The organism is Mycobacterium zoologicum (assembly GCF_020181635.2).
GTDB classification, from domain to species: domain Bacteria; phylum Actinomycetota; class Actinomycetes; order Mycobacteriales; family Mycobacteriaceae; genus Mycobacterium; species Mycobacterium zoologicum.
This window is the reverse complement of sequence record NZ_JAYJJS010000017.1, coordinates 1-111,441: the sequence shown is the minus strand read 5'-3', so window position 1 is coordinate 111,441 and position 111,441 is coordinate 1. Positions and strand designations below refer to the sequence as shown.

At 69.6% G+C, this 111,441-nt stretch carries 102 protein-coding genes, 2 pseudogenes and 6 riboswitches; of the genes and pseudogenes, 53 read left to right on the top strand and 51 right to left on the bottom strand.

The window, feature by feature from the left end; genetic code table 11:
• Positions 1 to 276: 276 nt before the first annotated feature.
• Positions 277 to 1,500: pseudogene (locus K6T84_RS14995) on the top strand (hypothetical protein); the annotation flags it as partial.
• Between the two features lie 87 nt (positions 1,501 to 1,587).
• On the opposite strand, the gene K6T84_RS14990 reads toward K6T84_RS14995, so the two are convergent.
• Positions 1,588 to 2,427: a dienelactone hydrolase family protein gene (locus K6T84_RS14990; protein ID WP_225400542.1), complete on the bottom strand. Its 840-nt coding sequence runs from the start codon at positions 2,425 to 2,427 to the stop codon at positions 1,588 to 1,590.
• A 97-nt stretch (positions 2,428 to 2,524) separates the two neighbouring features.
• On the opposite strand from K6T84_RS14990, the gene glmS reads away from it, so the two are divergent.
• From glmS to K6T84_RS14970, 4 genes are all read left to right on the top strand, one after another.
• Positions 2,525 to 4,393 carry a glutamine--fructose-6-phosphate transaminase (isomerizing) gene (gene glmS / locus K6T84_RS14985; RefSeq protein ID WP_225400541.1) on the top strand — a complete coding sequence of 623 codons (1,869 nt, stop codon included), beginning with the start codon at positions 2,525 to 2,527 and terminating at the stop codon, positions 4,391 to 4,393.
• 12 nt (positions 4,394 to 4,405) lie between these two features.
• Complete coding sequence (locus tag K6T84_RS14980) at positions 4,406 to 4,960, top strand: hypothetical protein (protein ID WP_225400540.1); 555 nt, start codon at positions 4,406 to 4,408, stop codon at positions 4,958 to 4,960.
• Between the two features lie 99 nt (positions 4,961 to 5,059).
• Positions 5,060 to 5,884 carry a DUF4436 domain-containing protein gene (locus tag K6T84_RS14975; protein ID WP_225402046.1) on the top strand — a complete coding sequence of 275 codons (825 nt, stop codon included), beginning with the start codon at positions 5,060 to 5,062 and terminating at the stop codon, positions 5,882 to 5,884.
• Positions 5,885 to 5,937: 53 nt separating this feature from the next.
• Positions 5,938 to 6,480 (top strand): hypothetical protein, encoded by a 543-nt coding sequence (locus K6T84_RS14970; protein WP_225400539.1) that lies wholly within the window; start codon positions 5,938 to 5,940, stop codon positions 6,478 to 6,480.
• Positions 6,481 to 6,612: 132 nt separating this feature from the next.
• Here K6T84_RS14970 and K6T84_RS14965 read toward each other — a convergent pair whose 3' ends face one another.
• The 4 genes from K6T84_RS14965 to K6T84_RS14950 are packed head-to-tail and all read right to left on the bottom strand — an operon-like array spanning position 6,613 to position 10,058.
• Positions 6,613 to 7,032: a type II toxin-antitoxin system VapC family toxin gene (locus tag K6T84_RS14965; protein ID WP_224862340.1), complete on the bottom strand. Its 420-nt coding sequence runs from the start codon at positions 7,030 to 7,032 to the stop codon at positions 6,613 to 6,615.
• A complete protein-coding gene (locus tag K6T84_RS14960) occupies positions 7,029 to 7,343 on the bottom strand; it encodes a type II toxin-antitoxin system Phd/YefM family antitoxin (protein ID WP_224862338.1) in 315 nt (104 codons plus the stop codon). Before K6T84_RS14960 ends, K6T84_RS14965 begins: the two co-directional genes overlap by 4 nt.
• Positions 7,344 to 7,386: 43 nt before the next feature.
• A complete protein-coding gene (locus K6T84_RS14955; protein ID WP_225400538.1) occupies positions 7,387 to 8,124 on the bottom strand; it encodes an SDR family NAD(P)-dependent oxidoreductase in 738 nt (245 codons plus the stop codon).
• Positions 8,121 to 10,058, bottom strand: coding sequence for a flavin-containing monooxygenase (locus K6T84_RS14950; RefSeq protein WP_225400537.1), 1,938 nt, complete (start codon positions 10,056 to 10,058; stop codon positions 8,121 to 8,123). The genes K6T84_RS14955 and K6T84_RS14950 overlap by 4 nt, the downstream gene beginning before the upstream one ends.
• Positions 10,059 to 10,168: 110 nt before the next feature.
• On the opposite strand from K6T84_RS14950, the gene K6T84_RS14945 reads away from it, so the two are divergent.
• The 9 genes and pseudogenes from K6T84_RS14945 to tsaD all read left to right on the top strand — a co-directional run bounded on the left by K6T84_RS14945 (position 10,169) and on the right by tsaD (position 18,532).
• On the top strand, positions 10,169 to 10,783 hold the full coding sequence (locus tag K6T84_RS14945) for a rhomboid-like protein (protein WP_408066118.1): 615 nt from the start codon (positions 10,169 to 10,171) through the stop codon (positions 10,781 to 10,783).
• 24 nt (positions 10,784 to 10,807) lie between these two features.
• Complete coding sequence (locus K6T84_RS14940) at positions 10,808 to 12,235, top strand: NAD(P)H-hydrate dehydratase (protein WP_225400536.1); 1,428 nt, start codon at positions 10,808 to 10,810, stop codon at positions 12,233 to 12,235.
• A gap of 10 nt (positions 12,236 to 12,245) precedes the next feature.
• Positions 12,246 to 13,631, top strand: coding sequence for a glutamate decarboxylase (gad, locus tag K6T84_RS14935; RefSeq protein WP_224862330.1), 1,386 nt, complete (start codon positions 12,246 to 12,248; stop codon positions 13,629 to 13,631).
• 52 nt (positions 13,632 to 13,683) lie between these two features.
• The gene (gene alr / locus K6T84_RS14930) at positions 13,684 to 14,838 is read left to right on the top strand and encodes an alanine racemase (protein ID WP_225400535.1); all 1,155 of its coding nucleotides are present in this window, start codon (positions 13,684 to 13,686) and stop codon (positions 14,836 to 14,838) included.
• Positions 14,828 to 15,985: an alpha/beta fold hydrolase gene (locus K6T84_RS14925; RefSeq protein WP_225400534.1), complete on the top strand. Its 1,158-nt coding sequence runs from the start codon at positions 14,828 to 14,830 to the stop codon at positions 15,983 to 15,985. The genes alr and K6T84_RS14925 overlap by 11 nt, the downstream gene beginning before the upstream one ends.
• Positions 15,982 to 16,437, top strand: coding sequence for a tRNA (adenosine(37)-N6)-threonylcarbamoyltransferase complex ATPase subunit type 1 TsaE (gene tsaE / locus K6T84_RS14920; RefSeq protein WP_224862325.1), 456 nt, complete (start codon positions 15,982 to 15,984; stop codon positions 16,435 to 16,437). The genes K6T84_RS14925 and tsaE overlap by 4 nt, the downstream gene beginning before the upstream one ends.
• Positions 16,416 to 17,042: pseudogene (gene tsaB / locus K6T84_RS14915) on the top strand (tRNA (adenosine(37)-N6)-threonylcarbamoyltransferase complex dimerization subunit type 1 TsaB); the annotation flags it as partial. The gene tsaE and the pseudogene tsaB, both read left to right, overlap by 22 nt.
• Before the next feature lie 27 nt (positions 17,043 to 17,069).
• The gene (rimI, locus tag K6T84_RS14910; RefSeq protein WP_224865940.1) at positions 17,070 to 17,510 is read left to right on the top strand and encodes a ribosomal protein S18-alanine N-acetyltransferase; all 441 of its coding nucleotides are present in this window, start codon (positions 17,070 to 17,072) and stop codon (positions 17,508 to 17,510) included.
• The gene (tsaD, locus tag K6T84_RS14905; RefSeq protein ID WP_224862316.1) at positions 17,507 to 18,532 is read left to right on the top strand and encodes a tRNA (adenosine(37)-N6)-threonylcarbamoyltransferase complex transferase subunit TsaD; all 1,026 of its coding nucleotides are present in this window, start codon (positions 17,507 to 17,509) and stop codon (positions 18,530 to 18,532) included. The genes rimI and tsaD overlap by 4 nt, the downstream gene beginning before the upstream one ends.
• A gap of 94 nt (positions 18,533 to 18,626) precedes the next feature.
• Here the strand turns inward: tsaD and K6T84_RS14900 are convergent, their stop codons facing one another.
• Positions 18,627 to 19,247: a C39 family peptidase gene (locus K6T84_RS14900; protein ID WP_225400533.1), complete on the bottom strand. Its 621-nt coding sequence runs from the start codon at positions 19,245 to 19,247 to the stop codon at positions 18,627 to 18,629.
• Between the two features lie 244 nt (positions 19,248 to 19,491).
• Here K6T84_RS14900 and groES point away from each other — a divergent pair, with 244 nt between their 5' ends.
• The 3 genes from groES (at position 19,492) to K6T84_RS14885 (ending at position 23,295) form a co-directional block, all read left to right on the top strand.
• Positions 19,492 to 19,794, top strand: coding sequence for a co-chaperone GroES (groES, locus tag K6T84_RS14895; protein ID WP_224972953.1), 303 nt, complete (start codon positions 19,492 to 19,494; stop codon positions 19,792 to 19,794).
• An 85-nt stretch (positions 19,795 to 19,879) separates the two neighbouring features.
• Positions 19,880 to 21,502 (top strand): chaperonin GroEL, encoded by a 1,623-nt coding sequence (groL, locus tag K6T84_RS14890; protein WP_225400532.1) that lies wholly within the window; start codon positions 19,880 to 19,882, stop codon positions 21,500 to 21,502.
• 215 nt (positions 21,503 to 21,717) lie between these two features.
• On the top strand, positions 21,718 to 23,295 hold the full coding sequence (locus K6T84_RS14885; protein WP_255613088.1) for a hypothetical protein: 1,578 nt from the start codon (positions 21,718 to 21,720) through the stop codon (positions 23,293 to 23,295).
• Positions 23,296 to 23,344: 49 nt separating this feature from the next.
• Here the strand turns inward: K6T84_RS14885 and K6T84_RS14880 are convergent, their stop codons facing one another.
• Complete coding sequence (locus K6T84_RS14880; RefSeq protein WP_225400531.1) at positions 23,345 to 24,358, bottom strand: PE-PPE domain-containing protein; 1,014 nt, start codon at positions 24,356 to 24,358, stop codon at positions 23,345 to 23,347.
• A gap of 171 nt (positions 24,359 to 24,529) precedes the next feature.
• On the opposite strand from K6T84_RS14880, the gene K6T84_RS14875 reads away from it, so the two are divergent.
• Together K6T84_RS14875 and K6T84_RS14870 are read left to right on the top strand one after the other, a co-directional pair.
• Positions 24,530 to 24,832, top strand: coding sequence for a GlsB/YeaQ/YmgE family stress response membrane protein (locus K6T84_RS14875; RefSeq protein ID WP_225400530.1), 303 nt, complete (start codon positions 24,530 to 24,532; stop codon positions 24,830 to 24,832).
• Positions 24,833 to 24,843: 11 nt separating this feature from the next.
• A complete protein-coding gene (locus tag K6T84_RS14870) occupies positions 24,844 to 25,125 on the top strand; it encodes a hypothetical protein (RefSeq protein WP_224862304.1) in 282 nt (93 codons plus the stop codon).
• A gap of 21 nt (positions 25,126 to 25,146) precedes the next feature.
• On the opposite strand, the gene K6T84_RS14865 is transcribed toward K6T84_RS14870, so the two are convergent.
• From K6T84_RS14865 to K6T84_RS14850, 4 genes are all read right to left on the bottom strand, one after another.
• Complete coding sequence (locus tag K6T84_RS14865) at positions 25,147 to 26,148, bottom strand: PE-PPE domain-containing protein (protein ID WP_224862302.1); 1,002 nt, start codon at positions 26,146 to 26,148, stop codon at positions 25,147 to 25,149.
• 128 nt (positions 26,149 to 26,276) lie between these two features.
• Positions 26,277 to 26,585, bottom strand: a complete 309-nt coding sequence (locus K6T84_RS14860; protein ID WP_224862300.1) for a DUF732 domain-containing protein — start codon at positions 26,583 to 26,585, stop codon at positions 26,277 to 26,279.
• Positions 26,586 to 26,621: 36 nt separating this feature from the next.
• Positions 26,622 to 26,867 (bottom strand): hypothetical protein, encoded by a 246-nt coding sequence (locus K6T84_RS14855; protein WP_225400529.1) that lies wholly within the window; start codon positions 26,865 to 26,867, stop codon positions 26,622 to 26,624.
• A 37-nt stretch (positions 26,868 to 26,904) separates the two neighbouring features.
• Entirely contained in the window at positions 26,905 to 27,195 is a 291-nt protein-coding gene (locus K6T84_RS14850; RefSeq protein ID WP_225400528.1) for a WhiB family transcriptional regulator, read from the bottom strand.
• Positions 27,196 to 27,442: 247 nt separating this feature from the next.
• Between K6T84_RS14850 and K6T84_RS14845 the strand changes: the two genes are divergently transcribed.
• The gene (locus tag K6T84_RS14845; RefSeq protein ID WP_225400527.1) at positions 27,443 to 28,249 is read left to right on the top strand and encodes a hypothetical protein; all 807 of its coding nucleotides are present in this window, start codon (positions 27,443 to 27,445) and stop codon (positions 28,247 to 28,249) included.
• Here K6T84_RS14845 and K6T84_RS14840 read toward each other — a convergent pair.
• On the bottom strand, positions 28,240 to 28,644 hold the full coding sequence (locus K6T84_RS14840) for a DUF5319 domain-containing protein (protein ID WP_224862292.1): 405 nt from the start codon (positions 28,642 to 28,644) through the stop codon (positions 28,240 to 28,242). The genes K6T84_RS14845 and K6T84_RS14840 overlap by 10 nt on opposite strands.
• Before the next feature lie 150 nt (positions 28,645 to 28,794).
• On the opposite strand from K6T84_RS14840, the gene guaB reads away from it, so the two are divergent.
• The 3 genes from guaB (at position 28,795) to K6T84_RS14825 (ending at position 33,309) form a co-directional block, all read left to right on the top strand.
• Entirely contained in the window at positions 28,795 to 30,336 is a 1,542-nt protein-coding gene (gene guaB, locus K6T84_RS14835) for an IMP dehydrogenase (protein WP_224862290.1), read from the top strand.
• A gap of 40 nt (positions 30,337 to 30,376) precedes the next feature.
• Positions 30,377 to 31,504 (top strand): GuaB3 family IMP dehydrogenase-related protein, encoded by a 1,128-nt coding sequence (locus K6T84_RS14830; RefSeq protein ID WP_224865938.1) that lies wholly within the window; start codon positions 30,377 to 30,379, stop codon positions 31,502 to 31,504.
• A gap of 98 nt (positions 31,505 to 31,602) precedes the next feature.
• A complete protein-coding gene (locus tag K6T84_RS14825) occupies positions 31,603 to 33,309 on the top strand; it encodes a GMC family oxidoreductase (RefSeq protein ID WP_225400526.1) in 1,707 nt (568 codons plus the stop codon).
• A 9-nt stretch (positions 33,310 to 33,318) separates the two neighbouring features.
• On the opposite strand, the gene K6T84_RS14820 is transcribed toward K6T84_RS14825, so the two are convergent.
• Together K6T84_RS14820 and K6T84_RS14815 are read right to left on the bottom strand one after the other, a co-directional pair.
• Complete coding sequence (locus K6T84_RS14820) at positions 33,319 to 35,679, bottom strand: glycoside hydrolase family 65 protein (RefSeq protein ID WP_225400525.1); 2,361 nt, start codon at positions 35,677 to 35,679, stop codon at positions 33,319 to 33,321.
• A gap of 10 nt (positions 35,680 to 35,689) precedes the next feature.
• The gene (locus K6T84_RS14815) at positions 35,690 to 36,424 is read right to left on the bottom strand and encodes a beta-phosphoglucomutase family hydrolase (protein ID WP_224862284.1); all 735 of its coding nucleotides are present in this window, start codon (positions 36,422 to 36,424) and stop codon (positions 35,690 to 35,692) included.
• 41 nt (positions 36,425 to 36,465) lie between these two features.
• Between K6T84_RS14815 and guaA the strand changes: the two genes are divergently transcribed.
• The 5 genes from guaA to K6T84_RS14790 all read left to right on the top strand — a co-directional run bounded on the left by guaA (position 36,466) and on the right by K6T84_RS14790 (position 41,341).
• Positions 36,466 to 38,067 (top strand): glutamine-hydrolyzing GMP synthase, encoded by a 1,602-nt coding sequence (gene guaA / locus K6T84_RS14810; RefSeq protein WP_408066117.1) that lies wholly within the window; start codon positions 36,466 to 36,468, stop codon positions 38,065 to 38,067.
• A 260-nt stretch (positions 38,068 to 38,327) separates the two neighbouring features.
• On the top strand, positions 38,328 to 39,011 hold the full coding sequence (gene imuA', locus K6T84_RS14805; protein WP_225400524.1) for a DnaE2-dependent mutagenesis accessory factor ImuA': 684 nt from the start codon (positions 38,328 to 38,330) through the stop codon (positions 39,009 to 39,011).
• On the top strand, positions 39,011 to 40,603 hold the full coding sequence (locus K6T84_RS14800; protein WP_225400523.1) for a DNA polymerase Y family protein: 1,593 nt from the start codon (positions 39,011 to 39,013) through the stop codon (positions 40,601 to 40,603). The genes imuA' and K6T84_RS14800 overlap by 1 nt, the downstream gene beginning before the upstream one ends.
• Before the next feature lie 46 nt (positions 40,604 to 40,649).
• Positions 40,650 to 40,922, top strand: coding sequence for a FitA-like ribbon-helix-helix domain-containing protein (locus K6T84_RS14795; protein WP_225400522.1), 273 nt, complete (start codon positions 40,650 to 40,652; stop codon positions 40,920 to 40,922).
• Positions 40,919 to 41,341 (top strand): type II toxin-antitoxin system VapC family toxin, encoded by a 423-nt coding sequence (locus K6T84_RS14790; RefSeq protein ID WP_224862274.1) that lies wholly within the window; start codon positions 40,919 to 40,921, stop codon positions 41,339 to 41,341. Before K6T84_RS14795 ends, K6T84_RS14790 begins: the two co-directional genes overlap by 4 nt.
• Positions 41,342 to 41,382: 41 nt before the next feature.
• Here the strand turns inward: K6T84_RS14790 and K6T84_RS14785 are convergent, their stop codons facing one another.
• The gene (locus tag K6T84_RS14785) at positions 41,383 to 43,401 is read right to left on the bottom strand and encodes an SDR family oxidoreductase (protein WP_225400521.1); all 2,019 of its coding nucleotides are present in this window, start codon (positions 43,399 to 43,401) and stop codon (positions 41,383 to 41,385) included.
• A gap of 66 nt (positions 43,402 to 43,467) precedes the next feature.
• Positions 43,468 to 44,142, bottom strand: coding sequence for a histidine phosphatase family protein (locus K6T84_RS14780; RefSeq protein ID WP_224862269.1), 675 nt, complete (start codon positions 44,140 to 44,142; stop codon positions 43,468 to 43,470).
• Between the two features lie 122 nt (positions 44,143 to 44,264).
• Between K6T84_RS14780 and K6T84_RS14775 the strand changes: the two genes are divergently transcribed.
• Positions 44,265 to 45,134: a MaoC/PaaZ C-terminal domain-containing protein gene (locus K6T84_RS14775; protein ID WP_224862267.1), complete on the top strand. Its 870-nt coding sequence runs from the start codon at positions 44,265 to 44,267 to the stop codon at positions 45,132 to 45,134.
• An 89-nt stretch (positions 45,135 to 45,223) separates the two neighbouring features.
• Here K6T84_RS14775 and K6T84_RS14770 read toward each other — a convergent pair whose 3' ends face one another.
• Both K6T84_RS14770 and otsB read right to left on the bottom strand, forming a co-directional pair.
• On the bottom strand, positions 45,224 to 45,445 hold the full coding sequence (locus K6T84_RS14770) for a hypothetical protein (RefSeq protein ID WP_224862265.1): 222 nt from the start codon (positions 45,443 to 45,445) through the stop codon (positions 45,224 to 45,226).
• Between the two features lie 55 nt (positions 45,446 to 45,500).
• Entirely contained in the window at positions 45,501 to 46,598 is a 1,098-nt protein-coding gene (gene otsB, locus K6T84_RS14765) for a trehalose-phosphatase (protein ID WP_225402045.1), read from the bottom strand.
• A 43-nt stretch (positions 46,599 to 46,641) separates the two neighbouring features.
• On the opposite strand from otsB, the gene K6T84_RS14760 reads away from it, so the two are divergent.
• Positions 46,642 to 47,502, top strand: coding sequence for a universal stress protein (locus tag K6T84_RS14760; RefSeq protein WP_224862263.1), 861 nt, complete (start codon positions 46,642 to 46,644; stop codon positions 47,500 to 47,502).
• 12 nt (positions 47,503 to 47,514) lie between these two features.
• Here K6T84_RS14760 and K6T84_RS14755 read toward each other — a convergent pair whose 3' ends face one another.
• Together K6T84_RS14755 and K6T84_RS14750 are read right to left on the bottom strand one after the other, a co-directional pair.
• Entirely contained in the window at positions 47,515 to 50,421 is a 2,907-nt protein-coding gene (locus tag K6T84_RS14755; protein ID WP_224862261.1) for an MMPL/RND family transporter, read from the bottom strand.
• On the bottom strand, positions 50,418 to 50,849 hold the full coding sequence (locus tag K6T84_RS14750) for an MmpS family transport accessory protein (RefSeq protein ID WP_224862259.1): 432 nt from the start codon (positions 50,847 to 50,849) through the stop codon (positions 50,418 to 50,420). Before K6T84_RS14750 ends, K6T84_RS14755 begins: the two co-directional genes overlap by 4 nt.
• Positions 50,850 to 50,961: 112 nt before the next feature.
• Between K6T84_RS14750 and K6T84_RS14745 the strand changes: the two genes are divergently transcribed.
• The 3 genes from K6T84_RS14745 to K6T84_RS14735 are packed head-to-tail and all read left to right on the top strand — an operon-like array spanning position 50,962 to position 55,908.
• Positions 50,962 to 54,225, top strand: coding sequence for an error-prone DNA polymerase (locus tag K6T84_RS14745; protein WP_225400520.1), 3,264 nt, complete (start codon positions 50,962 to 50,964; stop codon positions 54,223 to 54,225).
• A gap of 26 nt (positions 54,226 to 54,251) precedes the next feature.
• Entirely contained in the window at positions 54,252 to 55,244 is a 993-nt protein-coding gene (locus K6T84_RS14740; RefSeq protein ID WP_224862255.1) for an MOSC domain-containing protein, read from the top strand.
• 16 nt (positions 55,245 to 55,260) lie between these two features.
• Positions 55,261 to 55,908, top strand: coding sequence for a nitroreductase family protein (locus K6T84_RS14735; protein ID WP_224862253.1), 648 nt, complete (start codon positions 55,261 to 55,263; stop codon positions 55,906 to 55,908).
• A 99-nt stretch (positions 55,909 to 56,007) separates the two neighbouring features.
• On the opposite strand, the gene K6T84_RS14730 is transcribed toward K6T84_RS14735, so the two are convergent.
• Entirely contained in the window at positions 56,008 to 56,481 is a 474-nt protein-coding gene (locus K6T84_RS14730; protein ID WP_224862251.1) for a tRNA (cytidine(34)-2'-O)-methyltransferase, read from the bottom strand.
• 247 nt (positions 56,482 to 56,728) lie between these two features.
• Here K6T84_RS14730 and K6T84_RS14725 point away from each other — a divergent pair, with 247 nt between their 5' ends.
• The 4 genes from K6T84_RS14725 to K6T84_RS14710 are packed head-to-tail and all read left to right on the top strand — an operon-like array spanning position 56,729 to position 60,858.
• Positions 56,729 to 59,473, top strand: coding sequence for an ATP-binding protein (locus tag K6T84_RS14725; RefSeq protein ID WP_225400519.1), 2,745 nt, complete (start codon positions 56,729 to 56,731; stop codon positions 59,471 to 59,473).
• A complete protein-coding gene (locus K6T84_RS14720; RefSeq protein ID WP_224862247.1) occupies positions 59,470 to 59,913 on the top strand; it encodes a roadblock/LC7 domain-containing protein in 444 nt (147 codons plus the stop codon). The genes K6T84_RS14725 and K6T84_RS14720 overlap by 4 nt, the downstream gene beginning before the upstream one ends.
• Before the next feature lie 17 nt (positions 59,914 to 59,930).
• Entirely contained in the window at positions 59,931 to 60,302 is a 372-nt protein-coding gene (locus K6T84_RS14715; RefSeq protein WP_408066116.1) for a DUF742 domain-containing protein, read from the top strand.
• Positions 60,280 to 60,858, top strand: a complete 579-nt coding sequence (locus K6T84_RS14710) for a GTP-binding protein (RefSeq protein ID WP_224862243.1) — start codon at positions 60,280 to 60,282, stop codon at positions 60,856 to 60,858. The genes K6T84_RS14715 and K6T84_RS14710 overlap by 23 nt, the downstream gene beginning before the upstream one ends.
• A 25-nt stretch (positions 60,859 to 60,883) precedes the next feature.
• Here the strand turns inward: K6T84_RS14710 and K6T84_RS14705 are convergent, their stop codons facing one another.
• Together K6T84_RS14705 and K6T84_RS14700 are read right to left on the bottom strand one after the other, a co-directional pair.
• Positions 60,884 to 63,574 carry an ATP-binding cassette domain-containing protein gene (locus K6T84_RS14705; RefSeq protein WP_224862241.1) on the bottom strand — a complete coding sequence of 897 codons (2,691 nt, stop codon included), beginning with the start codon at positions 63,572 to 63,574 and terminating at the stop codon, positions 60,884 to 60,886.
• Positions 63,575 to 63,631: 57 nt separating this feature from the next.
• Positions 63,632 to 64,819, bottom strand: a complete 1,188-nt coding sequence (locus K6T84_RS14700) for an NADH:flavin oxidoreductase (protein ID WP_224862239.1) — start codon at positions 64,817 to 64,819, stop codon at positions 63,632 to 63,634.
• A 49-nt stretch (positions 64,820 to 64,868) separates the two neighbouring features.
• On the opposite strand from K6T84_RS14700, the gene K6T84_RS14695 reads away from it, so the two are divergent.
• Complete coding sequence (locus K6T84_RS14695) at positions 64,869 to 65,717, top strand: bifunctional methylenetetrahydrofolate dehydrogenase/methenyltetrahydrofolate cyclohydrolase (RefSeq protein WP_225400517.1); 849 nt, start codon at positions 64,869 to 64,871, stop codon at positions 65,715 to 65,717.
• 44 nt (positions 65,718 to 65,761) lie between these two features.
• On the top strand, positions 65,762 to 66,004 hold the full coding sequence (locus K6T84_RS14690) for a DUF3017 domain-containing protein (protein WP_224865934.1): 243 nt from the start codon (positions 65,762 to 65,764) through the stop codon (positions 66,002 to 66,004).
• Between the two features lie 3 nt (positions 66,005 to 66,007).
• Here K6T84_RS14690 and K6T84_RS14685 read toward each other — a convergent pair whose 3' ends face one another.
• From K6T84_RS14685 to K6T84_RS14670, 4 genes are all read right to left on the bottom strand, one after another.
• Positions 66,008 to 66,472, bottom strand: coding sequence for a DUF732 domain-containing protein (locus K6T84_RS14685; RefSeq protein ID WP_225400516.1), 465 nt, complete (start codon positions 66,470 to 66,472; stop codon positions 66,008 to 66,010).
• Between the two features lie 152 nt (positions 66,473 to 66,624).
• A complete protein-coding gene (locus K6T84_RS14680) occupies positions 66,625 to 67,371 on the bottom strand; it encodes a class I SAM-dependent methyltransferase (RefSeq protein ID WP_224862233.1) in 747 nt (248 codons plus the stop codon).
• Entirely contained in the window at positions 67,368 to 68,510 is a 1,143-nt protein-coding gene (gene metX, locus K6T84_RS14675; RefSeq protein WP_225400515.1) for a homoserine O-acetyltransferase MetX, read from the bottom strand. The genes K6T84_RS14680 and metX overlap by 4 nt, the downstream gene beginning before the upstream one ends.
• Before the next feature lie 13 nt (positions 68,511 to 68,523).
• The gene (locus K6T84_RS14670) at positions 68,524 to 69,831 is read right to left on the bottom strand and encodes a bifunctional o-acetylhomoserine/o-acetylserine sulfhydrylase (protein ID WP_225400514.1); all 1,308 of its coding nucleotides are present in this window, start codon (positions 69,829 to 69,831) and stop codon (positions 68,524 to 68,526) included.
• A 142-nt stretch (positions 69,832 to 69,973) separates the two neighbouring features.
• Positions 69,974 to 70,093, bottom strand: a riboswitch (SAM riboswitch).
• 145 nt (positions 70,094 to 70,238) lie between these two features.
• Here K6T84_RS14670 and K6T84_RS14665 point away from each other — a divergent pair.
• The 3 genes from K6T84_RS14665 (at position 70,239) to K6T84_RS14655 (ending at position 76,269) form a co-directional block, all read left to right on the top strand.
• Positions 70,239 to 72,473 carry an NADP-dependent isocitrate dehydrogenase gene (locus K6T84_RS14665; RefSeq protein WP_225400513.1) on the top strand — a complete coding sequence of 745 codons (2,235 nt, stop codon included), beginning with the start codon at positions 70,239 to 70,241 and terminating at the stop codon, positions 72,471 to 72,473.
• Between the two features lie 106 nt (positions 72,474 to 72,579).
• Positions 72,580 to 72,726: riboswitch (adenosylcobalamin (AdoCbl) riboswitch) on the top strand.
• A 6-nt stretch (positions 72,727 to 72,732) separates the two neighbouring features.
• Positions 72,733 to 74,313: a PPE family protein gene (locus K6T84_RS14660; protein ID WP_225400512.1), complete on the top strand. Its 1,581-nt coding sequence runs from the start codon at positions 72,733 to 72,735 to the stop codon at positions 74,311 to 74,313.
• Position 74,314: 1 nt separating this feature from the next.
• A riboswitch (cobalamin riboswitch) is annotated at positions 74,315 to 74,498 on the top strand.
• A gap of 34 nt (positions 74,499 to 74,532) precedes the next feature.
• The gene (locus K6T84_RS14655) at positions 74,533 to 76,269 is read left to right on the top strand and encodes a PPE family protein (RefSeq protein ID WP_329786699.1); all 1,737 of its coding nucleotides are present in this window, start codon (positions 74,533 to 74,535) and stop codon (positions 76,267 to 76,269) included.
• A 108-nt stretch (positions 76,270 to 76,377) separates the two neighbouring features.
• Here K6T84_RS14655 and K6T84_RS14650 read toward each other — a convergent pair whose 3' ends face one another.
• Genes K6T84_RS14650 through K6T84_RS14635 form a run of 4 tightly spaced genes read right to left on the bottom strand, consistent with a single transcriptional unit; the run spans position 76,378 to position 80,914 of the window.
• Entirely contained in the window at positions 76,378 to 76,956 is a 579-nt protein-coding gene (locus K6T84_RS14650) for a DUF7676 family protein (protein WP_224862222.1), read from the bottom strand.
• A gap of 12 nt (positions 76,957 to 76,968) precedes the next feature.
• Complete coding sequence (locus K6T84_RS14645) at positions 76,969 to 78,699, bottom strand: ATP-binding cassette domain-containing protein (RefSeq protein ID WP_225400511.1); 1,731 nt, start codon at positions 78,697 to 78,699, stop codon at positions 76,969 to 76,971.
• On the bottom strand, positions 78,696 to 79,730 hold the full coding sequence (locus K6T84_RS14640; protein ID WP_225400510.1) for a FecCD family ABC transporter permease: 1,035 nt from the start codon (positions 79,728 to 79,730) through the stop codon (positions 78,696 to 78,698). The genes K6T84_RS14645 and K6T84_RS14640 overlap by 4 nt, the downstream gene beginning before the upstream one ends.
• Positions 79,727 to 80,914 (bottom strand): ABC transporter substrate-binding protein, encoded by a 1,188-nt coding sequence (locus K6T84_RS14635; RefSeq protein WP_225400509.1) that lies wholly within the window; start codon positions 80,912 to 80,914, stop codon positions 79,727 to 79,729. Before K6T84_RS14635 ends, K6T84_RS14640 begins: the two co-directional genes overlap by 4 nt.
• Before the next feature lie 37 nt (positions 80,915 to 80,951).
• A riboswitch (cobalamin riboswitch) is annotated at positions 80,952 to 81,142 on the bottom strand.
• A gap of 5 nt (positions 81,143 to 81,147) precedes the next feature.
• Positions 81,148 to 81,256, top strand: a riboswitch (cobalamin riboswitch).
• Between the two features lie 31 nt (positions 81,257 to 81,287).
• On the opposite strand from K6T84_RS14635, the gene cobN reads away from it, so the two are divergent.
• The 4 genes from cobN to K6T84_RS14615 are packed head-to-tail and all read left to right on the top strand — an operon-like array spanning position 81,288 to position 87,779.
• Positions 81,288 to 84,863: a cobaltochelatase subunit CobN gene (gene cobN, locus K6T84_RS14630; RefSeq protein ID WP_225400508.1), complete on the top strand. Its 3,576-nt coding sequence runs from the start codon at positions 81,288 to 81,290 to the stop codon at positions 84,861 to 84,863.
• Positions 84,860 to 85,597, top strand: a complete 738-nt coding sequence (gene cobF / locus K6T84_RS14625) for a precorrin-6A synthase (deacetylating) (RefSeq protein WP_225400507.1) — start codon at positions 84,860 to 84,862, stop codon at positions 85,595 to 85,597. The genes cobN and cobF overlap by 4 nt, the downstream gene beginning before the upstream one ends.
• Positions 85,597 to 87,048, top strand: a complete 1,452-nt coding sequence (locus K6T84_RS14620) for a cobyric acid synthase (protein ID WP_225400506.1) — start codon at positions 85,597 to 85,599, stop codon at positions 87,046 to 87,048. Before cobF ends, K6T84_RS14620 begins: the two co-directional genes overlap by 1 nt.
• The gene (locus K6T84_RS14615; protein WP_224862208.1) at positions 87,045 to 87,779 is read left to right on the top strand and encodes a cobalt-precorrin-6A reductase; all 735 of its coding nucleotides are present in this window, start codon (positions 87,045 to 87,047) and stop codon (positions 87,777 to 87,779) included. Before K6T84_RS14620 ends, K6T84_RS14615 begins: the two co-directional genes overlap by 4 nt.
• A 107-nt stretch (positions 87,780 to 87,886) precedes the next feature.
• On the opposite strand, the gene K6T84_RS14610 is transcribed toward K6T84_RS14615, so the two are convergent.
• Positions 87,887 to 88,333 (bottom strand): hypothetical protein, encoded by a 447-nt coding sequence (locus K6T84_RS14610; protein ID WP_225400505.1) that lies wholly within the window; start codon positions 88,331 to 88,333, stop codon positions 87,887 to 87,889.
• Positions 88,334 to 88,454: 121 nt separating this feature from the next.
• Here K6T84_RS14610 and K6T84_RS14605 point away from each other — a divergent pair, with 121 nt between their 5' ends.
• Complete coding sequence (locus tag K6T84_RS14605; protein WP_224862204.1) at positions 88,455 to 88,745, top strand: antibiotic biosynthesis monooxygenase family protein; 291 nt, start codon at positions 88,455 to 88,457, stop codon at positions 88,743 to 88,745.
• Positions 88,746 to 88,756: 11 nt separating this feature from the next.
• Positions 88,757 to 89,173, top strand: coding sequence for a nitroreductase family deazaflavin-dependent oxidoreductase (locus K6T84_RS14600; RefSeq protein WP_224862202.1), 417 nt, complete (start codon positions 88,757 to 88,759; stop codon positions 89,171 to 89,173).
• Here K6T84_RS14600 and K6T84_RS14595 read toward each other — a convergent pair.
• Genes K6T84_RS14595 through K6T84_RS14570 form a run of 6 tightly spaced genes read right to left on the bottom strand, consistent with a single transcriptional unit; the run spans position 89,170 to position 95,488 of the window.
• Positions 89,170 to 89,310 carry a hypothetical protein gene (locus tag K6T84_RS14595; RefSeq protein WP_224862200.1) on the bottom strand — a complete coding sequence of 47 codons (141 nt, stop codon included), beginning with the start codon at positions 89,308 to 89,310 and terminating at the stop codon, positions 89,170 to 89,172. The two genes, K6T84_RS14600 and K6T84_RS14595, sit on opposite strands and share 4 nt — an antisense overlap.
• Positions 89,288 to 89,596: a hypothetical protein gene (locus tag K6T84_RS14590; protein ID WP_224862198.1), complete on the bottom strand. Its 309-nt coding sequence runs from the start codon at positions 89,594 to 89,596 to the stop codon at positions 89,288 to 89,290. Before K6T84_RS14590 ends, K6T84_RS14595 begins: the two co-directional genes overlap by 23 nt.
• A gap of 25 nt (positions 89,597 to 89,621) precedes the next feature.
• Positions 89,622 to 90,581, bottom strand: coding sequence for a cobalamin biosynthesis protein (locus K6T84_RS14585; RefSeq protein ID WP_225400504.1), 960 nt, complete (start codon positions 90,579 to 90,581; stop codon positions 89,622 to 89,624).
• Entirely contained in the window at positions 90,578 to 92,932 is a 2,355-nt protein-coding gene (cobBC, locus tag K6T84_RS14580; RefSeq protein ID WP_225400503.1) for a bifunctional hydrogenobyrinic acid a,c-diamide synthase/histidinol phosphate aminotransferase CobBC, read from the bottom strand. Before cobBC ends, K6T84_RS14585 begins: the two co-directional genes overlap by 4 nt.
• Before the next feature lie 4 nt (positions 92,933 to 92,936).
• Positions 92,937 to 93,551, bottom strand: a complete 615-nt coding sequence (gene cobO / locus K6T84_RS14575) for a cob(I)yrinic acid a,c-diamide adenosyltransferase (protein ID WP_224862192.1) — start codon at positions 93,549 to 93,551, stop codon at positions 92,937 to 92,939.
• Entirely contained in the window at positions 93,551 to 95,488 is a 1,938-nt protein-coding gene (locus K6T84_RS14570) for a magnesium chelatase subunit D family protein (protein ID WP_225400502.1), read from the bottom strand. Before K6T84_RS14570 ends, cobO begins: the two co-directional genes overlap by 1 nt.
• Positions 95,489 to 95,497: 9 nt before the next feature.
• Positions 95,498 to 95,638: riboswitch (cobalamin riboswitch) on the bottom strand.
• Positions 95,639 to 95,675: 37 nt separating this feature from the next.
• On the opposite strand from K6T84_RS14570, the gene K6T84_RS14565 reads away from it, so the two are divergent.
• Both K6T84_RS14565 and cbiE read left to right on the top strand, forming a co-directional pair.
• Positions 95,676 to 96,473, top strand: coding sequence for a dienelactone hydrolase family protein (locus tag K6T84_RS14565; protein ID WP_225400501.1), 798 nt, complete (start codon positions 95,676 to 95,678; stop codon positions 96,471 to 96,473).
• A gap of 2 nt (positions 96,474 to 96,475) precedes the next feature.
• Positions 96,476 to 97,666 (top strand): precorrin-6y C5,15-methyltransferase (decarboxylating) subunit CbiE, encoded by a 1,191-nt coding sequence (gene cbiE / locus K6T84_RS14560; protein ID WP_224862186.1) that lies wholly within the window; start codon positions 96,476 to 96,478, stop codon positions 97,664 to 97,666.
• Here the strand turns inward: cbiE and cobM are convergent.
• From cobM to K6T84_RS14530, 6 genes are read right to left on the bottom strand one after another with little or no spacing between them, the layout of a single operon-like run.
• Positions 97,607 to 98,422 carry a precorrin-4 C(11)-methyltransferase gene (gene cobM / locus K6T84_RS14555; RefSeq protein ID WP_225400500.1) on the bottom strand — a complete coding sequence of 272 codons (816 nt, stop codon included), beginning with the start codon at positions 98,420 to 98,422 and terminating at the stop codon, positions 97,607 to 97,609. The genes cbiE and cobM overlap by 60 nt on opposite strands.
• Positions 98,410 to 99,918: a precorrin-2 C(20)-methyltransferase gene (locus K6T84_RS14550; protein WP_225400499.1), complete on the bottom strand. Its 1,509-nt coding sequence runs from the start codon at positions 99,916 to 99,918 to the stop codon at positions 98,410 to 98,412. The genes cobM and K6T84_RS14550 overlap by 13 nt, the downstream gene beginning before the upstream one ends.
• Positions 99,915 to 100,577 carry a precorrin-8X methylmutase gene (locus K6T84_RS14545; protein ID WP_224862182.1) on the bottom strand — a complete coding sequence of 221 codons (663 nt, stop codon included), beginning with the start codon at positions 100,575 to 100,577 and terminating at the stop codon, positions 99,915 to 99,917. Before K6T84_RS14545 ends, K6T84_RS14550 begins: the two co-directional genes overlap by 4 nt.
• A complete protein-coding gene (locus K6T84_RS14540; protein WP_224862180.1) occupies positions 100,574 to 101,470 on the bottom strand; it encodes a ferredoxin-like domain-containing protein in 897 nt (298 codons plus the stop codon). Before K6T84_RS14540 ends, K6T84_RS14545 begins: the two co-directional genes overlap by 4 nt.
• Complete coding sequence (locus K6T84_RS14535) at positions 101,467 to 102,129, bottom strand: enoyl-CoA hydratase-related protein (RefSeq protein ID WP_225400498.1); 663 nt, start codon at positions 102,127 to 102,129, stop codon at positions 101,467 to 101,469. Before K6T84_RS14535 ends, K6T84_RS14540 begins: the two co-directional genes overlap by 4 nt.
• On the bottom strand, positions 102,126 to 102,734 hold the full coding sequence (locus tag K6T84_RS14530; protein ID WP_224862176.1) for a TetR/AcrR family transcriptional regulator: 609 nt from the start codon (positions 102,732 to 102,734) through the stop codon (positions 102,126 to 102,128). The genes K6T84_RS14535 and K6T84_RS14530 overlap by 4 nt, the downstream gene beginning before the upstream one ends.
• Before the next feature lie 139 nt (positions 102,735 to 102,873).
• Here K6T84_RS14530 and trpS point away from each other — a divergent pair, with 139 nt between their 5' ends.
• Together trpS and yhjD are read left to right on the top strand one after the other, a co-directional pair.
• Positions 102,874 to 103,890, top strand: coding sequence for a tryptophan--tRNA ligase (gene trpS, locus K6T84_RS14525; RefSeq protein WP_224862173.1), 1,017 nt, complete (start codon positions 102,874 to 102,876; stop codon positions 103,888 to 103,890).
• Positions 103,887 to 104,786 (top strand): inner membrane protein YhjD, encoded by a 900-nt coding sequence (gene yhjD / locus K6T84_RS14520; RefSeq protein WP_224862171.1) that lies wholly within the window; start codon positions 103,887 to 103,889, stop codon positions 104,784 to 104,786. The genes trpS and yhjD overlap by 4 nt, the downstream gene beginning before the upstream one ends.
• Positions 104,787 to 104,800: 14 nt before the next feature.
• Here yhjD and K6T84_RS14515 read toward each other — a convergent pair whose 3' ends face one another.
• From K6T84_RS14515 to K6T84_RS14485, 7 genes are all read right to left on the bottom strand, one after another.
• The gene (locus tag K6T84_RS14515) at positions 104,801 to 105,256 is read right to left on the bottom strand and encodes a carboxymuconolactone decarboxylase family protein (protein WP_408066115.1); all 456 of its coding nucleotides are present in this window, start codon (positions 105,254 to 105,256) and stop codon (positions 104,801 to 104,803) included.
• Between the two features lie 2 nt (positions 105,257 to 105,258).
• Positions 105,259 to 105,534 (bottom strand): GNAT family N-acetyltransferase, encoded by a 276-nt coding sequence (locus K6T84_RS14510; protein ID WP_224862169.1) that lies wholly within the window; start codon positions 105,532 to 105,534, stop codon positions 105,259 to 105,261.
• 9 nt (positions 105,535 to 105,543) lie between these two features.
• A complete protein-coding gene (nagA, locus tag K6T84_RS14505; protein ID WP_225400497.1) occupies positions 105,544 to 106,662 on the bottom strand; it encodes an N-acetylglucosamine-6-phosphate deacetylase in 1,119 nt (372 codons plus the stop codon).
• Complete coding sequence (locus K6T84_RS14500) at positions 106,659 to 108,056, bottom strand: sugar porter family MFS transporter (protein WP_408066119.1); 1,398 nt, start codon at positions 108,054 to 108,056, stop codon at positions 106,659 to 106,661. Before K6T84_RS14500 ends, nagA begins: the two co-directional genes overlap by 4 nt.
• A gap of 35 nt (positions 108,057 to 108,091) precedes the next feature.
• Positions 108,092 to 108,475, bottom strand: a complete 384-nt coding sequence (locus K6T84_RS14495; RefSeq protein WP_225400495.1) for a DUF4345 domain-containing protein — start codon at positions 108,473 to 108,475, stop codon at positions 108,092 to 108,094.
• Positions 108,472 to 109,695, bottom strand: a complete 1,224-nt coding sequence (locus K6T84_RS14490; RefSeq protein WP_225400494.1) for a D-alanyl-D-alanine carboxypeptidase family protein — start codon at positions 109,693 to 109,695, stop codon at positions 108,472 to 108,474. The genes K6T84_RS14495 and K6T84_RS14490 overlap by 4 nt, the downstream gene beginning before the upstream one ends.
• 164 nt (positions 109,696 to 109,859) lie before the next feature.
• Positions 109,860 to 110,852 (bottom strand): SMP-30/gluconolactonase/LRE family protein, encoded by a 993-nt coding sequence (locus tag K6T84_RS14485; RefSeq protein WP_224862160.1) that lies wholly within the window; start codon positions 110,850 to 110,852, stop codon positions 109,860 to 109,862.
• A 71-nt stretch (positions 110,853 to 110,923) separates the two neighbouring features.
• Here K6T84_RS14485 and K6T84_RS14480 point away from each other — a divergent pair, with 71 nt between their 5' ends.
• A complete protein-coding gene (locus K6T84_RS14480; RefSeq protein ID WP_224862158.1) occupies positions 110,924 to 111,361 on the top strand; it encodes a styrene oxide isomerase in 438 nt (145 codons plus the stop codon).
• The last annotated feature ends 80 nt before the right edge of the window (positions 111,362 to 111,441 follow it).

Sequence of the window (111,441 nt, the reverse complement as noted above, 5' to 3'; positions counted from 1 at the left end):
CCCCCCCCCCCCCCCCCCCCCCCCCCCCCCCCCCCCCCGGGCGGTATGGCCGGCGCCGGTGGTGACGGCGGCACGAGCAGCGGCAGCGCGTCGGCGCTGGCCGGCAACCCCCTGGGCATCGCAGCTGGTGACGGCCACGCCGGTAACGGCGGTGACGGTGGCGCCGGTGGCGGCCAGGGCGGTAACGGCGGCGCGGCTACCGGAACGGCCGACGGCGGTGACGGCGGCAACGGCGGTGCCGGTACCGCCGGAGCGGACGGCACGGCCGGCACCGCGTTGGCCGGTGCGGCCGGCGGTAACGGCGGCGACGGCTCGGCCGGCAGCGCAGGCGGCAAGGGCGGTGCCGGTGGTACCGCGACCACCGGTGACGGCGGCAAGGGCGGCAACGGTGGAGTCGGCGGCAGCGGTGGAGCCGGTGGAGCCGGTGGTGCCGGCGGCACCGACGCCAATGGCAACGGCCTGGCCGGCGGTAACGGCGGTAAGGGCGGCGCGGCCGGCACCGGCGGCGCGGCCGGCGCGGGCGGCGCGAGCACCAGCGGCACCGCGGGCGCGGCGGGAACGGGCGGACTCGACGGCAGCGGCGGCGCGGGCGGCGCCGGTGGTAACGGTGGGGCCGGAGCCGCGGGCACTGACGGCGCCAGCTCGACGAGCGCGGCCGGTGGCAATGGCACCAACGGCGGTAACGGCGGCACCGCCGGCAACGGCGGCGCCGGCGGCACCTCGGGTACCGGCCAGGCCGGCAGCGGCGGAGTCGGTGGTACCGGTGGAGCCGCGGGTGCGGGCGGTAACGGCGGGGCCGGCGGTGGAGGCCTGGACGGCGGTAACGGCGGTAACGGTGGGGTCGGCGGCGCGGCCGGCACCGGCGGTGCGGCCGGTACGAGCACCAGCGGCCCGGCTGGAACCATCGGCGCCGACGGCACCGGCGGTTCGGGCGGCGCCGGCGGTAACGGTGGTACCGGCGGCGCCGGCGCGGCCGGTACCAACAACTCCAACGCGGCCGGCGGCAACGGAAGTGCCGGCGGCGACGGTGGTAACGGCGGCAAGGGCGGAGCCGGCGGCACCTCGACGGACGGCAACGGCGGTGCCGGCGGTGCCGGTGGACTTGCCGGTGCCGGTGGCGCCGGTGGGGTAGGCGGCAACGGCGGCACCAATGCCACCGGCGATGGCTTCGACGGTGGCAACGGCGGGGTCGGCGGTAATGGCGGCAACGGTGGCCTCGGCGGGGCCGGCGGTGCCAGCACCAGCGGCACTGCCGGCGGCGCCGGTGCCGACCGGGCCGGCGGGGCAGGCGGTCACGGTGGCGGCGGCGGTAAGGGCGGTACCGCCCAAGGCTCCGGCAACACCGGCGGCGACGGCGGCGACGGCGCGAACGGCGGCAACGGTGGCAGCCCGAGCGGTCCTGGTGGCGCCGGTGGAGCGGCCGGTAGCGGCGGCACCGGAACCGGTGGCGCCGCCAACGGCGGACCCGGTACCCCGGGTACTGACGGCGCGCCTGGCGCATAGCCGACAGCGCAGCCGGCTAGTCGCCGAGAAACGGCAACGGCCGCCGGGTCCTTCGGGATTCGGCGGCCGTCGTCGTCGGGGCAGCTAGCCGAACAGCGCGGCGATCTTCTCCTCGGGGGTCACCGGCTCCGGCAACCCCTCCAGCGTCTCGGTGCGTGGCAGTTGCACGGTCGGGTCGGCGAACTGCCGGTAGGCCTTCTCACCTGCCAGCTGCGCCAGCAGGTACCCGGTCAGCAGCGCGCGCACCCGTCGCTGCGTGCGCCGGTCCGACGTCGGCAGCCCGAAGAAACCGGTCAGCCGCCGGCCCTGCGGCAGCCCGGCCGCTGACGCCTTGCTGATCACCCGCAGCGTCGCCGTCGGCCAGGCGTGTGCCAGCTCGACGGCGTTGGAGCGCAACGCCGTCGGGCCGTCAGGCGCGCTGAAGATCGTCCCCGGAACATTGAGACCGGCCGCGGCCTGCTCGGCCGGCGGTGTGGTTATCGCCGGGAAGATGGCTGCCACCGCTGCGGGTTTCACCGACGACGCCGCCGCGGCGAACACCGCGGCCGAACCGCCGAAACCGTGGCCGGCGAGCGCGATCCGGCCCGCGTCGACGCTGATCCGGCCCGGCCCCAGCCGGACTTCGGTGGCGATCTGCAGCGCGCGACCCAAGTCGACGGCCAGGTCCAGCACCGAGGGCACCGGGCCCCGTGCGGTGTCTGGGGCCACCGCCACGATGCCCCACGAGGCCAGGTGCTCGAGCAGGCCCGCGTACCGTTGCGCGCCGGTCAGCCAGTCGTGGCCGAACGCCACCGCGGGCAGCCGGTAGCCCGACGTCGGGGTGTACACCACACCGGCCAGGCCCGCATAGGCCAGATCACCCCTGAGCACCCGGTGCGGGCCGGGACGGGTCAGGGAGGCGTGAAGGCGCTTGAGGCTGGCCATTCGATGACCGTAACTCATGGTGGCCGACAGTGATCGGACGTTGGCTGACCTGCACGATTGTTGGGGGTCCACCGCCGTTGCACTACCCTGAACAGCTATGTGCGGAATCGTCGGCTACGTGGGGCAGCGCCCTGCCCGCGAGGTAGTCGTCGAGGCTCTGCGGCGGATGGAATACCGCGGATATGACTCTGCGGGAATCGCCGTCGTCGACGGCGCCGGCCGACTGACCGTCCGGCGCAAAGCGGGCCGGCTCGCCAACCTCGAAGCCGAACTGGCCGCGACCGACCCCGCCCTGCTGGCCGGCGGAACCGGGCTGGGCCACACCCGCTGGGCCACCCACGGCAGGCCCACCGACGCCAACGCGCACCCGCACTGTGATGCCGCGTCGGAGTTCGCGGTCGTGCACAACGGCATCATCGAGAACTTCGCGGTGCTGCGCGACGAGCTCGAGCTCGAAGGCGTGGAGTTCACCAGCGAGACCGACAGCGAGGTCACCGTCCAGCTGCTGGCTCGCCAATACCGCCGGGGGGACACCGCCGGAGACTTCGTGGCGTCCGCACAGGCCGTGTTGCGCCGGCTGGAGGGCCACTTCACCGTCGTGTTCGCCCACGCCGGCGAGCCCGGCACCATCGTGGCGGCCCGCCGGTCCACCCCGCTGGTGGTCGGTATCGGCGACGGCGAGATGTTCCTGGGCTCGGATGTCGCCGCCTTCATCGAATACACCAGGGATGCCGTCGAGCTGGGTCAGGACCAGGTTGTGGTGCTCACCGCTGACGGCTATCGCATCACCGACTTCGCCGGTAACGACGACGCCGGCAACGCCCGGTCGTTCAAGATCGATTGGGACCTGTCGGCCGCTGAGAAGGGCGGCTACGAGTTTTTCATGCTCAAGGAGATCGCCGAGCAGCCCACCGCGGTGGCCGACACCCTGCTGGGGCATTTCGACCTTGGCCGGATCGTGCTCGACGAGCAACGCCTCTCCGATCAGGAGCTGCGCGAGATCGACAAGGTGTTCGTGGTGGCCTGCGGCACGGCATTCCACTCGGGCCTGCTGGCCAAGTACGCCATCGAGCACTGGACACGACTGCCGGTGGAGATCGAACTGGCCAGCGAATTCCGGTACCGCGACCCGGTTTTGGACCGCAGCACGCTGGTGGTGGCCATCTCCCAGTCCGGTGAGACCGCCGACACCCTGGAGGCGGTGCGGCACGCCAAGGAGCAGAAGGCCAAGGTCTTGGCGGTCTGCAACACCAACGGCTCGCAGATCCCGCGGGAGGCCGACGCGGTGCTCTATACCCGGGCCGGCCCGGAGATCGGCGTCGCCGCGACCAAGACCTTCCTGGCTCAGGTGACCGCGAATTACCTTGTCGGCCTTGCCCTGGCTCAGGCCCGCGGCACCAAGTACCCCGACGAGGTGGCACGCGAGTACCACGAGTTGGAGGGTATGCCTGAGCTGATCCAGCGGGTCATCGACGGCATGGAATCGGTCACCGAGCTGGCTCGGTGCTACGCGCAGTCGTCGAGCATCCTGTTCCTGGGCCGCCATGTCGGCTACCCGGTGGCACTCGAGGGCGCCCTCAAGCTCAAGGAGCTCGCCTACATGCATGCCGAGGGGTTCGCCGCCGGCGAGCTCAAGCACGGCCCGATCGCGCTGATCGAAGAGGGCCTGCCGGTGATCGTGGTGATGCCCTCGCCGAAGAATGCCGCGATGCTGCACGCCAAGCTGCTTTCCAACATCCGCGAGATCCAGGCGCGGGGCGCGGTTACCGTCGTGATCGCCGAAGAGGGTGACGAGACGGTTCGGCCCTACGCTGATCATCTGATCGAAATCCCCGCGGTATCAACGCTTTACCAGCCGCTGCTGTCGACCATTCCGCTGCAGGTGTTCGCCGCGGGCGTGGCGCAGGCCCGCGGCTATGACGTGGACAAGCCGCGCAATCTGGCCAAATCGGTCACCGTCGAGTAGCGGGAGTATTCAGTGCGACGTTTTCTGGTGGTGGTGGCCGCTGCGCTGGCCGTGTTCGCCCAGGCGCCCAATGCTGTTGCGGCAGGCGAGGTTCCGGATCTGGGTCCGCTGATCGACGACAGTGGGCCGCTGCCCGGCTCCGTCGGCGACCTCACCGGAACTCCCGATCTGGCGTTCACCACTCCGACAGGTCTGGCCTGCCGCAAGAGCCGCGGCAAGGTCACCCACAGTGTGGCCTGTGCGGGCAATATCATCGGCGCGCCGGCGGGAACCCGCGGCGTGAGCCTGGGCACCGTCTACGCCGACGGCAGCGGGCCGGCGCAGTTCCAGCCGTTCGCCCCCGAAGGGCTGCTCGGCGATCCGGCGAAGGTTCCGACGACCATGCTGTTGCCCGGCCACAAGATCGTGTTCTGGGACTTCTCGCCCACCCAGTCGCTGGTGTGCGGCATTCCGACCGGTACCGACGTGGTGTGTGTGCTGCACGCCGCACGCGAGAACGGGTCCAAGGGCGGCTCGCCGGTCACTCACGGGTTCGTCATTTCTGCGCCGCAGAGTCAGGTGTTCTGACACTCTCGACCGCGGGGGCTATCAGAGTGAGGGAGACCCACCTTGTCCCACGAGCCCGCCGCGCACGTCCTGCGCACCAGACTGCTGCTGATCCTGGGCATGGCGGTGTTCTTCATCGCGTCCTACGTCGTCACCGTCGGGCTCTACGAGCGGGCGGGATGCGGCTGCCCGCGTCAGCTCACTGACGGCCAGGCCGCGCCCGACGGAACGACCGTGACCATCGACCTCGAAGACCTGCTGCCGGTGAAGGGCACGCTGGCCGGAAAGGTCGCCATCAATCCGGGTCCAGCACTGCTCGATTCGGCCACCCACGGGCTCACCGAAGACCTGAGCATCGCGGTGCATTCGGCGGTCACGCCGACCAAGCGCAGCTGGACCAAGGGCATGGTTCCCGGCGAGTTCCCGGTGCCGCTGACGGTGTCCGGCAACTCGTCGAAGTGGCCGTTCGATCACTACCAGACCGGGCCAATCACCGTCGACATACTGCGCGGCGATTCCACAGTGCCGCAACGCATCTCACCGATATTCGTCGACCACATCGCCGGCTGGCGCAACGAGATCGCCAGCGACCATGAGGCCGGTCCGTATCGGGTGACGCTGCACCGGTCCCCGAGCACCGTGGCGTTCGGTGCCGTGATCGTAGGCGTGCTGATCGCCCTGGCCGCGGTGTCCGTCGTGGTCGCGAACCTGACCTTCCTGGGCCGTCGCAAATTCCAACCGCCGATGGCGACGTGGTACGCGGCAATGCTTTTCGCGGTGGTCCCGCTGCGAAACGCACTGCCGGACGCACCGCCGATCGGCTCCTGGATCGATGTCACGATCACGCTGTGGGTGATCGTGGCACTGGTGATGTCGATGCTGTTGTTCATCTATTGCTGGTGGCGCGATACCAAACCCGCGTCGGTGGGCTCAGACAACAGTTGACCGGCGAGCGTGCCGTTCGTATGTTGAGGGTTCGACGGCGAATGAGGGCTTCGGTGGGGCGTTGGGTACTGGCAGCGACGGTGGCGTCGGCAACTCTGATGATGACGGTGGTGCCGAATGCCGCTGCCGCACCGACGATTCCCGACATCGACTCTCTGATCGACGACAGTGGGCCGTTGCCTGCTTCGGTGAGTGATCTACGCCAGACCCCGAGCGTGGTGTTCGGTACCGAGTCGGGCGTGGTCTGCACGATGTGGCGCGGCAGGATCACCCACGACATCACCTGTGCCGGCGACATTCCGGGCGTGGCGCCCGGCGACGGCGCCGTGCAGCTACCGGGTATCTACGGGAAGGCAAGTGCACCGGCGCGTTTCGTGCCCGCACCGCCGGACGCGCTGGTCGCCGGAGAGCCTGCCGTGACGATTCCGGTGGGCCACAAGGTGGTGTTCTGGGATTTCTCACCCAGTGAGTCGATGGTCTGCGGGGTCCCGCCGTTCGCCGAGCTGGTTTGCGAGCTCAAGGAACCGCAGAACGCCACCGGTCCGGTGACCACCCACGGTTTCGTTATCGCGACCCCGCAGAGCTGGGTGTTCTGAAGCCGGCCCGCCCGATGCCGCTGGGATGAGCCTCTGTCGTGATCCCACCAGGCGTGGGCGGCCGAGCCGGTGACTCTGTGACGACCGGCGTATTCACCATGACCACCCGGTTCCTCGAACGCCATATCAGCGTCAGCGATCCACGGGATGGGTGACCGGATGGACCTCGACCAATCCCTCCAGGCCGGCAAAGTCGTCGGTGTTCACCGTGAACAGCGGCAGTCGGTGCACCGATGCGATCGACGCGATCATCAGATCGATCCGGCGGGGACGTTCCTGCCGGCCCGCCGCCAGGACTGCGGCGACGACGTGCCCGTAGCGGCGTGCTGCATCGGTGCCGAAGGCCAGTGGCTCGAACAACGCCTCGGCGTGCTGCAGCCGTTCGATGCGGCTGGCCCGCTCGGCGGGATCGTGGGTGTGGTGCGGTCCGGCGGCGAGTTCGGCCATGGTGATCGCACTGACCAGGATTTCGGCAGGCAGGTCAGCGGGGTCGATCTGATCGATCAAGATCAAGACGTTGGTGTCGACCAGGCCGCGTGGGGACCGCGTCACTCGGTTGCCCTCGGGGCGAACTGGCCTTCGCGATACGCCCGGTCGTAGGGGTCATAGATCGTGTCGTCGATCCGATCATCGCGATAGTCGCCGGGCTGGCCGCCGGGTGACAGTGCCGAGAACGCTCTCACCACCTCGTCCCGGGGTACCGCGGTGCGTCGCGGCGTACGGGCATGCGGAACCAGGTCGGCCACCGGTTGGCCGTCGACGGTCACGACGTAGGACTGCCCGGCGCGAACTTCGCGCAGGACGCGGCTGGATTCGTTGCGCAGTTCGCGCTGCGGAATGCGGGGAGCATCTGCCGTCGTCATTCGGACAGTGTAGCTTTAAGTGCTACGGGACTGCTACGACTGTTCAGGGATGCCGCGCGGTGACCCCACCGTCGACGACGATCTGGGTGCCGGTGATGAACGACGCCCGCGGCGACATCAGGAACGCCACCGCCTGGGCCACCTCGTCCGGCTGGCCGATACGCCCCAGCGGTGCCGCGGCCACGAAGCCGGCCGCGACTTCCTCGACGTCGAGTGCGATCTGCAGCATCGGGGTCTCGATGAAGCCTGGGCAGACGGCGTTGACCCGGATTCCGGCCGGGCCCAGTTGCGCGGCCATCGACCGGGTCATGCCCAGAAGGCCTGCCTTGGAAGCACAGTAGGCCGGGATGAAGGGGTTGGCCGTCAGCGCCTCGATGCTGGAGATACCGACCACCGCCGGGGCGCCGCCGGCCCGGGCGACCGCCTCCAGGTGCGGCAGCATCAGCTGCACCAGCATCGCCTGGGCGCGCAGGTTGACATCCATGACGGCGTCCCAGGATTCGCCGGTGTAGGCGCCGACCGGCTCGGGCAGCACCCGCCCGGCGGCGTGCACCAGCCCGTCGATGCCGTCGAGGGCTTCGGCGGCCGACGCGACCGCGCCGGGCAGCGCGGCGTCGTCGCAGACGTCGACCACCGCACCCGGCATGCCCAGCCCGTCAGCGATGTCGGTGACTCCGGTTGCGATGTCCCACAAAGCAACCCGGCGACCGTCGGCGACCAGGGCCTGCGCGCACGCCCGCCCGATCCCGGATGCTGCTCCGGTGACGACGACTCCGCTCATGGGTGGCCTCCCTGTCTGACGACGAACTGCGACCAGTCCGGTGCGCGCACCGCCGACCAGTACTCGTCGAGCCGCCACGGGCTCACGGTGTGGATCTCACCGTCGGCGTTCTTGAAGTAGGAGTGCTTGATCGCCGGGTGCGCCCAGACCGTCTTTTTGATCGCGTCCTGGGTGGCCCGATGCCACTCGGCGGCCGCCTGGGCGGTCGGCTCGACGGAGTGCAGCCGCTCGTCGGCGAGGCGGGCCAGGCAAGCGTCGATGTAGCGCATCTCCAACTCGGAGTTGAAGATCAGGCTGCCGCCGTGCGCCAGGTGCGCGCCGGGGCCGTAGATCAGGAAGAAGTTCGGGAACTGCGGCACGGTGATTCCCAGGTACGCGTACGGCCGGCTGCCCCACAGCTGGTGCAGGTCGGTTCCGTCGCGGCCGGTGACCTGCATCGGCGCCAACACGTCGGTGTGCCGAAAACCGGTGGCGTACACGATCACATCGACGTCGTGGTGCACGCCGTCCTCGGTCTGGACGCCGTGTGGGGTGATCCTGCGGATCGCAGTGCGGTTCAGTTCGACATTGTCGCGTTTGAGCGTCCCCAGCCAGGTGCCGTTGTCCTGCAGGGTGCGTTTCCCGGTCGCGGGATAGTCCGGCAGTACCTTGGCCAGCAGCTCGGCGTCGTCGCCGACCTGATCGGTGATCCACCCGGTGAACATCATTCGGGCCATCGCGTTGATCTCGCTCACGGCGTGGTCCTGGTCGGGATAGTCCGGGTCCACCCGCGCGGCTTCCAGGCCCTTGTCGGCTCCGGGCCACAGCAGCAGGAAGCGGTACCAGCGGGCGTAGAACGGCAGGTGCTCGAGAGCCCAGCGCACTCCGTCGCCGACCGCGTCGTGATACATCGGGTTGGGGAACATCCACTGCGCGGTGCGCTGAAACACCGTGAGGTGCTCCACTTTTTCCGCGATCGCCGGGGCGATCTGGAATCCGCTGGCGCCAGCCCCGATCAGTGCCACCCGCTTGCCGGTCACGTCGACGCTGTGATCCCAGGCCGCGGAGTGAAACGACGGCCCGGTGAAGCTGTCGGCGCCGTCGATGTCGGGCAGGTGCGGGCGGTTCAGCTGGCCGACCGCGGTGATCACCGCGCGTGCCCGGATCGCCGACAGCGTGCCGTCGGCGCCGCGCACGCTCAGAGTCCAGACCCCGTCGCCGTCATCCCAGGTGGCGTCGGTGACCTCGGTATTCCACCGGATGTGTTGGTCCAGATCGTGTTTGGCGACCAAGTCGGTGAAATACGCCTGCAGTTCCGGCTGCTCGGCGAAGTAGTGGCCCCAGCCGTTGTTGGGCTCGAAACTGAAGCAGTAGAAGTGGTTGGCGACGTCCACCCGGGCACCCGGATAGGTGTTCTCCCACCAGGTTCCACCGGGGCCGGCGTTCTTCTCGATGATGGTGAACGGAATTCCGGCCTGCGCCAGCCGGATTCCCGCCAAGACTCCTGATTCGCCGCAGCCGACCACCGCCACCGGCAGGTCCTTGGCGACGGCGTGGTCCAGCTCGGCGGGTCGGCGCGGGTCGACGCCTTCGAGATCGAGTTCCTCGGCGAGCAGGCCCAGGTAGGCGTCCGGCACGACTTCGCAGGCCGCCCAGTCCATCATCTCCTTGACCAGGTCGGCGGGCAGCGGCTCAGGTTGTGGGCAGCCGCGATCGCGATAGTCGGCGATCACCTCCAGCGCTTCGGCGCGGGCCCGGGCCTTGTCCTCCTCGGACATGAACCCCTGGATCTCGTTGAGGAAGATCCCGTTCTGCTTGTAGTCGCGGATGAATCGGGCGTCGCCGGTGATGTGCACGCACGACAGCAGCAGGGTGGGGATGCTGACCTGCTCCAGGGCGGCGGCGATCTCGGGCGTCGGCGTGCTGAACGGTTCCCCGGCGTAGCGGTTGCGCATCAATGCAGCCCTCTCCGTTTATTCGCTACCGGCCGTCGCGTAATTGACTCGGACGATACGCGAGCTGTCATGGCTGATCAAGGATTGTCATCTGTGCGACGCTGTACGCCGTGGTCCGCGTGAAAACCCGCCTCGAAGCAGCGTGGCACTTCGTGCACGCCGCACCGTTGACCTATCTGTGGCTGGCAGTGCTGCTGGTGACCACGGTGGTGCAGAACTCGGTCGGGCCGCGGCTGCACGCCATCCTCGTCGATCAGTCGACCAACCTGCACCACCTGGCCACCGACCCCTTCGAGGTGCTGATCGCGAGCCTGCTGTGGATCGACGGCAAGGACTGGACGCCATACCTGGTGCTGTTCACGTTGATCCTGGCGCCGGCCGAGCACTGGCTGGGCCACCGGCGCTGGGCCGAGGTCGGACTGGCCGCCCACATCGGCGCAACCTACATCAGCCAGGCCGCGCTGTACGCACTGATCAACCTGCGCCGCGAGTCCGAGCACCTGACCTACGCCCGCGACATCGGGGTCAGCTACTTCCTCGCCGGGGTGGCAGCCGTGCTGACCTACCGGATCCGCCGGCCCTGGCGCTGGGGTTATCTGATCGCGCTGATCGCGATCTTCACCGTCCCGCTGGTGATCAATCCCGACTTCACCGCGATCGGGCACCTGGCCGCGGTCGGCATCGGGTTGGCCTGTTACCCACTGACCCGGCACCGTCCCCACTAGCCTTGGGCAGCGAGGGAGGCAGCAGTGCGCCACTACTACACCGTTGAACAGATCCGCGCCGCCGAGGCGCCGCTGCTGGCGAGCCTGCCCGACGGCGTCCTGATGCGCCGGGCGGCGTTCGGGCTGACGACTGCGATCGCCGGCGAGTTGGTCTCGCGAACCGGCGGGGTGGCCGGCCGGAGCGTGTGCGCGGTGGTGGGTTCCGGTGATAACGGCGGCGACGCACTGTGGGCCGCGGCCCTGCTGCGCCGGCGCGGTGTGGCAGCGGCCGCGATCCTGCTCGATCCGGAACGCGCCCACGCCAAGGGGCTGGCCGCGTTCCGGAAAGCCGGCGGCCGCATCGTCGATACCGTGCCGGCCGCAACGGATCTGGTGATCGACGGAGTGGTCGGCATCTCCGGGCGGGGTGCGTTGAGGCGGAATGCCGCCGTGGTGTTCGCGGCGGTTGCCGCGGCGGGCATCCCGGTGGTGGCCGTCGACCTGCCCAGCGGCCTCGACCCGCACACCGGTGCGGCCGACGGGCCCGCGGTGCACGCGGTGCTGACGGTCACCTTCGGCGGCCTCAAACCCGTTCATGCTCTGGGGGAGTGCGGGCGCGTCGAACTGGTCGACATCGGCCTGGACCTGCCTGCCACCGACCTGCACGGCTTTGAAGCGGCCGACGCCGAAGCGCTCTGGCCGGCGCCCGGTCCCCGCGACGACAAGTACACCCAGGGCGTCACCGGAATCCTGGCCGGCTCGAAGACCTATCCGGGCGCGGCCATCCTGTGCTCCGGTGCGGCAGTAGCCGCCACCTCAGGCATGGTCCGCTACACCGGAAGTGCTGCCGCCCAGGTGGTTTCGCACTGGCCGGAAGTGGTGGTCGCACCGAGTGCCGCGGCTGCGGGCCGGGTGCAGGCCTGGGTGGTCGGACCCGGCCTGGGCACCGACGGCGACGCGGCCGCCGCGCTGTGGTTCGCGCTCGGCACCGACCTGCCGGTGATCGTCGACGCCGACGCGCTGACCATCCTGGCCGCGCACCCCGATCTCGTCGTCAACCGAACGGCACCGACGGTACTTACCCCGCACGCCGGCGAATATGCCCGGTTGGCCGGCCACCCGCCCGGTGCGGACCGGGTGGGCGCGGCCCGCGGGCTCGCCGACCAGATGGGCTGCACGGTGCTGTTGAAGGGCAACGTGACCGTCGTCGCCGACCCGCATGAACCCGGCCCGGTCTACCTCAACCCGGCCGGGGGATCCTGGGCGGCCACCGCCGGGTCCGGCGACGTGCTGTCCGGCATGATCGGCGCGCTGCTGGCCTCCGGCCTGCCCACCGCGCAGGCCGCCGCGGCCGCCGCCTTCGTGCACACCCGGGCGGCCGCAGCGTCGGCCGCCGACCCCGGACCCGCCGACACCCCGACGTCGGCGTCACGCATCGTGGCGCACATCCGCACCGCCCTGGCTCAGCTATAGAGGAGTTGTCGTGACCCATTCGCACCCGTCCGTCCCCGCGCACACCATCGCCCCGGCCTACACCGGCCGGATGTTCACCGCGCCGGTCCCGGCGCTGCGGATGCCCGATGACCCGATGGACCCGCAGACCGCCTACCGGTTCATTCATGACGAGCTGATGCTCGACGGCAGCTCACGGCTGAACCTGGCCACGTTCGTCACGACCTGGATGGACCCCGAGGCGTCGGCGTTGATGGCGGAGTCGTTCGACAAGAACATGATCGACAAGGACGAGTACCCGGCGACCGCGGCCATCGAGCAGCGTTGTGTGTGCATGGTCGCCGACCTGTTTCACGCCGAGAATCTGCGCGACGACGACCCGGCCAGCGCCGTCGGGGTGTCCACCGTCGGGTCCAGCGAGGCGGTGATGCTGGGTGGGCTGGCGATGAAATGGCGCTGGCGCTCGAAAATCGGCAAGTGGCAGGGTCGCACCCCGAACCTGGTGATGGGCTCGAACGTGCAGGTGGTGTGGGAGAAGTTCTGCCGCTACTTCGACGTCGAACCGCGCTACCTGCCGATGGCGCACGGCCGCTATGTGATCACCCCCGAGCAGGTTGTCGACGCCGTCGATGAGAACACCATCGGGGTGGTCGGCATCCTGGGCACCACCTACACCGGCGAGCTGGAACCCGTCGAGGCGATCTGCGCGGCCCTGGACACTCTCGCCGCGGGTGGCGGGCCGGACGTGCCGGTGCATGTGGACGCGGCCAGTGGCGGGTTCGTGGTGCCGTTCCTGCACCCGGATCTCAAGTGGGACTTCCGGTTACCGAGAGTGGTGTCGATCAACGTCAGCGGCCACAAGTACGGCCTGACCTACCCCGGTATCGGGTTCGTGGTGTGGCGCAGTGCCGACTATCTGCCCGATGAGCTGGTGTTCCGGGTGAACTACCTCGGCGGTGACATGCCCACCTTCACGCTGAACTTCTCCCGGCCGGGCAACCAAGTGGTCGGCCAGTACTACAACTTCCTGCGGATGGGCCGTGCCGGCTACACCGAGGTGATGCGGACGCTGTCCGACACCGCTCGCTGGCTGTCGCATCAACTGGCCGCGTCCGAGCACTTCGAGGTGATCAGCGACGGCTCGGCCATCCCGGTGGTGAGTTGCCGGCTGGCCGGCGATCGCGGCTACACCGAGTTCGATGTCTCCCACGAGCTGCGGACCTTCGGCTGGCAGGTGCCGGCCTACACCATGCCGGAGGGCGCCGAGGACGTCGCGGTGCTGCGGGTGGTGGTGCGCGAGGGCCTGTCGGCGGATCTGGCCCGGGCGCTGTTCGACGACATCATGAAGTCGGTGGCCGCGCTGGACCGGCTCAAGCCGGGTGGGCACTTCGACGATCAGCAGCACTTCTCGCACTGATTTCGGCGGCCTCACGGGGCATCCCGCGGGTTCTGGGACAATCGACGGTGACATGACTGCCCTATCTCGGACCTCCGGCCTGCTCGCGCAAGCGCTGGTAGACCTCGACGCCATCGCCCACAACGTGCGGGTGCTGGCCGAACACGCTGGTGCGGCCGGCGTGATGGCCGTGGTCAAGGCCGACGGCTACGGCCACGGCGCGGCCCAGGTGGCCCGTGCGGCACTGTCTGCCGGGGCGGCCGAACTGGGGGTGGCCACCGTCGACGAGGCGGTGGCATTGCGGGCGGCCGGCATCACCGCGCCGGTACTCGCCTGGCTGCACGGGCCGGGCACCGACTTCGCCCCCGCACTGGCCGCCGACGTGCAGATCGCCGTCTCCTCGGTGCGGCAGCTCACCGAGCTGCTCGACGGGGTGAGACGCACCGGGCGCACGGCGACGGTGACGGTAAAGGCAGACACCGGCATGAACCGCAACGGAGTAGGAGCCGCGGATTTCGGCGACCTGGTGACGGCATTGCGCCGCGCCGTCGCCGACGACGCAATCCGGGTGCGCGGGTTGATGTCCCACCTGGCCTGCGCCGACGAGACGGACAGCCCGGTCAATGACGTTCAGGGGCAGCGGTTCTCCGATCTGTTGACCCTGGCCCGCGCCGACGGACTGGAGTTCGAGGTCGCGCACCTGGCCAATTCCGCGGCAGCGATGACGCGGCGCGACCTGGCCTACGACCTGGTGCGTCCGGGGATCGCGGTGTACGGACTGAGTCCGATCCCGGAGCGCGGTGACATGGGTCTGATTCCGGCGATGACACTGAAATCCGTTGTGGTGTTTGTTCGCTCGATCAAAGCCGGGGAGGGCGTCTCCTACGGCCATACCTGGGTCGCCGATCGCGACACCACCGTGGCGCTGGTGCCGATGGGCTACGCCGACGGCGTGTTCCGCCCGCTGAGCGGACGCTTCGACGTGCTGATCAACGGCCGGCGCCGCCGCAGCGTCGGGCGGGTGTGCATGGACCAGTTCATCGTCGACCTGGGCCCCGGGCCCGTCGACGTCACCGAGGGTGACGAGGTCGTGCTGTTCGGGCCCGGGTCGGCCGGCGAGCCGTTGGCCCAGGACTGGGCCGACGCGTTGGGAACCATCCACTACGAGGTGGTGAACAGCCCACGCGGGCGGGTGGTCAGGACGTATCGGGGCGCCGATGGCCGATAGGAGGCGCGGGTGGCGGGCCGGCGGCTGGCTCGCGGGTGCGGCCGGGGTGGCCGCGGTCGGTGCCATCGCCGGAACCACCGTCGCCCGCTCGATGACACGGCGTATCAGTCGCGATGATCCTTACGCCGGCGAGGATTTCGAGATCCTGGAGCACGATCACAGCTCGGTGGTGGTCACCGACGACGGTGTCGAGTTGGCGGTGCGCGACGTCGGTCCGCGTGATGCGCCGCTGACGGTGGTGTTCGCGCACGGCTTCTGCCTGCGGATGGGTTCCTTCCATTTTCAGCGGGCGCGACTGGCCGCCGAATGGGGTGCCCAGGTCAGGATGGTCTTCTACGACCAGCGCGGTCACGGCGATTCAGCGAGCCTCGACGAAGGAGAGGCGAAGCTGGGACCGCCGCGTAGGCACGGCGATTCAGCGACCGCCTCGCCGAAGACTTACACCGTGCCCCGGCTCGGCCGTGACCTGGAGGCGGTATTGGCGGCGACGGTGCCCCGCGGCCCGGTGGTACTGGTGGGGCATTCGATGGGCGGCATGACCGTGCTGGCACACGCCCGGCAGTTTCCCCAGCACTACGGCAACCGCATTGTGGGCGCCGCGCTGATATCGTCTGCGGCCAAGGGGGTTTCACGATCCCCTCTGGGGGAGGTCCTGCGGAACCCGGCGCTGGAGGCGGTGCAGTTCAGCGTCCGCTACGCGCCGAATCTGGTGCATCGCGGGCGTGGAGCGGCCCGCCGGGTGATCGCACCGATCCTGCGCGCCGCCTCCTACGGCACCGACGAGATCAGCCCGAGCGTGGTGGCATTCTCCGAGGCGATGATGCATGCCACCCCGGTACCCACCATGGTGGGCTTCCTGCATGCGCTGGAGGTGCACGACGAAAGTGCCGCGCTGACAACGCTGGCCAAGATCCCGACCCTGGTCGCCTGCGGTGATCACGACCTGCTCACCCCGGTCGGCTATTCGCGGGCGATGGCGGCCACGCTGTGGGACTGCGAGCTGGTGATCGTCCCCGGCGCCGGACACCTGGTGCAACTGGAGGAGCCCGACGCGATCGACGAGGCTCTGGTTCGGTTGGTGGAGCGCGCCACGCCGCGCCGGGCGGGGCTGACCCGCCGGCTGCGCCGGAAGGCCGGGCGCCAGTGATCCAGACGCAGACCCTGGCCACCGCAGAAGATACCGTCGCGCTGGGCGCCCGGCTGGGCGGACAGTTGCGGGCCGGCGACGTGGTGGTGCTGAGCGGTCCACTCGGGGCCGGAAAAACGGTGCTGGCCAAGGGGATCGCCGCCGCACTCGACGTCGACGGTCCGGTCACCTCCCCGACGTATGTGTTGGCCCGCGAACACCGCCCGCGCCGGCCCGGAACTCCGGCGATGATCCACGTCGACCTGTACCGGCTGCTCGACACCGACGGCCTGGATCTGCCGGCGGAGTTGGACTCGCTGGACCTCGACACCGAACTCGACGACGCCGTCGTCGTCGTGGAGTGGGGTGAGGGCCTGGCCGAGCGACTCTCCGAGCGGCACTTGGACATCCGGCTCGACCGGGGCGCGGACTCCGAAATGCGCACCGCGACATGGCGGTGGCACACACCGTGACCGGGGTGATCCTGACCATCGACACCGCCACGCCTGCGGTCACCGCGGGCCTGGTGGCCCCGGACCGGCGCACGCTGCTGGCCGAGCGGGTCACCCTCGACGCTCGCGCGCACGCCGAGCGGCTCACCCCCAATGTGCTGGCCGCCCTGGACGATGCGGACCTGACCATGGCCGATCTGACCGCGGTGGTGGTGGGTTGCGGGCCGGGGCCGTTCACCGGGCTGCGGGTCGGGATGGCCAGCGCGGTGGCCTACGGCCACGCCCTGGGGATTCCGGTGTACGGGGTGTGCAGCCTGGACGCGATCGGGGTCCGCACGTCCGGTGAGACGCTGGTGGTCACCGACGCCCGTCGCCGCGAGGTCTACTGGGCGCGCTACCGTGACGGGATCCGGACCGCCGGACCGGGAGTTTGCGCACCGGCCGACGTCGACCCGGGTGATGCCGTCGCGGTGGCGGGTTCGCCCGCGCACACCGGGCTGTTCGGCCTTCCGGTGCTCGACATCTCCTATCCGATACCCACTGGACTGGTTGCGGCGGTAGGGGATTGGGATGGCGAGCCGGCGCCGCTGGTGCCGCTGTATCTGCGCCGGCCCGACGCCAAGCCGTCGGTATCGGCCGCACCGCCGGTCACTTTGGGGGCGCTCGCCGGCACCGACGCCGACCGGTGCGCTGAATTGGAAGCCCAGCTGTTCGGCGGTGACGACCCGTGGCCGGCCGAGGCGTTCAGCCGGGCGATCGGGGCGCGCGACAACCACTACGTCGCCGCCCGGATCGGTGACACCGTGGTCGGCTACGCCGGTATCGCGCGGCTGGGCCGCAGTGCGCCATACGAATTCGAGGTGCACACCATCGGGGTGGACCAGGCACACCAGGGCCGGGGCATCGGGCGGCGGCTGCTGGCCGATCTGCTGGAATACTCCGGCGGCGGGGTGGTGTACCTGGAGGTCCGGACCGACAACGCCCCGGCGATCGCGCTGTACCGCGACGTCGGCTTCGTCGAGATGGGCGTGCGCAAGGGCTACTACCGCAACGGCGCCGACGCCTACACCATGCGGCGGGAAGCAGTCTCATGACAATAGTTCTGGCCATCGAATCCTCTTGCGACGAAACAGGTGTCGGCATCACCCGGCTGGCACAGGACGGCACGCTGACCCTGCTGGCCGACGAGGTGGCCTCCAGCGTCGAAGAGCACACCCGGTTCGGCGGGGTGGTGCCCGAGATCGCGTCGCGGGCGCACCTGGAGGCACTCGGCCCGACCATGCGCCGGGCGCTGGACAAGGCGGGCATCGAACGTCCCGACGCTGTGGCGGCCACCATTGGGCCGGGCCTGGCGGGGGCGCTGCTGGTGGGTGCGGCCGCGGCGAAGGCCTACGCGGCGGCCTGGGGGGTGCCGTTCTACGCGGTCAACCACCTGGGCGGGCACCTGGCCGCCGACGTCTACGAGTTCGGTCCACTGCCCGAATGTGTGGCCCTGCTGGTCTCCGGCGGCCACACCCACCTGCTGCACGTGCGGTCACTGGGGGAGCCGATCGTCGAGCTGGGCAGCACTGTCGACGACGCCGCGGGGGAGGCCTACGACAAGGTGGCCCGGCTGCTCGGGCTGGGCTACCCCGGCGGGCGGGTGCTCGACGAGCTGGCCCGCACCGGCGACCGCGAGGCCATCACGTTCCCGCGCGGCATGACCGGCCCGCGCGACGCCCCGTACGTGTTCAGCTTCTCGGGGCTCAAAACGGCCGTCGCCCGCTACGTCGAGAAGACCCCGGACTACTCGCCGGCCGACGTGGCGGCCGGTTTCCAGGAGTCGGTCGCCGACGTGCTGACCGCCAAGGCGGTCCGGGCGGCCACCGAACTGGGGGTCGAAACCCTGCTGATCGCGGGCGGGGTGGCGGCCAACTCCCGGCTGCGTGAACTCGCCGAACAGCGCTGTGCGGCAGCAGGTCTGGCCCTGCGCATCCCGCCGCCGCGACTGTGCACCGACAACGGGGCGATGATCGCGTCGTTCGCCGCGCACCTGATCGCCGCCGGCGCGCCGCCGTCGCCGCTGGACGTGGCCACCGACCCGGGCCTGCCGGTGGTGCAGGGCCGCGTCAGCTGACCCGCTTCCCCTCCTCGCCGAGCGTGCACCAACGTCCGGCATTCCCCCAGGTCGAAGTGGACCTTGGTGCACGCTCGGCGGGAAGGGTAGGGGTTCACCGGGTGACGATCAGCAGGTTGTTGCCGGTGCCCCAGGCCTGGGTGAAGGTGGCCAGCGGGATCTGCTCGTCGCGGCCGTCGGGGGTGCCGCTGTCGTTGAGATGCACCACGTCGTTGGCCGTGTCGACCCCGGTGACGACGACGGCGTGGTCGGCGTCGGTGCGCTGTCCCTGTCCGGCCGGGTAGTTCCAGATCGTTTCGGCGTTGAGGCCGGCGATCACCTTGCGGCCGGCCGCCAGATCCTGTTCCAGACCCGTCAGGGTGTTGCCGGTGCTGAGCTCGGATGCGACGCCGTAGTGCTCCAGCAGGGCCACCATGTCCTGCGGTGAGGTGCCGTCGAAGGCGTAGATGCTGCCCTGGTGGTCGGTGCTCGGGGTGAACAGGCCGCGCAGTTCGATGCCGATCTGCAGCGGCTCATGCCCGGTGACCTGGCCGACCACGTCGGCGACCGCCATCAGGCCGCAGTCCTCCTGGTGCTGGTAGCGCCAGTACGGGGCGGCGGCGCCCGGGTCGCCGTACATCTGGCCGTTGGGGTCGGCGTGGGCGGTCCCGACCAGGCCGATCGGGGCCAGAGTGAGCAGGGCGAGCAGGGCGGCGATACGACGGTGAATGAGCATGACGCCAAGTATCGTCCCGCGATGGAATTTGTCGAGGCGTTCACCCTCGGCGCAAAGCACAGGCCACCCTTGAGTGCTAGCACTCTCATGTATAGAGTGCTAGGTGGCAGTCGGTCGGTTCCTCGCTCGGCACCCGCGACGACGACGTGAGGGCTCGCACGATTGCCGAAACCTTAAGTAAGTACGTTCCGATGGGCTCGGCTGGCGCCGGGTCGCATCCAGACACATGTGGAGGGCTCCAATCGTGGCGAGCGTGAACATCAAGCCACTCGAGGACAAGATCCTCGTTCAGGCCAACGAGGCCGAGACCACGACCGCTTCCGGTCTGGTCATTCCCGACACCGCCAAGGAGAAGCCGCAGGAAGGCACCGTTGTCGCAGTCGGCCCCGGCCGCTGGGACGAGGACGGCGACAAGCGGATTCCGCTGGACGTTGCCGAGGGTGACGTCGTTATCTACAGCAAGTACGGCGGCACCGAGATCAAGTACGGCGGCCAGGAGTACCTGATCCTGTCCGCGCGCGACGTGCTGGCGATCGTCAACAAGTAGTCACAAACGACCACCGTGCCCGCCCCGGAGATCCCCGTTTCACGGGCGATGTCCGGGGCGGTGCTCGTGTAAGGAAAGTAGATCCATGAGCAAGCAGATTGAGTTCAACGAGGCCGCCCGCCGGGCCATGGAAGCCGGCGTGGACAAGCTCGCCGACGCGGTCCGGGTGACGCTGGGCCCGCGCGGCCGCGCCGTGGTGCTGGCCAAGTCGTTCGGCGGCCCGACGGTGACCATGGACGGTGTCACCGTGGCCCGCGAGGTCGACCTGGAGGACCCGTTCGAGAACCTCGGCGCCCAGCTGGTGAAATCGGTCGCCACCAAGACCAACGACGTGGCCGGCGACGGCACCACGACGGCCACCGTGCTGGCGCAGGCCATCATCTCCGCCGGGCTGCGCAACGTCGCGGCCGGCGCCAACCCGATCGCGCTGGGCGCCGGTATCGGCAAGGCGGCCGACGCAGTGTCGGAAGCGCTTCTGGCAGCGGCCACCCCGGTCGCCGGCAAGGAGTCGATCGCGCAGGTCGCCACCGTGTCGTCGCGCGACCCGGAGGTCGGCGAAATGGTCGGCGAGGCCATGACCAAGGTCGGCGCCGACGGTGTTGTCAGCGTCGAGGAGTCCTCGACTCTGAACACCGAGCTGGAGATCACCGACGGCGTAGGCTTCGACAAGGGCTTCCTGTCGGCGTACTTCGTCACCGACTTCGACTCCCAGGAGGCCGTCCTGGAGGACCCGCTGATCCTGCTGCACCGCGACAAGATCAGCTCGCTGCCGGACCTGCTGCCGCTGCTGGAGAAGGTTGCCGAGGCGGGCAAGCCGCTGCTGATCATCGCCGAGGACGTCGAGGGCGAGCCGCTGAGCACCCTGGTGGTCAACGCCATCCGCAAGACGCTCAAGGCCGTTGCGGTCAAGGCGCCGTACTTCGGTGACCGTCGTAAGGCGTTCCTGGATGACCTCGCGATCGTCACCGGCGCCCAGGTGATCAACCCCGACGTGGGTCTGACCCTGCGCGACGCAGGCGTCGACGTGCTCGGCACCGCGCGGCGCGTGGTGGTCAGCAAGGACGACACCGTGATCGTCGACGGGGCCGGCACCGCCGAGGCCATCGCCGGGCGGGTCAAGCAGCTGCGCGCCGAGATCGAGGCGACCGACTCCGACTGGGACCGCGAGAAGCTCGAAGAGCGGCTGGCCAAGCTGGCCGGCGGTGTGGCCGTGATCAAGGTCGGCGCGGCCACCGAGACCGCTTTGAAGGAGCGCAAGCACCGGGTCGAGGACGCGGTGGCGGCGGCCAAGGCCGCGGTCGAGGAGGGCATCGTCAGCGGCGGCGGTACCGCGCTGCTGCAGGCCGGGGCGGTGCTGGACAAGCTGCGGTCCTCGCTGAGCGGTGACGAGGCCACCGGCGTCGACGTATTCGCGTCCGCGCTGAGCGCACCGCTGTACTGGATCGCCACCAACGCCGGCGTGGACGGCGCGGTGGTGACCAGCAAGGTCTCCGAGCTGCCCGCCGGGCAGGGCTTCAACGCCGCGACGCTGACCTACGGCGACCTGGCCGCCGACGGCATCGTCGACCCGGTCAAGGTGACCCGTTCGGCCGTTTTGAATGCCGCCTCGGTGGCGCGGATGGTGCTGACGACGGAGACGGCGGTGGTGGAGAAGCCGGCCGAGGCCGACGACCACGCCGGGCACGGGCATCACGGGCACGCGCACTAGGTAGTACGACGTGAACACCCCCCGGTCCTGTTGGGCCGGGGGTGTTCTCGTTCTCGGAGAGATCCGCGAACCTGCCGGTCTGATGTCAGCAGCGCTGTGAATGTGCTGAAGCCAGTTGGTTCGACGACTCTCAGCCGGATAGTTTTCTGAGCGCGCAATTAGTGCGCTCGATAATCGTCCAGCCGGTGGACGATCTCGTGAGGGGGAGGTTCACCATGTCGCAACAGCACGCCGACCGCGCACAGCATCGGATGCACCGGGGTGGCCGTCGTGCGTTGGCCACCGGTTCCGCGGTCGGAGCGGTCCTGTTCGGCATGGGAGCGCTGGCCCCGGCCGCCCGCGCCGACGGCCTTGACGACCTGTTCGACCCGACGCTGCTGGCCGGCCTGTTCGACTCGACGGCCGGACACGCGGACGGCTTCGCCGATGCGCTCCCGGGCTCCGCGGGCGCTACCGACGTCGCCGACTTCTTCACGACCTTTGATCAGTACCTCAACGAGGTGCTCCCGGCCGACATCGGCCCGCTGATCAGCGGCATCTATCAGGCGGGCGAGAGTCTGATCGGCATGAAGATCTTCGATCCGATCAATGCGCTGTTCGCATTCGACGACCACTGCGGTCTGATCTGCAACGGGGCCGACGCGAGCGCGACGGTCGACTCCACCACAGGTGCGCTCACCGACGTTCAGGCCGCCGGCGACGGTGGCTGGCTGTTCGGCGACGGCGGCAACGGAAACTTCACCTACACCTACGACGGTGAGACCCACACCGTCGGGCTGTCCAACGGCGGTGACGCCGGGGCGTTCGGGCTCGGTGGTAACGGTGGGCAGGGCGCTGACGCGACGCTGGCCACGGTTGCCGGCACGGGCTTCGACGGCGGTGCCGGCGGCACGTTCATCGGCCAGGGCGGTACGGGCGGCCAAGGTGGCGCCGGGATCGCCGGTGGCACCGCAGCGCAGGAGGTCGGCGGCACCGGCGGTGCGGGCGGTTCGATCGCCGCTTCGTTCTACGGCGTCGGTGGCCAGGGAGGCCAGGGCGGCACCGGCGCCGCCGGTATCGACGGTGTTGCCGCAAACGACGGCAGCGTAAGCGTCACCGCGACCGACGGCGCCACGGGCGGTAACGGTGGCACCGGTGGTGACAGCACTAATGGCTTGATCAGCCTGGGCGGCTTGGGCGGCTGGGGTGGGACCGGCGGCGACGGCGGCGCCGCGGCACCCGTTGCCGGCGCCAGCGCCGGCGACGGCGGCACAGGCGGAGTCGGTGGTGGCAGTGGGTCGGGCATCCTGGGCTCCGGCTTCGGCGTCGGTGGCACCGGGGGCACCGGAGGCGCGGCGACGTTCGCCGGGCAGACCGCCGGCGACGGTGGAGCTGGCGGTGCGGGTGTCAACGCCGCGGTCGGTCAGCTCGGTGGCGACGGTGGTGCCGGCGGCAATGGCGGCACCGCGGCCGTCGTCGGCAGTGGCGCGAATGCCACCCCGGTCGACGATGTCACCGGGGGCAAGGGCGGCGCCGGCGGCGCCGGTGGCACTGCAGAGGCCACCGTCAACGGCGACGGCGGTATCGGCGGCCACGGTGGCACGGGCGGCGACGGTGGCGACGGAACCGGTGACGGCTCGGGTGGCACCGGGGGCGCCGGTGGCGACGGCGGCGCGGTCGACGGCAACGCCACTGGCACGCAGGGTACAGCTGGTGCCGGCCCCAGCGGTCTCACCGGCGGCACGGGCGGTGCCGGCGGTGCGCGCGGCGGTACGGTGGCAGCACAGTCCTCGACCGGTAGCGGCAGCAGCTGATCGCCGCGAACTGACGGCCGGCCGACCGCGACCAGACGCTAAAGGCCGCTCAGTACGAGTTGGTGAACAGCAGCACCAGCGAGTCCCACACGCTCTGGAACGGATCGCTGTTGGCGACCCCGCTGAACAACAGCGCGTCGAGCCAGGCGTCGAAGCCGTTGATGTCGTCGTCGTTGATGTTGACGTAGGTCAGCAGGCCGTCGGTCGTGGTGGTGGCGTCGGCGATCTGCTCCGGAGTCAGCCCCAGGTACTCGACGTGCGAGCCGAAGATGTTCAGCAGTGCGCCCCAGAATCCGTTGGCGGCGTAGGAGTCTACGAAGTTGGCCACCGGGTCGTCGGGCAGGCTGTAAATGGTGGTGGGGTACAGGTCATTCGGCGTCGAGCTGCCCAAGCTGGCATCCATACCGGTGAAGCTGAGGAAGGCGTCGGTGAACTGGGTGCCCAGCGTCGCGTTCATGGCCGCTTCCAGGTGTTGCCAGACGCCGTCCGGGTTGGAGGGATTGCCGATGAATACGAAATGCATTGCATCGCTGGGGATTCCGTACGCAGCGAGTTGTTCCATGGCCATCGATCCGGCGGTGGCGCTCTGCGAGTAGCCGAAGATGGTCAGCGGATGGTCGGCGTCGAAAGCGCCTGGATTGGCGTTGAATTCGTTCTCCACGGCGAGGACGAGCTTGAGCGCGTCGGCAGCGTTGCTCTGCTGGAACAGCTCGGGCGTGGTCAGCACCTGCAGCGGGGCGCTGCACGGGTCGGTGCCGTCCATGTGGCAGACCATCGAGCCGGTCGAGCCGCCGTTGAAGCCCAGTGCGTTGAGGTACAGCTCTTCTGCCGAGCGTGCGTACTCCGGCGACGGGGTCGGCTGGCCGGTTCCGCCGAGGATCAGTGCCGTCACGCTGCCCGCCAGCGGGCCGGTGGTGGCCAAAAGCAGTGCATCGGTGTTCAGGGCGCCGGCGGGTGGGCTGATCGCCAAGCCGGTGGCCGCGACGATGACGCCGGCCGCGGCCAGGTGGCTGAACTTGTCGTACCGGATGGGCCCGTCCTTGAGCCGCGCAGCATGAAACATGAGACCTCCCCGTTGTGTGTCATATGTGAATATCACATTCTCATTAATGAGTCTAGGATTCTCGTCAGTGGAATCATGGCATGTCGCAGGTGGTTTGTGGTTAGCTACGGCCGGGAAAGGGTATTGATTCGCCGTGACGTTGAGCATGCAGCGTAAGCAGAGGAGATCACCATGAACCCAGTGGCGGCCACTGAATTGCTGGCCCGTTCGGCAACATTGACCAGTGTGGGCTGGATCGGCTACATCATTATCGGCGCGATTGCCGGCTGGATCGCGGGCAAGATCATGAACGCCCAGTACGGTCTGCTCACCGACATCGTCGTGGGTGTCGTCGGCGCATTGATCGGTGGATTTGTGCTCAGCTTCTTCCTCGACACCGCGGGCGGTGGCTGGTGGTTCACCTTGTTCAGCGCGGTCCTGGGTTCGGTCGTCCTGCTGTGGTTGGTGCGCACGCTCGGCGGGCGCGGGGCGTGAGGGCGGGAATGATGATGAAATACATTGCGGTTGGGGCTATGGCCCTGGGTGTGCTGCTGTCCAATGGGTGCTCGGCGTCGCAGGTGGTCAACACCGGTGGCGACACCAAGTGCAAGGACTTCGTCGACCAGGACGAGAAGAAGCAGGACGACGAGATCACCAAGATGCTCAAAGATCACAGCGGTACGGAGCCCGCCAGTCTGGAGATCTCCGCAACCCGCCTATCGGTATCGGCGTACTGCAAGACTCTGGGCAAGCCGGACAGCAAGATATCCGAGGCGCCGCACGGCTGATCCGCTCGGCGCCTGCCCGGGTCAGAAGAAGTTGCTGAACAGCAGTTGCAGCGAGTCGGACACGCTGTCGAACAGTCCGCTGTTGGCCGCGCCGCCGCTGAAGACCGCGCTCAGCCAGGCGTCCAGGCCGTTGATGTCGTCGTCGTTGATGTTGACGTAGGTCAGGGCGCCGTCGACCGAGGTGGTGGCGTCGGCGACCTGCTCCGGTGTCAGCCCCAGGTACCACACGTGCGGCCAGAAGATGTCCAGCAGCGCGCCCCACAAGCCCTTGTCGGCGTAGACGTCCACGAAGTTGGCGACCGGATCGTTGGGCAGGCCGTAGATGGTTGCCGAGTAGAGGTCAGTGGGCGTCTGGCTGCCGAGTACCTCGGTCATACCGAAGGTGGTGAGCAGCCAATTCGTCAGGTCGGTGCCGAGGGTGGCATCCATGGCCGCCTGGATGTGCCCCCAGATGCCGTCCGGGGTGGACGGGTCGCCGATGAACACGAAATGCAAAGCGTCGGTAGGGATTCCCGCTTCGGCGAGCCGGGTCATGGCGATCGACTCGGCGGTCGCGCTCTGCGAGTAGCCGAAGATCACCAGCGGATGCTCGGCGTCGTAGGCGCCGGGGTTCGCGGCGAACTCGTTCTCGACGGCAAGCACGATGGCCGAGGCGGCGGTCAGGCTGCTCGGCCCCTGCTGGATCAGTTCGGGTGTGGTGAGCACCTGCAGCGGGGCGCTGCACGGGTCGGTGCCGTCCATGTAGCAGACCGTCGAACCGGTGGAGCCGCCGTTGAAGCCCAGCGGGTTCAGGAACAGGTTCTCGGCGGTTCGCGCGAAATCCGGCGACGGCCTGGGCTCGGTGGTTCCCCCGAGGATCAGCGCGGTCTGGCTGCCCGCCAGCGGGCCGGTGGTCGCGAGCAGGGCCGCATCGAGCAGCGCCGCCGCGTGCGCCGGTGGGCTGATCCCCACCCCGGCCATGACCACGCCGGCGACGGCGAAAGAGGCAATGGATTTCTGTGCTGTCGACCCCCACGATTTCATCGGTATTACTTATCACACGCTGAGAGTGCGCTCGCGGAGTTTATGAACGTCGGTATCCGGGTGTTACTCGACGGTTCCTGGCGGCGCCACCCATTTCGTGGCGGCGGCACAGGGTCCGGGCCGAGAGCTCAGAGCGTGTCAGGGCACAGGTTGTGCTGCGCGGCGTTGATCAGCATGCGTCCCTTGTCCACGTCGTTCGGGCTCAGCAGGGCCAGCGTCTGCTCGGGCCTCTCGCCCAGGTGCAGCCGGTTGCACGCCATCCAGCCATTGGCCACGACCGCGCCGTCGGGCAGTTGGGCGTCGCCGATGCTCAGGCCCGGGAACCCGTTGGCCCGCAGTTCGTTGAGGAACCCCGCCTCGTCGGCGCTGGCGACGGGCGCGCCGAACAAACCGATGAGACCCGCCAGGGCGCTTGTCAGCAGCAGTTGTCTTCTCACGCTGAGCAGCCTACGGCCGCGACCGCCGCCGCACGCTCAGTTCAGCGGAGACAGCCCCTCGTTGGGCCGCAGCCCGCCGGGGGCGTACGGCCCGGTCACCAGCGACGGGCACGCCCCGAACGCGCCGACCACCGCACCGGTGTCGGGGCAGTAGTACACATCACCGAGATCACCGCACAGTCGCTGGTCATAGCAGTCGGCCGGATCGGCCCAGGCAGGTGCTGCCAAACCCAGTGCGGCAGCCATGATCGAGACGCTGAACAGAACCGGTGTCAGTCGCATACCTGTGATCGAACATGAAGGGTCCGACAACAGCGGGCTAGACGCTGGCCCGCAGGCCGCAGCGCAGCTCGGCGTGCCGTTCGGCTTCCGACATTCCGCCCCAGATGCCGTAGGGCTCTCCGACGGCCAGGGCGTGCTGGCGGCACTGCTCCATCACCGGGCAGTTTCGGCACCATTGCTTGGCGTTCTGTTCGCGCTTGGCTCGCGCGCGGCCACGTTCCCCGTCGGGAGGGAAGAACACCGACGAGTCCAGGCCGCGGCAGGCGCCGCGGAGTTGCCAGTCCCACACGTCCGCATTACGGCCGGGCAGTTGCTCAACCTGTGGCATGTAGAGCCCCTCTCCAACGCTGGTCGGCCGGTTCGCACCGCGGCTGGCGCGGTGTCACGGTTGATGCTGCGCGTAAAACAGCGCCGGCGATGTCCGGCGCTGTGGGGACCGTAGCCAAAGCGTCTGAAGTTAGGGCAACGTAATTATTAAGAGCGGAGGCCCAAAGGTGGTGGACTTTCCCTGAGAGCGGATGGCCTTCCGGGTGGGGCGACGTATTCGCAACTGTGCAGCGTAACGTCGCGCAGCGATGACAGAGGAACCAACCGCCGCGTTGACCGCAGCCGCGTTCGGCGCCGACCCCGGCCGCTGGCCGCTGCCGGCCGCGACCACCGGCCACCAGCGGTGGCTGCGTGCGGTGACCGCCGGCGGACAGGGCCGCTATGCCGTGGCCACCGCCGAGCTGGCCGAATTGCTGCGCGACACCCCGTCGGGCCCGCTGGCATCGTTGGCGCTGAGCACCTGGGGGTCATTCCTGCGGCAGCTCGGCGATCATCGCGGCGCCCGCGGTCTGGACGGACGCGCCCTGGTGCTGGCGAGCGACGGTCAAGAGGTTGATCCGGAGGCCGGTGCCGACGCCCTGGTCGGGCTGGCCGCCGACGCCCTGGGCATCGGGCGCTTCGCGGCATCGGCGGCCCTGCTGGCCCGGGCCGCGAAACTGCCCGAGGCCGCGCCGGTGAGGCTGGGCGTGCGCCGCCACTGGGTAACCGCCGAGCTCGCGATGGTCACCGGCGACGGCGCTACCGCGGTGCGCAACGCCGAGCAGGCCCTGGAACTGACCAGCGCGGGCACCGTGCGGCATCGGGTGAAAAGTCAGGTGGTGCTGGCGGGGGCGCTGTGCTGCGCCGGGAATCTCGACCGGGCCCGCACCGTCGCGCAGGAGGCGCTGGCCGACACCGGCCGGCTGGGGCTGATCCCGCTGCGATGGGCGCTGGCGTGCATGTTGGTCGACGTGACCAGTACGGCCCACACCGTCGAGGAATTGGCGGGCGTGCGTGGCGAGGCCGCCGAGCTGGTGCGCCGTCGCGGTGGCCACTGGCCGGGGGATCAGCGGTAGCCGTCGGTCTCCGAGGTCGCCCCGTTGAGCGAGGCGTCCGCGTAGCCGCGGCAGTAATCCCAGGTCACGTAACTGTCCGGCTCCGGGTCGTAGGCCGGCTCATGCGGGCGGACGGTGCCGTCGATCAGCAGTTGCAGCAGGTTGGCGCGCAGCATGTCCCAGTCGTGGTAGTGGTCCTGCTGGCAGTCGTCGCAGCACACCACCAGGCCGCGGATGCCCCGGTGGGCCAGCAGCGCCTCATAGACGGCGAGATCGGCGAGGTCGGCCTCGACCGCCGTGCGCTCCTGCGGATCCAGCGGCTGCCCCGGCTCGACGGCGTCCAGCGCAGCGGAGGGGTCGTGCGGATCATCGGCGAACGGATCGGGTGGCAAACCGGGTGGGAAGTGGTCATGCACGCCCATCAGGGTACGCAGTCGCCACGACAGAATGCCAGCGGCCGCTTGGGCGCCGTCCGCGCACCCGTAGGATGGGCTACCTCACCCCGGCTGCGTAGTTGGAGGCCCCCCGATGGCTGTTGGTTACCCAAAACGGAAGTCAGTACCCGAATGACCGGTCCCCAGGCAACCGGCTCGCTCTACGATGTGGCGCCTACCGGTGGCGCCGACCCCAACAAGATCGCCATGCTCGGCCTGACGTTCGATGACGTCCTGCTGCTGCCGGCGGCGTCCGACGTGGTGCCGGCCACCGCAGACACTTCCAGCCGGCTGACCCGCAAGATCCGGCTCAAGGTGCCGCTGGTCAGCTCCGCGATGGACACCGTCACCGAAGCCCGGATGGCCATCGCGATGGCCCGCGCCGGCGGCATGGGCGTACTGCACCGCAACCTTCCGGTCACCGAGCAGGCCGGCCAGGTGGAGACGGTGAAGCGCTCCGAGGCCGGGATGGTCACCGACCCGGTCACCTGCTCACCGCAGAACACCCTGGCCGAGGTGGACGCGCTGTGTGCGCGCTTCCGGATCTCCGGCCTGCCGGTGGTCGACGCCGAGGGCTCGCTCGTCGGGATCATCACCAACCGCGACATGCGCTTCGAGGTCGACCAGAACCAGCCGGTCGCCGAGGTGATGACCAAGGCCCCGCTGATCACCGCGCAGGAGGGCGTCTCGGCGGACGCCGCGCTGGGTCTGCTGCGCCGGCACAAGATCGAGAAGCTGCCGATCGTCGACGGCCACGGCAAGCTGACCGGGCTGATCACCGTCAAGGACTTCGTCAAGACCGAGCAACACCCGCTGGCCACCAAGGACAGCGACGGCCGGCTGCTGGTCGGGGCCGCGGTCGGCGTCGGCGACGACTCCTGGATCCGGGCGATGACGCTGGTCGACGCCGGTGTCGACGTGCTGATCGTGGACACCGCGCACGCCCACAACCGCATGGTGATCGACATGGTCGGCAAGCTCAAGGCCGAGGTCGGTGAGCGCGTCGAGGTGGTCGGCGGCAACGTCGCCACCCGCTCCGGCGCCGCCGCGCTGGTCGAGGCCGGTGCCGACGCGGTCAAGGTCGGGGTGGGCCCCGGCTCGATCTGCACCACCCGGGTGGTCGCAGGGGTGGGTGCCCCGCAGATCACCGCCATCATGGAGGCCGTTGCGGTGTGCGCCCCGGCCGGCGTGCCGGTGATCGCCGACGGCGGGCTGCAGTACTCCGGTGACATCGCCAAGGCGCTGGCCGCCGGCGCGTCGACGGCCATGCTCGGCTCGCTGCTGGCCGGCACCGCCGAGTCGCCCGGCGAGCTGATCTTCGTCAACGGTAAGCAGTTCAAGAGCTACCGCGGCATGGGATCACTGGGTGCCATGCAGGGCCGGGGAGCTGCGAAGTCCTACTCCAAGGACCGCTACTTCCAGGACGATGTGCTCTCCGAGGACAAGCTGGTGCCCGAGGGCATCGAGGGCCGGGTGCCGTTCCAGGGGCCGCTGTCCACGGTGATCCACCAGCTCACCGGCGGCCTGCGGGCGGCGATGGGCTACACCGGCTCGCCGAGCATCGAGGCTTTGCAGCGGGCGCAGTTCGTCCGGATCACCGCGGCGGGGTTGAAGGAAAGCCACCCGCACGACATCACCATGACCGTCGAAGCGCCGAACTACTACGTGCGCTGACTCCCAATCCGGTTACCCGAGAGGTTTTCCCATGCGTGACATGGTTGAGATCGGCATGGGCCGCACCGCCCGTCGCACCTATGAACTCGACGACATCAACATCGTGCCGTCCCGGCGCACCCGCTCCTCCCAGGACGTCTCAACGGCTTGGCAGCTGGATGCCTACCGGTTCGAGATCCCGGTGCTGGCCCACCCCACCGACGCCCTGGTGTCCCCGGAGTTCGCCATCGAGCTGGGTCGTCTCGGCGGATTGGGTGTGCTCAACGGGGAAGGGCTGATCGGCCGGCACGCCGATGTCGAAGCCAAGATCGTCCAGGTCATCGAGGTTGCCGCCCAGGAGCCGGAGCCCTCGGCGGCGATCCGGCTGCTGCAGCAACTGCACGCCGCGCCACTGAACCCCGAACTGCTCGGCGCTGCGGTCAAGCGCATCAGCGACGCCGGGGTGACCACCGCGGTGCGGGTGAGCCCGCAGAACGCCGCGGCGCTGACCCCGGCGCTGGTGGCCGCCGGCGTCGACCTGCTGGTCATCCACGGCACCATCATCTCCGCGGAGCGCGTCGCGAACGACGGGGAGCCGCTCAACCTCAAGACGTTCATCTCCGAGCTCGACGTCCCGGTGGTGGCCGGCGGTGTGATCGACCACCGCACCGCGCTGCACCTGATGCGTACCGGCGCGGCCGGAGTGATCGTCGGCTACGGCTCCACCGCCGGGGTGACCACCTCCGATGAGGTGCTGGGCATCTCGGTGCCGATGGCCACCGCGATCGCCGACGCCGCCGCTGCGCGGCGCGAATACCTCGACGAGACCGGCGGCCGCTATGTGCACGTGCTGGCCGACGGCGACATCCACACCTCCGGTGACCTGGCCAAGGCGATCGCCTGCGGTGCCGACGCCGTGGTGTTGGGTACGCCGCTGGCGGCGGCGGCCGAGGCGCAAGGCGACGGCTGGTACTGGCCGTCGGCGGCCGCCCACCCGTCGCTGCCGCGCGGCGCGCTGATGCAGGTCGCCTATGGTGAGCGGCCGTCGCTTCAGCAGGTGCTCTCCGGGCCCTCGGATGACCCGTTCGGCTCGCTGAACCTGGTGGGTGGGCTGCGCCGCTCGATGGCCAAGGCGGGCTACTGCGACCTCAAGGAGTTCCAGAAGGTCGGGCTGACCGTCGGCTCGTGATTTCGGCGCGATATTCGTCTCCTGGCGACGAAAAACGCGCCGAAGTCTGTCCTCGATGACCCTGCTACCGCCGGTACCGGCTAGGGCATACTTGTCCGATGCAACCTGACTACGACGTCCTGATCATCGGCTCGGGATTCGGTGGCAGCGTCAGCGCGTTGCGCCTTACCGAGAAGGGCTACCGCGTAGGCGTTTTGGAGGCCGGCCGCCGCTACGCCGACGCCGACTTCGCCAAGAACTCCTGGCACCTGCGCGAATTCCTGTGGGCGCCGAAACTGGGTTGCTACGGCATCCAGCGCATCCACCTGCTCAACAACGTGATGGTGCTGGCCGGCGCCGGGGTCGGTGGTGGCTCACTGAACTACGCCAACACCCTGTATGTGCCGCCGGCGCCGTTCTTCGCCGACAAGCAGTGGGCGCACATCACCGACTGGCACGCCGAACTCATGCCGCACTACGACCAGGCCAAACGGATGCTCGGCGTGGTGCAGAATCCGACGCTGACCGACGCCGACCGGATCGTCAAGCAGGTCGCCGACGACATGGGGGTCGGCGATACCTTCGTGGCCACTCCGGTCGGGGTGTTCTTCGGCGCGGACGGTGAAAAGGCGCCCGGCAAGACCGTGGCCGACCCGTACTTCGGCGGTGCCGGCCCGCAGCGCACCGGGTGCATCGAGTGCGGCGAGTGCATGACGGGCTGCCGCTGGGGCGCCAAGAACACGCTGGTCAAGAACTACCTGTATCTGGCGGAATCGGCTGGCGCACAAGTGCATCCGATGACGACGGTGACGGGGTTCGAACAGGGCGAAGACGGGCTGTGGCGGGTACGTACCGCACGCACCGGACTCTCGCCGCGGCGGCGTCACCGCAGCTTCACGGCGCGCCACCTGATCCTGGCCGCCGGCACCTACAACACCCAGCGGTTGCTGTTCAAGATGCGCGACGCCGGCAAGCTGCCCAAACTGTCCGACCAGCTGGGCGTGCTCACCCGCACCAACTCCGAATCGATCGTCGGCGCGGCGACGCTGAACGTCAACCCGGATCTGGACCTGACGCACGGGGTGGCGATCACCTCGTCGATCCACCCCACCTCCGACACCCACGTCGAACCGGTCCGCTACGGCAAGGGCTCCAACGCGATGGGTCTGCTGCAGACGCTGATGACCGACGGCAAGGGTCCACAGGGAACCGATGTCCCGCGCTGGAAGCAACTGCTGCAGCAGGGGCGCGAAGACCCGCGCAACATCCTGCGTCTGCTCAACCCGAAAGACTGGAGCGAACGCACCGTGATCGCCCTGGTTATGCAGCACCTGGACAACTCGATCACCACGTTCACCAAACGAACCAAGCTGGGCTTCCGCCGCTACACCAGCAAGCAGGGCCACGGCGAGCCGAACCCGAGCTGGATCCCGGTCGGCAACGAGGTCACCCGCCGGATCGCCGCCAAGATCGACGGGGTGGCCGGCGGCACCTGGGGCGAACTGTTCAACATCCCGCTCACCGCGCATTTCCTGGGCGGTGCGGCGATCGCCGACAGCCCCGAACACGGCGTGATCGACCCCTATCAGCGGGTGTACGGCTACCCGACGCTGGCCGTGATGGACGGTGCGGCGGTCTCGGCCAACTTGGGCGTCAACCCGTCACTGTCTATCACCGCGCAGGCCGAGCGGGCCGCGTCGCTGTGGCCCAACAACGGCGAGACCGATCTGCGGCCGGCTCAGGGCGAGGCCTACCGGCGGCTGGACCCGATCGCGCCGAAGAACCCCGTGGTTCCCGCTCACGCGTTCGGCGCGCTGCGCCGCTAGTGTCGCGCGTCACCGCGCGACCTCCCTGCGGTGTTTGGGTTCTCGGCCGGGCGGCTGTGTCGGGGTGGGCAGCAGAGGTTCACGCCGGCGGGCCGGCACCGTGGTGGGTGAGTCGGTGCTCAAGAGCAGTTCCTCGCCGGCGTGGTTGATGCTCAGCCCGCCCTCGGGGCCGTCTCGCAGGGTGTAGGTGACCTCGTCGTCGGCGGCATTGACCGTCAACCGGGCACCCTGCCACCGCAGCCGGAACTGTAGTCGCGAAATACCGTCCGGCAGTGCGGGATCCAGCGAGAGCACGCCGTCGTCGTCACGCAGGCCGCCGAACCCGGCTACCAGCGCCAGCCAGGTCCCGGCCATCGAGGCCATGTGCAGGCCCTCGCGGGTGTTGTCGTGCAGATCGCGCAGGTCGACGAACGCCGTCTCATAGGTGTAGTCGTGGGCCAGATCCAGATGGCCGACCTCGGCGCACATCACCGCCTGGGTGCAGGCCGACAGCGACGAGTCGCGCACCGTGCGGCGCTCGTAGTAGTCGACGTTGCGGGCCTTCTGCTCGGGCGTGAAAGCGTGGCTGCACCAATGCATTGCCAGCAACACGTCGGCCTGCTTGACCACCTGGGCCGGGTACAGCCGCACATAGGGTTCGTGCAGCAGCAGCGGGTAGGTGGTGCGGGCGTCGAAGTCCCACTCCGCGGCGGAGGTGAAGCCGTCGCACTGCGGATGCACGCCCAGTTCTTCGTCATAGGGGATGTGGGCGGCGTCGGCGGCGTCGCGCCAGCCGGCCATCTCCTCGGTGGTGACGTCCAATTCGTGTGCGGCGTCGGGATGGCGGGCGCACGCGTCGGCGGCGATGCGCAGATTGTGGGCGGCCATCAGATTGGTGAACACGTTGTCCCGCACGATCGCGGTGTACTCGTCGGGGCCGGTCACCCCGGACAGGTGCCACACGCCGTGCCGGTCGTGATGGCCCAGCGACCGCCAGAGCCGGGCGGTCTCGACCAGCACCGCCAGCCCGCACTCGGCCTCCAGCGATCCGTCGCCGGTGACGACCCGGTACTGCTCGAACGCCGCCGCGATGTCAGCGTTGATGTGCCAGGCGGCCGTACCCGCCGGCCAGTAGCCGGAGCATTCCTGGCCCCGGATGGTCCGCCACGGGAATGCCGCCCCGGCCAGCCCCAGTTCGGCCGCCCGCTCGCGGGCCAGATCCAGTGTCGTCGCCCGCCAGCGCAGCGCATCGGCCGTTGCGTGCGGAGCCGTATAGGTCAGCACCGGGAGGAGGAAAGTCTCAGTGTCCCAAAAGGTATGGCCGTCATAGCCGCTGCCGGTCAATCCCTTGCTGGGGATCGCCCGGCGTTCGGCACGTGCGCTGGCCTGCAGGATGTGGAACAGCGCGAAGCGGATCGCCTGCTGGCAGTCCGGGTCGCCGTCGACCTCTATGTCGGCGCCGTCCCAGAACTCGTCCAGGTAGGTCCGCTGGGCGTCGAGCAGACCCTGCCAGCCGCTGTAGCGGGCGCCGGTCAATGCCGCGATCACCTGGTCGCGCAATGCGGGCCGGGACCGCTCACTGGACCAGCCGTAGGCCAGGTACTTGACGATCCGCAGCTTCTGCCCGGGGCGTAGGCCGCACACCACGGTGGTCCCCGCGACGTCGGGGATCGCCATCGTGGTGACCTGGACCCGGCCGGGCACCTCGATCTCGTGATGCATGCCCGCGGCCATCATCAGGTCGCTGCCTCGGGTGCGGTGCAGCAGCACCGCGCTGGTGTCGGTGTGCTCGCGCTCGACGGCCTCCAGCGGGTTCTCCAGGATCGCCGCGACCCGCGGGTCACCGCTGGTCGTAGGTTGGTCTTCGTTGGCGACCAGCTCGGATTGCACTGTCACGCGCACGAATTCGTCGACCGACTCGACGATGTACTCGATGGCGGCGACGCCGCGCTGGGCCAGCGACACCAGCCGGGTGGAGTGCACCTTGACCTGCTTGCCCGCTGGGGAGCGCCAGTGCACGCGGCGGGTCAGAGTGCCCGCCCGCATGTCGAGGATGCGTTCGTGGTCGATCAGCTCGCCGTAGCGGACGTCCATCGGCTCGTCGTCGACCGTGAGCCGGATGATCTTGCCGTTGGTCACGTTGACGACGGTCTGCCCGGCCTGCGGATAGCCGAATCCGGCTTCGGCGTAGGGAAGCGGCCGCACCTCGTAGAAGGAATTGAGGTAGGTGCCGGGCAGGCCGTACGGCTCGCCCTCGTCGAGGTTGCCGCGTAATCCGATGTGCCCGTTGGACAGTGTGAACAGCGCTTCGGTCTGTCCGAGCAGATCCAGGTCGAGCCGGGTCTCGCGGATCTGCCACGGCTCGATCGGAAAGTAATCCTGCGGGATCATCGGCGGTCCCTCACAACAGTTCCTCCAGATCGTTGACGACGACGTCGGCGCCGTGGCTGCGCAGATCCTGCGCTTGCCCCACCCGGTCGACGCCCACCACATAGCCGAATCCGCCGGCCCGCCCGGCCGCCACCCCCGACAGGGCGTCCTCGAACACCGCGGCCTCGCCCGGTTGCACACCGAGCAGGTGTGCCGCGCGCAGGAACGAATCCGGTGCCGGCTTGCCCGCGATGTTCTCGGTACGCAGCGTCACGCCGTCGACGCGCTGCTCGATGAACTTCGCCAGGCCGGTGATCGCCAGCACGTCGGCGGCGTTGGCGCTGGCCGACACCACCGCGGTGGCCAGGCCCGCCGCGGTGACCGCCGCCAGGTAGCGCCGCGACCCGGCGAACACCTCCACCCCGTCGGTCTCCAGCGTGGTACGGAAGGCCGCGTTCTTGCGGTTCCCCAGGCCGTGCACGGTGTCGGCGTCGGGCGGGTCGTCGTCGGTGCCGTCGGGCAGCGTGATATCGCGGCTGGCCAGAAACGAGCGCACCCCGTCGTCGCGTTTTCGGCCGTCCACGAAGCGCCGGTAGTCGTTCACCGGATCGAACGGCACGAACCCGGGGCCGTCACGCTGCTGCAGGTAGGCGTCGAACATGGCTTTCCATGCCCGCGTGTGTGCGCTCGCGGTGTCGGTGAGTACTCCGTCGAGGTCGAACAGGCAGGCATGCACCGTTTCAGGCAGACCCAGCACCCCGGTCATAGGCGGTCCCCCTTCCGGTTCGGACGTGCCTCCACTTCACCATGCCCGCCGTCGGCTCGGTGCGGTTTGCTGCCACTAAGCTCTATGCGGTGTCGTCACCCTCGTCTCGCCCCGTGTTGGTCATCGACTTCGGCGCGCAATACGCCCAACTGATCGCCCGGCGGGTCCGGGAGGCACGGGTGTTCTCCGAAGTCATCCCGCATACCGCGACCGTCGATGAGATCGCCGCCCGCAACCCGCGGGCGATCGTGCTCTCCGGCGGGCCTGCCAGCGTCTATGCCGAAGGCGCCCCCCGGCTCGATCCGGCACTGTTCGACCTCGATGTCCCGGTGTTCGGCATCTGCTACGGCTTCCAGGCCATGGCGAACGCGCTGGGCGGCACCGTCGAGCGCACCGGGACCAGTGAATACGGCCGCACCGAGCTGAAAGTGGTCGGCGGTGAACTGCATTCGGGTCTTCCCGCCGCTCAGCCGGTGTGGATGAGCCACGGCGACGCGGTGACCGCTGCGCCGCAGGGATTCGCTGTGGTTGCCAGCACAGCAGGCGCCCCGGTGGCCGCGTTCGAGAACCGGCAGCGCCGGCTGGCCGGGGTGCAGTACCACCCGGAGGTGCTCCACACCCCCTACGGGCAGCGGGTGCTCAGCCGGTTCCTGCACGAGTTCGCCGGCATCGACGCGGTCTGGACGCCGGCCAATATCGCCGACGCGCTGGTCGAGCAGGTGCGTGAGCAGATCGGTGACGGCCACGCCATCTGCGGGCTGTCCGGCGGGGTGGACTCCGCGGTGGCGGCGGCGCTGGTGCAACGCGCCATTGGGGACCGGTTGACGTGTGTGTTCGTCGACCACGGGCTGTTGCGCGCCGGGGAGCGCGAGCAGGTGCAGAACGACTTCGTCGCCGCCACCGGGGCGAAGCTGGTCACCGTAGACGCTGCTGCCGTCTTCCTCGACGCGCTGATCGGGGTGTCCGATCCCGAGGGCAAGCGAAAGATCATCGGGCGCCAGTTCATTCGTGCGTTCGAGGGTGCGGTGCGCGACACCTTGGGTGATCATGACGTCGAGTTCCTGGTGCAGGGCACGCTGTATCCGGACGTGGTGGAGTCCGGCGGGGGAGCCGGCACCGCGAACATCAAGAGCCACCACAATGTTGGCGGGCTGCCTGATGACCTGAAGTTCAAACTCGTTGAGCCGCTTCGGCTGCTGTTCAAGGACGAGGTGCGCGCGGTGGGACGCGAGTTGGGCCTGCCGGAGGAGATCGTTGCGCGCCAACCGTTCCCGGGCCCTGGCCTGGGAATCCGGATCGTCGGCGAGGTCACCGGGGAGCGGTTGGAGACGCTGCGGGCGGCCGACGCGATCGCCCGCGAGGAGTTGACCGCCGCCGGTCTGGACCACCAGATCTGGCAGTGCCCGGTGGTGCTGCTGGCCGACGTCCGCTCGGTCGGGGTGCAGGGCGACGGCCGCACCTACGGGCATCCGATCGTGCTGCGGCCGGTGTCCAGTGAGGACGCCATGACCGCCGACTGGACCCGGGTGCCCTATGAGGTGCTGGAGCGCATCTCCACCCGGATCACCAACGAGGTGCCCGAGGTCAACCGGGTGGTGCTGGACGTCACCAGCAAACCGCCGGGCACCATCGAGTGGGAGTAGTCCGGCCTCCCTGCGCGAGCGTCCGGCCTCCCTGCGCGAGCGTCCGGCCTCCTTGCGCGAGCGTGCGGGTCTGTACGCCGACACGCCGAAAATCCCGTACAACTGTGCACGCTGGCGACTGGACACGCGGTGCTGATGTGACGCCTGGGGCCGTTGATGCGCCCTCAAGTGGCCCGGCTTGACGGTTGTCGGTGGGTGGGTGTTCACTCGGGTTCAATCGAACAAAGTTTCGAACGAATTCGAGTGCTCCGGAGGCGATCATGACGGTGGCTGTGGACTTGGGGCACCGCCCTGAAAATCGTACTGAACAGCTGAAACAGCTGCGACGGCAGATGGCGGCAGTAGCCGGGAAAGTGGGTGCGGGCCGGCGAGAATCAGGCGCCGCTCCGGCCGCCGAGGCCGTGCTGCCGGTCCCGTCGCTGCTGGCCGCGGTGCTACCCGCCGGACTGCCGCGCGGCACGGTGGCGGTGCTCTCGGGGGCCCGCTCACTGGGGCTGAGCATGGTGGCCGCGGTGACGGCGGCCGGCGGCAACGCGGCCATTGTCGGCCAGCCGGACACCGGGCTGCTCGCCGCGGTGGAGATGGGCGCCGACCTGAGCCGGCTCGCGGTGATCCCCGACCCCGGCAACGACCCGGTGGAGGTGGCCACGGTGCTGATGGACGGCATGGATCTGGTGGTGCTCGGCCTGGGCGGGAAGTCGGTGCCGCCGGCACGCACCCGGGTGGTGTTGGCCCGCGCCCGCCACCGGGGCTGCGCTCTGCTGGTCTCCGGCGGCGCCTGGCAGGGTGCGGCACTGCAACTCGAGGCCCGGGTGAGTGGTTACGAGACCGTAGGCGACAAGATCACGAGCTGCGGCGCCATCCCCGGGTTCGGGCGGATCGGCGCGGTACGGCTGGAGGTGCGGGCCGCCGGGCGCGCGGCCGGGCACACCAGGGCCGGGTAGTGATGGCTGCGTCCCGGGTACTGGCGCTGTGGTGTATGGACTGGCCCGCTGTCGCCGCGGCGGCCGCATCCGGTCTGCCGGCCACCGCACCGGTCGCGGTCACGCTGGCCAACCGGGTGGTCGCCTGCTCGGCGGGTGCCCGCGCGGCGGGGGTGCGTCGCGGGCTGCGCCGCCGGGAAGCAGCCGCCCGCTGCCCGGTGCTGCATGTGGCGACCGCCGACACCGACCGCGACGCCCGGCTTTTCGAGCCGGTCCTGACCGCTGTCGACGACCTGGTGCCGCACGCCGAGGTGCTGCGGCCCGGCCTGCTGGTGGTGTCGGTGCGCGGTGCGGTCCGGGCGTTCGGTTCCGAGGAGCGCGCCGCTGAACGTCTGGTCGACGCAGTTGCCGCGGCCGACGTGGAATGCCAGGTCGGGATCGCCGATTCGCTCTCCACCGCGGTGCTGGCCGCGCGCGCCGGCGCCGTGGTGTCACCCGGGGGCGACGCCCGATTCCTGTCGGGGCTGTCGATCCGGCAGCTGGCCGCCGAACCCAGCCTGTCCGGTCCCGGTCGTGACGGCCTGGTAGACCTTTTGTGGCGCTTAGGGATTCGCACCATCGGACAGTTCGCCGCGTTGCCACGCCCGGATGTGATCTCCCGGTTCGGTGCCGATGCGTTGATCGCGCACCGATTCGCCCGCGGTGAGCCGGAACGCGGGCCGTCCGGACGTGAGCCGGATCCGGACCTTGATACCGTGCTGCACTGCGATCCGCCGATCGACCGGGTCGACGCCGCGGCGTTCGCCGGTCGCTCGCTGGCCGGTGCGCTGCACCGGACGCTGATGGCCGCCGGCGTCGGTTGCACCCGGCTGGCCATTCACGCAGTCACCGCAGGCGGTGAAGAGCTGACCCGGGTGTGGCGGTGCGCTGAGCCGCTGACCGAGGACGCCACCGCCGACCGGGTGCGCTGGCAACTGGACGGCTGGCTCAACAGCCGCGTCGCTTCCGATCGCCCCACCGGCCCGGTGACGCTGCTGCGGCTGCAGCCGGTGGAGGTGCTCTCGGCGACCGAGGCGCTGCAGCTGCCACTATGGGGTGGGCTCGGCGAAGAGGACCGGCTGCGTGCTCGCCGGGCGCTGGTGCGGGTGCAGGGTCTGCTCGGCCCCGAGGCGGTGCGGGTGCCGGTGCTCTCCGGTGGCCGCGGCCCGGCCGAGCGCATCACCTTGACCCCGCTGGGGGACGAGCCGGTGCCGCTGGCCGACCCGCGTCAGCCGTGGCCCGGCCGGCTGCCCGAGCCGGCGCCGTCGGTGCTGCTCGATGATCCGGTGGAATTGCTTGACGCCGAACGCAATCCGATCCGAATCACCGGCCGGGGACTGTTCACCGCCGACCCGGCATGGCTGGTCGCCCGGGGCCGTGACGAGCGGCTGCGCTGGTGGGCCGGGCCCTGGCCGGTCGACGAACGGTGGTGGGACCCGCAGCGGGAGGGGCCGGGATCGGGACGCACCGCTCGGGTGCAGGCGCTGCTGGACATCCCGGCCGGTGCCCCGGGGCGGGCGCTGCTGCTGTGCTACCGGTTGCGGTGCTGGTACTTGGAGGGCAGCTATGAGTGACGAGGGCGACCGCATTGATCGGCGCAAGAAGCTAGCATTGCAGTCAATGCATTCATCGCCGGCTTTGGAGGTGAAGATGGCGACCCTGACGATTCGTGACTTCGATGACGAACTCAAAGCAGCATTGCGGGTGCGCGCGGCGCAACGGGGTCGGTCGATGGAAGCCGAAGTGCGGGAGATCCTGCGCACCGTGCTGACGCGTCCGTCGTCGGATCAAGGGATGGGGACCCGGATTCGGCAGCGTTTCTTCGACGAGAACGCCGAAATCGAACCGCCGCCTCGCGTCGAGCGCCCGCGAGCCGCGGAGTTCGGCAGATGATCGTTCTCGACACCAATGTCATATCTGAGTTGATGCGAAAGTCGCCACCGCTCGAAGTTGTTCGGTGGGTCGACGCATTCGACGCAGCCGATGTGTTCGTGACCGTGGTGACTGCTGCCGAATTGATGTACGGCGTCGCGCGGTTGCCCGCGAGTCGCCGCAAAGAGCGGTTATCGGTAAAAGTCCGCGCGCTACTGGCCGATGATTTCGCCGATCAGGTACTGCCCTTCGATGCGCCGGCAGCCATCCAGTACGCGGATATCGTTGCATCCAGGGAGCGGTCCGGGCGGCCCATCAGTATGGCCGATGCGCAGATTGCCGCAATCTGCCGGCAATGGAGCGCCGGCGTGGCCACGCGCAACGTCGCCGACTTCACCGAGACGGGCATCGACGTGGTCGATCCATGGCACGCCGCTTGACGAGTGCCTGAATCCGGTGCAAGCGATCCCGGCCAGTCAGGTCACCAGTACACGCCCGGCACCAGCCGCACCGCCCGCTTGAGTGGCCGGGGCACCCGCACTCGGGGGATCGTCCGGGACGGCCGCTTCGGGCGACGCCGGACAGATTGCACCGCAACGGGTTCGGCCGGCTCCACGCCGCGCGCGGCGGCCGAGTCCGGGTAACCGAGGTAGACCTGGTGCAGCATCCGGCGGGCCAGCCCGGGGGTGACGTAGTTACCGGCCTCGGCCAGCGTGCCCAACGGGGTGTCGATCCGGTCCGGCTTCTCGACCAGGCCGCGCACCACCATGGCCGCGGCGTGCTCGGCACTGATCGCCCCGACCGGGAGCAGCTTTTTCGACGGCGTGATCATCGGAGTGGCTACCAGCGGCATGTGGATGGTGGTGAACGTGATGTGGTCCGACAGCGTCTCGGTGGACACCACATCGGCGAACGCATCCAGCGCCGCCTTGGTCGGCACGTACGCGCTGTACTTCGGGCTGTGCGCCAGCACTCCCTCGCTGGAGACGTTGACGACATGCCCGAATCGGCGTTCTCGCCAGTGCGGCAGCAGCGCCAGCACCATCCGCACCGCGCCGAAGTAGTTGACCGCCATCGTGCGCTCGTAGTCGTGCAGCCGGTCGGTGGAGCCGGTCACCGAGCGGCGGATCGACCGGCCGGCGTTGTTCACCAGGTAGTCGACGTGGCCGAACCGGCCCAGGATGTCCTTGATGGTGTGCTCCACCGACGCCGAATCGGTGACATCGCAGGTGAACGCGTGGGCCTGCCCGCCTTCGGCGCGGATCTCAGCCACCAGCTCGTCGAGCGCGGAACCGCTGCGGGCCAGCGCGAAGACCACACCGCCGCGCCGCGCGACGGCGATCGCCGAGGCCCGGCCGATGCCGCTGGACGCCCCGGTGATCACGACGTGCCGACCCACCAGCGGCCCGGCCGGGTCGTCGCGGCGGGCGCGGTCGGGATCGAGGTGCGTCGCCCAGTAGCGCCACAGCCCCGGCGCGTAGTCGGCGAAGTCGGGAAGCTCGACGGTCCCCTTCAGTGCGGCCCGGGTGGCGTCGGCGATGAACGTCGGCCGCAGGTTCACCAGGTCGAGCACCTCGGCGGGCAGCCCCAGTTGGGTGGCGATCATGTTGCGCCACACCCGCGCCCGTCCGCCGACGTTGAGCACCGGGGCGGCCAGCGCGCCCGGCAGCTTGGCGCGCAGTCGCGGCAGTCCGGCCTCGCGCGCGACGGCCCGGTAGATGTCGGGCAGCCCGATGGATTTCGGCGAGGTCAGGTGGAAGGTGCGCCCGTCGTACCCGTCGGCGTGCATCAGCTCCACCAGCGCGTCGACCACGTAGTCGACCGGGACGACGTTGGTGCGCCCGGTGTCGGGCAGGGCCATCGGGGTGAGCCCGGGCAGCGCTGCGAGCTTGGCCAGCAGCGGGAAGAAGTAGTACGGCCCGTCGACCTTGTCCATCTCACCGGTGCGCGAATCGCCCACCACCACCGCCGGCCGGTACACCCGGTACCGCAGTCCCGGCGTCGAGCGCACCAGCTGTTCGGCCTCGAACTTGGTCTGGTGGTACGGGGTGGGCAACCCCTGGCCGATGTCGAAGTCATCTTCGGTGAACTCGCCGTGGTAGTCGCCGGCCACCGCGATCGACGACACGTGCGACAAGGTGGCATCCAGGCGCTTCGCTAGCCCGATCACCGCGCGGGTGCCCTCGACATTAGTCGCCTGCTGCTCGGCCGCACCCGCGGTGATGTCGTAGATCGCCGCGCAGTGCAGCACGTGATCGATGTCGCCGAGTTCGGCGATGTCGGCGTCGCTGAGCCCCAGGTTCTCCGCCGTCAGGTCGCCGACCAGCGGCTTTACCCGCTCGCCCCACGCTTGACCGTTCTGCGAGGCCAGGGCCTCGAAGCGGCCCAGCGACGCGCGCCGCACCAGCACCCACACCTGCGCGTCGGGACTGTGCTCCAGAATCCGGGCCACCGCCCGTCGTCCAATAAACCCGGTACCGCCGGTAACGACATAACGCATGCGGACATCGTGGTCGCTCACGGCCGCCACGTCAACAGGACACGTCAACCGGGCGGCGAGGGCGGATCAGAACGCGCGAATTCCGTCCCAGTCCACCAGTTTCCAGCCGGTGCCCGGGCTTCCGGTGAGCACCACCCGGCCGTTGTTGGGCAGCGGGTGGTCGGTCATCAGCTCGTCGCGGGCATTCTTGACGTTCATCAGCGTCCACGTCATGATCGACGCCCCGTGCGTGAAGGCCACCGGCAGTTTGTCACCGGTCGCGTAGATCTGCTGCACCGCGGCGCTGAACTCCTCGTTGAACTGGTTGCCGTCGATCGAGCCGGGGATGGCGGCGGTCCGATCACCGCGGATCCAGGCCATCGGCGCGAGCAGATATGGCGTGCCGACAATCGCCACGGCTTTGTCGTCGAACCAGCCGGCACCGATCTCCTGCAGGCCGGGCAGGACCTGCACCTGCAGGCCCAACTCGCGGGCCAGCGGGGCGGCGGACTGCTGGCTGCGGGCCATCGAGGAGGCGAAGACGCCGTCGAAGTGGTTGTGCGAGAGCTGTTTCGAGAGCTCCTCCGCCTGCGCACGGCCCTTCTCGGTCAGGCCCGGGCCGGGCACCGAGGTGTCGAGGACGCCGGCCGCGTTGGCCTCGGACTCGGCGTGACGGATCAGTGTCAGGGTGATGGTGCGGGGCTGCGGTGGCCCCGAACAGCCTCCGAGTACCAGAACCGCGGCCAGTGCGGCCGCTGTCATTGCGAGTACGGCCCCGAAGCGTCTACCCAAATTCCCCATGGCGACAGCCTGCCGTGTTCATGGTGCGATCGGAGCGGGTTCTGCTGAAATGGTCGTGATCCCCGGCCCGAATAGGAGACCTCATGGCACTGGACCCGACAGCCATCGGCGTGACCACCGATCCCGTTCTGGTCGAGTGGACCGACCGCGACACCATGCTGTACGCGCTCGGGGTCGGAGCCGGCACCGCCGATCTGGCCTTCACCACCGAGAACAGTCACGACATCGCTCAGCAGGTGCTGCCCACCTACGCCGTCATCTGTTGCCTGGGGTTTGCCGCCGCCGGCAAGATCGGCACCTTCAACCCGGCGCTGCTGCTGCACGGTTCGCAGGAGGTGCGACTGTTCGCGCCGTTGCCCGCCGCCGGAAGCCTGCAGGTGGTCGCCGAGGTGGCCGACATCCAGGACAAGGGCGAGGGCAAGAACGCCATCGTGATGCTGCGGGCGCGCGGCAGCGACCCCAAGACCGCGCAGCCGCTGGTCGAGACGCTGGTGACGGTGGTGATCCGCAAGGCCGGTGGCTTCGGCGGCGAGCCGGGACAGCGTGCGGTGGCCCCGGAGATCCCTGAGACGCAACCGGATTCGCGCACCGCGTACCCGACGCGGGAGGATCAGGCACTGCTCTACCGGCTCTCCGGCGACCGCAATCCGTTGCACAGCGACCCGTGGTTCGCCACCACGCTGGCCGGATTCCCCCGGCCGATCCTGCACGGGCTGTGCACCTACGGATTCGCCGGGCGGGCGCTGGTCGCCGAACTCGGTGGCGGCGACGCCGGCCGGATCAGCGCGATCGCGGCGCGGTTCACCGACCCGGTGTTCCCGGGGGAGACGCTGACTACCTCGATCTGGCGCACCGAGCCGGGTAAGGCGGTGTTCCGCACCGAGGCTTCCGGTCCCGACGGCACCAACGCCCGAGTGGTGCTTGACGACGGTTCAGTGGAGTACCGGGCCTGAGCAGTCCATTTCTGCCCCAGTTGGCACTGGATTCACGGGAAAACGATTCCGGCGACGAGGACGACGACGAGCCCTAACCGGGTTCGTTGCTAGGCGTCCTCTTTGGCCATCCGCAGTCCGGTGGCCAGGCCGTCGACCCAGATCGACACCATCAGCTCCACCACCGGCGGATGGTTCGACGGCATGAACATCTTGGTGAGCTTGCCGACACGAGCGTGGGCGAGCCTCTGGAAGTCTCGGTCGTCGAGCTCGGGGAACTCCAGGTACTCGCTGCCGATCTGCGCGGTCTCAGCGGCGGTGTAGGCGTCCATGACCCCATCCGATCAGGCGCGCCACTGCCAGAGAAGGGGCGGAAGTCCCCAGCCGCTACTCCGCGAGCCGGTCGGCCAGCCGAGCGGTGAACTCGGCCACCTGCGCCGGACTGTCCAGTGCGTATCTGGCGGCGGTGGCGCGATCGCCATCGTCGTTGTGCCGCACGATGATCCCGACACCCGCCACTTCGTTCACCGCATCGAAGGCGTCCTCGTCGGTGATGTCGTCGCCGAGAAAGACGGGCGTCACCGGGCCGTCTCCGGCCAACCGGTCCAGTATCCAGCGCAGTGTGCGGCCCTTGTCCCAATCGATCTCCGGGCGCAGCTCGATCACCTCGCGGCCGGTGGTGACCCGCAGGCCACGACGCCGGCCCGTGTCGCGCACCGCGGCCAGCACCTCGCCGACCCGATCCCGGGCCGCATTGCGGTAGTGCACCGCGACGGCATACCGCTTGTGCTCCACCATGACTCCCGGGATCGCGCCCAGCTGATCGTGCAGAGAACCGGCCGCGGCCGACAGCAGGAGCACCGCGCTCGTGGCGGCGTCGTTCTGGTGATGGGTGCCGTCCGGCCCGGTCATCTCAAAGCCGTGACTGCCGGCGTACCAGATCCCGTCCAGGCCCACCCGCGCCCGCACGTCGGCCAGGTCGCGACCGGACAGCACCGCCACCGGACACCGAGCGGCCAACGCGGACAACGCATCCACTGCACCGTCCACCGGCCGGGCCGCACCCGGATCATCGACGATGTCCGACAGGGTGCCGTCGAAGTCGAAGAAAACCGCCGGGTGGGAGAGCTTCGTCAGCGCGGTCGTCGCATTCGGCAATGCTGACATCGGCCGGTCCCCGGTACGCACCGCAATCCGGTCCGCGGCATCCACGCGAACGTCCCCGTCGTCGCACCCCACCCCGATCACCCATGCGAATCCGGCGCTGCGCGCATCGATTGCACACGGCCCGGCGTCGGTCACCACCACGCACCGACCCGGAAGCACAGCCAACCGGGCGGCGGCGGGCCGCAGGTCCGAACTGGCCGACACCGGCGCGACGCGCACGCCGGCCCGCTGCAACTTCTCGGCGAGTGCCGCCGGTACGCCACCAGCGAGACAGAACAGCACGGCGTCGTGGCGACGGGGGTCGATCGTGACGGGCATGGCGGACATAGCCACCACGGTGTCACACCATTAGCGTGGAGGCATGAAGCCCGCAATCCTGGTCGGTGTGGACGGATCGCCGTCGTCGGTCGCGGCGGTCGAGTGGGCGGCGCGCACCGCCGCCCTGCACAACATGCCGCTGGGTCTGATTCATGTGCTGGCGCCGCAGGTGGTGATGACGTTTCCCGAGACGCCGATGCCGCCCGGTTACACCGAGTGGCAGCGCGAACAGGGCGAACGCTACCTGCGCGATGCGGTCAGCCGCGCCGAGGCGCTGGTCCCCGAGCAGTCGATCGAGGCGCAGACCGTCGTCGGCTCGACGGTGCCGACGTTGGTGGACATGAGCCGTGAGGCGATCCGGCTGGTGGTCGGGTCCCGTGGACACGGCCGGTTGCGGCGCAGCCTGCTCGGGTCGGTCAGCTCGTCACTGGTGCGGCATGCGCACTGCCCGGTTGCGGTCATCCACGAGGGGCATCCATGTCCCCCCGAGGCACCGGTGGTGGTCGGTATCGACGGCTCCCCGGTGTCGGAGGCCGCGACGGCGCTGGCTTTCGAAGAGGCGTCGCTGCGCGGTGTGGAGCTGGTGGCGGTGTACGCCTGGCATGACACCGGGATGCTCGACTTCCCCGGAATCGACACGGCCGCAATGGCTTCCGACGGCGAACTAGCGCTGGCCGAGCGGCTGGCCGGCTGGCATGAGCGCTACCCGGATGTCACCGTGCGTCGGGTGGTGGTCGGTGACCGGCCGGCCGATCAACTCATCGAGCGATCGCAGGAGGCCCAGCTGGTGGTGGTGGGCAGTCACGGTCGCGGCGGCTTCACCGGAATGCTGCTGGGTTCGGTCAGCCTGGCGGTGGTGCAGTCGGCGCATGCGCCGGTGCTGGTGGTGCGCCCGGCCTCATGAGGCCGACAACCGTCAGCCGACGGGTACCTGGTCGCTCGCCGGCAGCGAAGCCGCCTGCTGCGCAGCGGGACTCGGCCTGATCCACACCCGCTGTGGCCACCAGAACCAACGTCCCAGCAGCGCGGCGATCGACGGCGTCATGAACGACCGGATCACCAACGTGTCGATCAGCAGGCCCAGGCCGATGGTGGAGCCCACCTGGCCGATCACCTTCAGGTCGGAGACCATCATCGACATCATCGTGAACGCGAACACCAGGCCCGCCGAGGTGACGACGGAGCCACTGCCGCCCATGGCACGGATGATGCCGGTCTTGAGCCCGCCGTGCAGCTCCTCCTTCATCCGGGAGACCAGCAGCAGGTTGTAGTCCGAACCGACCGCCAGCAGGATGATCACCGACATCGCCAGCACCATCCAGTGCAGGTGCAGGCCGATGATGTGCTGCCAGATCAGCACCGAGATGCCGAACGAGGTGCCCAGCGACAGCAGCACGGTGCCGACGATCACCGCCGAGGCCACCACGGCGCGGGTGATCAGCAGCATGATGATGAAGATCAGGCACAGCGACGCGATGCCGGCGATGATCAGGTCCCAGGCGGAGCCGTCCTTCATGTCTTTGAACATGGCCGCGGTGCCGGCCAGGTAGACCTTGGAGCCCTCCAGTGGGGTCCCCTTGAGCGCCTCGTGCACGGCGTGCTTGATCGGCGCGATGTGGCTGACGCCCTCCGGGGACATCGGGTCGCCTTCGTGGCTGATGATGAACCGCACCGCATGCCCGTCGGGCGACAGGAACATCTTCATGCCGCGCTTGAAGTCGGGGTTGTCGAACGCCTCGGGCGGCAGGTAGAACGAGTCGTCGTTCTTGGAGTCGTCGAACGCCTTGCCCATGGCGTTCTGGCCCTCGATCATCTTTTGCATCTGCAGCTGCATGCCCTCCTGGGAGGCCTGCATCTCCAGCTGGGTCTTCTGCATGTTTTCCATGGTCTTGATCATCGGCGGCATGATCTCGAGCATCCGCGGCATCAACCGGTCGAGGTTGTCGATGTCGGGTAACACCAGCTCGAAATCCTCGGTCATCTGGTCGATGCCGTCCATCAGGTCGAAGATCGACCGGATCGAGTGGCAGATCGGGATGTCGAAACAGTGTGGCTCCCAATAGAAGTAGCTGCGCATCGGCCGCCACATGTCGTCGAAGTCGGCCATCTCGTCGCGCATGTTCTGGATGTCGGCGAGCATCTTGTGCATCTTGGTGGCCATGCTGTGGGTGGTCGCAGACATCTCGCGGGTGACTTCGAGCATCGCCTTCATGCTGTCGACGGAGACCTTCATGTCCTCGGCCATTTTCAGCATCTTCTTCATGCTGTCGAGCTGGTACTTCATGTTCAGCTGCTGGGTGGTGCCCTGCATGCTGATCGCGAACGGGATCGTGGTGTGCTCGATCGGCGTGCCCAGCGGCCGGGTGATGGTCTGCACCCGCCCGATGCCCGGCACCTCGAAGACTCGTTTGGCGATCCGGTTGATGACCAGGAAGTCGGCCGGGTTGCGCATGTCGTGATCGGTCTCGATCATCAGCAGCTCGGGGTTCATCCGGGCCTGGGAGAAGTGCCGGTCCGCGGCGGCGTAGCCGATGTTGGCCGGCACGTAGTCCGGCAGGTACATCCGGTCGTTGTAGTTGGTCTCATACCCCGGCAGGGTGAGCAGTCCGACCAGACAGACCGCCGTGGTGGCCACCAGCACCGGCCCGGGCCAGCGCACGATCATCGCGCCGATCCGCCGCCAGGTACGAATCCGCATGGCCCGCTTGGGTTCCAGCATGCCGAAGCGGCTGGCCACCGCCACCACCGCGGAGCCGAAGGTGAGCGCGGCGACGACCACGACCAGCATGCCGATCGCCAGCGGAATGCCCAGCGACCGGAAATAGGGCAGCCGGGTGAAGTGCAGACAGAAGGTTGCTCCGGCGATGGTCAGGCCCGATCCCAGGATCACGTGCGCGGTGCCGTGATACATGGTGTGGAACGCCGACTCCTTGTCCTCGCCGAGCGCTCGCGCCTCCTGATAGCGGCCCAGCAGGAAGATCGCATAGTCCGTCGAGGCGGCGATGGCCAGTGTCACCAGCAGGTTCACCGCGAACGTCGACAGGCCGATGATGTTGTAGAAGCCGAGGACGGCCACCACGCCGCGGGCGGCGCTCAGCTCGAAGACCACCATGCCCAGCACCAGCAGCACCGTGCCGATCGATCGGTAGATGGACAGCAGCATCGTGATGATCACGACGAACGTCAGTGCGGTGATGATCTTGAGGCTCTTGTCGCCGGCGATGTGCTGATCGGCGTTGAGTGCGGCCCCACCGGTGACGTAGGCGTGCACCCCCTCGGGGGCCGGGGTATCGGCGATGATCTTCTGGACGGCCTCGACCGACTCGTTGGCCAGCGTCTCGCCCATGTTGCCGGCCAGGTACACCTGCACGTAGGCGGCCTTGCCGTCCGGGCTCTGCGAGCCGGCCGCGGTCAGCGGGTCACTCCAGAAGTCCTGGATGTGCTCGACGTGGGTGTGGTCGGCGGTGAATTTCTTGACCAGTTCGTCGTAGTAGTCGTGTGCCGCGTCACCGAGTGGCTGGTCGCCCTCGATCACCACCATCGCCGAGCTGTCGGACTTGAACTCCTCGAAGGTCTTGCCGATGCGCATCATCGCGACCATCGACGGAGCGTCCTTGGGGGCCATCGACACCGCGCGCATCTTCCCGACTTCGTCGAGCTGCGGCACGATGACATTCACCAGCACGGTGAGCCCGAGCCAGACCAGGATGATCGGTACCGCCAGCCGGCGGATCCACGCCGGGATGCCGCCGCGCTTGGGCTGTGGGGACACCGTCAGCGTGTCGGTCGGGGCGTCGGCATCGGGGCCGGTGTGTTTGCTCATGCGGATTTCACAATGCAGAAGGTCTGGGCGCTCACCGGGCCGGTGGCGATTCGTTCGTCTTTGACCACGCCGTCGATGGTGACTCGGCAACCGATGGTGGCGCCGTCACCCTGGGCGACGATATTGGGGCTCACCGCCGGGTTGGTGGTCGACAGGGTCAGTGACCACGGCAGGCCGGCGCCGTCGACCCGCTGCGGGGTGGCGTCGAGGTCTAGGTAGTTGATGTCGGCGTAGGTCCCATCCGGGCTGAAGATGTCGTAGACCACGACCTTGGGGTGAAACGGCTTGGTGTCCTCGAACGGGGCGGCGCTGCTGCCGCTGTCGTCGGCGCCGAAATAACCGCGAACCCGCTGCACGACGAATCCTCCCACCAGCAGGACAAGCACGATGAGCAGCGGTAACCACGCACGTTTGACAAGGCCGAACATCAAGAATGCCTTTCGAGGTGGTGTGCCGAATCTGACACAGATTAGTGCATCAAAGTTCTTCTCGACACCCAACTTCAAGCATATCGCACACATGTTCGATAAATTGGGGGGTGTGAGTTGGGGTTACGGGCCGCCGAGCTGGGCGGAAATGGAACGTGTTCTAGATGGTAAGCCTCGTCACACCGGTGTGTCGGCCGGTGTGTCGGCAGATCGCGCCCCGTCGGCCCCACCGCAACGCGAACAGTATCGGCCGCCTTCCCTGGTTGTGCCCTACGCCGAGCTGCACGCGCACTCGGCGTACAGCTTCTTGGACGGGGCCAGCACCCCGCAGGAGCTGGTCGCCGAGGCCGTCAGGCTGGGCCTGCGGGCCATCGCGCTGACCGACCACAACGGCCTGTACGGGGTGGTGCGGTTCGCCGAGGCCGCCAAGGAACTGGAGATCGGCACCGTCTTCGGCGCCGAGCTGTCGCTGGGGCAGGTTGCGCGCACCGAGGGGCCCGACCCGCCCGGGCCGCATCTGCTGGTGCTGGCCCGCGGCCCGGAGGGCTATCGGCGGCTGTCGCGGCAGATCGCCGCCGCGCACCTGGCCGGCGAGAAGGGCAGGCCGCGTTTCGACCTGGACGCATTGACCGACGCGGCCGGCGGGCACTGGCACATTCTGACCGGGTGCCGCAAAGGTCACGTCCGCCACGCGCTGGCCACCGGCGGCCCGGACGCGGCGGCCGGCGCGTTGGCCGACCTGGTGGACCGGTTCGGCGCCGGGCGGGTCAGCGTGGAGCTGACCCGGCACGGCGATCCCTGCGACGACGAGCGCAACGCGGCGCTGGCCGCACTGGCGCCCCGGTTCGGGGTGGGGTTGGTGGCCACCACCGGCGCCCACTTCGCCCGGCCGGATCGGGGCCGGTTGGCGATGGCGCTGGGTGCGGTGCGGGCACGTCAGTCGCTGGACTCCGCCGCCGGCCGGCTCGCCCCGCTGGGCGGTGCGCATCTGCGTTCCGGTGCGGAGATGGCCCGGCTGTTCGCGCCGTACCCGGCGGCGGTGCCGGCGGCGGCCGAACTCGGCGAGCAGTGTGCGTTCTCGCTGGCGCTGATCGCCCCGCGGCTGCCGCCGTTTGCCGTTCCCGACGGACACACCGAGGACAGTTGGCTTCGGCGCCTGGCGCTGGCCGGAGCCATGGAGCGCTACGGCCCGCCCGAACGCGCACAGGCCGCTTATACGCAGATCGAGCGTGAGCTGGAAGTCATTGCCCAGCTGGGCTTTCCAGGCTATTTCCTGGTGGTGCACGACATCACCCGGTTCTGCCGGCGCAGTGACATCCTGTGCCAGGGCCGGGGGTCGGCGGCCAATTCCGCGGTCTGTTACGCCCTCGGTGTCACCGCGGTGGATCCGGTGGCCAATGAGCTGTTGTTCGAACGGTTCCTGTCGCCGGCGCGCGACGGCCCACCCGACATCGACATCGACATCGAGTCGGATCGCCGCGAAGAGGTGATCCAGTACGTCTACGACAAATACGGCCGCGACCACGCCGCCCAGGTTGCCAACGTCATCACCTACCGGGGCCGCAGCGCCGTGCGGGACATGGCCCGCGCGCTGGGGTACTCGCCCGGGCAGCAGGACGCCTGGAGTAAGCAGCTGAGCCGGTGGGGGGCGGCTGATCGTTCCGAGCTGGACGGTGTCCCCGACCCGGTGATCGAGCTGGCCGCCCAGGTCGCCGACCTGCCCCGGCATCTGGGTATCCACTCCGGCGGCATGGTGATCTGCGACCGCCCGATCGCCGACGTGTGCCCGGTGGAGTGGGCCCGGATGCCCGGCCGCAGCGTGCTGCAGTGGGACAAAGACGACTGTGCGGCAATCGGATTGGTGAAGTTCGACCTGTTGGGCCTGGGGATGCTCTCCGCGCTGCACTACGCGATCGACCTGGTGGCGCAGCACAAGGGCATCGAGGTGGACCTGGCGGCGATCGACCTGTCGGAGGCGGCGGTCTATGAGATGTTGGCCCGCGCCGACACGGTCGGGGTGTTCCAGGTGGAGTCGCGCGCGCAGATGGCCACCCTGCCGCGGTTGCGGCCGCGGGTGTTCTACGACCTGGTGGTGGAGGTGGCACTGATTCGTCCCGGGCCGATACAGGGTGGATCGGTGCACCCCTACATCCGTCGCCGCAACGGCATCGACCCGGTGGCCTACGAACATCCGTGCATGGCGCGGGCGCTGCGGAAAACCTTGGGAGTGCCGCTGTTTCAGGAACAACTGATGACACTGGCGGTGGACTGCGCCGGATTCACCGCCGGCGAGGCCGACCAGTTGCGCCGGGCGATGGGCTCCAAGCGGTCTCCGGAGCGGATGCGCCGGTTGCGGGACCGGTTCTACGACGGCATGGCGCAGTGCCACGGCATCACCGGAGCGGTGGCGGACCGGATCTACGAGAAGCTGGAAGCCTTTGCCAATTACGGGTTTCCGGAGAGTCACGCGATGAGCTTCGCGTCGCTGGTGTTCTACTCGGCCTGGTTCAAGCTGCACCATCCGGCGGCGTTCTGCGCAGCACTGCTGCGGGCGCAGCCGATGGGTTTCTATTCACCGCAGTCGCTGGTCGCCGACGCCCGCCGGCACGGGGTCTTGGTGCACGGGCCGGACGTCAACGCCGGCCTGGCGCACGCCACGCTGGAACACGACGGCATGCAGGTCCGGCTCGGGCTGGGTGCGGTGCGCGGTATCGGTGTGGAGCTGGCCGAGCGAATGGTGGCCGACCGCCAGGCGCACGGGCCGTTTGCGTCGATGCTGGATCTGACTGCCCGGGTTCAGCTTTCGCCTTCGCAGGCCGAGGCGCTGGCCACCGCCGGGGCGTTCGGCGGCTTCGGCATGTCGCGTCGTGAGGCGCTGTGGACGGCCGGGGCTGCGGCGGCCCAGCGGCCGGACCGGTTGCCCGGGGTGGGGGTGCCGTCACACACTCCGGCACTGCCCGGGATGGGCGAGATCGAGTTGTCGGCCGCCGACGTGTGGGCCACCGGGGTCTCCCCGGACAGCTACCCGACCCAGTTCCTGCGGGCCGACCTCGACGCCGCCGGGGTCATCCCGGCCGAGCAGTTGGCCGGCGTCCCCGACGGCACCCGGGTGCTGGTGGCCGGGGCCGTGACACACCGGCAGCGGCCGTCGACCGCCCGCGGGGTCACGTTCATCAACCTCGAGGACGAGACCGGGATGGTCAACGTGCTGTGCACGCCGGGGGTGTGGGCGCGACACCGTCGGCTCGCGCAGACCGCGGCGGCCATGCTGATCCGTGGCCGGGTGCAGAACGCCAGCGGAGCGGTCACCGTGCTGGCCGATCGGCTGGGTGCCCTCGAGTTGGCGGTGGGGTCGCGATCCCGGGACTTCCGGTGACGCCGGCCGATTAAGCTCTGCAGAGCATGTATACGGCCGGTCGAATCAGCGGAATCTGGCGTTACCCGGTGAAATCCATGGCCGGACAACGCGTCACCGCCGCCGGGGTCGGCAAACTGGGCCTCCACGCGGACCGGACCTGGGCGGTCCGCGACCTGGAGAAGAATGCCACCACCAGCGCCAAGCGCCTGGCGGGGCTGCTGTTGTGCACAGCGCGGTATGCACTGCCGCCGCCACCGGAAGCCGGACCCGGCCACGCGCCGGAGGTACTCATCGGATTTCCCGACGGCAGCGAGATATCCAGTTCCGACCCGAAAGTCCACGCCGCGCTCTCCTCCTACCTCGACCGAGACGTCGAACTGCGGCCGTTGCCACCGATCGAGGACCGCGATCAGTATCGCGGGACGATGGCGAACCCGGCTGACCTGCATGACTACTTCGGCCTCGACGCCGACGAGCCGCTGCCGGATCTGTCGATGTTTCCGGTCAAGAAACTCGCCGAGCTGAGCCGCTACATCACGCCGGTCGGCAGCTATGTCGATGCCTATCCGGTGCACGTGATCACCGAGCAGACCCTAGCCACGATGACCGGGCTGACACCCGGCTCCGACTTCGACGTCCGGCGCTTTCGTCCCACGATCCTGGTCGACGCGACTACTACCCCTGCCGGGCATCCGGAGAACGATTGGTGTGGAGGCACATTGCACGCGCCGCTGGCCGCCCTCAAACCACTGCTGCCCACCGTCCGCTGCGTGATGCCGTCGCACGCCCAGCGGGAGTTGAGCCGCGACCGGCAGATCACCCGCAGCGTCGCCGCACACACCGATCATTGCCTCGGCGTCTACGGGACAGTTATCCGGAATGGGGAACTGCGCGAGGGAGATCCGCTTGATTTCGTCCCGTCGGATCGGTCGATGCTGGCCGCCACCGCCGGAGCCGGCGTCAAGCGGGTCAAACGCCTGCTGATGAAGGCGGGCACCACGGCGATATCGCGCGGAGTGAAACTCCAGCAGAATTAGCAGCTAGCCTGCACAGATGAACCTCAACCTGTCCGCCGACGAAGTACTGACCACCACCCGATCGGTACGCAAGCGACTTGATCTGGACAAACCGGTACCGCGCGAGGTGCTGATGGAGTGCCTGGAGATCGCGCTGCAGGCACCCACCGGATCCAACGCGCAGGGTTGGCAGTGGATGTTCATCACCGACCCGGTCCGCAAGCAGGCGATCGCCGACATCTACCGCGCCAACGCCCTGCCCTACCTGGACCGGATGCGGCCCGACTACGGCCAGGGCGACGTGCGCAGTGAGCGGATGGACTTGGTCAGCGGCTCGGCGAAGTATCTGGCCGAGGTCCTGCAGGAGGTGCCGGTGCTGATGATCCCGTGTCTGGAGGGCAAGCCGGAGACGGGGTCGCTGGGGTTCAGCGCGTCGTTCTGGGCGTCGCTGTTCCCGGCGGCGTGGAGCTACTGCCTGGCGCTGCGCAACCGCGGGCTGGGTTCGTGCTGGACGACGTTGCACCTGCTCGGGGACGGCGAGCGCCAGGCCGCCGAGGTGCTCGGCATCCCCTACGACGACTACAGCCAGGGCGGGCTGTTCCCGATCGCCTACACCAAGGGCACCGACTTCAAGCCGGCCAAGCGGCTGCCGGCCGACCAGGTGGTGCACTTCGATACCTGGTAACCCGCCACTGTTCTCGCCGAGGGTGCACAAACGTCCCCCCTCACCTCGGGACATACCGGACGCTTCTGCACGCTCGCGGGAGAGGGGGAGGGCAGGGGCTTAGATCCCGCCGGCGAACCCCTGCTGGCGCCACGCCTCATAGACCGCGACCGCCGCGGCGTTGGACAGGTTCAGTGACCGCCGCCCGGCCAGCATCGGGATTCGCACCTGCGCGGTGATGTGCGGGTCTGCCAGCGTCGCCTCGTCCAGACCAGTGGGTTCGGGACCGAACATCAACACGTCGTCGGGGGAGTAGGCCACCTCGTTATACGGGGTTTTCCCACCCGCGGTGAACGCGAACACCCGGGCCCCACTCGATACGCCCAATGCCTCCCACGCCGCCGGCAGTGACGTGTGTACCCGCACCCAGGCCAGATCGTGATAGTCCAGCCCGGCTCTGCGCAGCTTCGGCTCGGACAGATCAAAGCCCATAGGTTCCACCAGATGAAGCTGGGCGCCGGTGGCCGCCACCATCCGAATCGCATTGCCGGTATTGGGTGGAATGCGGGGCGAATAGAACAGCACCCTGATCATCTGTCGATGATGTCAGCCCGCTTCTCGGTTTGCTCCACCGGAGTTCGTCAAGACACGCGATGGTCTCGAAAAGTGTTCTGTTCAGTAAATATTCTGGTCAGGCCTGCGGCCGACTGGCATACTCGTCGAATTGCCATGCCGCAATTCACGCCCCCTGCCAAAACGAGTTGCGGCGCCCCGGAAATCCGATGAATGAGGCGCAGACGGTGACATTCAGCCGAGCGGCCGGTGTGCCGACCGCCGAGCGATGACGCTCTTCGACCACCCGGATCGGGTAGACGCTGCTCCCGACGACCCAGCTGATGACGAGCCGGAAGTCGTTGCGGGCAGGCGTCCCTCGCGATGGTCTGTGCGCAACTGGCCGGTGCGGTGGAAGGTACTGGCGATCGGGTTGCTGCCGATGCTGCTGGCCGGATTCTTCGGTGGACTGCGGGTGTCGGGTGAATTCACCGAAGCCAACCGGCTCCGGCTGGTCGCCGACCGCGCCGAGATGATCCCGGCGATCACCAATTACATGTCGGCACTGGGCGATGCGTTGGTGGCCAGCTCGTCGGACGGCGACGCCGAAGGTGCGAAGAAGAACTTCGAGAACCGTATGTTCGAGCTGCAGTCCCGCCTGGCGCACACCGATCTGGCGACCGACGTCCGCTCCGGGGTGGGCACGCTGATCGAGCGCGGCCAGGGCCTGCTGGATGCGGTGTCGGCGATCGGCGTCGGCCTGCGTGAAGAGGTGACCGGCTACGCGCCGATCCTGCTGACCGCCGAGGATGCCATCGTCGGGTCGGTGCGTCTGGACAGTGAGCGGATCCGGGCGCAGACCGAGGGCCTGAGCCGGGCGGTCGGTGCCCGCGGCCAGATGATGATGCAGGAACTGCTGGTCAACCGGGGCGGCGAGCTTCCCGACCCGGAGTTGCGCAGCTCAATGATGACCCTGGCCGGCACCGAGCCGTCCACGCTGTTCGGGATGACGGAGGTGCTCGGCGTCGACTCCCCGGACGTCAAGAGTCTGCAGCAGCAGCTGGTGACCCGGATGGCGATCATGTCCGATCCCGAACAGGTGCTGCCCAACAATCCGGTGCTGCGCGAGTCGATCCACACCACCGACCAGATCGCAGCCCGGGTGATCACCGAGAACACCGGGGCGGTCACCAAGGCACTCGAGGACCGCGCCGCCGACCGGCGAGCCGCCGCGATCCGCGACATCGCGTTGTCGCTGGCCGCATTCATCGCAACGCTGGTGGTGGTGGGCCTGGTGGCGCGCTCACTGGTGCGGCCGCTGCGTACCCTGCGCGACAGCGCGTTGCAGGTCGCCCACACCGACCTCGAGCACGAGATCGCACGGGTGCGCGCCGGGGACGAACGCGCCCCGGATCCACTGCCGGTCTACACCTCCGAGGAGGTCGGCCAGGTCGCCCACGCTGTCGACGAACTGCATGCCCAGGCGCTGCTGCTGGCCGGTGACGAGGCCCGGCTGCGGCGACTGGTCAACGAGATGTTCGAGACGATGTCGCGGCGCAACCGGTCGCTGGTCGATCAGCAGCTGGCCCTCATCGACCGCCTGGAGCGCAACGAGGACGACCCGGACCGGCTGGAGAGCCTGTTCCGGCTGGACCACCTCGCGGCCCGGATGCGGCGCAACGGTGCGAACCTGCTGGTACTGGCCGGGGCGCGGGTGCCGCACGAGCGCGGCCGGGCGACGCCGCTGGCCACCCTGATCAATGCCGCCGCCTCGGAGGTGGAGGGCTATCACCGGGTGCAGACCGTCCTGGTGCCCGACATCACCGTGATCGGCCCGGCTGCGGCGGACGCCATTCACCTGCTCGCCGAACTGATCGACAACGCCCTGCGGTATTCGGCGCCGACGGAGCCGGTGCGGGTGGTCGCCGGATTCGAGAACGACGGCGGTGTGGTGGTCGAGGTCGTCGACGTCGGGTTGGGGATGACCGACGCCGATCTCCGGATGGCCAACATGCGACTGGCGGCCGGGGGGGAGTTCAGCCCGGAGAACGCCCGGCACATGGGCCTGTTCGTGATCTCCCGGCTGGCGCACCGCCACGGGATCGAAGTTCGGCTGTTCCCGGCGTCGCAGGGGTCGCGGGGGATCACCGCCGAGATCTATCTGCCGCCGCACCTGCTGACGACCGCTCCGGCCGAAGAGGAACCTGCGCCGACGCAGTGGCCGGCGGTCGACATGACCCCCCCGGTGGCTCCGGTGGCCCCGCCGGTGCAGCTGCAAGCCCAGCCCGAGCAAGCCCAGCCCGAGCAGCACCGGGAGCCGCCAGAAGCCTGGGACACCGGCGCGGGCCCCGTCGTCACGCTGCTGCCCCGTCGTACCCCGGGTTCCAGCGGAATCACCGGCGCGCCCGCCGAACAGCCGCAACAGTGGGTGCACGATCGACAGCCCGCCCCGCAACCCGAGCCCGAAGTCGAGCCGGCTGTCGAAAAATATTCTCCCGCAGACACTTCGGCATACTTCGGGGCCAGAGAGCGTGCCGTTCGAGGCCTCGAAGGCGACCTCGAACCCGACACCGGTTCGGAGGCCGAACCCGACACCGGCACCATCTACCAACTGATGCTCTCCGAGTCGTTGGCCAACGACCCGAACGAGCCGGGCCTGCGCGCCGACCTGGACTGGCAGTCGGTGTGGGACCGCGGCTGGTCGGTGGCCGCCGAGGTGGAGAACGTGCCGGTCGTCGCGCACACCGAGCACGGCCTGCCGGTCCGCGAGCCCGGTGCTCGGCTGGTGCCGGGCTCGGCCGAACCCGACGACCCACCGCGGGACGTGGACTCCGATACCCCGACGCGCCGTGACGACACCGACGAACCGGTAGCATCCAACGGCGAACCCCACCGGCCCGCCCACGAGGCACCGGAACGGGATCCCGCGGCAATCCGCGCCTCGATGAGTAGCCACTTCGGTGGCGTGCGGGCTGCGAGATCGCATGCCCGGGAGAACGGCCTCTACACCGACCAGGGATCTGAGCAGCAATGACTTTCCCCACTGACAACAATGACCAGCGGCGTAGCCCCGAGGGCTCATTGGACTGGCTGGTTTCCACCTTCGCCCGTGACGTACCCGGGGTGTCGCACGCGGTGCTGGTCTCGGTCGACGGCCTGACGGTGGCTGCCAGTCAACACCTGCCCCGGGATCGGGCCGATCAGCTGGCCGCAGTGGCGTCCGGACTGGCCAGCCTGGCCTCAGGCGCCGCCCAGTTGTTCGAAGGCGGCCGGGTGCTGCAATCGGTGGTGGAGATGGAGAACGGCTACCTGCTGCTGATGCGGGTCGGCGACGGCTCGCACCTGGCCGCGCTGGCGGGTTCCTCCTGCGACATCGGCCAGATCGGCTACGAGATGGCGGTTCTGGTGGAGCGGGTCGGCGCGGTGGTGCAGTCCATGCGCCGGTCGGCTTCGGCGCCGGGTGGTCGACCGTGAGGCGCCGGTGAATGGTGATGGATATTCCCGAGCAGCCGGAGATTGAGGCCAGCCTGGTTCGGCCCTACACGCTGACCGCCGGCCGGACCCACACCGACGTCAGCCTTCCGCTGGAGGCGCCGGTGCAGACCGAGCGGCGCGCCCAGCCCAACCAGTGGCCGGTCAGCGACCCGCGCGGCCGAATCGTCGAACTGTGCCAGGTGGGGCCGTCGATCGCCGAGATCTCCGCGCGCCTCGACCTGCCGCTGGGCGTCGCCCGGGTGCTGGTGGGCGATCTGGTCAGTTCGGGATTCCTTCGGGTGCGCCCGACGCTGACCGAGAAGTCCACCGGGGACGAACGCCGTGAACTGATAGGAAGGACGCTCCGTGGCCTACGAGCGCTCGGCTAGCCGCGACGCCACCTCGACCAAGATCGTGATCGCGGGCGGGTTCGGGGTCGGCAAGACCACGTTCGTCGGCGCCGTCTCGGAGATCATGCCGCTGCGAACCGAAGCACTGGTCACCGACGCCTCGGCGGCCGTCGACACCCTGGAGTCCACGCCGGACAAGCGAACCACCACGGTGGCAATGGATTTCGGCCGCATCACCCTGGCAGACGATCTGGTGCTCTACCTGTTCGGCACGCCCGGCCAGCGGCGTTTCTGGTTCATGTGGGACGACCTGGTGCGCGGGGCGATCGGCGCGATCATCCTGGCCGACTGCCGCAGACTGCAGGACAGCTTCGCCGCGGTCGACTTCTTCGAGCACCGCAATCTGCCGTTTCTGATCGCGGTCAACGAATTCGACGGTGCGCCACGCTATCCCGCCTCCGCGGTGCGCAAGGCGCTGGCGTTGCCGGAGCACATCCCGGTGATCGCCGTCGATGCGCGCGACCGGCGTTCGGCCCGCGATGCGCTGATCGCGATCAGCGAGTACGCCCTGGACAGCCTGGCAACACCCGGTTGAGCGACGCGCGGGGTGAACGCTGAGCTCAGCGCTTGAGCCGGATCTTCCACCACACCACAGTGGTGTAGAACACCGACAGCAGCGCGAGCATCCCCATGTCGAAGAACCAGATGCCCTTGCTGTGTTTCCACAGGCCGTCCTGGGGGATCTGCTTGACCTGGACCGCCGGGGTGCAGCCGTCGGGCACCGCCGGCTCGGGGTTGGCGGCAGTGGGCAGCGGCATACAGCCCTTGGGCATGTCGTCGTGGTGCAGCAGGGTGTTGAAGTCGATCGTCGAGGCACCCGCGGCATAGCCCCACCGGCTGGGCGTCACCCACGACACCTGATCGAGCCCCAGGCGCCCGGTGACCGGGATCATGCCGCCCCCGAGCACCAGCTGCGACATGATCGAGACCACCAGCATCGGCATGATCTGCTCGTTGGAGTTGGCCAGCGACGACAACGTCAGCCCGAGGATGGCCGAGGCCACGCAGGTGGCGGCCACGGTGAGGAAAAGCGCGAAGCTGGCACTGCCGAACAGCGGATCCGGCGGGTTGGGCCCCTTCTTTCCCAGCAGCACGATGGCGGTCGCGATCGCCGACTGGGCAACCGCGAACGCACAGAACACCGCGACCTTGGCCAGCAGATATGCAATGGTCGACAGGCCGACCGCCTGTTCTCGTTTGAAGATCGGGCGTTCACCGATCAGGTCACGGATGGTCAGCGCGGTGCCCATGAACACCGCGCCGAGATTGAGCAGCACCATGATGTACTGCGGTTCGGTGGGTGCATCCAGCCCCGGCATCTGAAGCCCGTGCTTGCCCTTGACCGTCAACGACAGCGCGCCGACCAGGAACGGCAGTATCCCCAGGAAGATCGAATAGCCCCGGTCGGAGACGATCAGCCGGACCTGGCGTCGTGCGATGGTCGACAGCTGTTTTCGCAGACTCTCCGGCGGCGGGCTGCCCAGGTCGGCCGGCGGCGTGGCCGGCACATGCGCGGCGCCCGACTCGTTGCCGGTGCGGGCCAGGAACCGCCGGTTGGCCTCGTCGGGGTCGGCGCCGACGTTGGCGAAGATGTCGGCGTAGTTGTCGGCGCCCATCGCCGCGAACACCTCTTTGGGCGGCCCGCTGAACGCGGTCTTGCCGCCGGGGGCCACCAGCAGGATCTGGTCGCACACATCCAGGTAGGACACCGAGTGGGTGACCACCATGACCACGCGGCCGGCGTCGGCCAGCCCGCGCAGCATCAGCATCACCTGGCGGTCCAGCGCCGGGTCCAAGCCTGAGGTCGGCTCGTCGAGCAACAGCAGTGACGGGCCGGTCAACAGCTCCAGGGCCACCGATGCACGTTTGCGCTGACCGCCGGAGAGCTTGTCCACCCGGGTATCGGCGTGCTTGGTCAGCTCCAGCTCTTCGAGCACCTGGGCCACCGCCCGGTCCCGGTCGGCCTTGGTGCTGTCCGGCGGAAGCCGCAGCTCGGCGGCGTACCCCAGGGCCTGATTGACGGTGAGCTGCCGGTGCACCACGTCGTCCTGCGGCACCATCCCGATCCGGCTGCGTAGCGAGGCGTACTCGGTGTGGATGTTGTGACCCTCGAAGGTGACCGTGCCGCTGGTGGGCTTGGTGTAGCCGGCGATCAGTCGTGACAGCGTCGTCTTACCGGCACCCGAACCGCCGATGATCGCGGTCAGTGTGCCCGGCCGCGCGGTCAGCGTGATGTTGTTGAGCAGTCGCTTACCGCCCTCGACGTCGAAGCAGACGTCGCGGACTTCAAGCCCACCGGACTTCGACGCGGCTTCGGTGCGGCGCAGCAGGGTTCCGCCGGTGAACTCCAGGTCGACGTTGCCGATCGTGACAACGTCGCCCTCGGTAAGGATCGCCGAGCCGATCCGGACGCCGTTGACGAACGTTCCGTTGATGCTTCGGCTGTCGCGGATCTCGGTGCCCAGCGGGGTCGAGATCAGCATCGCGTGCTGGCGGGAGGCCAGCACGTCGGAGATCACGATGTCGTTGTCGGTGGACCGGCCGATGGTCAGCGCACCGGCCGGTGCCTGCGGCGGCGAAGCCGACCCGGGCCGCAGGATGTCGATCATCCGGGTGGCGATATTGCCGGCCTCCGGCGGTTTGGCGGCCACCGGCGCCATCCGGGTCGCGGGCTGCCGGGGTGGGAACGGCTCGACCGGCGGCTGGGCCGGCGGCCGGTAACCGGGACGCAGCGCGGAATCCGCGCCCGGGTAGGGCGGCTGCTGCGGAAACGGCGGCGGGCCTTGCCGATAGGGCGCGGGCTGGCGGGGGTCCGGGTACTGCGCGGTCGGGTGCGGCGAAGGCGGGGGAGAGGCCGCCCAGTTCTGCTGTGGCGGGCGGGCGATACCGGGCTGGGGAACGTGGATCGAGACGGTCTGCGGGGGCCGGCCGGCCTGCCCCTGGTGCCGCCCCACCTCGAAGGACACCCGGGGCCCGTCCGGGTTGCCCAGGTTGATGCTCGCACCGTCGCGGATGTCGACGACCGGCAGCCGCTGGCCGTTGACGTAGATGCCGTTCAGGGAGCCGTTGTCGATCCCCAGCCATCGCCCCTGCTCGAAGCGCAGCAGCAGGTGGGCGCGGGAGACCAAGGGGTGCGGGATGCGGATGTCGGCGCGCAGGTCGCGTCCGATGACCACGTCGTGGCCTGCGGAGAACGTGCCCTGCGACCCGTCGTAGCGCACGGTCAGCACCGGCGGGGCTGGGTGACTCATCGGATCAACTTTAGCGCGAGGGTGTGCTCAATCAGCGCAGGGAACCGGCGCAGCGAATCAGTGCACTGAATCCGGGGCACCGGTGACCGGGCAGTAGGTGCGCCGATAGATCGTCGGCATGCACTGGTTGCAGTGGATGCACTCCGAGCGGGTCGCCGGGTCGGCGGCGATCTTGTTGATCAGGTCGGGTTCGGCCAGCAGAGCGCGGGCCATCGCGACGAACTCGAACCCCTCCGACATGGCCAGATCCATGGTCTCGCGGTTGGTGATGCCGCCCAGCAGGATCAGCGGCATGGACAATTCGGCGCGGAACAACCGGGCGTCCTCGAGCAGGAAGGCGTCGCGGTAGGGGTAGTTCCGCAGAAACTTGTTGCCGGTCATCCGCATCCCCCAGCTCAGCGGGGGCTTGAAGGCCTTGGCGAACTCCTTGACCGGGGCGTCGCCGCGGAACAGGTACATCGGGTTGACCAGGGAGCTGCCGGCGGTCAGTTCCAGAGCGTCGAGGCCGCCGTCGTCCTGCAGCCACTTGGCGGTGGTCAGCGATTCGTCGAGGCTGATGCCGCCGCGCACGCCGTCGGCCATGCTCAGCTTCGCCGTCACCGCGATCTGCCCGCCCACCGCTGCGCTGACGGCCTGCACGATCCCGCGGGCGACCTTGGCGCGGTTGGCCAGCGAGCCGCCGAACTCATCGGAGCGCCGGTTGATCAGCGGGCTAAGGAACGAACTGGCCAGGTAGTTGTGACCCAGGTGGATCTCGACGGCGTCGAAGCCGGCGTCGAGCGCGAACCGGGCGGCGTCGGCGTGCTGCTTGGTGACTTCGGCGATGTCGTCGCGGTCGGCCTTCTTGGCGAAACGCATCCCGATCGGGTTGAAGAACCGCACCGGCGCCAGCGCCCGGGCCTTGTTGGAGCGTGCGTCGGCGACCGGGCCGGCGTGGCCGATCTGCGCGCTGACCGCGGCACCTTCGGCATGGATGGCGTCGGCCAGCCGGCGCAGCCCCGCGACCGCCTCCGGGCGCATCCACAGCCCGTCGCCGGAGGTACGGCCGCCGGGGGCGACCGCGCAGTAGGCGACGGTGGTCATCCCGACCCCGCCGGCGGCGACCACCCGGTGGTACTCGATCAGGTCATCGGAGACCAGCGCGCCGGGCGTGCGGTTCTCAAACGTTGCCGCCTTGATGGTCCGGTTCCGCAGGGTGATCGGACCCAGCTTGGCGGGGCTGAACACGTCGTGAGAAGAAGACATGTCGGGCAGCCTACGCACCCGGGTGACGGCCGATGAGAGAATGTCGCCCGTGGGTGCGATCACGCTGGACGGCAAGGCAACGCGCGACGAGATCTTCGTCGATCTCAAAGCCCGGGTGGACGCGCTCGCGCAGGCAGGACATACGCCCGGACTGGGCACCATCTTGGTCGGGGACGACCCGGGGTCGCACGCCTATGTGCGTGGCAAGCACGCCGACTGCGCCAAGGTCGGTATCACCTCGATCCGCCGCGATCTGCCCGCCGACGTCAGCGCCGCTCAACTCGACGACACCATCGACGAGCTGAACGCCAACCCGGGGTGCACCGGCTACATCGTGCAGCTGCCGCTGCCGCGCCACCTCGATGAGAACGCCGCACTGGAACGCGTCGACCCGGCCAAGGACGCCGACGGGCTGCACCCGACCAACCTGGGCCGGCTGGTGCTGGGCACCCCGGCGGCGCTGCCGTGCACCCCGCGGGGGATCGTGCACCTGCTGCGCCGCTACGACGTGCCGCTGGCCGGCGCCCACGTGGTGGTGATCGGCCGGGGTGTGACGGTCGGGCGCCCGTTGGGACTGTTGCTGACCCGCCGCTCGGAGAACGCCACGGTGACGTTGTGCCACACCGGAACCCGTGACCTGCCGGCGCTGACCCGCCAGGCCGACATCATCGTCGCGGCGGTCGGGGTACCGCACATGCTCACCGCCGACATGGTGCGCCCGGGGGCGGCGATCGTCGACGTCGGCGTCAGCCGCACCGAGGCCGGACTGGTCGGCGACGTGCACCCGGACGTCTGGGAGGTGGCCGGACACGTGTCACCGAATCCGGGCGGGGTGGGCCCGCTGACCCGGGCGTTCCTGCTGACCAATGTCGTGGAACGCGTCGAAAGCGCGCTGTGACCCGCGTCGGAGTTCGTCGGGTGATCGCCGCTCAGTGGCCGATCATGGTCGTCGGGCTGATCTTCACCGCGGCGTTCGTGCTGGCCGGGGCCAACTTCTGGCGCCGCGGCGCGCTGCTGATCGGGATCGGGACCGGGGTGGCCGCCGCGTTGCGGCTGGTGCTGTCCGAGGACCGGGCCGGGTTGCTGGTGCTGCGGGACCGCGGGCTGGACTTCGCCACGATGACGACGGCCGCGACGGTGATGCTCTACACCGCCGCGACCATCGACCCGCTGGGGACCAGCTAGGCGCTAGAAGGCGGGGATCGCCGGAATCGCCGGGATGCCGCCGGACAGGCCGGGGATGCCGACCGACATTCCCGGGATCTGCGGCAGGTCGGGCACCTGGCCGCTGGCCAGCTGCGACAGCATCTGCGGGCAGTAGATCTGCACCGCGATCTCGGTGAACAGCTGCGCCATCTCCGGTGACATGTTGGGACCGCCGGCCATGCCGGCGACCGGTGCCGCCACCGAGGCGACGTTGCCAGCGGGCTCGGCCAGCGTCGGGCAGACCGACTGGCCGAGCGCGGTCGTGGCGGCCGGGTCACCGACCGGAACGCCGGCGCTGGTCAGGTCTGACAGGAATGAGGTGTCGACCGGGCTCGCCTGCGCCGGCCCGGCCAGCCATACGGAGGCGATCAGACCCGTCCAAACCGTGCCGGCGGCCGTCAGCGCCGTTACTGTCGGTATCGCCGTTCGCGCGCGGTTGTGCTCCATGTCTGTCCCCCATCAGTTGCAGTACGGGCGGCGTGGCCGCCGCCTGTCGATAACAACAGTGCAGCAGCGCGGTCACACCGGTGACACGGGCAGGTCACGCTTGGTGCACAGTGCGGTTATTGAAGCCGACACCAGAATAGGCGAGTTCAGGCTCAGTGCAGCGTTGCCCGCATGCACACCGTGACGTAGGGCAGTGCAAGCCCGGCCGCCCCGGCCAGCGCCGGATGGGTGGCCAGCAGCTGCCGGACCTGATCCAGCGTCTTGCTGCGCACCGCGTTCGGCGAGGTGATGCAGTAGCTGCGCGAGGCGACCAGGTCGATCAGCGCCTGCGGGGTCAGGTAGTTGGTCCACTCCACCTGGTGATGCTCCAGCGCGCCGAACGGCGCCGGCAGGCTCACCCCGGCGTCGACCACATCCCGGGCATCCTCGCGGCCGATGATCTCGCCGAGCTCCTTGACCCAGCCCAGCCGCTCGTCGCGGGTGTTCCAAACCAGGCCCAGCCGGCCACCCGGCCGCAGCACCCGGATCAGCTCGGGGATGGCGCGCTCGGGTTCGAACCAATGCCAGGCCTGCGCCACCAGCACGGCGTCGACGCTGTTGTCGGGCAGCGGGATCTGCTCGGCGGTGCCCAGCAGCGCCGGAGTCTCCGGCAGCGACTTCGCCAGCACCTCGAGCATCTCGGCGATCGGGTCGACGGCCACCACGTTCAGGCCACGCTCGACCAGCCGGGTGGTGAGCTTGCCGGTGCCGGCGCCCAGGTCGAGCACATCGCGCGCACCGTCGGGCAGCAGCCAGTCGATGGCGTCCGGCGGGTATGACGGGCGGCCGCGCTCATAGGCAGCCGCCTGCGAACCGAAGGACAGCGAGCGGTCGTGGCGGGCCTGTCGGGACGGGCTCACCGGCGCTGCGCGCCTTCGACCAGGGCGAGCGTCTTACGGATCAGCCCACCGATCGGTTCGGTCTCCAGCAGAAAACCGTCATGCCCGGTGGCCGAGTCGATGACGTCGAGCTCCTCGCAGCCGGGCAGCAGGTCGGCCAGCTCCGCCTGCAGGCGCAGCGGGTAGAGCCGGTCGGAGGTGATGCCGCCGACCACCGCGGGCACCGGGCAGCCGCGCAGGGCCGCCGCCACCCCGCCGCGGCCGCGGCCGATGTCGAAACCGGAGAGCGACTCGGTCAGGGTCACGTAGCTGCCGGCGTCGAACCGTGAGACCAGCTTGCCGCCCTGATGCTGCAGGTAGCTCTCCACCGCGTAGCGGCCGCTGTCGGCCGGCTCCGCTGGGTCATCCTCGGCCTGCGCTCGATTGGCGAACCGGCGATCCAGTTCGGCCTCGCCGCGGTAGGTCAGGTGCGCGATGCGCCGCGCGATCGACAGTCCGGTGTCCGGCGTGCGGCCGCTGCCGTGGTAGTCGCCGCCCTGCCAGTCGGGGTCCGCCTTGATCGCGGCGATCTGGGTGCTCTGGGTGCCGATCTGGTCGGCGGTGGCGCGGGCGCCGACCGCCAGCAGCAGACCCGCGCCGACCCGGTCCGGGTGGCCGACCATCCACTCCAGGGCGCGTGCGCCGCCCATCGAACCGCCCATCACGGCCGCCACCTCGGTGATGCCGAGCGCAGCCAGCGCGGCGACGTCGGCGTCCACCTGGTCGCGAATGGAGATGGTGGGAAATCGCGAGCCCCAGGGCTTTCCGTCGCGGGCCAGCGATGCGGGCCCGGTCGAGCCCTGGCAGCCGCCGAGAGCGTTGGTGGCCACCGCGCACCAGCGGTCGGTGTCGATCGGAGCGCCCGGCCCGATCATCGGATCCCACCAGCCACCGGTGGGGTGCCCCTGGCCCGCCGGACCGGTGACGTGGGAGTCCCCGGTCAGGGCGTGCAGCACCACGACCACGTTGTCGCGCTGCGGTGACAGCTCGCCCCAGCGCTGCACGGCGATGTTCGCGTCAGGCAGCACCGCGCCGCTCTCCAGACGCAGCGGGCCGATACCGATCACCCGGGTCTCACCCGGAGCGGGCAGCATCTGCGTCGACACGTCGGAGATCGTCACCGCACCGGCCGCCTCAGTTCGCCGCCGCGAGCTGTGCGGCCGCCGCGGCGAATCCGAGTTCGAGGTCTCCCAGGATGTCGTCGATGCCCTCGATGCCGACCGCCAGCCGAACCAGGCCCGGGGTGACGCCGGTGGACAGCAGGTCGTCTCCGGAGAGCTGACTGTGCGTGGTGGAGGCCGGGTGGATTACCAAGGAGCGCACATCGCCGATGTTGGCGACGTGGCTGTGCAGCTTCAACGCGTTGACGAAGGCTTTTCCTGCTTCGATACCGCCGGCCACCTCGAACGACAGCACACCGCCGACGCCCTTGGGGGCCAGCTGCTGTGCGCGCTGGTACCACGGCGAGCTGGGCAGCCCGGCGTAGTTGACGCTCAGCACGTCGTCGCGGGCCTCCAGGAACTCCGCGACCCGCTGGGCGTTGGAGACGTGGCGCTCCACCCGCAGGCTCAGCGTCTCCAGGCCCTGGGCGATCAGGAACGCGTTGAACGGCGAGGCCACCGATCCGTAGTCGCGCATCAGCTGGGCGCGGATCTTGATCGCGTACGCCGGCGCACCCAGGTCGGCGTAGACCAGGCCGTTGTAGCTGGGGTCGGGAGTGGTGAAGCTCGGATGGCGGCCCTGGGTCCAGTCGAAGTTGCCGCCGTCGACGATCACGCCGGCGATCGCGGTGCCGTGCCCGCCCAGGTACTTGGTGGCCGAGTGCACCACGATGTCGGCACCCTGGCTGATCGGCTGGATCAGGTACGGGGTTGCGATCGTGTTGTCGACGATCAGCGGCACCCCGTTCTCGTGGGCCACCGCGGACACTCCCGGGGTGTCCAGCAGGTCGATCTTCGGGTTGGAGATGCTCTCGGCGTAGAACGCCTTGGTGTTCGGCTGCACCGCCGCCCGCCAGGACTCCAGGTCATCGGGGTCCTCGACGAAGCTGACCTCGATTCCCAGCTTGGGTAGCGAGTAGCGGAACAGGTTGTAGGTGCCGCCGTACAGGCGCGGGCTGGCCACGATGTGGTCGCCGGCGCCGGCCAGGTTGAAGATGGCGAACGTGCTGGCGGACTGTCCCGAGGACAGCAGCGTTGCCCCCACACCGCCCTCCAGGGCGGCGATGCGCTCCTCGATGACCGCGCTGGTCGGGTTGGTCAGTCGGGTGTAGATGTTGCCCGGCTCGGCCAGCGCGAAGCGGGCGGCCGCCTCGTCGGTGTCGCTGAAAAGATACGACGTGGTCTGGTAGATCGGCAGTGCCCGGGCCCCGGTCTCGGGGTCTCCGGCGTGGCCGACGTGGATCTGCTTGGTCTCGAACGACCAGTTATTACCGGCGGTCATAAAAAGATGCTTTCTGCGTGGAGTAGTTGATCGCTGGGGATGAACGAATTCAGCGGGGTTTCAGCGACGACAACATCGGACGAGAGAGAGTATGGAGGCACGCATCAGGTTCCCCTGCCTAGTCGGGGGGCCCGTTGTGGCGGACCCGCGCTTGCCGCGTAGCCGTGGTGGCTACTCAACCCGGTCAATCACCCGGGGCACCCCACCGCGGTTGGAGGGTTGCCGGCCAGCAAGCCGGGGCTTAGCGCTGGCACTCATGACCGTGACGAAGCCTATCGCATCCCCCGGAGCTGTCGCCACCTGCTCACCGCCGGTGGGCGTGCTGTCGGGGTACGCGATACTGAATCCCGCCGTGTACCACGCGGCACGAATCGTTCGCCTAAGAACCTGACGCCGGGAGAACAGCCATGTGCGCCGACCAGCCGACCATCATTTACACGCTGACCGACGAGGCGCCGCTGCTTGCGACGTACTCGTTCCTGCCGATCGTGCAGGCATTCACCGGGCCCGCGGGTATCGACGTCCAACCCAGTGACATCTCGCTGGCGGCCCGCATCCTGGCCGCCTTCCCGGACTGTCTCACCGACGAGCAGCGAGTGCCGGACAACCTCGCCGAGCTCGGCCGGATGACCCAGTTGCCGGACACCACGATCATCAAACTGCCCAACATCAGTGCCTCGGTGCCGCAGTTGGTCTCGGCCATCAAGGAACTGCAGGGCAAGGGCTACGAACTGCCGGACTACCCGGAGGACCCCAAGTCCGACCGGGAGCGCGACATCCACGAACGCTACGCCAAGTGCCTGGGGTCGGCGGTGAACCCGGTTCTGCGCGAAGGAAACTCGGACCGACGAGCGCCCAAGGCCGTCAAGGAGTACGCCCGCAAGCATCCGCACAGCATGGGCAAGTGGTCACAGGCCTCGCGCACGCACGTGGCGACCATGAAGCACGGCGACTTCTACCACGGTGAGAAGTCGATGACGCTGGACCGCGACCGCGACGTGAAGATGCAGCTGACCACCAAGGGCGGCAAGACGATTGTGCTCAAGGAGAAGCTGTCGCTGCTCGACGGCATGGTCATCGACTCGATGTTCATGAGCGTGGCGGCGCTGCGCGAGTTCTACGAGGAGCAGATGGAGGACGCCCGCGAGACCGGCGTGATGTTCTCCCTGCACGTCAAGGCGACCATGATGAAGGTCAGCCACCCCATCGTGTTCGGCCACGCCATCAAGGTCTTCTACAAAGAGGCGTTCGCCAAGCACCAGAAGCTCTTCGACGACCTGGGCGTCAACGTCAACAACGGCATGGTCGACCTGTACAGCAAGATCGAGACGCTGCCGGCCTCCCAGCGTGAGGAGATCATCGAAGATCTGCACGCCTGCCACGAGCACCGCCCCAAGCTGGCGATGGTCGACTCGGCGCACGGCATCACCAACTTCCACTCACCATCCGATGTGATCGTGGACGCCTCGATGCCGGCGATGATCCGGGCCGGCGGCAAGATGTACGGCGCCGACGGCCGGCTCCGCGACACCAAGGCTGTCAACCCCGAGTCCACGTTCGCGCGGATCTACCAGGAGATGATCAACTTCTGCAAGACCCACGGCCAGTTCGACCCGGCCACCATGGGCACCGTGCCCAACGTCGGGTTGATGGCGCAGAAGGCCGAGGAGTACGGCAGCCACGACAAGACGTTCGAGGTCCCCGAGGCCGGCGTTGCCGACATCGTGGACCTGGCCACCGGCGAGGTGCTGTTGACCCAGAACGTCGAGGCCGGCGACATCTGGCGGCTGTGCACCGTCACCGACGCCGCCATCCAGGACTGGGTGAAGCTGGCCGTCCAGCGGGCGCGGGTGTCGGGCATGACGGTGGTGTTCTGGCTCGACACCGAGCGTCCGCACGAGGCGGAGCTGCGCAAGAAGGTCAAGACCTACCTGGCCGACCACGACACCGATGGCCTGGAGGTCCAGATCATGCCGCAGGTGTGGGCCATGCGGTACACCTGCGAGCGGCTGATCCGCGGCCAGGACACTATCGCGGCCACCGGCAACATCCTGCGTGACTACCTCACCGACCTGTTCCCGATTCTGGAACTGGGCACCAGCGCCAAGATGCTCTCGATCGTGCCGCTGATGGCCGGCGGCGGCATGTACGAGACGGGTGCGGGCGGCTCGGCCCCCAAGCACGTCAAGCAGCTGGTCGAGGAGAACCACCTGCGGTGGGACTCGCTCGGGGAGTTCCTGGCCCTCGGCGCCAGCTTCGACGACCTGGGCGCCAAGACCGGCAACGTGGGCGCCAAGGTGCTCGGTGAGACGCTGGACGCCGCGATCGGAAAGCTGTTGGACGACAACAAGAGTCCGTCGCGCAAGACCGGTGAGCTGGACAACCGGGGCAGTCAGTTCTACCTGGCCAAGTACTGGGCCCAGGAGCTCGCCGCGCAGACCGAGGACGCCGGGCTGGCCAAGCACTTCGCGGCCCTGGCCGACAGGCTGGCCAAGAACGAGGACGTCATCATCGAGCAGCTGACGCAGGTGCAGGGCGAGGCCGTGGACATCGGCGGCTACTACGCCCCGGACCACGCCCTGACCGCCGCGGTGATGCGGCCCAGCGAGGCGCTGAACGCGGTGATCGACGCCAAGGACTGATCCCAGAGGCCGTTCCTCGCCGAGACGGAAATCCACGACCGACACGCCGACACCGGCGTCGTGGATTTCCGTCTCGGCGGCGGTTAGGGGCGTCCGGCGTGCGACAATTCGCAGGCAAGGCGACGACGACGTAGGAAGCCGGTTTGATTCCGGCGCGGTGCCGCCACTGTGATCGGGGAGTTGATTCACCCGAGAGCCAGACACTCACGTCGTCGCAAACTCCGATTCGGGGCGAGGCACCCCGGGAGAGCTGGCGACCGTGACCACGCCGATCTGGATCGCGTCTCCACCTGAAGTCCATTCCACCCTGCTGTCCGCCGGGCCCGGCGCCGGTCCGATGCTGGCGTCGGCGGCGGCGTGGACGGCGTTGAGTGCGGAGTACGCCGAGATCGCTCATGACCTGACCGCGCTGCTGGGAGCGGTGCAGGCCGGCGCGTGGCAGGGCCCGTCCGCCGAGGCCTATGTGGCGGCGAATGTGCCGTATCTGGCCTGGCTGGTGCAGGCCGGTGCCGCCAGCGCGGTGACCGCCGGCCAGCAGCAGACCGCGGCCACCGCCTACACCGCCGCGCTGGCGGCGATGCCGACGCTTGCGGAGCTGGCCGCCAACCACGCTGCGCACGCGGTGCTGGTGGGCACGAATTTCTTTGGCGTGAATGCGATTCCGATCGCGCTGAACGAAGCCGACTACGGCCGGATGTGGTTCCAGGCGGCCGCGGTGATGGCGACCTATCAGGCCGTGGCGGATGCCGCGGTGGCGTCGACGCCGCAGACCACCGCTTCGCCGCAGATCGTCAAGGCCGGCTCCGCCGACGCCAGCCAGTCGCAGCTGCCGCCGGATCGGCAGAACGACATCATGGACTGGCTGCAGAACAGCGGCTACACCGACTTCTACAACAACGTGCTGCAGCCGATGATCAACCAGCTGGCCGCCAACCCGTACCTCCAGTCGATCTTCTCCGGGTTCGATCCCTGGCTGACGCTGACCGGCAACCCGCTGAGCTTCCTGAGCCCCTACAACATCGCGTTCGCGTTGGGCTATCCGATGGACTTCGGGTCGTTCGCCGCCTACCTGTCGCAGACGTTCGCGTTCATCGGAGCGGACCTGGCCGCGGCGTTCGCCTCCGGAAATCCCGGCACGATCGCCTCGACGCTGCTGTTCACCGCGGTCGAGGCGATCGGGACGATCATCACCGATGTGATCGCCCTGCTCAAGACGCTGCTGGAGCAAGCCCTCGTGCTGATCCCGGTCATGCTGCCGATGTTGACGGCCGCGTTGCCGCTGGCGGTGGCGCCGCTGGCCGGGTTGGCGGGACTGTCGGGCCTGGCCGCCCTGCACGCCGTGCCGGTGGTCGCGGTGCCCCCGGTGCCCCCGCCGTTCGCCGGGTTGACGGTGGCACCCACGCCACCGGCTCCGGTGCCTGCCCCCGCTCCGGCCCCTGCGCCGGCTCCGGTGCCGGCCGCGGCTCCGCCTGCGCCCGCCGCGCCCCCGCCACCACCCGCCCCGCCGCTGTCACCGGGCGACAGCCTCGCCTACATGTACCTGGTCGCGGGCCTGAGCCAGCAGGCCCGCCGGGCCGCGGGCACCAGTGCCCGTCGCCGCAAGGCCCCGGAACCCGAGGCAGCCGCGGCTCCTGAGGAGGCCGCCGCCGCCGAGGAGAAGGCCAAGGTCCGCCGGCGCCGACGGGCCAAGCACGACATGCTCGGCCGCGGCCACGAGTACATGGACCTCGAGGATGACTTTTCACCGAGCGGCCTGACCGCGCTGTCCGGGGACGGGTTCGGCGGCGGTGTCACCACTCCTATGACGCCCGGCACATGGGCGCTGCAGTATCGCCAATAGCTGACCTAGCGTGCGATACTGCGCCAGTACGGCAACGATGGTGCAGGAAGCCGGTGTGAATCCGGCACGGTCCCGCCACTGTGATCGGGGAGCGACCCTCAACAGCCACGGCTCTTAACGGAGTTGGAAGGCGAGGCGAGCGTTGATCCGAGAGTCAGGACACTCACATCGTCGCATCCTGCGACCCGGGGCGGTGTACCCCGAGAGAGCTGATTCCCATTGTCTGCGCCTGTCTGGGTGGCGTCGCCGCCTGAAATCCATTCGACCCTGTTGTCCGCCGGTCCCGGTGCCGGCCCGCTGCTCGCCTCCGCGGCAGCCTGGACCTCCCTTTCCGTCGAATACACGACGATCGCCGACGAACTGACCGGTGTGCTGGCCGCGGTCCAGGCCGGTGCCTGGCAGGGGCCGGCCGCCGAGGCGTTCGTGGCCGCCAACGCGCCGTACCTGGCCTGGCTGTTGCAGGCCGGTGCCGACGGCGCGGCCACCGCCGCACAGCAGCAGACCGCGGCCGCCGCCTACACCAGCGCGGTGGCGGCGATGCCGACGATGGCCGAACTGGTGGCCAACCACGTCACCCACGCGGTGCTGGTCGGCACCAATTTCTTTGGGATCAACACCATTCCGATCACATTGAACGAAGCCGACTACGCCCGGATGTGGGCGCAGGCCGCCGCCGTGATGACCGCGTACGACGCCACCGCAACCACCGCGGTGGCGACGGTGCCGCAGCTCGAACCGGCGCCCACGGTGTTGAAGTCGCCGGGCAGCGCCGACGCCACCGACACCACCGCGCCGCAGCCGCCGCAGTGGTTCACCGACTTCGCGAACTGGCTCGAAAGTCTGGTGCCCAGCCCGCCCTATCCCGACAGCAGCCAGTACCCGCTGTACGCCGAACTGCAGGAGTTCTTCAACAAGATCGGCTTCACCGGCATCTCCGACCCGCTGGCGCAGTGGTTCGCCAGCCTGCAGGGCGGGTCGTCGCTGTTGCCGCCGCCCGGGGTGCCCGGATCCTGGCTGGCGTGGACCGGCAACCCGCTGAGCTATCTCAACCCCGGCAACCTGGCCTACATCTTCTCGGTGCCGCTGGACCCGGGCTCCTACTTCGCGTTCACCAGCATCGTGATCGTCGACGACCTGATCGCGATCATGTACACCGCGCTGTTCAACCCCCAGGGCCTGGGGCTGGTCATCCCGATGGCGATGGTCGAGATCGTCGGGTCCACGATCGGCAACACCATCCAGGTGCTGAACTACTTGGTCACCCAGACGGCGCTACTACCCGCACTGTTGCCTGCGCTGGCCGCCACGACGGTGCTGGCCCCGGCGGGGGTGCTCGGCGGTCTGGGCATCGGCGCGCTGGCGCATCATGCGTTGGCGGTCCCGACGCCGCCGCCCGCCCCGCCGACGCCCGGGCTGGCGATGGCCCAACCGCCGGCTCCATCACCCGCGCCGGCTCCCGCGCCGGCGCCGGCTCCTGCGCCAACCCCCGCACCGGCCGCGGCCCCCGCGCCGCCGCCCGCAGCCCCGCCACCGACCCCGGCCGGGCCGCCGTCGGTGACCATGCCGGCCTACATGTACATGGTCGGCGGCCTGGACATGGGCGCCCGACGGGCGTCAGGGACCAGCGCCCGCAAGAAGGCGGCCTCGAAGCCGGTCGGCGCCGAGGTTCCCGCAGCCGAATCCGCGGAAGAGGTTGCGCCGCAGCGGCGCCGGCGCCGCGCGAAGGTCGGCATGCTGGGGCGCGGTCATGAGTACATGGACCTGGAACAGGATTTGACGCCCGAGCCCGTCGGGGTCTCTGCCTCGGCCCGGGATGCCGGCGGGTTCGCCGGCAGCACCCACCGGGTCGCCGCCGCGCACCCGGCCGGGCTGACCGCACTGGCCGACGACGGATTCGGCGGCGGGGCGGTCAGCCCGATGATGCCCAACACCTGGCCGGGCGTCGAGCCTTGCTAACCGCGGTGCCTGTTGCGGCGGTCCAGCTTCGGCTCTCCTTCGTCGAGCCTTGCTAACCGCGGTGCCTGTTGCGGCGGCCCAGCTTCGGCTCTCCTTCGTCGAGCCTCGCTAACCGCCGCAGCGGATCCGATTCCCGCTGCGGTCCAACGGGTCCGGGCCCAGGCCCAGGTAGCGCTCGCGCAGCTTGTCCCACAGTTCCAGCTGGCCCCACTCGGGCTCCTCGCGCATCTGCTGGTCGTTGGTCAGGAACGGGTTCGGCAGCATCAGCGTCATCATCTGCTCGTCGCGTCCGTTGTACAGTCGCACGCCCCACGACATCGGGTTGCCGTCCTTGCCGATCCGCCGGTACAGCTCGGCGCGGGTGCAGCGGCGAATGCGGCCCAGCTCCGAGCCGCTGGCCCGGTGCTTGCCGATGCACAGGTGAAAGTGCCAGCGGCCGAAATCAACTGTGGCGTAACCGTCGAGCATCGCGATCTTGCGCGGCGCGTTGGGTGCTGCCACCTCCCAGGCGGCGCCCTGCATGATGATGCCGAACCAGATCTCGTCCCAGTACTCGTCGAAGCACAGGTGCAGCAGGTCCAGCAGACTCTGCTGGTCGGTGGGCAGCGGCCACAGTTGTTCGCGGCCCCGGTCTTCGGTGTCGACGATCGGGGGATCGGCAACTACGGCGGTGGTGGTTTCGGTCATGGGGATTCCTTCCTAATCGTGTGAACGAGCTTGAGGTTTGTGGGTGAGCGCGCAGTCGATGCACAGCCCACCGCCCGGTGTGCGGTAGAACAGGCAGCAGGTGGCACGCCGATAGTCGGTACCGGATTCGTCGAAACGGATGGTGTCGCAGAGACTTTCGTCGGCGCACACGGCGCGGGCCAGCTCCCAGGATGGGTCGGTCGCCAGCGGTGCGCCGTGATGCCGGTGTAGGGCGCGCGCGGCGCCCAGCACGGCGGAGGCGGCGTTGCCGCGCAGCAGCTTCTCCGAGATCGGGCCGAGCCGTCGCACCGCCGCGGTCAGCGGGATCAGGTGCCGGCGCAGCACCTCCTCGGCCAGCAGCGAATCGAGCCCCGGCCCTTGCCAGGCCACCGGTTTCGGCAGGTGCAGCCGTACCGTACCGCAGGATTGGGTGTACCAGAGCTCGTCGGGATCCAGATCCAGCAGCAGGCCGTGCTCGGCGAGCCCGCCCAGCCCGATCGACCACAGCCGCGCCGCGAACCCGAGGAAGAACGTCGACGCCGCGACCCGGTGATCCGGCGCCCCGATGCGCTCCCGCACGGCTGCGACGGCGTCGTCGAGCAGTTCCGGGTCGGTGTAGAGCTGGGTCACCGGGCGCCAGCCACCGCCCTCGACCGCTCCGGTTGAGACCGCGAAATACGGTGTTACGCACGATAGTTCGGCCAGCGCGGCCGCCGCCTGATCCGGCGGCACGCAGCTGTGTCCGGCCGCGGGCCGGGCACGCAGCAACTGTGGCAGGTCGCGCAAGGCGCTGACCGTGGTCGATGCGGCCCGACGCATCGTGATCGCTTCGGGATCGGTTGCGGTGACCAGAATCTCGGCCGGCTCACGCACCTCCCAGCCTTCCCGGGACAGCACGCGCGTCAGGGCGGCGCGCAGCGGCTCGGGGGCGTCGATCCGTGCGGCGCGACGATCTGCGTCGTCGGTGCCGAAGGCGAACATGCCGCTGGCCGGGTCGAAACGCAGGGTGTCGGTGTCGAACATCGCCCCGATGCGCCCGGATAGCATCAGTTCCTCGCCGACGGTGTCGGTCAAAGTGCCCGCCGGGTCCAGCAGCCACACCCGATCGGCCACCCGCAGTGCCAATTCCAGGTCGTGGGTGCTCAGCACGACCGCCAGCTGCTGTTCGCGGGCGAGCGTGCGCAGCAACCCGAACAGCCCGGCCCGCGAGGACACGTCCAGGAACGCGGTGGGTTCGTCGAGGATCAGCAGGCCCGGCTGCTGGGCCAGCGCACGTGCGGTCAGCACCCGCTGGCACTCGCCGTCGGACAGTTCCGCAGCCGGCCGCGACGCCAGGTGTCCGGCGCCGGTGGCAGCCAGCGCCCAGTCGATGATCTCCTCGTCGGCGGGACCCAGCCGGGCGGCCAGGCCCAGGTGCGGAATTCGGCCCAGCCCCACCAGTTCCCGAGCCGACAGCAGGCCCGGGTCGATCCGTTCGGTCAGCACCACTCCGACCCGCCGCGCCAGTTCGTCACGGGGCAGCGTGGTCAGGTCCGTGCCGTCGAGCAGCACCTGGCCGCCGAGCGCGGGCTGCAGTCCGGCCAGGGTGCGGATCAGGGTGGATTTGCCGGCGCCGTTGGGGCCGATCAGCACCGTCAGCTCGCCGCGGCGGGCCTGCGCGTCAAGCCCGGCCGCCACCGTCACCGAGCGGCGCCGATGGCGGTAGCCGATCGCGAGGCCGGCCAGCTGCACGGCGGGCGTCACGTGGGCATCCCCGATCCTCGCCGGGCCCGCAGCAGAACGGTGATCACCACCGGCGCCCCGACCAGCGCGGTGACCGCGTTGACCGGAATCACCAGATCGCTGCCCGGAACCTGGCTGACGATCCCGCAGCACAGCGCCGCGACGGCACCCAGCAACGTCACCGCGGGCACCACCACGCGGTGATCGGAGGTGCCGACCGCGATGCGGGCCACGTGTGGCACCACCAGGCCGAGGAACGCGATCGGTCCGCAGAACGCCGTCGTCACACCCGCCAGCAGCGAGGCCGATCCGACCGTGACCATCCGGGCCCGCCGGACGTTGATACCCATGGTGGCCGCGTAACTCTCGCCGAGCAGCAGGGCGTTGAGCGGCCGGATCGTCAGCGCGGCGGCGGCCAGCCCCACCCCGACCAGCGGTAGCAGCAGTTGCAGGTCGCCCCAGCCGGTGCCGGCGAAACTGCCCAGCCCCCACAGCAGAAACTGCTGCACCCGCTGCGGGTCGGAGTAGACCATCGCCAGACTCACCAGCGCGGTACTGGCCGCGCCCAACATCACCCCGATGAGCAGCAGGGTGGCCGCCGAACGCGTCCAGCGCGACAGCGCCAGCACCAGCGTCAGCATCACCGCCGCGCCCACCGCGGCCGCGATCACCGCCCCACCGCGGCCGGCCCCGGCCATACCGGCGCCGAAGCCGGCGCTCCCGCCGAGCAGCACCACCAGCGCCACGCCGAGGCTGGCGCCGGAACTGACCCCGAGGATGTAGGGGTCGGCGAGGGTGTTGCGGAACAGGGTCTGCAGCTGCAGCCCGGAGACCCCCAGCGCGGCCCCGGCGGCCAGCGCGGTGAGCACCCGGGGCAGCCGCATGTTCGCCACGATCACCTGCCAGCGCGGGTCGGAGGCGTCGGCACCGAGCAGCACCCGCACGGTGTCGGCCAGCGGCACCCGGACCGGACCGAGCGCCAGACCCAGCAGCGCCAGCACTACCACCGCGACGGCCAGGCCCGCCAATACCAGCGGGGTGCGGGCCTTCATCGCGGGACCTGACGGTAGAACGCGAACTCGTGGCCGGGTGCCGACTCGGGATGCAGGATCGCCACCAGGTCGCCGAGCAGCAGATCCGGCCGCGCCGTGCCGCGTTCCCAGTAGGTGTTGCGGCCGTTCTGGTCGACGGCCTTGGTGCCCGACCACACCTGACCGCTGCGGACCGCGGCGAGCTCGCCGTAGCGACTGTCCTGGGAAACCGCGTCGCTCAACGCTTTCCAGTCGTCTGTGACCAGCCACAGCGGTGCGCCGCCAGCCCGGGCGTAGACCGATTCGAAGTTCAGCTGCCGGCTCTGCGCGCCGGTGTCGCTCAGCCAGGGATAGGTCCCGCCGGCATCGGCGACCAGCCGGCCGGAGTAGCTCGCGCCGGTGGGCATCGACCAGTTGCCCGAATACATGGTGCCCACCAGTACGTCGACGGGTTTGGCTTTCGAGGCCCCAGCGGCCCGGGCGCTCAGCGCGTGGTACCCATCGCGGATCATGCGGTAGGTCTGCTCGGCCTGGTGTTCGGTACCGGTCAGTGCCGCAAACACTTTGATCCATTCGGCGCGGCCCAGCGGGGTGGGCTCCAGCCATTCGGCGTCGGCGACCACCGGGATTCCGGCCTCGCGCAGCTTGGGATAACCGGGATCGTCCATGCCCTGGGTGACCAGCACATCGGGGCCGGCCTGCAACACGGTCTCGATGTTGACCTGCCCACCCGGGGCGTACCCGACGATCGCACCGGCATCGATGCGGCTGCGGATCGCCGCGTCGGCGACCGCGGCAGGACTGGCCACGCCGGTGACGACGCCGGCCTGGCCGAGTTCGGTGATCATCGCCAGGTGGGTGGTGGAGCCCGAATACAGGCTGTGCACCGGGACGCTGACCTGTTGGGCGCGGGCCAACTCGCCGGACAGCTCGGGGGCCGGCGCGCCGCAGCGCACCAGCACATACGACACCGGCTTGCCGCCGAGGTAGGGACGCTCGACGGTCAGGACCTGGTAGCTGCGGTGGTATTCGATGCGGAAGTTGGTGGCCTCGGACAGCGTCGACTTGTCCGGGAAGTAGTCGACGGCCGGATCGAAGTCGGTGATGCAACCGGCACGCGCGCCGTCGGGGACGGTGGCATGCTCGGCCGAGCAGCCGGCCAGCATCGTGACCAGCGCAAGTGCTACCCGCAACGCACGGGACATGGGCGCGCATCAGCTTCCTCGGGGTACACCGCCCCGGTTCGCAGGACGCGATGACGTGAGTCTCCTGGCTTTCGGATCACCGTTCGCCTCGCCTTCCAGCCCCACAGGCGGCGGGCCGTGGCTGATGAGGGTCACTCCCCGATGACAGTGGCGGGACCGCGCCGGATTCGCACCGGCTTCCTCACTGTCGTCATCGCCTTACCGGCGACATTGTTGCATGCCGTGCTGGGATAGGCTGGCCGCCGTCTCGTGGCGTCAGGAAGTCCGGTGAGAATCCATTTCAAATCCGGCGCGGTTCCGCCACTGTGTTAGCCAGATACTGGCCGCGGGACATCCGACTATGCGGGGCGCGAACCCCCAGGAGGAACCGGCTATGCGGCGCATTGCGCTCCTGTCCACGTCCGACACCGACCTGCTGTCCGCGAGGGCCAGCGGCGCGGCCTACCGGCTCGGCAACCCGGCGCGCCACGACATCGCGCCGCTGCTCGACGGCACAGACGTCGTGGTGCTGCGAATCCTCGGTTCTTCGGCCGAGATCGCCGACGAACTGAAGCTGCTGCGTGCCACGGGCCTGCCGCTGGTGGTGCTCGGCGGGGAACGCTCGCCCAACGCCGAGCTGATGGAGTGTTCGACGGTCCCGATCGGCCTGGCCGCGCAGGCACACGCCTACCTCGCCGAGGGCGGGCCGGCCAACCTGGCGCAGCTGCACGCGTTCCTGTGCGACACCGTGCTGCTCACCGGTGAGGGCTTCGACGAACCGGCGGTGATCCCGGAGTGGGGATACGCCCAGCGATCGCCCGCCGCCGAGGTTCCCGACGCCGTGCGGGTCGGGGTGCTCTACTACCGGGCGCACGAGGTCAGCGGCAACGCCGGCTTCGCGCACGCTTTGGCCGACGCGATCGACGCCACCGGCCGGGCTGTCGGGGTGCCGATCTTCGCCGCGTCGTTGCGCAACGCCGGCGACGAGCTCTACGACGCGCTGGGGACGCTGGACGCCGTGGTGGTCTGCATGCTGGCGGCCGGCGGGGCACTCAACGCCACCGCGACGGTCAGCGCCGGCGACGACGACGGCGCGTGGGACATCGAACGGATTGCCGCGCTGGACATCCCGGTGTTCCAGGGGTTGTGCCTGGCTTCGTCGCGGGCGGACTGGGAGGCCAACGACGACGGCGTGACCCCGCTGGATTCGGCCACCCAGATCGCCATCCCGGAGTTCGACGGCCGGATCATCACGGTGCCGTTCTCCTTCAAGGAGATCGACGACGACGGGCTGCCACACTACACCGCCGACGCCGAGCGCTGCGCCCGGGTCGCCGGTGTGGTCGTGAACCATGCTGTGCTGCGCCATATCCCGAATTCCGAGAAGAAACTCGCGTTGGTGCTCTCGGCCTATCCCACCAAGCACTCCCGGGTGGGCAACGCCGTCGGCCTGGACACCCCGGCCTCAGCGGTGCGGCTGCTGCACCGGCTGGCCGCGGCGGGCTATGACGTCGGGGACGGCTTCGGTGTGCTGGGTTCTGACGGCGAGACGCTGGCCGGGGACCGGTTGATCCACACCCTGATCGAGGCCGGCGGCCAGGACGAGGACTGGTTGTCCGCGGCGCAACTGACCGACGCGCAGGTCCGGGTAACCGCGCAGCAGTACGCCGACTGGACCGCGGAGCTGCCCGACGACCTGCGTGAAGCCATGACGACGGCGTGGGGCCCGGCACCGGGCAAACTGTTCGTCAACGAGGCCGGTGAGATCGTTTTGGCCGCACTGCGATCCGGCAACATCGTGCTGATGATCCAGCCGCCCCGCGGGTTCGGGGAGAACCCGGTGGCGATCTACCACGATCCCGACCTGCCGCCGAGTCACCACTACCTGGCCGCCTACCGTTGGCTGGCACAGGGATTCGGTGCGCACGCGGTGATCCACCTGGGTAAGCACGGCTCGATGGAGTGGCTGCCCGGCAAGACCGCGGCATTGTCGGCGAGCTGCGCCACCGACGCCATGATCGCCGGCCTGCCGCTGATCTACCCGTTTTTGGTCAACGATCCCGGCGAGGGGGCTCAGGCCAAACGCCGGGCCCACGCGGTGATCGTCGATCACCTGATCCCGCCGATGGCGCGCGCGGAGTCCTACGGCGACATCGCCCGGCTGGAGCAACTGCTCGACGAGTACGGCAACATCGCCACGATGGACCCGGCCAAGCTGCCGGCGATCCGCGGCGAGATCTGGAACCTGATGCGCGCGGCGGAGATGCACCGCGACCTGGGTCTGGATGAGCGGCCCGAGGATGAGGAGTTCGACGATTTCCTGCTGCACGTGGACGGCTGGCTGTGCGAGATCAAGGACGCGCAGATCCGTGACGGCCTGCATGTTCTGGGTGGCGCCCCGACCGGGCCGGCGCGGGTGAACCTGGTGCTGGCGATCCTGCGCGCCCCGCAGGTGTGGGGCGGGGTGGACCACGCGGTGCCCGGGCTGCGGGCGGCGCTCGGCCTGAAAGAAGACGCGCCGGTGGTGGCGGTCGACGAGATCGAGCAGCGCGCCCGAGACCTGGTCGAGACGATGGAGGCGGCGGGTTGGGATGCGGCGGTGGCCGATTCGGCGCATCCCGATCCCGAGGTGTGTCGGGTGCTGAGATTCGCCGCCACCGAGGTGGTTCCGCGGCTGGCCGGCACCACGGCCGAACTCGACTCGGTGCTGCACGCGCTGGCTGGCGGGTTCGTGCGGCCCGGCCCGTCCGGCTCACCGCTGCGCGGTCTGGTCAACGTGCTGCCCACCGGGCGCAACTTCTACACCGTCGACCCGCGCGCGGTGCCGTCCCGGCTGGCCTGGCAGACCGGGCAGGCGATGGCCGACTCCCTGGTGCGGCGCTACCTCGACGACACCGGCGGCTATCCGGAGTCGGTGGGGCTGTCGGTGTGGGGAACCTCGGCGATGCGTACCTCCGGAGACGACGTCGCCGAGGTGCTGGCGCTGCTGGGGGTACGCCCGGAATGGGACGAGGCCTCCCGGCGGGTATGCGGGCTGGAGATAGTCTCGCTGGACGAGCTAGGACGGCCCAGAATCGATGTGACGGTACGCATCTCGGGATTCTTCCGGGACGCCTTCCCGCATGTGGTGACCATGCTCGACGACGCCGTGCAGATGGTGGCAACCCTCGACGAGCCCGACGATCAGAACTTCGTGGCCGCGCACGCCCGCGCGGATCTGGCGTCCCACGGCGACCTGCGCCGGGCCACCACCCGGGTCTTCGGCTCAGCGCCGGGCTCCTACGGGGCCGGAATCCTGCAGCTGATCGAATCCGGCACCTGGCGTGACGACAAGGACCTGGCCGAGGTCTACACCACCTGGGGCGGGTTCGCCTACGGCCGCGGACTGGACGGCGTCGCCGCAACCGATGACATGCGCACCAACTACCGCCGGATCAAGGTGGCCGCCAAGAACATCGACACCCGCGAACACGACATCGCCGATTCCGACGACTACTTCGTCTACCACGGTGGCATGATCGCGACCGTGCGTGCGCTCACCGGAGCCGACCCGAAGGCCTACGTGGGGGACTCGACGTCACCGGACGCCGTCCGCACCCGCACACTGGCCGAGGAGACCGCCCGGGTGTTCCGGGCCCGGGTGGTCAACCCGCGCTGGATCTCCGCGATGCGCCGGCACGGCTACAAGGGCGCGTTCGAGCTCGCCGCGACGGTCGACTACCTGTTCGGGTTCGACGCCACCGCCGGGGTGGTGCACGACTGGATGTATGAGAAGCTCGCCGCCGAGTATGTGCTCGATCCGGAAACCCGCGAGTTCCTGGACAAATCCAACCCGTGGGCGCTGCAGGGCATCGTGGAGCGGCTGAAAGAGGCAGCAGATCGTGGTCTGTGGGCGCAACCGGACCCGGCGACCATGGCGGCGTTGCAGCAGGCCTATCTCGACGTCGAAGGGGATCTGGAGGACCGGTGAAAGTCTGGATTCTCGGTGTCGGCATGGGACCCCAGCACGTCACGGCCGAGGTCGCCGACACGCTGCGGTCGGTCGACTATGTGGTGGCGCCCGAGAAGTCCTCCCAAGACGCCCTGTTGGCACTGCGGCGGGCGGTCGTTGACGCGTACGCCGGCACGGTTCCGATCGTCACCGTCGCCGACCCGCGCCGGGACCGGTCCCCGGCGCTGACCACGACCGGGTATGAGAGTGCCGTCGCCGACTGGCATGCGGCGCGGGCGGCTCGCTACGCCGACGTGCTGCGTGAGCGGGGCGGCACCGCGGCGTTTCTGGTCTGGGGCGACCCGTCGCTGTTCGACTCGACGATCCGGATCGTGCAGCAGGTGAAAGATCTTGGTGTGGAGCTTGAGTACCAGGTCTTGCCCGGCATCAGCGCACCGCAGCTACTGGCGGCCCGGCACCGGATCGTGCTGCACCCGGTCGGCCGGCCGGTGCACATCACCACCGGCCGGCGATTGCTGGAGGCCGTAGATGACGGCCAGGACAACATCGTCGCGATGCTCAACAAGGAGTTGGCCGACCTGAGCGCCCTGGCGGACTGGAGCATCTGGTGGGGCGCCAACCTCGGTGCACCCGGCGAACGGTTGGTCAGTGGACGGGTGTGCGACGTGCTCGACGAGATCACCGCCGCGCGCGCCGAGGCGCAGGCCGAGGCGGGCTGGGTGATGGACATCTTTCTGGTGCGCAAGCCCTGATGGCCGGGATGCTGATCGCCGGAACCACCAGCGACGCCGGCAAGACGGTGGTGACTACCGGGTTGTGCCGGGCGCTGGCGCGCCGCGGGGTGCGGGTGGCGCCCTACAAGGCGCAGAACATGTCCAACAACTCGATGGTGTGCGCCGCCGCGGACGGCACCATGGCCGAAATCGGTCGGGCGCAATGGATTCAGGCATTGGCCGCTGGCGCCGAGCCCGAGCCGGCGATGAACCCGGTGCTGCTCAAGCCCGGCAGCGACCAGCAAAGTCATGTGGTCTTGATGGGCCGTCCGTGGGGGACCTTGTCGTCGTCGAACTGGATGGGTGGCCGCACGGAGCTGGCCACCGCGGCACACGCCGCCTATGACGACCTGGCCGGGCGCTACGACGTGATCGTCGCCGAGGGCGCGGGCAGCCCCACCGAGATCAACCTGCGGGCAGGCGATTACGTGAACATGGGTCTGGCTCGGCACGCCGGCCTGCCGGTGGTGGTCGTCGGCGACGTGGACCGTGGCGGGGTGTTCGCGGCGTTCTTCGGCACCGTCGCACTGCTCTCGGCGCAGGACCAGGCGCTGGTGGCGGGGTTCGTCGTCAACAAGTTCCGCGGCCGGCAACAGTTGCTGGAGCCGGGCCTCAAGGATCTGGAACACCTCACCGGCCGAAGGGTTTTCGGCACCCTGCCGTGGCACCCGGGGCTGTGGCTGGATTCCGAGGACGCGCTCGACCTGGACGGCAGGCGCTCGGCGAAGACCGGGGCGCGCCGCGTGGCGGTGATACGGCTGCCTAGGATCAGCAACTTCACCGACCTGGATGCGCTCGGCCTGGAACCGGAACTGGACGTGGTGTTCGCCTCCGATCCGCGCGCGGTCTCCGACGCCGACCTGGTGGTGCTGCCGGGAACCCGCGCGACCATCAGCGACCTGGCCTGGCTGCGCGCCCGCGGGCTCGATGCCGCGGTGAGCGCCCACGCCGCCGCCGGCAGACCGGTGCTGGGAATCTGCGGTGGTTTTCAGATGCTGGGCCGGGTGATCCGCGACCCGGAGGGGATCGAGGGCCCGCCGGGCGAGGTCGTCGGGCTGGGCCTGCTGGATGTCGAAACATGTTTCGGCGCAGACAAAGTGCTGCGCGTCTCCGACGGGGGATACGAGATACACCACGGTCGAGTCGTGCGCGGGGAGGGCGCGCAGGACTATCCCGGCGGAGCCCGCGCCGAGCACGTGTTCGGCACCATGCGGCACGGTGCGATGGAGGCCGATGCGCATCGGGTCGCGTTCCTGACCGAGACCCTGGGCCTGCAGCCGTCCGGCGTGTCATTCCCGGCCGCACGGGAGCGCCGGATCGACCTCCTCGCGGACGTGGTCGAAGAACACCTCGATGTCGATGCGCTGCTGGCATTGGCACGCGGTGGGCCGCCGGACGGACTGCCGTTCCTGGCGCCGGGAGCACCATGACACGCGTGCTGCTGCTCGGCGGGACCGCCGAAGCCCGGGCCCTGGCCGACCGACTGGTGGCCGCCGGTATCGACGTGACCACGTCACTGGCCGGCCGCGTCGCCGATCCACGGTTACCGGCCGGCGCGGTGCGGATCGGCGGCTTCGGTGGAATCGATGGTCTGCGTGCGGCATTGGCCGACTACGAGGCTGTCGTCGACGCCACCCATCCGTTCGCGACGACGATGTCGGCCAACGCCGCTGCAGCCTGCGCCGCGGCGGGCCGTCCGTTGCTTCGCCTGGAGCGGCCCGGCTGGACGGAGCCGGCCGGCGCGTCCTGGCACTGGGTTGACTCACATGAGCAGGCCGCGCAGCGCGCCGCCGCACTGGGCCGCCGGCCGGTGCTGACCATCGGGCGCCAGCAGTTGGGGGCATATCTGCCGGCGCTGGCCGACGCGGCGGTACTGGCGCGCGTGGTAGAGGCGCCGTCGATCAGCGTGCCGCCGGGCTGGACGGTGCTCGGCGACCGCGGTCCGTACGCGCTGGCGGGCGAACTGGCGCTGCTGGGCGAGCATCGCGCGGACGTCGTCGTCACCAAAGACTCCGGCGGCGAATACACCTGGCCGAAGATGCTGGCCGCCCGAGAACTCGGGGTGCCGATCGTGATCGTGCGCCGGCCGGTTCCGGCGCTCGGGGTGCAGGTGGTGCACACCGTCGAACAGGTACTGGTGTGGGTGATGTCATGGTGCTGACGAACATTGCGGCCCGGTCGCAGCACCCGGCTGCCGGGGCCATTGCGCTTGCCCTACCTGTGGGGATTCCGCACGTACATCGCCGGGCAGGGGATCGAATCCGACGATTAGGGACAGGCCACGGCGAGTTGCAGGCCTATGCCGGTGGCCAGGAGCGCGACGACTTTGATGACCTCCAGCCCGGCGTACGCGTAGTGCGCGTGCGAGCGTTCGCGCATCCCGCCGCCCGGCGCCACCGCTGCGGCCAGTACCGCATCCGAGCGGCGCCGCAGCCTGGGGCGCACCAGCACCGACTGGGTGATCAGCACCGCGATCGCTATGCCGAGCGCAGTCAGCGGAGCCGAGCCGGGGGGATCGACGGCGACGGCCAGCAGCACCAGGCTCGCCAGTGCGATCTCGACCGCGTTGAGCGCACGGAACACCAGTCGGCCGATGCCCAATCCCAGCTGGAGGGTGATCCCGGGCGCCTGGAATTTCAGCGGGGCCTCGATGAACGAGATCGCCAGGACCATGCCCAGCCAGGAGAAGACGACTGCTGCCGCGATTGCACCCATGCCGCAAGCCCCCCGGTTATCTGTGTCCGTCGGTTGCAGACAACGTATCTGTGCATGTCGGTCACAGACAAGTGGGGTGGGCGGTAACGCTCGACACACCGCGTCCGGCAGACTGGCAGGCGTGATTGTGGAGCATGGAGTACTGCCGATCCGTCCGGGCAGCGAAGCCGAGTTCGAAGCCGCGTTCGCCCAGGCCCGGCCGCTGATCGCGGCGCAACCCGGATTCCTGGGGATTTCGATGTCACGTTCGGTCGAGTCGCCGGACCTGTATCTGCTGCTGGTGCAGTGGGAGAGCGTGGAGGCGCACACCGAGGGATTCCGCAAGTCGCCGGAATTCGGCCAGTGGCGGGAGTTGTTGCACCATTTCTACGCGTCGCCGCCGGTGATCGAACACTTCGTGGGTATCGACTAGGGAGAGCAACCATGGAGCCGATGGATTTCAACGCCCGCAACATCGCTGAATTCCGTAGCAGCGGTGGAAAATTGGGCGGGCAGTTCGAGGGGGCGCCGGTGCTGTTGCTGACCACCATCGGGGCGAAATCCGGACAGCAGCGCATCAGCCCGATGATGTACCTGCCCGAGGGCGACCGGATCTTCGTGTTCGCCTCCAACGCGGGCAGCGACCGGCATCCGAGCTGGTATCACAACCTGCGGGCCAACCCGTCGGCCACCGTCGAGATCGGCACCGAGACCCAGTCGGTCACCGCGACCGAGATCACCGGCGCCGAACACGACCGGCTGTATGCGATCCAGGCCGAGCGCTACCCGGGTTTCGCCACCTACCGGGAACGCACCGATCGGATCATCCCCGTCATCGAGCTGATCAGGAATGAGACCTAGGACTCCGCGAGCTCCTTGACTCTGGGGTCGACCGGGCGGCCGGTCCGCTTGCTGGCCTCAACTGCGACGCGGGCGGCGGCTTTGGCGGCGTCCAGGTCAGAACGCTGCGAGGCCTCAGGCTTGTCTTCGGCTGCCATGGTTGTTCTCCTTGCCTGCATAGGCCAATGCGGCGTGTTCCACGATCACCTGGACGATGTCGACGTCGTCGACGGTCGCCAGTTTAGACCGCATCAGGGTTGCGAGGAGGGACCAGCCGAGGCTGATCTGGCTGTTGCTCCCCGCGAACGTCCGCTCAAAAGCCCAAGCCGTGCGCCGCCACCATTCGCTACGCCGATCGGCACGGTTCTTCTGCTGCCAGGTCACGATGACGCCGACCGTGGCCAGGCCACCGACGATCAACGTCACCCAGGATTGTGGGGACATGGGGCCAACGGTAGAGCCGGGTTGGTCAGCGGCGCGTGCCGGAAGCGCGCAAAACCCCTGATCTGCGGGCGAATACCCAACTGTGGATAACCGTGCTCACCATCGCACCGGCGTTCACCCGTCGCGCCAACCGGACCGCCCGCGGAATGTCGCCCGGCGAAGGCGACCGCCCGTCGCCCATCAGGGCCCGCTCCTCGCGGCGGTTCCCGTAGTAGGTGTTGACGCCGCCTAGCTGTAGACCCAACGCACCGGCGAACGCGGCCTCGACCACCCCGGCATTGGGGCTGGGGTGATGCTGGGCGTCGCGGCGCCATGCGCGTAGTGCGCCAACGGGATCGGGGCCTGATACGGCGGCCAGGGCCGCGCTGAGCCGGGAGGCGGGCAGTCCCATCACATCGTCGAGGCGAGCGGCGGCCCAGCCGAATCGGTGGTAGCGCGCGTTGCGGTGGCCGATCATGGCGTCCAGCGTGTTGGCGGCGCGATGTGCCACCAGGCCCGGAACGCCCACCGCCGCGCCCCAGACCAATGACGCCACCACGGCGTCGGAGGTGTTCTCCGCGACGGATTCGACCACGCCACGGGCGATCTCGTCCGGGCTCAGCGACGCGGTGTCGCGGCCGACCAGGTTGCCCACCCGCATCCGGGCGGACTCGAGATCACCGTCGGCCAGGAAGGCATGCACGGATTCTGCTTCCCGCTCGAGCGAGCGCCCGCCCAACACCGCCCAGGTGACCGCCGCGGTGAGGGCGGTGCGTGACAGGGGATGTCGGGCCAGGCGCTCCGCGAGGTACGCCAGTCCCGTGGCGCCCCCGGCAAGCACCAGCATGTGTACGGCCCCGGCGGCCCGGTTGTCGCGATAGGTCCGCTGCTCCAACCACTGTGCGCACGTACCGAATCCGGCGACCGGGTGCAGCCGCCGCGGATCACCCAAGGCGCGATCGGCGGCGTAGCCCAGCATCAGCCCGACCGCTCGGGCCGGTATCACCGCAGCACCCGGTCGAGGGCGGACAGCAACTGGGCGGTCAGCTCGGGCGGACGGACCGCGATCCGCACCCAGGTGGCGTCCAGTCCCGGGAACGTGTCGCAGCGTCGCACCGCTATCCCGTTCTCCCGCAACGTCGCATGTACGCCGCCGCTGGCCCGCGCGAGCACATACGGTGCGGGACCCGCCACGAACGGCACCCCACGGGCGGCGAGCCCATCGCTGAGTTCAGTGCGCCACACCGCCAACTGCCGTGCTCGAGAATCACTTTCGGCCGACGCCCGCTCATCCGAGCAGGACACCATGGCGGCCAAAGCCGAGGCCGACACCGACCAGGGGATCTGCAGCCGGGCCGCGGCGGCGATCAGCTTGGGGTCGCCGAGCAGATAGCCCGCGCGAACGCCCGGTATCGACCAGTGCTTGGTCAGGCTGCGGCTCACCAACAGCCCCGGATGCCTTTCCCGGGAAAGGGCTTCCGGCTCGCCCGGGATGGCGTCGAGGAACGCTTCGTCGACCAGCACCACCCGGCCCGGTCGCAGCAGTCGAAGCAGCGTCTGAGCGGGGTGCAGGACCCCGGTCGGATTGGTCGGATTGCCGACGACGACGAGGTCGGCGTCGTCGGGCACCGCGTCGGGATGCAGCGCGAATCCGTCGTCGGCGTGGCAGAGTACGACCTCGACGCGGTGACCGGCGGCCTCCAGCGCGGTATGCGGCCCGGTGTACTGCGGGTGGATCACCACCGGCCGCTGCCACTTTTGCAGCCGGGCCACCAGATCGAAGGCCTCCGAAGCGCCCGCGGTCGGCAGCACCTCGGTATCGGAACGGCCGTGTCGGCCGGCCAGGGCGGCGCGGGCGGTGGAGGCGTCCGGATACGAAGCGGCGTCGTCGAGCGAGGCGTGCAGGGCGGCGTCGAGCCAGTCCGGACGCGGCCCGGCGTAGACGTTCACCGCGAAGTCGGCCAGCCCGGGCGTCGCCTCGACGTCGCCGTGATGGTGCAGATCCGGGCCGGTGTAGGCGTGCACCGCATCGGCGAAACGCTGAGCCAGCCGCGGATAGCCCGCCCAGTGGGTGTGCAGGTAGGAGGCGTGCAGGCTCGGCCCCGCGACGCCGTCCGGGCCGTCCGGCAGCTGCCAGGCGGCTTCGACCGGGTGTGCGAAAGCGACACGGGTGCGGTGGAATTCATGTCCGGTCACCCGATCGCCGGCCCGCGCCAGCAGGTTGTCGGCCGGTGCGGTGGCGTTCCGATAGCCCAGGGTCAGGCGCGGTGACATCTCGGCGCCTGCTGCCAGGGCTCCGACGCCGGCGACCTCTCCGACGTTTCGGCACAGGTAGACCAACCCGCCGCACTCGGCGACGGTCGGCACCCCCGCCGCAACAGCGTCCCGCAGCGCGCCGGTCAAGGCGGTGTTGGCGGCCAGCTCGGCGGCGTACACCTCCGGGAACCCGCCGCCCAGGTAGATGCCGGCGGTCCCGGCCGGCAGACAGGCGTCGGTGAGCGGATCGAAACTCACCACCTCGCAGCCCGCGGCGCGCAGCAACTCGAAGGTCTCGGTGTAGCCGAACGTGAATGCCCGCCCGCCGGCCACCGCCACCACCGGCCGGCCCGGGGACGCAGCGCGCACTTCGGCACTCGGATCCCACACCGCATCAACCAGATCGGGAGCCTGCCGCGCCACCGCCGCCACCGCGTCGAGGTCCACATGCTGCTCGATCAGCCCGGCCAGCCGCTCCAGCGCGGCAGCGGACTCGTCGCGCTCGGCGGCCGGCACCAAGCCCAGGTGCCGAGACGGCGTCTCTACATCCCCATCGCGAGGGAGCACCCCGAGCACCGGAATCCCGGTGGGGCGCAACGCGGCGATGACCTCGTCGGCGTGCCGGGCACTGCCGGCCTTGTTGAGCACCACCCCGGCGATCCGTACCGCCGGGTCGAAGCCGGCCAGGCCCGCCACCACGGCGGCGTGGGTCCGGGAGGCATGGGAGATGTCGACCACCAACAGCACCGGGCTGGCGGTCAGTGCCGCGACGTGGGCGGTAGAGGCCTCGCCGTCGGAACCCAGCCGGCCGTCGAAAAGTCCCATCACGCCTTCGATCAAGGCGATATCGGCGTCGGCGGCACCGTGGCGCAACAGCGGCACGATCCGCTCCGCGCCGACCAGATACGGATCCAGGTTGCGGGCCGGGCGGCCGGTGGCCAGCGCGTGATAGCCCGGATCGATGTAGTCCGGGCCGACCTTGTGCCCGCTGACCCGCAGTCCGCGTGCGGTCAGCGCCGCCATCATTCCGACGGCCACGGTGGTCTTGCCGTGCCCGGATGCGGGCGCGGCCACCACCAGACGGGGAGGCAAAGGAACCATGCCTTTACCACTCAATGCCGCGTTGACCCTTCTGGCCGGCGTCCATCGGATGCTTGATCTTGGTCATCTCGGTGACCAGATCGGCGATCTCGATCAGCTTGGGGTCGGCGCGACGGCCGGTGATCACCATGTGCTGATGCCCGGGGCGATTGCGCAACGTCTCCACCACGTCGTCGATATCCACCCAGCCCCAGTTGATCGGGTAGGTGAACTCGTCGAGCACATACAGATCATGGGTTTGTTCGGCCAGCCGGCGCTTGACCTCGGTCCAGCCGGCCAGGGCGTCGCCGGCGTGATCCTCGGCGGCGCCGGCCTTGCGGCTCCACGACCAGCCCGAGCCCATTTTGTGCCACTGCACCGGACCGCCCTCACCGGTCTCATCGTGCAGGGCGCCAAGGCGTTCCAGCACGGCCTGCTCGCCGACCCGCCACTTGGCGGATTTCACGAACTGGAAGACGCCGATCGCGAAGCCCTGGTTCCAGCCGCGCAGCGCGGTCCCGAACGCGGCGGTCGACTTGCCCTTGCCGTCGCCGGTGTGCACCATCAGCAGCGGCCGGTTGCGGCGCTGACGGGTGGTCAGATTGTCGTCGGGCACCGTCAACGGTTGTCCCTGCGGCATCAGGCGGCTCCCTTCACGATCTCGGTGAGCGCCTCGGCGCTGACCTGCGGCAGCGGGACGTAGTCGGCCCGCAGCAGCTCGGCCAGCCGGCGTGCCAGTCCGAGTCGCATCCGGCCGCTCTCGCAGTCCACCACTACACTGGAAAAGCCTTGCGAGGCAAGATGAATTGCCGCCTGGCGGGATCGCTCCACCGGCGCAGGACCGGCGGTGGCCCGCCCGTCGGTGAGTACCACCAGCAGCGGCCGGCACGCCGGCTCGCGCAGTCGTTCGCGGCGGATCACCGCGGCGGCTTCCAGCAGCCCCTCGGCCAGCGGGGTGCGGCCCCCCGCCGGCAGCGCGTCGAGCCGCACCGCGGCGATCTCCACCGACCCGGTCGCGGGCAACACCAATTCGGCTCCCGCATCACGGAACGTCACCACCGCCACCCGGTCCCGGCGCCGGTAGGCGTCCAGCAGCAGCGAGGCGATCGCGGTCTTGACGTGCCGCATCCGCTCGGCGGCGGCCATCGACCCGGAGGTGTCGACGACGAACAACACCAGGTTGGCCTCCCGGCCCTCCCGGACGGCGCGACGAAGATCGGACGCGGCCAGGATCATTCGGCCGCCGGCCCGGCCCCGAACACCCTGATGCGGTGCCGCGGCTCGCAGCGTCTCGAACAGGTGCAGACCACCGGCGATCCGATCCGCGGTGGCACCCACCCGGCGTCCGGAACTGGTGCGGGCCCGGCTGCGCCGCCCGGCGCTGCCCGCGCCGATCCCGTCGACAGTGAAAAGCCGTGCCCGGTAAGGGGAGTCGGCGGCCACCGTCGAGGTGGAACCTCCAGTCGGTGCGGGCCCGCCCTGATCCGGCGGTACGGCGTCCCCGCCGCCGTCCGGCCCGGGGCCGTCCGGATCCGGCTCGGGGTCCTCCGGCGGCAACAGCTCGTCCAGTTCGGCCTCGTCGAGCCCTGGGGCGTCGAACGGATTGCGGCGCCGCCGATGCGGCAACGCCAGCCGGGCGGCCACCCGCAGATCGTCGATGTTGACCGCGTCGCGGCCCTGCCATGCCGCATGCGCTACCGCAGTACGGGCACAGACGATGTCGCCGCGCAGCCCGTCGACGTCCAGCGCCGCGCAGATCTCACCGATGCGGACCAGGGCGGCGTCGGTGAGCAGCACCTGAGGTAACAGTTGCTGCGCCCGCCCGATCCGGGCTCGCAGCCGCTCCTCGGCCGCGGTGTACCGGCGGGCGAAGCCGTCGGGGTCGGCGTCGAACGCCAGCCGCCGTCGTACCGCTTCGGCGCGCAACGCCGGGTCGCGGGGTGCGGAGACCTCCACGGTCAGCCCGAACCGGTCGAGCAGCTGCGGGCGCAGCTCGCCTTCCTCGGGGTTCATCGTGCCGACGATCACGAAGCGGGCGGCGTGGGTGACCGACACCGAGTCGCGTTCCACGGTCAGCCGGCCCATCGCGGCGGCGTCCAGCAGCAGATCCACCAGATGGTCGGCGAGCAGATTGACCTCGTCGACGTAGAGGATGCCGCGGTTTGCCCGGGCCAGCAGGCCGGGTTCGAACTCGACCACGCCGTCACCCAGTGCCCGCTCCAGGTGGATCGAGCCGACCACTCGGTCCTCGGTGGCCCCGACCGGCAGCTCCACCAGCCGCACCGGGCGGGTCTGTACGGCGGCGTCGGCAGGGAACGGGCCGTCGGGGGAGAGCGGGTGCTCCTCGGCGGGATCGGAGGAGAACCGGTCGCCGGCCACCACGTCGATGGCGGGAAGCACCTGGGCCAGCGCGCGGACCAGCGTCGACTTGGCGGTGCCCTTCTCGCCGCGGATCAGCACACCGCCGATGCCGGGGGAGATCGTGCTCAGGACAAGTGCCAGCGCCATGTCGTCGAGGCCACCCGGGGCATCCGGGTCGCCGCCGAGGACGGCGGGGAAGGGGTACAGCTGTTGCATGGAGGCTCCGCTCGTGTGTGACGCGAAGCCAGTATTCGGACTGACCGGGGCGCGTCCCGCCGATGTCACCGGAACGCGCCGCGGAACACCGTAGCGGGCCTGCGTCGGAGTCACACCGACTTCCCTGGCGCTTCGCGCGGCTACCCTAACACCGAAAGAGGCGCACTCAGGCGAAGGGATACCGAGGATGACCGCACCCGAAGCTGACCTGACCGGATGGGTCGCCGAGCCGTTCACCGGCGGCGGCTTCACCCACGACGTGTACCGCAAGGGCGAGGGGCCCGGGGTGATCCTGATCCCCGAGATCCCTGGCGCGCACCCCGCGGTGCTGGGATTGGGAAACCACCTGGTGGACAACGGGTTCACCGTGGTGATTCCGTCGTTGTTCGGTGAGCCGGGCCGCCCGATCACGCCAGGTTACGCGCTGACCACGATCGCTCGGGCCTGCGTGACGCGGGAGTTCGCCGCGTTCGCCACCGACAAGCAGCGTCCGGTCACCCAGTTCCTGCGGGCGCTGGCCCGTGACCTCAACGAGAAGACCCCCGGCAAAGGTGTGGGCGTGATCGGCCAGTGCTTCACCGGCGGCTTCGCGCTGGCCGCCGCGGTCGACGACGCGGTGCTGGCCCCGGTGCTCAGTCAGCCGTCGGTGCCGATTCCGCTCACGCTCAAGCAGCGCCGTGATCCCGGCCTCTCGGAGGTCGAGCTGGGTGTGATCGCCGACCGCGCCGCCAACGACGGATTGTGCGCCTTGGGTCTGCGGTTCAGCGAGGACCGGATGGCGCCCGGCGATCGCTTCGCGACGCTGAAGGCCCGCCTGGGCGACGCCTTCGAGGTGATCGAGATCGACTCCTCGCGCGGCAATCCGCACGGCCTGTCCCGGATGGCGCACTCGGTGCTCACCGACCAGGTCCGCGAGGTCGACGGCCACCCGGCCTATGAGGCCCGCAAGCGGGTGGTGGCGTTCCTCAAAGAACGGCTCACTTAGCGGTGCCCGAACGCATCACCGTCGTCGGGATCGGCGCCGACGGCTGGGCCGGGCTGTCCGAGGATGCGCGGGCGGCCATCACGGCCGCCGGCGTCGTGATCGGCGCGCCGCGCCACCTGGAAATGCTGCCGGCGGTCGACGGTCAGACCCGCCGCAGCTGGCCGTCGCAGCTGCGCGCCGGGCTGCCCGCGCTGTTCGACGGCCTGGCCGGGCCGGTGGTGGCGCTGGCCTCCGGTGACCCGCTGCGCTCCGGGGTGGCGACGACGTTGATCGAGGTGTTCGGCGCCGACGCCGTCACCGTGTTCCCGGCGCTGTCCTCGGTGACGCTGGCCCGGGCCCGGCTGGGCTGGTCGGCGGAGTCGACGGCGGTGATCCGGGCCGGTGACGAGCACGCGGTGCTGCGCGAGCTGGCACCGGGCCGGCGGGTGCTGGTGCTCTCCGCCGACGAGACGACGCCCGCGCGGGTCGCGGGCCTGTTGGTCGGCCGGGGCTACGGGGCGAGCCGGATGACGGTGCTCGGGGAGCTCGGCGGCGACGCCGAATCCCGGCTGGACATGACCGCCGAGACGTTCACCGGTGCGATGCCGCGGCTCAATATCGTTGCCCTGGAACTGGCCGGCCCGCCGGCGTTCGGCTGGGCGCCCGGCCTACCCGATGACGCCTACGACCACGACGGGCAGCTCACCAAACGCGACCTGCGGGCCTCCGCGCTGGCCCGGTTGGCGCCGGCGCCCGGGCAGCTGCTGTGGGACGTCGGGGCAGGCGCCGGGTCGGTGGGCATCGAGTGGATGCGCGCCCACCCGACCTGTCGGACCGTCGCTGTCGAAGCGAATCCTGATAGGGCGCAACGTATCTCGAACAACGCCCGCAACCTGGGAGTGCCCGCGCTCAAAGTCGTCCGCGGCGCCGCCCCGGACGCACTGATGGACCTGCCGCAGCCCGACGCGGTGTTCGTCGGCGGCGGGCTGAGCCGGCCGGGAGTGCTGAGCGCCTGCCTGGCGGCGCTGAGGGCCGGCGGCCGGCTGGTCGCCCACGCGGTGACGCTGGAGACCGAGGCACTGCTAGCCCAGGCCTACCGCGAACACGGCGGTGAGCTGACCCGCATCCAGGTCGAACACGCCGCCCCGCTGGGCTCATTCACCGGCTGGAAACCGGCCCGGGCGGTCACCCAGTGGGCGCTGACCCTGCCCTGACCGGTCGCGTGCCGCGTCGTAGAGATGGCTCTCCCCGCCGCACGGATCGGGTAGATCCGCAACCGCCCGGCCCACCAGAATGACTGCGGCCGAACGTAATCCCGCCGCCTCGACCGCATCGGCGATATCGGCGACGGTGCCGCGCAACACCAGCTCCCCGGGCTGCGATGCCCGGTAGACGACGGCGACCGGGCACCCCGAGCCGTACTCGGGCGCCAACTCCGACATCAGCGCCCGTATCCGGGTGATCGCCAGGTGCAGCACCAGGGTGGCCCCGGTCGCGGCGAACGCGGCCAGCGACTCACCCGAGGGCATGGCCGTGGATTGAGCCTGCACGCGGGTCAGTACCACCGACTGCGCCACCAGCGGCACGGTGAGCTCGCGGCCCAACAGGGCGGCGGCCGCCGCATACGCCGGCACCCCGGGCGTGATCTCCCACGGCACCCCGGCGGCATCGAGCCGGCGGGTCTGCTCGAAGACCGCGCTGTAGAGGGACGGATCGCCCGACACCAGCCGCACCACCGCACGGCCGGCCCGGTGCGCGGTGACCATCCGGTCCACAATGGCGTCCAGATCCAGACGCTGGGTATCGACGAGTTCGGCTGCACCGGAGCAGCGTTCGAGCACGGCGGCGTCCAGGTAGCTGCCCGGATACAGCACCACTTCGGCGTCGGCCAGCAACCGGGCGGCGCGCACCGTCAGCAGATCCGCCGCGCCCGGCCCGGCGCCGACGAACCGGACCGCTAACGCACCCATCGCGGCGTCCACACCCGGCCGGATCCGGTGACCCGCGTCGACGATGCCCCTACCAGCACAAGGCATTTCATGTCGATCGCATCGGTGTCCAGGTCGCCGAGCGTGGTCACGGTCAGCGACTCCTCGGCCCGGCCGACATCGCGCCCCACCACCACCACGGTCGCCGGGTCACGGTGCTCCAGCAGGATCTTGCGGGCCAGCGTGATCTGGTCGGGCCGGGCCCGCGAGGCCGGGTTGTAGATCGCCAGCACCAGATCGGCCTCGGCGATCGCGCGCAGCCGGGACTCGATCACCTCCCAGCCCTTGAGCCGGTCCGACAGGCTCAGCACCGCGAAGTCGGCCCCGATCGGTGCGCCGGCCGCCGCGGCCACCGCCTGCACCGCGGAGACCCCGGGCAGCACCCGCACCGAAATATCCTGATATGGAACGGTTTCCAGCGCTTCGAAGACCGCCGAGGCCATCCCGAACACCCCGGCGTCCCCACCGGAGACCACCGCCACCTTCTCGCCGCGCGCGGCCAGATCCAGCGCGAAGCGGGCCCGGTCCAGCTCGACGGTGTTGCCCGAGGTGTGGCGTTGCAAGCCCTCGCGCTGCGGAACCCGCGCCACATACGGGCCGTAGCCCACCACGTGATCCACGCCTGCCAGCGCCGCGGCCGACTCGCCGGTCAACCAGCCGTCAGGTCCGGGCCCCAGCCCGATCACCAACAGTTCAGCGGCGCAGGCGGGTTCGGCGACCACGGTGGCCGGCGCCACGCCGCTCCGGGACCGCTGCCCGTTGCGCGAATCACCGTCGACCACGATCAGCGACAGATAGGGGACGCTCGCCTCGTCGACCTCGGCCACCGGCAGCCAGCGCTGCTGCGGATGGCTGGCCCGCTCGACGTACCAGGCGTGCTCCAACCGTCCCGCGGCGACCAGCGCACGCCGCACGGCGGGGAAGGTGCGGCCCAGCTTCATGATGATGGCGCCGTCGGTGTCGGCCAGCCGCATCGCCAGTTCGTGCTCGGGCAGGGTGCCCGGCAGCACCGTCAGTATGTCGGTCTGGCGCACCAGCGGCATGCCGATCGCGGCGGTGGCGGCGCTGAAAGCCGGTACGCCCGGGATGATCTCGGTGTCGAAGCGCCCCGACAGCCGGTCGTGCATGTACATGAACGAGCCGTAGAACAGCGGGTCGCCCTCGGTCAGCAGCGCCACGGTCCGGCCCGCCCGAAGGTGCTCCGCCAACCGTGCCGCCGAAGCCTCGTAGAAGTCGGCCAGCGCCCCGGCGTAGCCGCCCGGGTGGTCGGTCACCCCGGTGGTCACCGGGTAGCGCAGCTCTTCTTCGAGAACGCCGGGCCGGATCAGGTCGGCGGCGATGGTGCGCGCATATGAGGACTTGTTGACCCCGGCGTGGTAGGCCACCACGTCGGCGTCGCCGATGACCCGGGCGGCTTTGAGGGTGATCAGCTCCGGGTCGCCCGGCCCTAGGCCCACCCCGTAGAAACGGCCGGTCATTCGGTATCCGAGGCAAGAGCGTTGAGCGCCGAGGAGGTGATCGCCGAGCCGCCGCGCCGGCCGCGCAGCGTCACGAACGGGATGTCGATGCCGTGTTCGTGCAGCGTGGCCAGTGCCTCCTTGGACTCGGCGGCGCCGATGAAACCCACCGGGCAGCCGACGATCACCGCCGGGCGCGGCCCGCCGTCGCGGATCAGCTCCAGCAGGTGGAACAGCGCCGTGGGTGCGTTGCCGATCGCGACGACGGCACCGGCCAGCTCCGGCTCCCACAACGAGACGGCCGCCGCCGAACGGGTGGTGCCCCATTCGGCGGCCAGTGCCGGGACGCGTTCGTCGTGCAGGTAGCAGTGCACCGCATTGCCGGCCGGCAGCCGCCCGGCCGTCACCCCGACCGCCACCATTCGGGCGTCGCAGAGGATCGGCGCGCCGCCGTCGAGTGCGGCGCGCCCGGCCGGCACCGCGTCGGGGTGGATCAGAAGATCCTTGGCGACGTCGGTCTGGCCGGAGCCGTGGATCATCCGCACCGCGAGCCGCTCGGCCGAAGCCGGGATGTGCGTCAGGTCGGACTCCCGGCGGATGGTCGCGAACGACTCGACGTAGATCGCCGGACCGTCGGCGATGTAGTCGTAGTGCCGGGACGGGCGCCTGGGCCTGCTCACCGATCCGCCTCCTGGGCCTGGGGGATGAAGACACCCTGCCACGGCGTCACCACCAGTTCGGTGTGCTCCACCAGTGACCGCCCGTGGTCCGGCGTGAGCACGCCGTCGGGCACGCACACGTGAGTGCCGCCGGGCACGCTGCCACACGGTAGCGGACCCGACGGGGCGGGGACACGCGGGTCGGTCGGCACGGTCGGTGCCAGCGGGCCCGGCAACTCGCGGACGTGCCACGGCGCCTGGGGCCCGTCGCCGCGGGCGGCCTGGAACGCGCCCGCCAGTTCGGCGAGCCGGGCAGCGGCGTCGCCGAGACCGATCACCGCACCCCAGCCGTCACCGATCCGCAGCTGGACCCTCGCGTCGCCCAGTGCCACCAGACCGGCGTCGCTACGCCGGTCGATCAGATCACCGCGGCCGTCGTCGAGCACGAACAGGAAGCGCCCCGGCAGTCCGGCCAGGCCCGCGTCGCCGCACAGCAGCGCGTCCAGTTGCGCCGCCACCGGCCGCAGGTCCGCGCGGCCGCCGGCGTATCCGGTCTGCGGGGAGACCAGGATGTTGCGGACCAGCTCATGGCTGCGCGACGGCAGCAGCCCGGTCGACTCGATCGCGGCCACCACAGCGGGGTCCAGCCGGCCGTCACGGCCGGGCAGCCCGCGCAGCTGCAGGTTGGCCCGCCCGGTCAGGTAGACCGACCCGTCGGCGAACTCGGCGCTGACCTGCAGGAGCCGGGACAACGACGCCCCCGGTAGCCGGCCGCCGACCAGGCGCAGTCGCACCAGCAAACCGTCGTCGGCCGGCCACGGCCGCAGCACGCCGGGGCATCGGTCGGGGCGGCTGCGCCCGGCGATTTCGGCGCGGAAATCACCGCTGAGCGAGCCGAATCGCGCCGAAATCACGGGGTCGTCAGCGCCGCCACCGCCGGCCCGAACATGGTGGCCTTGATGGCGCCCAGCGTGCCCGGGTCCTTGCCGGCCAGCGGCCGCAGCATCTCGATCGCACCCGGCGTCACCGCGCCCTCGCCGGCGGTGGAGTCCACGATCCCGAAGGTCGCCGCATCCACCCCGCCGAACCGGCGGCCGGTCGTCATCGAGGCCACCTGGGCCTGCGGGGTCAGCTTGGCCTGGATCAGCGCGTTCATGCCCGGCGTGAACGGAATCAGGATGTCGACCTCGGGGAAGCAGAAGAAACCGCGGTCGGCGCGCATCACCCGGAAGTCGTGCGCGACGGCCAGCATCGCGCCGGCCCCGAACGCGTGGCCCACCACCGCCGCCGCCGTCGGCATCGGCAGCGTCAGCACCCGCGCCAGCAGCGCATGCACCCGGCCGACGTACCAGTCGGTGCGGTCGCCGTTGGCCATCAGCCAGTCCAGGTCCAGGCCGTTGGTGTAGAACTTGCCGCCGGCGGTGGTGACCAGGCCCTGGGCCCTGCCCTCGGCGCCCGCGGCCACCACGTCGTCGAGCACGCCGTTGATCTCCTCGAGGAAGTCCGGGGAGAACCGGTTCTCGTCGTCGCCGAGGTCCAGTACGGCGATGGCGTCGTCATAGGTCAGCTTCATGGGGTAGATCCTTTCAAGGTTGGTCCGACGGACAGCACGGCGCGTACGGCGGCGTGCAATTGGGCGCGGGCGGTGGGGGAGCCCAGCCGATCGCGGCTGAGCACGATCGCGGTGGGCAGGTCGACGACGCATGTGGTGATGGTGTCGACCGCGGCGGCGTCGCGGCGGTCCCACAATGCGGCGGCGAGTCGGATCAGCAACCCGATCAGCTCGGCGTCGACGTGGCCCAGTTGAGCGGCGAGTTCGGCCGGCAGGTCGGCGTCGATCAGTTCGTCGCGGTTGATCACCGACAGCAGCTTGGAGGCCGTTGGGCGAAGTTCGGCGAAGGCAACCGGGGCGTCGGCGGCGGCGATCACCGCGTCGGTGGGTTCCGGTGCGGCGCTCACCAGCTCGCCCTGCACCGCCAGGAAATTTCGCGCGGCCCGCAGCCAGGCGGCGCCCACCAGCCCGGCCCGCGACCCGAATCCGTGATAGACCGCGCCGTTGGAGACGCCGGTCGCCTCACTGATCGCGCGGATCGTCACCGCGGTGGGGCCGGATCGGGCTGCCAGCGACTCGACGGCGTCGAGCACCCGATCGGGGTCGTGCACGCGTGGGCGGGGCATGGATGGCAGAATAACAGAGCGGTCACTCTATTACGTTATCCGTCGCGAGCGTGCGCAATTGTCCGGCAACGCCCAGGTGAGGCCGAACGACTATGCACGGTCGCGCCGGGAAAACGCGGCGTGACAGGATCGAGCCACCATGAGCACTCCCGGATCCCGTCCCGTCGTCTTCTCCGGCGCCCAGCCCACCTCCGACTCCCTGCACCTCGGCAACGCCCTGGGCGCGGTCGCCCAGTGGACCGCGCTGCAGGACGATCACGAGGCCTTCTTCTGCGTGGTGGACCTGCACGCGATCACCGTTCCGCAGGACCCGCAGACGCTGCGGCGGCGCACACTGGTGACCGCCGCGCAGTATCTGGCGCTGGGCGTCGACCCGGCGCGCGCCACCGTCTTCGTGCAGAGTCACGTCCCCGCCCACGCCGAACTCGCCTGGGTGCTGGGCTGTTTCACCGGATTCGGGCAGGCGTCGCGGATGACGCAGTTCAAGGACAAGTCGCAGAAGCAGGGTGCGGACTCCACCACCGTGGGCCTGTTCACCTACCCGGTGCTGATGGCCGCCGACGTGCTGCTCTACGACACCGAGGTGGTCCCGGTCGGCGAAGACCAGCGTCAGCATCTGGAGCTGGCCCGCGACGTCGCGCAACGCGTCAACGCGCGGTTCCCGGACACCTTCGTCGTCCCCGAGCCGATGATCCCGAAGGCCACCGCCAAGATCTACGACCTGGCCGACCCGACCGCCAAGATGAGCAAGTCGGCGGCCACCGACGCCGGCCTGATCAGCCTGCTCGACGATCCGGCCCGCAGCGCCAAGAAGATCCGCTCGGCGGTCACCGACTCGCAGCGCGAGATCCGCTACGACCCGGAGGCCAAGCCCGGGATCTCCAACCTGTTGACCATCCAGGCCGCGGTCACCGGCACGGACGTCGCAACCCTGGTGAACAGCTACGACGGACGCGGTTACGGCGACCTGAAGAAGGAGACCGCCGAGGCCGTCGCGGAGTTCGTCACCCCGATCAAGGCCCGGGTGGATGAGCTGCTCGCCGACCCGGGTGAGCTGGAATCGGTGCTGGCGGCCGGCGCGAACCGGGCCCGCGAGGTGGCGTCGGCAACGCTGCAGCGGGTGTATGACCGGGTGGGATTCCTGCCGTCGGCATGAGCAAGGCCGTGACCGACCCCGCCAAGCCGAGCATCATCGACCGGCTGCGAAAGCGCTTCGGCTGGCTCGACCACGCGGTGCGCGCCCAGGAGCGTTACGACGACTGCCAGGGCAACTTCTTCGCCGCCGGGATGAGCTACTACACCATCTTCGCGCTGTTCCCGCTGGCGATGGTCGGCTTCTCCGTCGGCGGATTCCTGCTGTCGCGGCGGCCCGAGGTGCTCGACGAGATCGAACGCCGGATCAAGCACTCGATCCCCGGCGAGTTCGGCAACGAGCTGGTCACCCTGATGGACACCGCGATCTCCTCGCGCGCCTCGGTGGGGGTGATCGGCCTGGCGACCGCCGCCTGGGTGGGCCTGACCTGGATGGCCAACCTGCGCGAGGCGCTGTCGGAGATGTGGGAGACCCGTTCGGAGAAAAAGGGTTTCGTCTCATCCAAGCTGTCGGACCTGGTGGCCATGGTGTGGGCGTTCGGTGCCATGCTGGCCACCCTCGCGCTGACCGCGCTGTCCGACCCGAAGCTGATGCGCAGCGTCCTGCGCTGGCTCGGGGTTCCCGACTTCACCCTGCTGGGCGGGCTGCTGCGGTTCGCCTCGCTGATCATGGCGGCGACGGTGTCGTGGCTGCTGTTCACCTGGATGATCGCCCGGCTGCCGCGGGAGCCGGTGAGCCTGAGCAGCGCGATGGAGGCCGGCGCTATCGCCGCCGTCGGCTATGAACTGTTCAAGCAGGCCGGCTCGGTGTACCTGCAGTCGGTGATCAACGGCCCCGCCGGGGCGGTGTTCGGACCGGTGCTGGGCCTGCTGGTGTTCGCCTACATCACCGCCCGGCTCATTCTGCTGGCCACCGCGTGGGCGGCGACGTCGAAGGATGACGGTCTGCCCGCCGACTGAGTGGGGTCAGCGGGTCACTTCTCCGCCCGCACGGGGTAGTGACTCATGATCGACACCCGGTTGAACGCGTTGATCGTGATCGCCGACCAGATCAACAGCGAAACCTGATCGTCGGTGAGGTGCTCACGCAGCAGGGTGTACTCGTCGTCGTCCAGGTGGGTCTCGGAGATCCACGTGACGGCTTCGGCGATCTCGAGGGCGGCCCGTTCGGTGTCGGAGAACAACTCGGTGTCCCGCCAGGCCGGCAGCACCGCGATCCGCTGCACGGTGTCACCGGTCTCCAGCAGGGCCTTGCTGTGCATGTTCAGGCAGAACGCGCACCCATTGATCTGGGACACCCGTAGATTCACCAGTTCCAGAACGGTCCGCGACAACCCGGCGTCTTCGGCACGAGCCCGCACCTCGGCTGCGGCGTGCAGGTAGGCGCGATAGACCGAGGCCGACTGTTTGTCGAGGGGGACCCGCGTCATGATCAGTCGACGAGGTCGGCGAACTCCGGGTGTTTGGTGATGTAGCCCTCCACGAACGAACAGGTCGGCACCACGCGTTTGCCGGCCGCGCGGGTGTCGGTCAGGGCTGCGGCTATCAGCGTGCCGGCCAGGCCGCGTCCGCCGAACGCCTTGTCGATCACGGTGTGGTTGAAGTTCCGCTGATCGCCGTTCTCGATGTAGTCGGCGAAGCCGGCCTGCTCGCCGTCGACGGAGATCTGGTACTGCCCGTTGTCGTGGGTGACGATCGGCTCGCTCATCACCGCAGCCTATCCCAGCCAGACGCCGCGCCGCATTACCCGCAAGACCCGCCAATCCCGATCCAGCACAACCAGGTCGGCGTCACGTCCGGCGGCCAGGACGCCGGCCCGGTGCAGCCCGAGGGTGCGCGCCGGGGTGGACGAGGTCATGCGAACGGCGTCGGTCAGGGCAGCGTCATCGCCGCCGAGCAACCCCACCGCCGCTGCGAAGATCCGGTCCATGGTGGCGGTGCTGCCGGCGATCGTGGTGGTGCCGCGCAGCCGGGCCACTCCGCCGGTCACGTCGACGTCGAGCCCGCCGAGGGTGAACGCGCCGTCGCCGGTCCCGGCGGCGGCCATCGCATCGGTGATCAGCGCGACCCGGTCCGGGCCGGCGGTCGCCACCACGTGCTCGATGACGGCCGGGTGCAGGTGAACGCCGTCGGCGATCAGTTCGACGGTCACCCGCGGGTCGGCCAGCAGTGCCGCAACCGGTCCGGGTTCGCGGTGGTGCAGGGGGCGCATCGCGTTGAACAGATGCGTTCCCACCGTCGCGCCGGCGTCCAGGGCGGCTTGGGTCACCTCGTATCCGGCGTCGGTATGCCCAACGGCCACAACCACTCCCGCCTCGACCAGCTGGGTGATGGCCTCGATGGCGCCGGGCCGCTCGGGGGCCAGAGTGACCATCGCGATCGCGCCGTCACCAGCGGTCAGCAACGCCTCGACCTCGGCGTCAGAGGGGTCGCGCAGCCACGCCGAATCGTGTGCGCCGCAGTGCCTGTCGCTGAGCCACGGCCCCTCCAGGTGGATGCCGTCCACCACGCCGTGCCGGGTGGCGCCGGCCAGCGTATGCACCTGTGCCAGCAGGGTTTCCGGTGCAGCGGTCACCAAACTGGCCAGGCCCCCGGTGGTGCCGTGCGCGGCGTGCAGCGCCGCCGCGCGGTCCGGATCGTCGGCGTAGGAGACAGCGGCCCCGCCGTGGCAGTGCAGGTCGATAAAGCCAGGCACCACCGTGGCGCCGGCGAAGTCGGCGTCGGCGCGAACCGGTCCGGACCCGCAGTCGGTGATCCGGCCGTCGGCCACCGACACCCAGCCGGGCCGGTGCACCCGGCCGTCGAGCACGACGGCGCCCGCGGCGATCACGGTCATGCCGGCGCCTCGACCCTCTCGGTGTCCTCGGCGGGCCAGCGTCCGCCGTTCTCCCAGAAGTGCCGGATGTCCTCCAATTGGCGGCCCTTGGTCTCCGGGGCGTAGCGGTACACGAACGCCAGGCTCGCCAGCGCCAGCACCCCGAACACCGCAAAGGTCCCGGCACCGCCCAGCGACGTGAGCATGGTCAGAAACACCGCGGCGACAACCGCGTTGGCCACCAGATCCGAGGTCAGCATGGCCGAGGCCCCCATCGAGCGCATCCGGGCCGGCAGGGCCTCCCCGGCGTACACCCACACCAATGAACCGAACCCGAACGTGTAGCCGACGGTGAACAGCAGCACCCCGCCGAACTTGACCGCCGCCGCTGCGCCACCGAACACCTCACCGCCGGCGAATACCGCGACCAGCAGCGCGTTGGCCGCGACCATGGTGGCGATCCCCGACAGCAGGATCGGCCGCCGGCCGACCCGATCGATGATCGCCAGCGACACCAGCATGGCGACCAGGGCGGCGACCTGCACCAGCGCCGGCAGGATCAGCAACGCGAAATCGCCGTGGAAACCCATCATCTCGAACAGCCGGGGGCTGTAGTAGACGATCGCATTGATGCCGGTGATCTGGATGAAGAAGCCCAGCGTCACCACGAACACCGTCGCCCGCAGATACGGCCGCCGCAGCATCTCGCGCAGCACACCGGCACCGCCGGAGGCCTCCTCGCGCAGCGTCCGGGCGATCTCGTCCAGCTCGCGCTGCGCGTCGACTCCCGGCTCGATGCGCCGCAGGGTGCGGCGGGCGTCGTCGACGCGGCCCTTGAGCAGATACCAGCGGGCGGTGTCGGGGATACGGGCCAGCAGCATCGCCACCAGCACGGCCGGGACGGCGGCCAGGCCCAGCATCGCCCGCCAATTGCCCGCCCCGGCCAGCAGATAGGCGGCCAGATAGCCGACGATGATGCCGATCACGGTGGCCACCCCGTAGGTGACCAGCAATGCGCCGCGCGCACCGGCCGGCGCCGACTCAGCCACGAACACCGGCGCCACCACCACCGACACCCCGATGGTGACCCCGAGCAGCAGCCGCGCCACGGTCAGCGTCGACACCGACGTCGACACCGCCCCGGCCACCGCGAACACCGCGTAGCCCAGGGCGACGGCGACCATCGAGCGTTTCCGGCCGATCGCATTGGCCAGCCAGCCGCCGGCCAGGGCACCGCCGATCTCGCCGATCACCGTCGCGGTGGCCACCATCTCCTGCTGGGCGGCCGACAGCCCGAAATCACGCTCGATGAACAACAGTGCGCCGGCGATGTTGGACAGGTCGTAGCCGTAGATGACCCCGACACTGGCGGCGGCCACCCCCACCAGCAGCGCCAGCGGCGAGGAGCGGCGCAGTTCCCCGATTCGGCCCATGAGGCTCACCGTAGGGGTTATCGCGTGGGGCGGTCGGCCAGGGTCGCGTACCAGTAGGTGAGTGCGGCCGCGACGAACTCGACGACGCACGCCGCGGTGAACGCCGGATGCGGCATACCGGCGTTGGTCATCGAGATCAGCCGGGACAGCCCCAGCAGCGCCATGGTGCCGGCCAACAGGCGCACCACCCCGGTCGGGATGGGCGTGCGCCGGAACGCCTCCAGGTAGCCGACGCCGAAGCCGATCAATAGAGCGCCGGCGGCCCGGGTCTCACTGTCCACGGTGGCGTTGACGTCCTGACCGCCGGGAATGGAGTCCAGCGAGAACGCGATGCGGCTCAGTCCCAGTGCGATCAGCAGCAGGCCGGTGAACCAGCCGAAGTACCGCAGGGCCCGGATCACCAGGCCGACCCTTCGCCGGGTCGTCGATTCACCGCCCGGGCTCCCATAATGAGCGCGAACACGATGATGGTGCCGATGACGCCCACCCCGACCCGCACCGGCACCGTGTCGTCGGCCGACACCAGCGGCAGCGCCTGCGGGTTGGGGCCCAGCTCCGGAGCGCGCGGGGCCACCAGCGCCGGGTCGGGCTCGATCAGGGTGCCGACCCGGGTGCCCGGCGGGGTGGCGAAGCCGTAGTCGAGCAGCTGGGCGGCCTGCTGCCAGGGTGCGATCGGTAGACGGGTGCCGTGCAGCAACACCGCCACCAGCCGGCGTCCATCCCGGTTGGCCGCACCGACGAATGTCTGCCCGGCGTCGTCGGTGTAGCCGGTCTTGCCGCCCAGGGCGCCCGGGTAGTTGTAGAGCAGCTGGTTGTCGTTCTCCAGGGCGTAGCCGGGCACGTCGCCGTAGCCGGGGAAGTCGAAGGTGCGGGTCGCCACGATGTTGGCGAACGCCGGATTGTTCCAGGCGTAGCGGTAGAACAACCCGATGTCGTAGGCCGACGTGCTCATGCCCGGGCCGTCCAGCCCGGATGGCGTGGCGGCGCGGGTGTCGTAGCCGCCGAGCTTGGCCGCCAGCGTGTTGATCTTCTCCAGTGCGACGCCCATGCCGCCGAGCTGCTCGGCCAGGGCGTGGGCGGCGTCGTTCCCGGAGCCCATCAGCAGTCCGTGCAGCAGCTGGTTGACGGTGAAGTTGCCGCCGGGGCCCACCCCGACCCGGGTGCCTTCGGCGTTGGCGTCCTCCTGGGTGCCGGGGACGACCCGGTCCAGGTCCAGCTCGTTCAGTGCAGCCATGGCGGTCAGCACTTTGATGATGCTGGCGGGCCGGTGCCGGCCGTGCGGGTCCTTGGCGGCGATCACCGCGCCGCTGTCGAGGTCGGCGACCAGCCAGGCCTCGGCGGAGATCTCACCGGGAACCGGCGGAGTGTCGGGCGCGGCGACGATCCCGCAGCCGCTCAGGGCCTGGCCGCCGACCGGGGTGGCCGGCACCGCCAGCGGCTGCGGCGGATCGCCGGCGGTCGGGACCTCCGAGGCGTCCACCGCGGGTGGGGTGTTGACCTTGTAGGGGCAGTTGGCCGGCCCGGCGATCAGTCCCGGCGTGGGATCAGCAGCCGCCAGGGGCGCGGCGGCCACCAGAAAACTCACCGCCACCAGGGCCGACACCGAGCGCGCAAAAGTCATCGTGTGTGCAGGGTAGGCGAATCGGCCCGTGAAACCCGGGAGCCACGCTGTGACTGGTGGGGCGGGTGGGTTTTAGATCCCCGCCGAGCGTGCACAAGGGTCCGGCACCACCTGGGCTTTTGCCGGACACTTGTGCACGCTCGGCGGGGTTACAGCGTGCGGGGTTACAGCGTGAAGTAGGCCAGACCCGGCCCGCCGATGCGGCCTATCCACAACCGGCCGCCGGATTCGACCACCCCGGTCGCCATGCCGAACCTCGGATCGGTGCTGCGGAACTGGCTCAGCACCCGGCCGTCGTCGGCGTGGAAGCTCACCACCCACGCACCGGACTGCACGTCCGGCAGCAGGTGGTACGGCAGCAGGCGCCACAGCAACCTGCGGATGACGGGCGCGCGCGGGCTCAGCCAGTCCGACAGCGCGTTGCGGTCTGACACCATCGCCACCCAGATTCGGCCGTCGTGCCCGGTGGAGATGTTGTCGGGGTGGCCGGGCAGCTCGGTCACCAGCGGGGTGACGGTGCCGGCGCGCGGCCCGGTCAGCCAGTACTTCGACAGCCGGCGCGCGGTGCTCTCGGCGAACACCACCGCCGATTCGTCGGCGGTCAGCGTCACGCCGTTGGCGAAGTGCAGCCCGGACGCCAGCACGCTAACCTGCCCGTCGGTGCCCAGCCGCATCAGCGACCCACTGGCGCGGCCCTCGATCACCGACGCCTTGTAATGCTCGTAGCGGAACCGGTCGGTGGACTCGGTGAAATAGATTGTGCCGTCTGCAGATTCCACCGCATTGGAGCAGAACGTCAGCACCCGGCCATTGATCTCGCTGACCAGGGTCTCCAACTGCCCGGTCTTCGGATCGAAGCGCAACAGCCCGCGGTGACTGTCGCAGATCAGCAGCCTTTGATCGCGGGTGAACGCCAGCCCCAGCGGGCGTCCGCCGGTGTCGGCCATCACCCGCGGCGATCCGTCGGAGCCGACGGCGATGATCCGGCCGTCCTCGACACCGGTCCAGATCGTGCCGTCGGCGTCCACGACGACGTCTTCCGGTGCGAAGCCGGGGATGTCCAGCACGGTCAGGGTCGGTGTGGGGTCGGGCGGGGGCAGCGGGCGCGACGGCGGGGGCTGCCAGCGGACGGGATCGATACGCGGCTTGCGGCTCATGTCGACGACATTAGGGCCGTGGTTGCCCCATTCGGCAGTCCCGCGGCGTTGTCAGGATCTAAGGTCGGCCGATGGTGGCTGCCGACAAATCCCGAGCCCTGTTGTGGCACGGCGTCTTCCTGTTCCTGCTGGGCCTGACCACCGGAATCGTCAGCGGGTCGATGGCCAACCCCCGGATGGGATTGTCGTCGCATCTTGAAGGCGTGATGAACGGGCTGTTCCTGCTGGCGCTCGGCCTGCTGTGGGGCCGGCTGCGGCTGTCGGCGCGCTGGCTGACCGCACTGTTCTGGTTGGCGCTCTACGGCACCTACGTCAACTGGGCCAGCACTCTGGCCGCGGCGATCTTCGGCACCGGACGGACGACGCCGATCGCCGGCGCAGGTCACCAGGGTGCGGCGTGGCAGGAGAATCTCGTCGACGCCGGCCTGTACAGCTTGAGTGTCGCGATGCTGGCGGTCTGCGTGATCGCGCTGGTGGGGCTGCGGCCGGGCGCTGAGCCGCCGCACTGAGTGGTCCCCGCGCCTAGGCTGGAGCGATGTTGCGTCCTGCAAGTTGGACTGGACTAGCGGGTGGAAGTCCCGTCTCGGTA

Excerpts from the sequence above, each read along its gene's own strand:
- K6T84_RS14725 (WP_225400519.1), top strand. The coding sequence starts at position 56,729 with ATGACGCTCTTCGACCACCCGGATCGGGTAGACGCTGCTCCCGACGAC.
- K6T84_RS14735 (WP_224862253.1), top strand. The coding sequence starts at position 55,261 with ATGAACCTCAACCTGTCCGCCGACGAAGTACTGACCACCACCCGATCG.
- K6T84_RS14925 (WP_225400534.1), top strand. The coding sequence starts at position 14,828 with ATGGCCGATAGGAGGCGCGGGTGGCGGGCCGGCGGCTGGCTCGCGGGT.
- K6T84_RS14570 (WP_225400502.1), bottom strand. The coding sequence starts at position 95,488 with ATGCAACAGCTGTACCCCTTCCCCGCCGTCCTCGGCGGCGACCCGGAT.
- K6T84_RS14685 (WP_225400516.1), bottom strand. The coding sequence starts at position 66,472 with ATGGAGCACAACCGCGCGCGAACGGCGATACCGACAGTAACGGCGCTG.
- K6T84_RS14715 (WP_408066116.1), top strand. The coding sequence starts at position 59,931 with ATGGATATTCCCGAGCAGCCGGAGATTGAGGCCAGCCTGGTTCGGCCC.
- otsB (WP_225402045.1), bottom strand. The coding sequence starts at position 46,598 with ATGCCCGTCACGATCGACCCCCGTCGCCACGACGCCGTGCTGTTCTGT.
- K6T84_RS14535 (WP_225400498.1), bottom strand. The coding sequence starts at position 102,129 with ATGAAGCTGACCTATGACGACGCCATCGCCGTACTGGACCTCGGCGAC.
- K6T84_RS14990 (WP_225400542.1), bottom strand. The coding sequence starts at position 2,427 with ATGGCCAGCCTCAAGCGCCTTCACGCCTCCCTGACCCGTCCCGGCCCG.
- K6T84_RS14590 (WP_224862198.1), bottom strand. The coding sequence starts at position 89,596 with ATGTCCCCACAATCCTGGGTGACGTTGATCGTCGGTGGCCTGGCCACG.
- K6T84_RS14690 (WP_224865934.1), top strand. The coding sequence starts at position 65,762 with ATGGTCGTCGGGCTGATCTTCACCGCGGCGTTCGTGCTGGCCGGGGCC.
- K6T84_RS14700 (WP_224862239.1), bottom strand. The coding sequence starts at position 64,819 with ATGTCTTCTTCTCACGACGTGTTCAGCCCCGCCAAGCTGGGTCCGATC.
- K6T84_RS14650 (WP_224862222.1), bottom strand. The coding sequence starts at position 76,956 with ATGACCGAAACCACCACCGCCGTAGTTGCCGATCCCCCGATCGTCGAC.
- K6T84_RS14640 (WP_225400510.1), bottom strand. The coding sequence starts at position 79,730 with ATGAAGGCCCGCACCCCGCTGGTATTGGCGGGCCTGGCCGTCGCGGTG.
- K6T84_RS14820 (WP_225400525.1), bottom strand. The coding sequence starts at position 35,679 with ATGATCCCGCAGGATTACTTTCCGATCGAGCCGTGGCAGATCCGCGAG.
- K6T84_RS14830 (WP_224865938.1), top strand. The coding sequence starts at position 30,377 with ATGGTTGAGATCGGCATGGGCCGCACCGCCCGTCGCACCTATGAACTC.
- K6T84_RS14875 (WP_225400530.1), top strand. The coding sequence starts at position 24,530 with ATGAACCCAGTGGCGGCCACTGAATTGCTGGCCCGTTCGGCAACATTG.
- cobBC (WP_225400503.1), bottom strand. The coding sequence starts at position 92,932 with ATGGTTCCTTTGCCTCCCCGTCTGGTGGTGGCCGCGCCCGCATCCGGG.
- K6T84_RS14740 (WP_224862255.1), top strand. The coding sequence starts at position 54,252 with ATGTATACGGCCGGTCGAATCAGCGGAATCTGGCGTTACCCGGTGAAA.
- K6T84_RS14705 (WP_224862241.1), bottom strand. The coding sequence starts at position 63,574 with ATGAGTCACCCAGCCCCGCCGGTGCTGACCGTGCGCTACGACGGGTCG.
- K6T84_RS14845 (WP_225400527.1), top strand. The coding sequence starts at position 27,443 with ATGACAGAGGAACCAACCGCCGCGTTGACCGCAGCCGCGTTCGGCGCC.
- K6T84_RS14865 (WP_224862302.1), bottom strand. The coding sequence starts at position 26,148 with ATGAAATCGTGGGGGTCGACAGCACAGAAATCCATTGCCTCTTTCGCC.
- K6T84_RS14900 (WP_225400533.1), bottom strand. The coding sequence starts at position 19,247 with ATGCTCATTCACCGTCGTATCGCCGCCCTGCTCGCCCTGCTCACTCTG.
- cobN (WP_225400508.1), top strand. The coding sequence starts at position 81,288 with ATGCGGCGCATTGCGCTCCTGTCCACGTCCGACACCGACCTGCTGTCC.
- K6T84_RS14530 (WP_224862176.1), bottom strand. The coding sequence starts at position 102,734 with ATGCCCCGCCCACGCGTGCACGACCCCGATCGGGTGCTCGACGCCGTC.
- K6T84_RS14825 (WP_225400526.1), top strand. The coding sequence starts at position 31,603 with ATGCAACCTGACTACGACGTCCTGATCATCGGCTCGGGATTCGGTGGC.
- K6T84_RS14620 (WP_225400506.1), top strand. The coding sequence starts at position 85,597 with ATGGCCGGGATGCTGATCGCCGGAACCACCAGCGACGCCGGCAAGACG.
- K6T84_RS14795 (WP_225400522.1), top strand. The coding sequence starts at position 40,650 with ATGCATTCATCGCCGGCTTTGGAGGTGAAGATGGCGACCCTGACGATT.
- K6T84_RS14665 (WP_225400513.1), top strand. The coding sequence starts at position 70,239 with ATGTGCGCCGACCAGCCGACCATCATTTACACGCTGACCGACGAGGCG.
- K6T84_RS14720 (WP_224862247.1), top strand. The coding sequence starts at position 59,470 with ATGACTTTCCCCACTGACAACAATGACCAGCGGCGTAGCCCCGAGGGC.
- groL (WP_225400532.1), top strand. The coding sequence starts at position 19,880 with ATGAGCAAGCAGATTGAGTTCAACGAGGCCGCCCGCCGGGCCATGGAA.
- K6T84_RS14480 (WP_224862158.1), top strand. The coding sequence starts at position 110,924 with ATGGTGGCTGCCGACAAATCCCGAGCCCTGTTGTGGCACGGCGTCTTC.
- K6T84_RS14885 (WP_255613088.1), top strand. The coding sequence starts at position 21,718 with ATGTCGCAACAGCACGCCGACCGCGCACAGCATCGGATGCACCGGGGT.
- cobM (WP_225400500.1), bottom strand. The coding sequence starts at position 98,422 with ATGGGTGCGTTAGCGGTCCGGTTCGTCGGCGCCGGGCCGGGCGCGGCG.
- tsaD (WP_224862316.1), top strand. The coding sequence starts at position 17,507 with ATGACAATAGTTCTGGCCATCGAATCCTCTTGCGACGAAACAGGTGTC.
- K6T84_RS14730 (WP_224862251.1), bottom strand. The coding sequence starts at position 56,481 with ATGATCAGGGTGCTGTTCTATTCGCCCCGCATTCCACCCAATACCGGC.
- K6T84_RS14750 (WP_224862259.1), bottom strand. The coding sequence starts at position 50,849 with ATGTTCGGCCTTGTCAAACGTGCGTGGTTACCGCTGCTCATCGTGCTT.
- K6T84_RS14595 (WP_224862200.1), bottom strand. The coding sequence starts at position 89,310 with ATGGCAGCCGAAGACAAGCCTGAGGCCTCGCAGCGTTCTGACCTGGAC.
- K6T84_RS14670 (WP_225400514.1), bottom strand. The coding sequence starts at position 69,831 with ATGACCGCCGGTAATAACTGGTCGTTCGAGACCAAGCAGATCCACGTC.
- K6T84_RS14880 (WP_225400531.1), bottom strand. The coding sequence starts at position 24,358 with ATGTTTCATGCTGCGCGGCTCAAGGACGGGCCCATCCGGTACGACAAG.
- yhjD (WP_224862171.1), top strand. The coding sequence starts at position 103,887 with ATGAGCAAGGCCGTGACCGACCCCGCCAAGCCGAGCATCATCGACCGG.
- K6T84_RS14565 (WP_225400501.1), top strand. The coding sequence starts at position 95,676 with ATGACCGCACCCGAAGCTGACCTGACCGGATGGGTCGCCGAGCCGTTC.
- K6T84_RS14850 (WP_225400528.1), bottom strand. The coding sequence starts at position 27,195 with ATGCCACAGGTTGAGCAACTGCCCGGCCGTAATGCGGACGTGTGGGAC.
- K6T84_RS14515 (WP_408066115.1), bottom strand. The coding sequence starts at position 105,256 with ATGACGCGGGTCCCCCTCGACAAACAGTCGGCCTCGGTCTATCGCGCC.
- glmS (WP_225400541.1), top strand. The coding sequence starts at position 2,525 with ATGTGCGGAATCGTCGGCTACGTGGGGCAGCGCCCTGCCCGCGAGGTA.
- cobO (WP_224862192.1), bottom strand. The coding sequence starts at position 93,551 with ATGCCGCAGGGACAACCGTTGACGGTGCCCGACGACAATCTGACCACC.
- K6T84_RS14775 (WP_224862267.1), top strand. The coding sequence starts at position 44,265 with ATGGCACTGGACCCGACAGCCATCGGCGTGACCACCGATCCCGTTCTG.
- K6T84_RS14815 (WP_224862284.1), bottom strand. The coding sequence starts at position 36,424 with ATGACCGGGGTGCTGGGTCTGCCTGAAACGGTGCATGCCTGCCTGTTC.
- K6T84_RS14760 (WP_224862263.1), top strand. The coding sequence starts at position 46,642 with ATGAAGCCCGCAATCCTGGTCGGTGTGGACGGATCGCCGTCGTCGGTC.
- alr (WP_225400535.1), top strand. The coding sequence starts at position 13,684 with ATGACTGCCCTATCTCGGACCTCCGGCCTGCTCGCGCAAGCGCTGGTA.
- K6T84_RS14780 (WP_224862269.1), bottom strand. The coding sequence starts at position 44,142 with ATGACAGCGGCCGCACTGGCCGCGGTTCTGGTACTCGGAGGCTGTTCG.
- K6T84_RS14975 (WP_225402046.1), top strand. The coding sequence starts at position 5,060 with ATGGCGGTGTTCTTCATCGCGTCCTACGTCGTCACCGTCGGGCTCTAC.
- K6T84_RS14490 (WP_225400494.1), bottom strand. The coding sequence starts at position 109,695 with ATGACTTTTGCGCGCTCGGTGTCGGCCCTGGTGGCGGTGAGTTTTCTG.
- K6T84_RS14950 (WP_225400537.1), bottom strand. The coding sequence starts at position 10,058 with ATGCGCAACCGCTACGCCGGGGAACCGTTCAGCACGCCGACGCCCGAG.
- K6T84_RS14960 (WP_224862338.1), bottom strand. The coding sequence starts at position 7,343 with ATGACGACGGCAGATGCTCCCCGCATTCCGCAGCGCGAACTGCGCAAC.
- K6T84_RS14610 (WP_225400505.1), bottom strand. The coding sequence starts at position 88,333 with ATGGGTGCAATCGCGGCAGCAGTCGTCTTCTCCTGGCTGGGCATGGTC.
- K6T84_RS14485 (WP_224862160.1), bottom strand. The coding sequence starts at position 110,852 with ATGAGCCGCAAGCCGCGTATCGATCCCGTCCGCTGGCAGCCCCCGCCG.
- K6T84_RS14770 (WP_224862265.1), bottom strand. The coding sequence starts at position 45,445 with ATGGACGCCTACACCGCCGCTGAGACCGCGCAGATCGGCAGCGAGTAC.
- K6T84_RS14870 (WP_224862304.1), top strand. The coding sequence starts at position 24,844 with ATGATGAAATACATTGCGGTTGGGGCTATGGCCCTGGGTGTGCTGCTG.
- imuA' (WP_225400524.1), top strand. The coding sequence starts at position 38,328 with ATGACGGTGGCTGTGGACTTGGGGCACCGCCCTGAAAATCGTACTGAA.
- guaB (WP_224862290.1), top strand. The coding sequence starts at position 28,795 with ATGACCGGTCCCCAGGCAACCGGCTCGCTCTACGATGTGGCGCCTACC.
- K6T84_RS14635 (WP_225400509.1), bottom strand. The coding sequence starts at position 80,914 with ATGTCCCGTGCGTTGCGGGTAGCACTTGCGCTGGTCACGATGCTGGCC.
- K6T84_RS14785 (WP_225400521.1), bottom strand. The coding sequence starts at position 43,401 with ATGCGTTATGTCGTTACCGGCGGTACCGGGTTTATTGGACGACGGGCG.
- K6T84_RS14855 (WP_225400529.1), bottom strand. The coding sequence starts at position 26,867 with ATGCGACTGACACCGGTTCTGTTCAGCGTCTCGATCATGGCTGCCGCA.
- nagA (WP_225400497.1), bottom strand. The coding sequence starts at position 106,662 with ATGACCGTGATCGCCGCGGGCGCCGTCGTGCTCGACGGCCGGGTGCAC.
- K6T84_RS14550 (WP_225400499.1), bottom strand. The coding sequence starts at position 99,918 with ATGACCGGCCGTTTCTACGGGGTGGGCCTAGGGCCGGGCGACCCGGAG.
- K6T84_RS14755 (WP_224862261.1), bottom strand. The coding sequence starts at position 50,421 with ATGAGCAAACACACCGGCCCCGATGCCGACGCCCCGACCGACACGCTG.
- K6T84_RS14510 (WP_224862169.1), bottom strand. The coding sequence starts at position 105,534 with ATGAGCGAGCCGATCGTCACCCACGACAACGGGCAGTACCAGATCTCC.
- K6T84_RS14955 (WP_225400538.1), bottom strand. The coding sequence starts at position 8,124 with ATGAGCGGAGTCGTCGTCACCGGAGCAGCATCCGGGATCGGGCGGGCG.
- K6T84_RS14790 (WP_224862274.1), top strand. The coding sequence starts at position 40,919 with ATGATCGTTCTCGACACCAATGTCATATCTGAGTTGATGCGAAAGTCG.
- K6T84_RS14600 (WP_224862202.1), top strand. The coding sequence starts at position 88,757 with ATGGAGCCGATGGATTTCAACGCCCGCAACATCGCTGAATTCCGTAGC.
- guaA (WP_408066117.1), top strand. The coding sequence starts at position 36,466 with ATGCCCGCCGTCGGCTCGGTGCGGTTTGCTGCCACTAAGCTCTATGCG.
- trpS (WP_224862173.1), top strand. The coding sequence starts at position 102,874 with ATGAGCACTCCCGGATCCCGTCCCGTCGTCTTCTCCGGCGCCCAGCCC.
- K6T84_RS14615 (WP_224862208.1), top strand. The coding sequence starts at position 87,045 with ATGACACGCGTGCTGCTGCTCGGCGGGACCGCCGAAGCCCGGGCCCTG.